The organism is Candidatus Williamhamiltonella endosymbiont of Tuberolachnus salignus, assembly GCF_964019775.1.
Taxonomy (GTDB): domain Bacteria; phylum Pseudomonadota; class Gammaproteobacteria; order Enterobacterales; family Enterobacteriaceae; genus Hamiltonella; species Hamiltonella defendens.
In genome coordinates, this window is the sequence record NZ_OZ026471.1 from 1 (window position 1) to 115343 (window position 115343).

General features: G+C 43.9%; 112 protein-coding genes and 7 pseudogenes (1 of these 119 running past the window's edge). 69 read left to right on the plus strand and 50 right to left on the minus strand.

The window, feature by feature from the left end; genetic code table 11:
* The 19 genes and pseudogenes from AACL23_RS00005 to mobH form a co-directional block, all read right to left on the minus strand.
* A pseudogene (locus AACL23_RS00005) lies at positions 1-349 on the minus strand (conjugal transfer protein TraN); the annotation flags it as partial.
* 115 nt (positions 350-464) lie between these two features.
* Positions 465-1472: a TraU family protein gene (locus tag AACL23_RS00010; RefSeq protein ID WP_100097178.1), complete on the minus strand. Its 1008-nt coding sequence runs from the start codon at positions 1470-1472 to the stop codon at positions 465-467.
* A gap of 2 nt (positions 1473-1474) precedes the next feature.
* Positions 1475-1675 (minus strand): annotated as a pseudogene (locus AACL23_RS00015) (EAL domain-containing protein); the annotation flags it as partial.
* A gap of 9 nt (positions 1676-1684) precedes the next feature.
* Positions 1685-2950 carry a TrbC family F-type conjugative pilus assembly protein gene (locus tag AACL23_RS00020; RefSeq protein ID WP_100097179.1) on the minus strand — a complete coding sequence of 422 codons (1266 nt, stop codon included), beginning with the start codon at positions 2948-2950 and terminating at the stop codon, positions 1685-1687.
* Positions 2913-3443, minus strand: coding sequence for a S26 family signal peptidase (locus tag AACL23_RS00025; RefSeq protein ID WP_100103810.1), 531 nt, complete (start codon positions 3441-3443; stop codon positions 2913-2915). The genes AACL23_RS00020 and AACL23_RS00025 overlap by 38 nt, the downstream gene beginning before the upstream one ends.
* Positions 3440-3757 (minus strand): hypothetical protein, encoded by a 318-nt coding sequence (locus AACL23_RS00030; RefSeq protein ID WP_100097181.1) that lies wholly within the window; start codon positions 3755-3757, stop codon positions 3440-3442. Before AACL23_RS00030 ends, AACL23_RS00025 begins: the two co-directional genes overlap by 4 nt.
* Before the next feature lie 13 nt (positions 3758-3770).
* On the minus strand, positions 3771-6215 hold the full coding sequence (gene traC / locus AACL23_RS00035; RefSeq protein WP_100097182.1) for a type IV secretion system protein TraC: 2445 nt from the start codon (positions 6213-6215) through the stop codon (positions 3771-3773).
* The gene (locus AACL23_RS00040) at positions 6212-6919 is read right to left on the minus strand and encodes a DsbC family protein (protein WP_100097183.1); all 708 of its coding nucleotides are present in this window, start codon (positions 6917-6919) and stop codon (positions 6212-6214) included. Before AACL23_RS00040 ends, traC begins: the two co-directional genes overlap by 4 nt.
* A gap of 483 nt (positions 6920-7402) precedes the next feature.
* Positions 7403-7786, minus strand: coding sequence for a TraA family conjugative transfer protein (gene traA / locus AACL23_RS00045; protein WP_100097184.1), 384 nt, complete (start codon positions 7784-7786; stop codon positions 7403-7405).
* 12 nt (positions 7787-7798) lie between these two features.
* Positions 7799-8365: a type IV conjugative transfer system lipoprotein TraV gene (gene traV, locus AACL23_RS00050; protein ID WP_100103813.1), complete on the minus strand. Its 567-nt coding sequence runs from the start codon at positions 8363-8365 to the stop codon at positions 7799-7801.
* On the minus strand, positions 8362-9675 hold the full coding sequence (locus AACL23_RS00055; protein WP_339051495.1) for a TraB/VirB10 family protein: 1314 nt from the start codon (positions 9673-9675) through the stop codon (positions 8362-8364). The genes traV and AACL23_RS00055 overlap by 4 nt, the downstream gene beginning before the upstream one ends.
* On the minus strand, positions 9675-10490 hold the full coding sequence (locus AACL23_RS00060) for a TraK domain-containing protein (protein WP_339049292.1): 816 nt from the start codon (positions 10488-10490) through the stop codon (positions 9675-9677). The genes AACL23_RS00055 and AACL23_RS00060 overlap by 1 nt, the downstream gene beginning before the upstream one ends.
* Before the next feature lie 85 nt (positions 10491-10575).
* Positions 10576-11202, minus strand: coding sequence for a TraE/TraK family type IV conjugative transfer system protein (locus tag AACL23_RS00065; protein ID WP_100097188.1), 627 nt, complete (start codon positions 11200-11202; stop codon positions 10576-10578).
* Positions 11199-11474, minus strand: coding sequence for a type IV conjugative transfer system protein TraL (traL, locus tag AACL23_RS00070; RefSeq protein ID WP_339049295.1), 276 nt, complete (start codon positions 11472-11474; stop codon positions 11199-11201). The genes AACL23_RS00065 and traL overlap by 4 nt, the downstream gene beginning before the upstream one ends.
* A 44-nt stretch (positions 11475-11518) precedes the next feature.
* Positions 11519-11770: a hypothetical protein gene (locus AACL23_RS00075; protein ID WP_100097190.1), complete on the minus strand. Its 252-nt coding sequence runs from the start codon at positions 11768-11770 to the stop codon at positions 11519-11521.
* A gap of 166 nt (positions 11771-11936) precedes the next feature.
* On the minus strand, positions 11937-12566 hold the full coding sequence (locus AACL23_RS00080) for a DUF4400 domain-containing protein (RefSeq protein ID WP_100097191.1): 630 nt from the start codon (positions 12564-12566) through the stop codon (positions 11937-11939).
* Positions 12523-13068: a hypothetical protein gene (locus AACL23_RS00085; RefSeq protein WP_234817548.1), complete on the minus strand. Its 546-nt coding sequence runs from the start codon at positions 13066-13068 to the stop codon at positions 12523-12525. Before AACL23_RS00085 ends, AACL23_RS00080 begins: the two co-directional genes overlap by 44 nt.
* Before the next feature lie 49 nt (positions 13069-13117).
* Entirely contained in the window at positions 13118-14983 is a 1866-nt protein-coding gene (gene traD / locus AACL23_RS00090) for a conjugative transfer system coupling protein TraD (RefSeq protein ID WP_100097193.1), read from the minus strand.
* Entirely contained in the window at positions 14980-17481 is a 2502-nt protein-coding gene (mobH, locus tag AACL23_RS00095; protein WP_339049302.1) for a MobH family relaxase, read from the minus strand. Before mobH ends, traD begins: the two co-directional genes overlap by 4 nt.
* A gap of 168 nt (positions 17482-17649) precedes the next feature.
* On the opposite strand from mobH, the gene AACL23_RS00100 reads away from it, so the two are divergent.
* Complete coding sequence (locus tag AACL23_RS00100; protein ID WP_100097195.1) at positions 17650-18264, plus strand: hypothetical protein; 615 nt, start codon at positions 17650-17652, stop codon at positions 18262-18264.
* A gap of 376 nt (positions 18265-18640) precedes the next feature.
* Here the strand turns inward: AACL23_RS00100 and AACL23_RS00105 are convergent, their stop codons facing one another.
* On the minus strand, positions 18641-19060 hold the full coding sequence (locus tag AACL23_RS00105) for an H-NS histone family protein (RefSeq protein WP_100097196.1): 420 nt from the start codon (positions 19058-19060) through the stop codon (positions 18641-18643).
* Positions 19061-19778: 718 nt separating this feature from the next.
* Here AACL23_RS00105 and mobI point away from each other — a divergent pair.
* The 7 genes and pseudogenes from mobI to AACL23_RS00150 all read left to right on the plus strand — a co-directional run.
* Positions 19779-20405, plus strand: coding sequence for a conjugative transfer protein MobI(A/C) (mobI, locus tag AACL23_RS00115; RefSeq protein WP_422389615.1), 627 nt, complete (start codon positions 19779-19781; stop codon positions 20403-20405).
* Positions 20406-20453: 48 nt separating this feature from the next.
* Positions 20454-20660 (plus strand): hypothetical protein, encoded by a 207-nt coding sequence (locus AACL23_RS10150; protein WP_193432665.1) that lies wholly within the window; start codon positions 20454-20456, stop codon positions 20658-20660.
* Between the two features lie 61 nt (positions 20661-20721).
* Positions 20722-20910: pseudogene (locus AACL23_RS00130) on the plus strand (zinc ribbon domain-containing protein); the annotation flags it as partial.
* A gap of 61 nt (positions 20911-20971) precedes the next feature.
* Entirely contained in the window at positions 20972-21838 is an 867-nt protein-coding gene (locus tag AACL23_RS00135; RefSeq protein WP_100097198.1) for a DsbA family protein, read from the plus strand.
* Between the two features lie 126 nt (positions 21839-21964).
* Positions 21965-22984 (plus strand): conjugal transfer protein TraF, encoded by a 1020-nt coding sequence (gene traF, locus AACL23_RS00140; RefSeq protein WP_100097199.1) that lies wholly within the window; start codon positions 21965-21967, stop codon positions 22982-22984.
* A 1-nt stretch (position 22985) separates the two neighbouring features.
* Positions 22986-24419 (plus strand): conjugal transfer protein TraH, encoded by a 1434-nt coding sequence (locus AACL23_RS00145; protein ID WP_100097200.1) that lies wholly within the window; start codon positions 22986-22988, stop codon positions 24417-24419.
* A 12-nt stretch (positions 24420-24431) separates the two neighbouring features.
* A pseudogene (locus AACL23_RS00150) lies at positions 24432-26094 on the plus strand (conjugal transfer protein TraG N-terminal domain-containing protein); the annotation flags it as partial.
* 66 nt (positions 26095-26160) lie between these two features.
* Here the strand turns inward: AACL23_RS00150 and AACL23_RS00155 are convergent.
* Together AACL23_RS00155 and AACL23_RS00160 are read right to left on the minus strand one after the other, a co-directional pair.
* Entirely contained in the window at positions 26161-27135 is a 975-nt protein-coding gene (locus tag AACL23_RS00155) for an Rpn family recombination-promoting nuclease/putative transposase (RefSeq protein WP_339049307.1), read from the minus strand.
* Positions 27132-27383, minus strand: a complete 252-nt coding sequence (locus tag AACL23_RS00160) for a hypothetical protein (protein ID WP_100096488.1) — start codon at positions 27381-27383, stop codon at positions 27132-27134. The genes AACL23_RS00155 and AACL23_RS00160 overlap by 4 nt, the downstream gene beginning before the upstream one ends.
* A gap of 887 nt (positions 27384-28270) precedes the next feature.
* Here AACL23_RS00160 and AACL23_RS00165 point away from each other — a divergent pair.
* Positions 28271-31042, plus strand: coding sequence for an autotransporter outer membrane beta-barrel domain-containing protein (locus tag AACL23_RS00165; protein ID WP_339049313.1), 2772 nt, complete (start codon positions 28271-28273; stop codon positions 31040-31042).
* A gap of 100 nt (positions 31043-31142) precedes the next feature.
* Here the strand turns inward: AACL23_RS00165 and AACL23_RS00170 are convergent.
* Positions 31143-31451 (minus strand): annotated as a pseudogene (locus AACL23_RS00170) (fructose-bisphosphatase class I); the annotation flags it as partial.
* A 481-nt stretch (positions 31452-31932) separates the two neighbouring features.
* On the opposite strand from AACL23_RS00170, the gene AACL23_RS00175 reads away from it, so the two are divergent.
* The 7 genes from AACL23_RS00175 to AACL23_RS00205 all read left to right on the plus strand — a co-directional run bounded on the left by AACL23_RS00175 (position 31933) and on the right by AACL23_RS00205 (position 39135).
* Entirely contained in the window at positions 31933-33459 is a 1527-nt protein-coding gene (locus AACL23_RS00175) for a hypothetical protein (protein WP_100096493.1), read from the plus strand.
* A gap of 1668 nt (positions 33460-35127) precedes the next feature.
* Positions 35128-35355 carry a type II toxin-antitoxin system Phd/YefM family antitoxin gene (locus AACL23_RS00180; protein ID WP_015873792.1) on the plus strand — a complete coding sequence of 76 codons (228 nt, stop codon included), beginning with the start codon at positions 35128-35130 and terminating at the stop codon, positions 35353-35355.
* 1 nt (position 35356) lies between these two features.
* Positions 35357-35686, plus strand: a complete 330-nt coding sequence (locus AACL23_RS00185) for a type II toxin-antitoxin system RelE/ParE family toxin (RefSeq protein WP_100096831.1) — start codon at positions 35357-35359, stop codon at positions 35684-35686.
* A 558-nt stretch (positions 35687-36244) separates the two neighbouring features.
* Entirely contained in the window at positions 36245-36670 is a 426-nt protein-coding gene (locus AACL23_RS00190; RefSeq protein WP_234809354.1) for a hypothetical protein, read from the plus strand.
* The gene (locus AACL23_RS00195) at positions 36585-37070 is read left to right on the plus strand and encodes a hypothetical protein (RefSeq protein WP_044612339.1); all 486 of its coding nucleotides are present in this window, start codon (positions 36585-36587) and stop codon (positions 37068-37070) included. Before AACL23_RS00190 ends, AACL23_RS00195 begins: the two co-directional genes overlap by 86 nt.
* Before the next feature lie 680 nt (positions 37071-37750).
* Positions 37751-38704 (plus strand): replication initiator protein A, encoded by a 954-nt coding sequence (gene trfA / locus AACL23_RS00200; protein WP_339049346.1) that lies wholly within the window; start codon positions 37751-37753, stop codon positions 38702-38704.
* A complete protein-coding gene (locus AACL23_RS00205) occupies positions 38701-39135 on the plus strand; it encodes a hypothetical protein (protein ID WP_339049348.1) in 435 nt (144 codons plus the stop codon). Before trfA ends, AACL23_RS00205 begins: the two co-directional genes overlap by 4 nt.
* Before the next feature lie 4 nt (positions 39136-39139).
* On the opposite strand, the pseudogene AACL23_RS00210 reads toward AACL23_RS00205, so the two are convergent.
* Positions 39140-39451: pseudogene (locus AACL23_RS00210) on the minus strand (cupin domain-containing protein); the annotation flags it as partial.
* Here AACL23_RS00210 and AACL23_RS00215 point away from each other — a divergent pair.
* Positions 39429-40568 carry a hypothetical protein gene (locus tag AACL23_RS00215; protein WP_339049350.1) on the plus strand — a complete coding sequence of 380 codons (1140 nt, stop codon included), beginning with the start codon at positions 39429-39431 and terminating at the stop codon, positions 40566-40568. The pseudogene AACL23_RS00210 and the gene AACL23_RS00215 overlap by 23 nt on opposite strands.
* Before the next feature lie 576 nt (positions 40569-41144).
* On the opposite strand, the gene cfa is transcribed toward AACL23_RS00215, so the two are convergent.
* Positions 41145-42296 carry a cyclopropane fatty acyl phospholipid synthase gene (cfa, locus tag AACL23_RS00220; protein ID WP_339049352.1) on the minus strand — a complete coding sequence of 384 codons (1152 nt, stop codon included), beginning with the start codon at positions 42294-42296 and terminating at the stop codon, positions 41145-41147.
* A gap of 413 nt (positions 42297-42709) precedes the next feature.
* Here cfa and AACL23_RS00225 point away from each other — a divergent pair, with 413 nt between their 5' ends.
* Both AACL23_RS00225 and rhuM read left to right on the plus strand, forming a co-directional pair.
* Positions 42710-43816, plus strand: a complete 1107-nt coding sequence (locus tag AACL23_RS00225; RefSeq protein ID WP_339051499.1) for a glycerol dehydrogenase — start codon at positions 42710-42712, stop codon at positions 43814-43816.
* A gap of 620 nt (positions 43817-44436) precedes the next feature.
* Positions 44437-45432 (plus strand): virulence protein RhuM/Fic/DOC family protein, encoded by a 996-nt coding sequence (gene rhuM / locus AACL23_RS00230; protein WP_100097113.1) that lies wholly within the window; start codon positions 44437-44439, stop codon positions 45430-45432.
* Between the two features lie 246 nt (positions 45433-45678).
* On the opposite strand, the gene AACL23_RS00235 is transcribed toward rhuM, so the two are convergent.
* Entirely contained in the window at positions 45679-45882 is a 204-nt protein-coding gene (locus AACL23_RS00235; protein WP_193432589.1) for a hypothetical protein, read from the minus strand.
* 198 nt (positions 45883-46080) lie between these two features.
* Positions 46081-51456 (minus strand): C80 family cysteine peptidase, encoded by a 5376-nt coding sequence (locus AACL23_RS00240; RefSeq protein WP_339049358.1) that lies wholly within the window; start codon positions 51454-51456, stop codon positions 46081-46083.
* A 239-nt stretch (positions 51457-51695) separates the two neighbouring features.
* On the opposite strand from AACL23_RS00240, the gene AACL23_RS00245 reads away from it, so the two are divergent.
* From AACL23_RS00245 to AACL23_RS00295, 11 genes are all read left to right on the plus strand, one after another.
* On the plus strand, positions 51696-57632 hold the full coding sequence (locus AACL23_RS00245) for a hypothetical protein (RefSeq protein ID WP_339049360.1): 5937 nt from the start codon (positions 51696-51698) through the stop codon (positions 57630-57632).
* A 202-nt stretch (positions 57633-57834) separates the two neighbouring features.
* The gene (locus AACL23_RS00250) at positions 57835-58128 is read left to right on the plus strand and encodes a hypothetical protein (RefSeq protein WP_100096502.1); all 294 of its coding nucleotides are present in this window, start codon (positions 57835-57837) and stop codon (positions 58126-58128) included.
* A gap of 26 nt (positions 58129-58154) precedes the next feature.
* On the plus strand, positions 58155-58418 hold the full coding sequence (locus tag AACL23_RS00255) for an IS630 transposase-related protein (RefSeq protein WP_202972847.1): 264 nt from the start codon (positions 58155-58157) through the stop codon (positions 58416-58418).
* A 98-nt stretch (positions 58419-58516) separates the two neighbouring features.
* Complete coding sequence (locus AACL23_RS00260) at positions 58517-58873, plus strand: hypothetical protein (RefSeq protein WP_339049366.1); 357 nt, start codon at positions 58517-58519, stop codon at positions 58871-58873.
* A gap of 414 nt (positions 58874-59287) precedes the next feature.
* Positions 59288-60391 carry a VirB4 family type IV secretion system protein gene (locus AACL23_RS00265; RefSeq protein WP_234813196.1) on the plus strand — a complete coding sequence of 368 codons (1104 nt, stop codon included), beginning with the start codon at positions 59288-59290 and terminating at the stop codon, positions 60389-60391.
* Entirely contained in the window at positions 60388-60591 is a 204-nt protein-coding gene (locus AACL23_RS00270) for a hypothetical protein (protein WP_234817357.1), read from the plus strand. Before AACL23_RS00265 ends, AACL23_RS00270 begins: the two co-directional genes overlap by 4 nt.
* A gap of 17 nt (positions 60592-60608) precedes the next feature.
* Positions 60609-61046, plus strand: coding sequence for a type IV secretion system protein (locus AACL23_RS00275; protein WP_234817358.1), 438 nt, complete (start codon positions 60609-60611; stop codon positions 61044-61046).
* Between the two features lie 73 nt (positions 61047-61119).
* Positions 61120-61350, plus strand: coding sequence for a type II toxin-antitoxin system VapB family antitoxin (gene vapB, locus AACL23_RS00280; protein ID WP_100097114.1), 231 nt, complete (start codon positions 61120-61122; stop codon positions 61348-61350).
* Entirely contained in the window at positions 61347-61778 is a 432-nt protein-coding gene (locus AACL23_RS00285; RefSeq protein ID WP_100096503.1) for a type II toxin-antitoxin system VapC family toxin, read from the plus strand. Before vapB ends, AACL23_RS00285 begins: the two co-directional genes overlap by 4 nt.
* Positions 61775-62131, plus strand: coding sequence for a hypothetical protein (locus tag AACL23_RS00290; protein WP_339049374.1), 357 nt, complete (start codon positions 61775-61777; stop codon positions 62129-62131). The genes AACL23_RS00285 and AACL23_RS00290 overlap by 4 nt, the downstream gene beginning before the upstream one ends.
* A 23-nt stretch (positions 62132-62154) precedes the next feature.
* Positions 62155-63105, plus strand: a complete 951-nt coding sequence (locus AACL23_RS00295; protein WP_339049375.1) for a type IV secretion system protein — start codon at positions 62155-62157, stop codon at positions 63103-63105.
* Positions 63106-63108: 3 nt separating this feature from the next.
* Here AACL23_RS00295 and AACL23_RS00300 read toward each other — a convergent pair whose 3' ends face one another.
* From AACL23_RS00300 to AACL23_RS00320, 5 genes are all read right to left on the minus strand, one after another.
* Entirely contained in the window at positions 63109-63525 is a 417-nt protein-coding gene (locus AACL23_RS00300) for a type II toxin-antitoxin system VapC family toxin (protein ID WP_339049377.1), read from the minus strand.
* Positions 63525-63776, minus strand: a complete 252-nt coding sequence (locus AACL23_RS00305; RefSeq protein ID WP_006707613.1) for a type II toxin-antitoxin system Phd/YefM family antitoxin — start codon at positions 63774-63776, stop codon at positions 63525-63527. Before AACL23_RS00305 ends, AACL23_RS00300 begins: the two co-directional genes overlap by 1 nt.
* Positions 63777-63939: 163 nt before the next feature.
* The gene (locus AACL23_RS00310; RefSeq protein WP_339049387.1) at positions 63940-64539 is read right to left on the minus strand and encodes a hypothetical protein; all 600 of its coding nucleotides are present in this window, start codon (positions 64537-64539) and stop codon (positions 63940-63942) included.
* A gap of 17 nt (positions 64540-64556) precedes the next feature.
* The gene (gene stbB, locus AACL23_RS00315) at positions 64557-65264 is read right to left on the minus strand and encodes a StbB family protein (RefSeq protein WP_339049389.1); all 708 of its coding nucleotides are present in this window, start codon (positions 65262-65264) and stop codon (positions 64557-64559) included.
* Position 65265: 1 nt separating this feature from the next.
* On the minus strand, positions 65266-65676 hold the full coding sequence (locus AACL23_RS00320) for a hypothetical protein (RefSeq protein WP_339049391.1): 411 nt from the start codon (positions 65674-65676) through the stop codon (positions 65266-65268).
* 320 nt (positions 65677-65996) lie between these two features.
* On the opposite strand from AACL23_RS00320, the gene AACL23_RS00325 reads away from it, so the two are divergent.
* The 14 genes from AACL23_RS00325 (at position 65997) to AACL23_RS00390 (ending at position 77005) form a co-directional block, all read left to right on the plus strand.
* On the plus strand, positions 65997-66347 hold the full coding sequence (locus AACL23_RS00325; RefSeq protein ID WP_171967481.1) for a plasmid mobilization protein: 351 nt from the start codon (positions 65997-65999) through the stop codon (positions 66345-66347).
* On the plus strand, positions 66337-68796 hold the full coding sequence (locus tag AACL23_RS00330) for an LPD7 domain-containing protein (RefSeq protein ID WP_339049397.1): 2460 nt from the start codon (positions 66337-66339) through the stop codon (positions 68794-68796). Before AACL23_RS00325 ends, AACL23_RS00330 begins: the two co-directional genes overlap by 11 nt.
* 75 nt (positions 68797-68871) lie before the next feature.
* Positions 68872-69036 (plus strand): hypothetical protein, encoded by a 165-nt coding sequence (locus AACL23_RS00335; protein WP_171967479.1) that lies wholly within the window; start codon positions 68872-68874, stop codon positions 69034-69036.
* Positions 69017-69817 carry a virB8 family protein gene (locus AACL23_RS00340; protein WP_171967478.1) on the plus strand — a complete coding sequence of 267 codons (801 nt, stop codon included), beginning with the start codon at positions 69017-69019 and terminating at the stop codon, positions 69815-69817. The genes AACL23_RS00335 and AACL23_RS00340 overlap by 20 nt, the downstream gene beginning before the upstream one ends.
* Positions 69818-69820: 3 nt before the next feature.
* Positions 69821-70621 (plus strand): TrbG/VirB9 family P-type conjugative transfer protein, encoded by an 801-nt coding sequence (locus AACL23_RS00345; protein WP_339049400.1) that lies wholly within the window; start codon positions 69821-69823, stop codon positions 70619-70621.
* Complete coding sequence (locus AACL23_RS00350; RefSeq protein ID WP_339049402.1) at positions 70608-71921, plus strand: TrbI/VirB10 family protein; 1314 nt, start codon at positions 70608-70610, stop codon at positions 71919-71921. Before AACL23_RS00345 ends, AACL23_RS00350 begins: the two co-directional genes overlap by 14 nt.
* Positions 71911-72936: a P-type DNA transfer ATPase VirB11 gene (virB11, locus tag AACL23_RS00355; protein ID WP_339049404.1), complete on the plus strand. Its 1026-nt coding sequence runs from the start codon at positions 71911-71913 to the stop codon at positions 72934-72936. The genes AACL23_RS00350 and virB11 overlap by 11 nt, the downstream gene beginning before the upstream one ends.
* A gap of 16 nt (positions 72937-72952) precedes the next feature.
* On the plus strand, positions 72953-73297 hold the full coding sequence (locus AACL23_RS00360; RefSeq protein ID WP_339049406.1) for a hypothetical protein: 345 nt from the start codon (positions 72953-72955) through the stop codon (positions 73295-73297).
* Positions 73294-74832, plus strand: a complete 1539-nt coding sequence (locus AACL23_RS00365; protein ID WP_339049408.1) for a type IV secretory system conjugative DNA transfer family protein — start codon at positions 73294-73296, stop codon at positions 74830-74832. Before AACL23_RS00360 ends, AACL23_RS00365 begins: the two co-directional genes overlap by 4 nt.
* A gap of 27 nt (positions 74833-74859) precedes the next feature.
* On the plus strand, positions 74860-75171 hold the full coding sequence (locus AACL23_RS00370; RefSeq protein WP_339049410.1) for a TrbM/KikA/MpfK family conjugal transfer protein: 312 nt from the start codon (positions 74860-74862) through the stop codon (positions 75169-75171).
* Positions 75172-75202: 31 nt separating this feature from the next.
* Entirely contained in the window at positions 75203-75856 is a 654-nt protein-coding gene (locus AACL23_RS00375; protein ID WP_100096511.1) for a toxin co-regulated pilus biosynthesis Q family protein, read from the plus strand.
* Complete coding sequence (pilM, locus tag AACL23_RS00380) at positions 75853-76302, plus strand: type IV pilus biogenesis protein PilM (RefSeq protein WP_339049412.1); 450 nt, start codon at positions 75853-75855, stop codon at positions 76300-76302. Before AACL23_RS00375 ends, pilM begins: the two co-directional genes overlap by 4 nt.
* Before the next feature lie 217 nt (positions 76303-76519).
* Complete coding sequence (locus tag AACL23_RS00385; protein WP_339049414.1) at positions 76520-76714, plus strand: hypothetical protein; 195 nt, start codon at positions 76520-76522, stop codon at positions 76712-76714.
* 9 nt (positions 76715-76723) lie between these two features.
* Positions 76724-77005 (plus strand): hypothetical protein, encoded by a 282-nt coding sequence (locus AACL23_RS00390; protein WP_100096513.1) that lies wholly within the window; start codon positions 76724-76726, stop codon positions 77003-77005.
* On the opposite strand, the gene AACL23_RS00395 is transcribed toward AACL23_RS00390, so the two are convergent.
* The 3 genes from AACL23_RS00395 to AACL23_RS00405 are packed head-to-tail and all read right to left on the minus strand — an operon-like array spanning position 76978 to position 77845.
* Positions 76978-77346, minus strand: a complete 369-nt coding sequence (locus AACL23_RS00395; protein WP_339049417.1) for a DDE-type integrase/transposase/recombinase — start codon at positions 77344-77346, stop codon at positions 76978-76980. The two genes, AACL23_RS00390 and AACL23_RS00395, sit on opposite strands and share 28 nt — an antisense overlap.
* Before the next feature lie 35 nt (positions 77347-77381).
* Complete coding sequence (locus tag AACL23_RS00400; protein WP_339049419.1) at positions 77382-77564, minus strand: hypothetical protein; 183 nt, start codon at positions 77562-77564, stop codon at positions 77382-77384.
* 23 nt (positions 77565-77587) lie between these two features.
* Positions 77588-77845 (minus strand): transposase, encoded by a 258-nt coding sequence (locus AACL23_RS00405; protein ID WP_339049421.1) that lies wholly within the window; start codon positions 77843-77845, stop codon positions 77588-77590.
* A 408-nt stretch (positions 77846-78253) separates the two neighbouring features.
* On the opposite strand from AACL23_RS00405, the gene AACL23_RS00410 reads away from it, so the two are divergent.
* The 3 genes from AACL23_RS00410 (at position 78254) to AACL23_RS00420 (ending at position 79109) form a co-directional block, all read left to right on the plus strand.
* Entirely contained in the window at positions 78254-78511 is a 258-nt protein-coding gene (locus AACL23_RS00410; protein WP_015873685.1) for a type II toxin-antitoxin system RelB/DinJ family antitoxin, read from the plus strand.
* Between the two features lie 2 nt (positions 78512-78513).
* Positions 78514-78780, plus strand: a complete 267-nt coding sequence (locus AACL23_RS00415; RefSeq protein WP_015873684.1) for a type II toxin-antitoxin system YafQ family toxin — start codon at positions 78514-78516, stop codon at positions 78778-78780.
* A 179-nt stretch (positions 78781-78959) separates the two neighbouring features.
* Entirely contained in the window at positions 78960-79109 is a 150-nt protein-coding gene (locus tag AACL23_RS00420) for a hypothetical protein (RefSeq protein ID WP_339049429.1), read from the plus strand.
* Between the two features lie 88 nt (positions 79110-79197).
* Here the strand turns inward: AACL23_RS00420 and AACL23_RS00425 are convergent, their stop codons facing one another.
* The 3 genes from AACL23_RS00425 to AACL23_RS00435 form a co-directional block, all read right to left on the minus strand.
* Positions 79198-79659 (minus strand): lytic transglycosylase domain-containing protein, encoded by a 462-nt coding sequence (locus AACL23_RS00425; RefSeq protein WP_339051502.1) that lies wholly within the window; start codon positions 79657-79659, stop codon positions 79198-79200.
* Between the two features lie 93 nt (positions 79660-79752).
* Entirely contained in the window at positions 79753-80331 is a 579-nt protein-coding gene (locus AACL23_RS00430; protein ID WP_339049431.1) for a type 4 pilus major pilin, read from the minus strand.
* 50 nt (positions 80332-80381) lie between these two features.
* Positions 80382-81482 carry a type II secretion system F family protein gene (locus AACL23_RS00435; protein WP_339049433.1) on the minus strand — a complete coding sequence of 367 codons (1101 nt, stop codon included), beginning with the start codon at positions 81480-81482 and terminating at the stop codon, positions 80382-80384.
* Positions 81483-81590: 108 nt separating this feature from the next.
* Here AACL23_RS00435 and AACL23_RS00440 point away from each other — a divergent pair, with 108 nt between their 5' ends.
* Positions 81591-82085 carry an Hsp20 family protein gene (locus AACL23_RS00440; protein ID WP_100096528.1) on the plus strand — a complete coding sequence of 165 codons (495 nt, stop codon included), beginning with the start codon at positions 81591-81593 and terminating at the stop codon, positions 82083-82085.
* A 37-nt stretch (positions 82086-82122) separates the two neighbouring features.
* Here the strand turns inward: AACL23_RS00440 and AACL23_RS00445 are convergent, their stop codons facing one another.
* The 3 genes from AACL23_RS00445 to AACL23_RS00455 form a co-directional block, all read right to left on the minus strand.
* Complete coding sequence (locus tag AACL23_RS00445; RefSeq protein ID WP_100096529.1) at positions 82123-83319, minus strand: retropepsin-like aspartic protease; 1197 nt, start codon at positions 83317-83319, stop codon at positions 82123-82125.
* Positions 83320-83381: 62 nt separating this feature from the next.
* A complete protein-coding gene (locus tag AACL23_RS00450) occupies positions 83382-83642 on the minus strand; it encodes a hypothetical protein (RefSeq protein ID WP_339049438.1) in 261 nt (86 codons plus the stop codon).
* A 41-nt stretch (positions 83643-83683) separates the two neighbouring features.
* On the minus strand, positions 83684-84568 hold the full coding sequence (locus AACL23_RS00455; RefSeq protein WP_339051504.1) for a GspE/PulE family protein: 885 nt from the start codon (positions 84566-84568) through the stop codon (positions 83684-83686).
* Positions 84569-84646: 78 nt separating this feature from the next.
* Here AACL23_RS00455 and AACL23_RS00460 point away from each other — a divergent pair, with 78 nt between their 5' ends.
* The 15 genes and pseudogenes from AACL23_RS00460 to pqiC all read left to right on the plus strand — a co-directional run bounded on the left by AACL23_RS00460 (position 84647) and on the right by pqiC (position 95437).
* Positions 84647-84811, plus strand: coding sequence for a helix-turn-helix domain-containing protein (locus AACL23_RS00460; RefSeq protein ID WP_202944087.1), 165 nt, complete (start codon positions 84647-84649; stop codon positions 84809-84811).
* A complete protein-coding gene (locus tag AACL23_RS00465) occupies positions 84808-85005 on the plus strand; it encodes an IS630 transposase-related protein (protein ID WP_268904247.1) in 198 nt (65 codons plus the stop codon). Before AACL23_RS00460 ends, AACL23_RS00465 begins: the two co-directional genes overlap by 4 nt.
* A gap of 2 nt (positions 85006-85007) precedes the next feature.
* Positions 85008-85364 carry a hypothetical protein gene (locus tag AACL23_RS00470; RefSeq protein WP_339049366.1) on the plus strand — a complete coding sequence of 119 codons (357 nt, stop codon included), beginning with the start codon at positions 85008-85010 and terminating at the stop codon, positions 85362-85364.
* Positions 85365-85526: 162 nt separating this feature from the next.
* On the plus strand, positions 85527-85892 hold the full coding sequence (locus AACL23_RS00475; protein ID WP_012737981.1) for a transposase: 366 nt from the start codon (positions 85527-85529) through the stop codon (positions 85890-85892).
* Between the two features lie 17 nt (positions 85893-85909).
* Positions 85910-86314 carry a transposase gene (locus tag AACL23_RS00480; protein WP_158530960.1) on the plus strand — a complete coding sequence of 135 codons (405 nt, stop codon included), beginning with the start codon at positions 85910-85912 and terminating at the stop codon, positions 86312-86314.
* A gap of 230 nt (positions 86315-86544) precedes the next feature.
* The gene (locus AACL23_RS00485; RefSeq protein ID WP_339049449.1) at positions 86545-86844 is read left to right on the plus strand and encodes a transposase; all 300 of its coding nucleotides are present in this window, start codon (positions 86545-86547) and stop codon (positions 86842-86844) included.
* Positions 86845-87005: 161 nt separating this feature from the next.
* Positions 87006-87338, plus strand: a pseudogene (locus tag AACL23_RS00490) (IS3 family transposase); the annotation flags it as partial.
* A 626-nt stretch (positions 87339-87964) separates the two neighbouring features.
* Positions 87965-88429 (plus strand): phage tail protein, encoded by a 465-nt coding sequence (locus AACL23_RS00495; RefSeq protein ID WP_100097118.1) that lies wholly within the window; start codon positions 87965-87967, stop codon positions 88427-88429.
* 26 nt (positions 88430-88455) lie between these two features.
* Positions 88456-88563, plus strand: coding sequence for a tail fiber assembly protein (locus AACL23_RS10155; protein WP_171967449.1), 108 nt, complete (start codon positions 88456-88458; stop codon positions 88561-88563).
* Between the two features lie 289 nt (positions 88564-88852).
* A complete protein-coding gene (locus AACL23_RS00500) occupies positions 88853-90721 on the plus strand; it encodes an autotransporter outer membrane beta-barrel domain-containing protein (protein WP_339049452.1) in 1869 nt (622 codons plus the stop codon).
* The gene (locus tag AACL23_RS00505; protein ID WP_339049454.1) at positions 90712-90903 is read left to right on the plus strand and encodes an autotransporter outer membrane beta-barrel domain-containing protein; all 192 of its coding nucleotides are present in this window, start codon (positions 90712-90714) and stop codon (positions 90901-90903) included. Before AACL23_RS00500 ends, AACL23_RS00505 begins: the two co-directional genes overlap by 10 nt.
* The gene (locus tag AACL23_RS00510) at positions 90869-91555 is read left to right on the plus strand and encodes an autotransporter outer membrane beta-barrel domain-containing protein (RefSeq protein ID WP_339049456.1); all 687 of its coding nucleotides are present in this window, start codon (positions 90869-90871) and stop codon (positions 91553-91555) included. Before AACL23_RS00505 ends, AACL23_RS00510 begins: the two co-directional genes overlap by 35 nt.
* A gap of 365 nt (positions 91556-91920) precedes the next feature.
* Positions 91921-93195 carry a membrane integrity-associated transporter subunit PqiA gene (gene pqiA, locus AACL23_RS00515; protein WP_044612331.1) on the plus strand — a complete coding sequence of 425 codons (1275 nt, stop codon included), beginning with the start codon at positions 91921-91923 and terminating at the stop codon, positions 93193-93195.
* Positions 93192-94850: an intermembrane transport protein PqiB gene (pqiB, locus tag AACL23_RS00520; RefSeq protein WP_100096691.1), complete on the plus strand. Its 1659-nt coding sequence runs from the start codon at positions 93192-93194 to the stop codon at positions 94848-94850. Before pqiA ends, pqiB begins: the two co-directional genes overlap by 4 nt.
* The gene (pqiC, locus tag AACL23_RS00525; protein WP_015873732.1) at positions 94850-95437 is read left to right on the plus strand and encodes a membrane integrity-associated transporter subunit PqiC; all 588 of its coding nucleotides are present in this window, start codon (positions 94850-94852) and stop codon (positions 95435-95437) included. Before pqiB ends, pqiC begins: the two co-directional genes overlap by 1 nt.
* 71 nt (positions 95438-95508) lie before the next feature.
* Here the strand turns inward: pqiC and cspE are convergent, their stop codons facing one another.
* Complete coding sequence (gene cspE, locus AACL23_RS00530; RefSeq protein WP_015873731.1) at positions 95509-95727, minus strand: transcription antiterminator/RNA stability regulator CspE; 219 nt, start codon at positions 95725-95727, stop codon at positions 95509-95511.
* A 304-nt stretch (positions 95728-96031) separates the two neighbouring features.
* Entirely contained in the window at positions 96032-98728 is a 2697-nt protein-coding gene (gene mgtA, locus AACL23_RS00535; RefSeq protein ID WP_407078900.1) for a magnesium-translocating P-type ATPase, read from the minus strand.
* A gap of 593 nt (positions 98729-99321) precedes the next feature.
* Here mgtA and AACL23_RS00540 point away from each other — a divergent pair.
* From AACL23_RS00540 to AACL23_RS00555, 4 genes are all read left to right on the plus strand, one after another.
* Positions 99322-101295, plus strand: coding sequence for a hypothetical protein (locus AACL23_RS00540; protein WP_339049463.1), 1974 nt, complete (start codon positions 99322-99324; stop codon positions 101293-101295).
* A 225-nt stretch (positions 101296-101520) separates the two neighbouring features.
* Positions 101521-103137 (plus strand): hypothetical protein, encoded by a 1617-nt coding sequence (locus tag AACL23_RS00545; RefSeq protein WP_100096688.1) that lies wholly within the window; start codon positions 101521-101523, stop codon positions 103135-103137.
* A gap of 115 nt (positions 103138-103252) precedes the next feature.
* Positions 103253-104599: an exodeoxyribonuclease VII large subunit gene (gene xseA / locus AACL23_RS00550; RefSeq protein WP_339049466.1), complete on the plus strand. Its 1347-nt coding sequence runs from the start codon at positions 103253-103255 to the stop codon at positions 104597-104599.
* Between the two features lie 467 nt (positions 104600-105066).
* Positions 105067-106104, plus strand: coding sequence for a hypothetical protein (locus AACL23_RS00555; protein WP_339049468.1), 1038 nt, complete (start codon positions 105067-105069; stop codon positions 106102-106104).
* A 173-nt stretch (positions 106105-106277) separates the two neighbouring features.
* Here AACL23_RS00555 and AACL23_RS00560 read toward each other — a convergent pair whose 3' ends face one another.
* The 5 genes from AACL23_RS00560 to AACL23_RS00580 form a co-directional block, all read right to left on the minus strand.
* Positions 106278-106949 (minus strand): DUF421 domain-containing protein, encoded by a 672-nt coding sequence (locus AACL23_RS00560; protein WP_100096685.1) that lies wholly within the window; start codon positions 106947-106949, stop codon positions 106278-106280.
* 193 nt (positions 106950-107142) lie between these two features.
* A complete protein-coding gene (gene serS, locus AACL23_RS00565; protein ID WP_100096684.1) occupies positions 107143-108435 on the minus strand; it encodes a serine--tRNA ligase in 1293 nt (430 codons plus the stop codon).
* 154 nt (positions 108436-108589) lie between these two features.
* Complete coding sequence (locus AACL23_RS00570) at positions 108590-109333, minus strand: type 2 GTP cyclohydrolase I (protein WP_100096683.1); 744 nt, start codon at positions 109331-109333, stop codon at positions 108590-108592.
* Positions 109323-110777 (minus strand): deoxyribodipyrimidine photo-lyase, encoded by a 1455-nt coding sequence (phrB, locus tag AACL23_RS00575; protein ID WP_339049470.1) that lies wholly within the window; start codon positions 110775-110777, stop codon positions 109323-109325. The genes AACL23_RS00570 and phrB overlap by 11 nt, the downstream gene beginning before the upstream one ends.
* A gap of 24 nt (positions 110778-110801) precedes the next feature.
* Entirely contained in the window at positions 110802-111452 is a 651-nt protein-coding gene (locus AACL23_RS00580; RefSeq protein WP_339049471.1) for an epoxyqueuosine reductase QueH, read from the minus strand.
* A 42-nt stretch (positions 111453-111494) separates the two neighbouring features.
* Here AACL23_RS00580 and yaaA point away from each other — a divergent pair, with 42 nt between their 5' ends.
* Positions 111495-112319, plus strand: a complete 825-nt coding sequence (gene yaaA, locus AACL23_RS00585) for a peroxide stress protein YaaA (RefSeq protein ID WP_339051509.1) — start codon at positions 111495-111497, stop codon at positions 112317-112319.
* Here the strand turns inward: yaaA and nadC are convergent.
* Both nadC and AACL23_RS00595 read right to left on the minus strand, forming a co-directional pair.
* Complete coding sequence (nadC, locus tag AACL23_RS00590) at positions 112208-113203, minus strand: carboxylating nicotinate-nucleotide diphosphorylase (protein ID WP_339049472.1); 996 nt, start codon at positions 113201-113203, stop codon at positions 112208-112210. The two genes, yaaA and nadC, sit on opposite strands and share 112 nt — an antisense overlap.
* Positions 113204-113287: 84 nt before the next feature.
* Positions 113288-114652, minus strand: coding sequence for an amino acid permease (locus AACL23_RS00595; RefSeq protein ID WP_339049473.1), 1365 nt, complete (start codon positions 114650-114652; stop codon positions 113288-113290).
* Between the two features lie 335 nt (positions 114653-114987).
* On the opposite strand from AACL23_RS00595, the gene AACL23_RS00600 reads away from it, so the two are divergent.
* On the plus strand, positions 114988-115343 hold the 5' portion of the coding sequence (locus tag AACL23_RS00600; protein WP_339049474.1) for an SPOR domain-containing protein. 337 nt of this gene lie beyond the right edge of the window; the window shows 356 of its 693 coding nt (coding positions 1-356); its start codon is at positions 114988-114990; its stop codon lies beyond the right edge, outside the window.

The window sequence follows — 115343 nt, forward strand, 5'->3', positions numbered from 1 at the left end:
GCAGGCTTCCCACATCGGGTTTGTTGGCGTCAGGGAAATAATAGCTGTCCGGTTTATTGTTGGTGCCACTCGTTCCGGGAAATAGATCATTGACATTAATCTGGCTCCCCCCATTCATCTGGAACTGCCCATCTTTCAACGTCGGCATGGAGATAGTGCCATTATGCACGGTCCCCGAGCTTGATTTGAATGAGTTTGAGAGGTTTTGTCCGAATCCTTGGGCTTCTTTACCCACCGCTGTGATGTCCGGGTCTTGACTACCGTTAGCATAGGAATGTATCGGTAGCGCAGACAGGGTGACTGTCAACAGCGAGGCCACGGCTCTCATAAAATAATGATGACTTCGCATTCTGTTCTCCACTTCAACCTTCCCATGCTATCTGAGAAGACAAAGGCCACCTGTACGTGTAGTGGCCCTTTTTGGGCATAATCAGAAACGCCCGTTCAAATTCGTTACGTGCTGATCAATTGTTGCAGCAGTCATTCCATCGCCAGATGGTGTAGATAGGGTCCTGCCCAATTGTCGGTATAGTTCGCGCCAACCCCCAAGTTAAGGTGGATTCACCAATGACATGAGATGAGTTGGTCTCTGGAACCGGGTGCAATAGCGTAAATTTGTACTGCGTTTTGGGAAGTGTTGGACTGATAACGCCTCTACACATAGCCTCAGACCCCATTGTCTTCCAAGCCAGACCACGACGATGCAATGCGGCCAAAACCCTTGTACCAAGAAGGCTGCTATCACGGATAACCCCTTTCCCACCGTTCTGGTTGCCACTAAATGGATACAAGGTGCCCCATGAGCCTGCACACCAGAAAAGCTGTTTTAAAGGTTTTCCGGCAGTTGATGAGACCGCATCTGCAGTACACGCAGCCGCCGCAATTGGGTTTGCCACTGCCGCAGCTTCTGGATTAGTGAAAAAGGCCAGCTCATCATTATTCCAGGTCGGGTCTAACTCAGACATGTACATGATGTCGAGGTCCATATACCCATCGGCGTTGCACGTCTGCTTGATAAACAAATCAAGCATCACCAACAAAGGGAACGCATAGTAGTGATAGTGCATGAAAGACCCATCACCCCCATCCATATCCCCCATACCGTGATGTCCTTGGTGAGTCCGGTCAAACGGAAACCTGACCCCATTCAAGACAGATGAGCAACCAGGCACTCTCTGAAATTCAACGAGCCGGGCTGGCTCCCACATTGAAGTGGTCACGCCTGGCCGAGGAATACCGAGATTATCCTCGCACATGCACAGTGGGTTGCTGGCGGCTTCGCTCGGAAATGATCCTCCACCGCCACTTATAGGAACCCCTGCTACTTTGATGGGAAAAATACAGCGCCAGCAGATGTCTGTGATCAGCTTGCCGCCGATAACTTCTGCATTCTGGCATCCAGGGTCAGCCGATACCGAGCTAACCCAAAAGACCGCGCTTACGGTCATTCTTCGCAGGATTTTTTGTATCATGGTCAGGCCTTTACGTTATTCAAATGTTTCTCCATAACAGCAGACTTTTCGTGAAAAAAACCTTGCTGACATGACAATTCAAGTCATTTGGCGCTCGCCGGATAGTCTTCGAGGGAACGGAGCCTTCTCGCGTCAAACTTGCAATAACGCCAGACATAACCGCTCAAACGCTCCAGAGAGGAGTTCTTGTCTCCGTAATCATCCCTTGTAAATCATTTATCGACCTCCTCAGCAAGCTCGCGGACAACAAACTTCTTGCCTCTGGCGGTAATTACGCTCGGGGTATGCTCCAACTCGAATCGAGTCATCAGATCCGGCGTCAGCAAATAAACCGGTGAATCAAAGTTGTCAGTGAGATGTTTATAGGCATCCCAGCCTTTTTCCTTATCGAACGCGATAGCGATGTAGGTGATCCGCTGTACTCCTGGCTCCTGCTTGATTTCAGGCAGTTTCTTGGCCAGCAGCTCCATCTGCTTTTTATCTAAAGGGTCGAAAACCACCACGGCTTGGGTGAATGGTCGCGTTCCCGGCTTGCAGACTTCTTTCGGGTCGCACAAAGGGTTGATCACATCACCGGCATGAGCGAACACAGTGCCATCAGGAGTGCTGATGTCACTGGTGATCATGACGCTGGGATCAATTTCTCGGGTCCTGGCTTTAGACGCCCTAGGCAGCTCGTTGAAGTTCTGTTTGGTCCAGAATCTCTCTAGAGCCTGTTTTTTCTTTTCTTCCCAGTCGATATTGACGAGGCGTTTCTTGGCAACATCAATGAGATCAGGCTCGCTAATTTTCTCCACTGGCCCTTTGACGCCAAGATCACCTTTTTCACCGTTATTGACCTCCCGAGCAAGCCAAACCGGATCGGACAAACCGGATACCTGGGCTATCACATTGGGTTGCTCACCAGGCAGCGGCTCATCTTCAAGCAGAACAATCGTGGGAACGGCTGTTATTTTGTACGTTTTGAACAACTCAGGATGAATAATGATGTTTGGCACAGGGTCTTTTTTTGCTGCCAGTGCCTGAATAGCTTTAACGACCTGACCAAGGTTCATCCCATCAGGGATCCCCCGGAACACGATCACCGCATCAGGCTGCCCTGAGACAGCAGTAAGAACATCATCCAATCCCTGCTTCCCCAGCGACAGAGAAGCAAAAACCAGTATTCGATGGTCGTTGTAAATGCCTTTCTCTGATTGTTTACGCTGCATTTCACGTAGAGTTGGGTTGGTAGACTGGAGCTGCTTAAAAAACGCCTTGGCTTCGGCCTGTGCCTCATCCATGTACTGGTTTTGTAATAACGACGGCATCTCCAAGTCGTGAGCTTTCTGAGCAAGTTGCTTTCCTTGTTCAATAAGCACCTTGTCTTGCTCTGTGAGCCGAGACTCTTGAGTTAAGGCACTTCCTGCCAAAGAAAGCATCAGTGCCGACAGAACGGTCTTAAAACAAGGGATATGCGCGCCCAATGATCTGATCATCTTTCACCGTTCCCCAATAGCGTGAGTCGAAGCTGAATGAGCTTTTGCCCATAAACCAGTAATGGCCATCTTTCAGCGTGGCCTTGCCATAGAAATGGCTCTCAGGCAGATTTAGGTTTCCTGCGAGCTGAAGCCCTTCTCCGACGACATCACCGTTGACGGTGATTTTCCATTTATCGTTGATCTCCACTTTATCCCCCGGCATCCCAGTCAGGATTTTGACCATGCGAGTCCCGTCCTTGTAAAAAGGCGGCATGTTCTTAGCGTGGAAGGCGTAAACCGCCCCTCTCTCCAGCGACGGGTCTTTCAAGTCGATGAGGAAGAAGGTATAACCCGGTAGGCACTTACCCTGCTGAGGGTCAATACCAATGCGGTATCGGCTGGCAAAGGCCACACCAGCAGCCCAAAGAACCAGTAACGTGACAACGGCCTTAACCGAGAAACGCTTCCAGGATTCTTTTTTGACGAAATACTTCTTGAGCGAGAATCTCATTTCAACACCTCCTCTGGGAGGTACAGATCACTTGGCGCACCGACAACGGCGCTGGCATCAAGCACCAAATACCCCGCGTCTTTTAGCTTCAAAATCGCGTTATTGGTATTAACCATCAGCTTCTCCAACGCCTCCTGAGGAGACCCTGTCGGATACGCCGACGCCACTTTGGCAAAATCGACCACGACCACAGGCGGGGTTTGATTTAAGCGCTCATGGATGCTTGCCATTTGTTCGTCCATCACGTAGTAGCTACCGCCAAAGCCGCCAGAGGCACCGAGAATGGCAGCGATTACGATTGATTTAATGTCCATTACAGTCTCCCGGTTATGCAGACTGCTGACGGCTTCGCATCACAGCTTTGATCGCCTCAGGAATGCTCATGCCTTGTTTCACAAACTGGTCGATGGCGTTGACGTCCACCGGATCGGTCGAATACAGCAGCTTCTGGAAGTCGCCCACTATCAAGCGTCCTACCCCCATACCGCTCTTCGATTTGATAAAGATTTCTGAGTACACGCCCTGAAGGGTGTGTACCGTCTTGAGTGTGTGAAACCCGCCTTCGGAAAGGCTCAAACGACCGCTGCGTTTAACCGATTCCACGGTTTCTTCGGTTTGGCCGAGCAGGTACATGCTGGCCGAGTTCTCTGCGATGGCACGGCCCACAGCGTTTTCATAAAGGTCGTTAATCGACTGGGTTGCAATAACAACGGAACCGCCGTATTTACGGAATTTCCGGTAGGCGTGTTCCATAAACGTAGAGACTTCACCTTCTTTGAGCAGATCCCATGCTTCATCCACGATGACGACCTTCTTGCGGTTTCGTTCGCCAAGAAAAACTTCTTGCTGGATCTGGTAGATGAGCTGGAGCAGCACAACCTGACGAAGGTGTTTACGACCTTGCAGCTCATCGAGCTCCAATACAGTGAACTGGTTCTGGAAGCTGACGTTATTCTTGCGAGAGAAGTATTTCCCGTAACTACCCTGAGACGTAAAGGCATACAGCTGCTGACCAATGTCTCTTAGTCGTACATCTTCACCTTCGAGACAGTGCTCAGCGATGTCGTCAACCTTCATCTCTTTGCCTTTCTCTTCCCACAGGCGAGAAAGGACCTGCTTCAACGCGGAGGTCTGCCACTCATCCAGCAGGCCTTTAGCTGAGGCCATCGCACACACGAGGCTGACAATCGCGTCCTCTTCGTCCTCATAGTTCTGTATCAGCTCGAACGGGTTAAGACAGACGTGCGTCCCTTCTTCAAAGTGAACAAAGTCTCCATTGAGCATTTCCGACAGTTTCTGGTAAGACTTGCCGGCATCAATAACCCAAACCTGCGCCCCTTCCGACAGATAGGAGAAAATCAGTTCGTTGGTAAGGAACGATTTACCCGAGCCGGATTCGGCAGTGATAACCAGATTTTTGTTCGTGTTACTGTCGTGAAGAGACAAACTCATGAGCTGGCCGTTGCGCGAAATCAGCGCAGCATGGTATGTCCCTGTTCCCTTCCACTCCCCAAACACCGGCAGCACTACAGCAGCCTGTTCGGTTGTCATGGTCTTGTGGCGGAATAGATCTCGTACCGCGTCACGGTCGGTGCAGAATGGCAGGCAGTTGAGGAACATCGGCAGAGCAACGAACTTATCCTCCATCAGCTCGAACCGAGATTCACGCCAGATATTTCGGGCGGCCATCGCCTCAGCTTCAACACGCTCTTTGGTTGGAGCAAACAAAACCACCGAGTAGGTGATCTTGACGGGCTTGGCCCCCTCTTTCATGGACTCATAGAGAATGTCGAAACTTTCCTTTTTGTCCGCCAGCACCGGCACGAACTTGAGCATCGGCCCATACGCTTGGTTTACAGTGAATTGACGTTTGCGCTCCAGAGTGTTTTTCGTACTTTCTGCCTCGGGGAAAAACACATTGGTCACGACCATGTAGTTTTCTTTGATGCTGGAGTTACCGCCGCTCAGATCCCCTGCATAGGTCAACGCATCACCGAAGTAGAAAACATCGGGCAACTTCTTCGCGGACATCACCTTCGCATGGTAATCGCCCAGTCTGATGCCGTTCTTACTGACTTCTACATCGGTGCTGTAATCGAAGATTTGCTCGCAGATGGGCTTATTCATTTCCCAATCCACAGCATCATGTCTCCACGACGCATCCGGCCCCCAGTTCAGGATTGTGCTCATGATCCGGATGTAGTTCACCGCCTTCATGGTGCGAGGGCGCAGGCCAACAGTTTGAAGCGACGATTGGACCTTCGTACGAAGCTGAGCAAGGTGTTGGAGCTCGCTTTCGCTCGGGTTGTTGTTACTGATTGGAACTTTGCACGTAACAAACAGCTTGAGGTCTTGAATCAGGCCGTTGTCGTAGATGCCTTTGTCTGTTTTAGCGAATATGCGATCAGTGGTGTGGTGCTGCAGGAAGTTAATTCTTTCCTTAATGACAGATGTCAGCAGCTCGTGACGGAATCCGTCACGCAAATTTATCATTCGGTACATTTCCTGGTTGATGTCCGGTGATCGGAATAAAACAAACTGGAGCGTGGTTTTCGATGGAAACTCCTGGTTCAGGAAGCCGTTCATCCGCTCTTGAACTTTTTCATCGGCACCACATAGAGGCTCACACATGAAACCAAAGCCAACGCTGTGGTCATCCATAAGGAAGACATGATCGTCTTCGTCATAGGCCAAAACAGGAATAATCCCGGCCGCTCGAAAATGCTCCGGGATCACCGTTTCTTCGAGTTTCTTTTTGATGGTTACGATCATTCAGCACTCTCCAACCATGATTTCAGGCTCTTTGGACGTCCCTTACTAACGCGGCCATCTGGAGCAACAACGAACGGAACGCCTTCAATACCAATGAAGTGGGCTGTCAGCAGCGTTTGGTCATACTGGCCGGGGTCGCAGGTTTCTTTTGAAGGAAGTGTGCCCAAGGTATTATTCATCAGCGCATCAAGCGCATGAGTCTTCTCTTTCGCGCAGTACAAGTTCTTGGCAAGACGGTTAGACTCTGCTCCCAAGGCTGGGATGACGACGATTTTGAAGGTGTACTCACTGACCAACGATTGAGCATCGTTAATGACCTCGTGGCATACAGCACAACGAGGATCAACAAATAACACGACCTCTTTATCACCATGTCCCATCGAGACAGTGTTTAGCGTGGCCACATCCATACCCATGCTCTTGAATTGGATACGCTCTGCCACATCGCGCATCTGGGCTATTGTGTTGAGGGGCTTCTTACTCCACAGGTCGTAAATTTGTCCTGAAATGACAAAGCGCCCATTTTCGGAGAGGAACATGATTTGTCCGTCACTTTGGACGGCACGAACGCCCTTTATGGGCAACTTAACGATGTCCTCTATCTTTGCCGCTCTGGGATCGATGATTTCCAATTTCGATGACGCATGAGCAGTGCCGGTAATAATCCCTAACACCACCAGCGTCCCAAGTAATTTTGTCCGCATGTCTATCCCCTAAGATTGGATTACTCGATGCTGGGCAGTGTATCTGGGGGATGGAGACAGACTCGCCTCTGTAATAGCCCAATTTGGACAACTCCAGCGCGATACAAAAAAAGCCCGGCTTGCGACCGGGCTTTGTGAGCATGGAGCATTAGTTCATCGTGACAGTTTCGGATTTTCCACCAGAATCATCAACCCCGGCCAAAGAAATTGTCGGCATCGTTTGATTGGGGCCCTTGCTGATAGTGACTCGATCTGAGCTGATGCTCTGCAACTCACCGGCAATGGTCCATTCATAGGACTTCATGCGACCATCGGTATCTTCGCAGTTCGCATAGACGATCCAAGAACCAATAGTCTCTCTTGAGCTCAGGCCACATGCTGGCAGTTTATTCTCGGCTACGTTGATGTTCTTATGACTGGACTTTTTACCAAAGGATAAGGGCAGCCTATCTTATCACCTGTTCATGAACGGCAAGGTGTCTTTTAGATCCCCAAACTATTGCTGAGCTGCACAACAGCCGGGATAACCTTCTCTGCATTTTCCAGAGTGGCAGACATGATGGATTCCACTACGGTCGGGGAATTATACAGACCCATACCGCCACCGATACCCATAGCGAAAGCCATGAGACTCTGGCGAGCGATACCCCCCACAACGCCGACCAGGATCATCGCACCCGCAACGATGCGACCCAAAGTACCTTGGGTCCAATCTTTGAGAGTTACCCATACGTCGTCAAACGCTGTACCACCAGTACCCGCGTGGGCCTCATCCGGCACCAGCAGGAAGGCTACCACCATCAACCCGAGGCAGAAGAAGACGGCGGTGTTTTTACTTGAGGCATTCGCCAACTGATTTGCGTTCATCAAGAACATCTCCTATTTAGTTGTTTCAGACTTCGGTTCGTGTCTTACCGTTTGCAGCGGTCTCAAAACCGGCTCACTTTGCGGTCTGCCATCCCCCATTACCCACCTGCGCGGTTCGATTTCGGTGTAGACATACCCTGTCACGATAAGATCACCATTGGTGTCCTCCCAGGGAGCGACCCAAATCCGCATAACCTGCGCCGGTGTGCGAATTGGAACTGGGCGATCCGGAAGACGAGGGGCGACATAGTTGTCAATCACCGGGTCTCCGGAGTTAAATGAGTTCACTGAAACGTCGGAGGAACCTCCGCCATCCGCTTCCGATTTGGCCTCGACTTCCTGCTTCACGGGACGAGTCACATTTCCGTCATGAGTTGCGGCGTAAACGTCTCGCGCTGACATACACTGAACACCATTCGGGATTCCTGGACAGCTATACTCATCGCTACCGATATTGAGCGAAGAACAGCCTGACAAAACAAGAAGCGCTGCACACACTCCCAACATTTTTGCAGAGCTTAACCTGTGTTTCTTTTGAGCCTCGCCTCTGTAACTGCCCTTTCTGGTCAAAATGTTCATTTATTGGTGCCCCCGGTGGAACGAATTTGTAACTTGGTGCCTTTTGTCACGATGATGTCTACTTGTCGGCCAGCATCGACCTCGATGACCGGAAAGATGCCCTCGGCCATGTCGATATAGAATTGAGCGATACGATCCAGCGCTTTACTCGCTCCTTGCACAGCCGACCCCTGCAACATTTGGTTAGAAAACACTGACTGATATTGCGTATTGGACCCAGGGTTGGTGTTGACAACAGGAACTGGATTTACATCAAATGCTTTTGCTGCTCCGCCAAGGAATCCAGCCATCAGGCTCTTAGCAATGATCTGGCCTTGCTTCGATACGACACGTCCACGAACACCTGCTTTGCCATCCTCGCCAACTGCGTAAGAGTCAAGTCTCGCTTCGATAACCCCTCCGTCTTCCCTCACACAAGAGAATGTCTCACCGCGAAGGTAAGCTCGTTCCGAACTTAGATCGCCATAGCCTGAAACGATTAGGAAACACTCCCTGACATCCGCCCGAAATCGGTTGGGCAAGATGGCCTCCTTCTGAATCCGAAGCGTTGATGGGAACGGATCTCGACGGGCACCTTGAGAGGTGGGTGCGTCCATACCGTTGATAAGCACACCGGTCAGGATGGAGCCAGATGGCAGATAGAGAGACTCATCTTCTTTGTTGTCTTTCACTTCAACTTCTGGAGGCTTCTGTGAGTAACTCACAATCTGGATGCCAGGCCTGGTGGCTTCACGACCATCACCTTTGCCAGTTGCAGGAACCCCACCCTTCGAGTCAGGGAGTGGCGCATCACGGAAAAATGATGAGGGATCTTTGTAATCGAGCTTTTTCTCCACAAACTGACCATCACCATTTGAGGTGCCGGTGACATCATCTCGTGCATCCCGAGACGATGAAGCCGTTTTGCCACCAGACGCACCAGTTTCAACCTTCTTCGCGAGCTCCATGTTTTTCTGAGTCAGACGTTCAAGGTCTTGACGTAAGCGAGAAATCTCTCTGCCAACATCACTAGACTTCCCTGCAGTGTCCTTTGTTTCCTCCAACTCCTTCTTGACTCTCTCCAGCTCCTTTTTCAAATCAGAGTTCTCACGAGACACCCTCTTCACATCGGCAGACAGCGAATCTATCCCGATCTCTCGGGTATTTTTATCTGTGAGGACATGTTTGATCGTGTCTTGTCTACCGCGTTTTTCTTCCTTCTTAGGCTCACCAGAGAACATCGTCACGACAGCAAAAAGAACAAAAACACCACCCGCAATCACCACCCAGCGTTTCTTTTTGGGGTCTAGCTCAGTCCAGAATCTTTTGATCATTGACCCCCTCCCAATAGCGAAGGACGCTTAGACGTAGGAGCAATTCCCCGCTTTTGTTTCTTCGCTACATAGAGTTCTGTTTTCTGACCGGGCTCAAGCACGTTGCGAGGCCACGTAGTAACAGCAGCGACGTCCCAGCTTCCACACAGAGCCTCTTTGAACTCGATAGGCTGGTCAGAAACGTTCTGGGCGACACCAATGAAAACGTTCAAGTGATGGCCCATCATGTATTGCCCCTTGCTAAAATTCACCTTAACCCCAGGATGAGAACAGCTCGGCACAGCAGCCCTGGGAGGAATACGGTTCAATGTGTAACCTTGAGGGAGTTCTCCAAGGGCTATTTTGCGGAACACAGAGCGAATGGTTTCGATATAAGGCTGACTCTGTTCCCATGTCTCCGCCTTCGTATTAGCAAAAGCGCCTGTGATCCCTACACCACCATCGAGTTTGAGAAATACTTCTCTGGGCGGAATGCGGCTTGGAACCATCGTCAGGCTTAGCGCTTGAGCTTCTGAGCCTTTTTCTGTAATGAACATCGTCACTGGGTATTGTTTATTCGTAGCGACATAGACCACGTTTTCTTTGATACAAACCTCACCGCATTGACCGTTATCGGTTGCCCCAGTCAGCGATGTGGACACAATCTCCGGATTACTGAACGGCGTTACAACACGATTTGGATGACCAATGGCAATAGGGATGATTTGGTTCACGCCAGGCTTCATAGTCAACACAGGGTTTTCATTCACACTACCCACGACTTCATGAGAGCTTTGTCCTGACGTCACAGGGGCAGGAACGACCTTTTTCATAACGCTTTCCGGGACGACTGGAATGTCATCCGAGGCGTAGGCCAATGATGTTCCAAGTGCCAAGGACAGCGCCAGGAGACAAATTTTAGCGTTGTTCTTCATGCTTTCTCCGGCTCTCTTCTTTGCGATGGAGTTGCTCCAAAACTGTTTTGGTGCGGGGCTTTCCTACATAGGTGTCGATATATTCCAGCACGGGCGCGTAGTTAGAAATCTTGATGGCAAACTCGTAGGAACGTTCGATACGCTCCTCGTTAGAAGAAGCCCCTTTGACATAGGAATATCCATAGACAAAAACCTTGTCGCTCTTGGGCTCATACTCAACAAATCTCGGCTCAAACCGCATGGTCACTCGGTCGTTCTTGATCTGTTGAGCTTGAATTTCGATGGCATCTATCGCGTCTTGATAGATGCTCGGGGAGAGAAGCAGGGTGATCCGTTCCTTAACAAAATCCACAGTTCCCGGAGTCACGTTCCCAAGTAGCTGAGCAAAGGCAAAACCCCAAGCCTCTTTGTACGACTGAGAGGCGTTGTTTTTTGTTACCCAGGCTTCTTCCGTCAGAGTGAACGGTTGCATAGTGACGATGGTTTCCTTTCTGAACACCTGCAGCACCAGCAGGAATACGATAGCGATAAGCCCCCCCTGAAAGACTCGCCCCCACTGGTTTTCTGTTTGGGTCCCTTCCCAGGTCTTGAGATACTTCTTCAGGTTCAAGGCAAATACCTCCGGACAAACGGGTTCTTGAGAGATCTGGCCTTGGTCACAATGAACCCGGCCCAGTAGATCATGTGGAGCAGGTATCCATCCGGATGATTGTCCCTGAATCGGCGATAAAGGTTGGTGACAAGTAACCCACCCAAAAAGCAGATCAGGGCCTTGCCGATGATTACCCCAATAGTCAGCCCCAAAAGCATTGGAGCCAACTCATCTGCGCTCCACAACAGCAGATGCGGGGGTTCATCGACCCGCCGCGGTATAGGCTTCATAGCAACCCTCTTTTTTTCCTATTGGCCTGTATTCTCATTCAGGGTCACTGATTTTCTGCCACGGCTTCGCGCCCTTTTCGGGCACTTCCAGCGACAAATAAAAAAAAGCAGCCTGAGCTGCCCTTTTTGCTTTGACTGGATCGGTTATTGGTTTTTAGGCCCCCCCCTGAATCTTTTTTCGAGTTGACATCCGCAACAAGACCGATAGCGAACATCACCTGACAGAGAAGAAACTGCCAGGAGATGAATGAGCCAGAGGAGCTTTCACTTTCTCTGACGTGAGTTTGTGCCGACATATACCCTCCAAATAATTTGCCGTCATCCGGGGAGTTATCGTCTCTTACATTGAACAATATAGGCACAGTGCTGATACGGCCCTATTTGAGCACCTTGAGGAGATTTATTCGTGATGTGTATTATAAAGAGAGACGAAAAACTTTCACATGTGAAAGTTGAAAGCGGCTATACCCGCTTCTGGAGATTGCTAAAAGTCAGGCCAACCAGTACGCAACACGTCATCATTGTCAGTGGAATGACAACCGGATCGAGTGCTATAGGGATGAAGAATGCGATGAACAAACCCGCCATCAGGTACATCGTTCCGCGAACGCTATAGCGGTGCAGAACCGGACTTGCATAGTCGAAGTTGGTTCGTTTGATTCGCCAGGTCATCATCCCGTCATACACAGCAGGCACGAACAGGATAAGCATATAGGGAGCCCACGCAGCCAGCAAAGCCAGTCTGGTGTAAAACTGGTAGATGACGTTTACCAGGGCTTCCATGCGACCTTTGACCCAAGCGAACCATCCCTGACCCATGTCCTGCATACCTTTAGATTTTTGGCGCTCCTCTTCTGTTGGGATAAGCGTTTGGGTCATCCCTTCGTAGAATCCAGAATCAATGATGCTAGACCGGAACCAGCTGGATGCTTTGTCCTGTATCCAGTCTTTGGCTTCGATTCCCAGACTCTGCTCCACCAGAGCGGATTCTCTTTTGATTGCCCTGTCAGTCCAATCTCCAGGGATCAGTAGCAGTATCACCAGAAACTCAATAGCCAGCAGCCATGCGACCAGCAACCACGGCTTGTTCATAGTCGGTTCTCCTTAAAACGGTTTTCACGCTCTCACAGGTGATGAGCTCATACAGCAAGCCCCTCAATGATTTTTCATTATCATGTGGCTGTGGGTTAATAGATAATTCTCCTGGATGGGTAGAAAGCCACAGGGAGAACGGTTCTCCTGAATCAACGGACCATGAATCACCGCCGAAAGCGACAATTTTAACTTCCAGAGCTCTGCATGTTTCGGTGATGATGGTCTCCAAAAATGCCCCTATTCTGGCCGGATCTTCGTACTTTTCTCTCTGCTCATGAAACACCAGTTGACTGTAGCGATGGAGTGCCTCTTCGATGATCGGGTAAATCACCGGCTCTTTATTCGCCTTGATACCGTCTGTGATGTAACAGCTCAGCTTCTCAATGATGATCTCAGATGCAGGCCAGTCGAATTGAAGGATGCTCAGGATATGGGCGTTCTTGCGTCCACGACTTTTCAACGCATTCATAACCCTGTCGAAGGGGTTCACATCGACCATGATGGCTACCCCGTAATGACTATATTTCTTGTAACACATCACTCTGCTCTTACTGGATCAATATGGGCAGACGGCCTTTTACAATTGTTCCGCCTGAAATCTTGGCTATGTATTCCAGGTTCGGAAGCATCCCCAGCAACTGGGCTGGGAACAGATCTGCTTCTTCCTCCATCAAACGTTCGCCTTGGTTGCCTTCGTGCATAATGGGTTCCTTGCCATCGGAATTCTGGCCCTGAGTCCGCATGACGTACTTGAGGCGTGTCTTGGGCAGGTTATCCGCGATGTATTCCTGAGTTTCCCCATCGACAATACGAAGAGCAAAGGTGTTGTTGATGTTCCCTAGAACCTGGAGTGCCTTGTCTTTGCTGCCGAGTCGAGCAGCGAAGTCGGCAAAGGTCTGGGTTGCAATAAATAGACGAAGTTTCGCGCCCCGACCCTTGTTGAGAAGCTGGATGAACGGGTCGTTGATCACCTCAGCAGCTTCGTCCACAAAGATATTTACAGGCCGGTTGTTGACGCCGTAGTTGTATCTGTCACCTGCAACCGCAGTGAGGTCTGAAAGGAAGATAGAGCCCATCGCACTGCCCACCATGTTATCGGTCAGAGAGTCGAGACCCAGATAGGCCACTTGGGCGTTATTGATGATTTTTGCGGAATCAGTGATTTGGCGCTCATCACTCAGATCAGAAGAGTCTGGAGACAGCAGCGGCCCGAGTTCTCCGGACGTCAGCATATTCATGATTGGCAGCAAGTTTGCAACCATCTTGGAGAAGTGGGTTTGGTCGTGCTGAAACATAGACAACAGACCTTCAAGGTCAGAGTTGGCGTGTTCAGGCTGAATAACCTCGTAGTAAAACTTCATCAATGCGAAAGCGATTTTCTCACGAGAACCGTTTTTGACTTTCTCCAGATAGGCTGCCGCTTCTGTCTCCCAGTCAGACATAACTCGTTCGGAATAGGTTTGAACGGCTCTGATGACCAAGCCTGCCGCGCCTCCTTCAAGGAAACGACGGAGCTTTGTCAGGTTAGGTCTATCATGAGTGATAACCAGCCCCTGAGTTATGTTGTTAAGCGCCTGCCAACCAAACGACTTAAAGGGGTCGGCCCCTGCTTCGGACGGGATCAACGCAGCCAGACGACTTGCGATTTCAGTCACGCGGGTGAAGTTTCGCAGAGGGTCTATACGCACCGACTCTGCCGGGAATGCCGGATGGAATGAGACGAATCTTTCTGGTTGCCCCATAGCTTCACAGGCACGTCGGGCATTGTCTCGCATCTCCTTATCCCCTTTCGGGTCTATGATAATCACCGCTTCCCCGCGTAGGATGGCCTGGGAAATCAAGATGTCGAACAGACGGGTCTTGCCCGAGCCAGTGGTCCCTACGATCAGGGTGTGCCCCTCTGTATGCTTGAGCGGCTGCATCAGCTGCTCTTCTTTTGGCTCAACCCCGTGAATCCAGGGCTGGCCGATTGGCAGCGCTTTTCTCTTACCCCGTATTTTTCGGACAACCTTTTTAAGCGTCGATTCTCTTCCGACGATAGAGGTCCAGTCTCGTTTCAGGATCTCAAACACGCGCTGAGCATGGCGGTTCTCCCAAAGGAAACCACTCCCAAGCCACATGTCTTCCGGCCTGTCCTTGATGTACTTCTGGAGTTCTGCAATGGAAATGAACTCAAGGTCTCGGCCTCTCAAATGCTTCTGGAGCAGGTGAAGTTTGATAGCTTTTGGCAAACGTGCCATTGCCATCACACCGCAGATCCCTGTCATCCAATAGAAAGGCTCCGGAGGCATGGTGCTGACTTGTTCCACTGCCAAGGCCGCGCCGGAAGCCGCAAGCCAGCCTGCCACAGCATTCTTCTCATAGTTGGGCCGCCACGGCATCTCGTAGGCGAGCGGGTCATAACTCATTGTCATGTTTCATCTACCTCTAAATATAATTTTCCCTGACGTTTCTTGAGCAAAGGTCGTCGCTGAGCCCTGCTAAGCAGACCGCAAAGGATGTGTTTACTGATGCCTGTGTTTTCTCCAGCAATCATCTCAAAGGCTTTGTCACTGGTGACCAAGCAGCCGTCCTCTTCCAAAACAGGCGTTACCAGCCATCGGCCAGAACGCTTCTGGATCATGTCCTTGAGCATCTGGATCGCTTTTTGAGGAATGACACCTGACGGAAGGAAGTCCTCCTCCTTGATGTCTTTCGGATTTGTTTTCGCCTTAGGCGGCTCAAATTCCCTCACCTCCTGATCTTCCCTTTCTCGCCACTCGACATGCCCCAGCTCTTTTTCCCGCTCGAATTTGGGTTCTACGGCTGTTGGTTGAGCTTCTCGTTTGGGGAGTCGAGCCAGATTCTGCTTTTCTTCAACCGGCTTACGTTTCTTATCCTCAACCACGGTGTCAACATCGACTTTCTTTTCTTTCGGAGGCTGCTGGGAGGATTTGCCTGTCGCATTTTGTGCTGGAGCGGTTTCCCCAGAGCCAACATCAGTCTTCTGCTGCTGTTGCTGGGGCTTTTTTTGACTCTGTTTTTTCTGAGCAGACTGACTCTTGCTTGCATCTGCCCCAGGAGGGGAAACAAGCTCGAAGGCATCTTGGTATCCGCCCATTGAAGTCTCAGCATCCTTAATGGCCGCAACGACGGCACTTGAAAGTTGTTCCGCCAGAACAATTGCTTTGACGCCGCTGAAATCACGAACTTTGCGACCAGGCATAATTGGGTCAGGAACAATCGCGTTTGCATGGGATAGCTTCGAGAGAACCTCGGACGGAGCACCCAATGACCGAGCACCTTCTGGATACAGGATTACCGCCTGCCCCTTCATCAGGCATAGAACTTCACCCAGAGTCGTTTTCCCTTCCAAAACCGGAATGATTGCCTGCTCAAGAAGTATGGAGGCCTCTCCATAGCCAGCCAATATCTCATTCAGCACTGTTTTTGCATCCTTTCCTTTCTGCTCAAGTTTGTCCGTCTGAGGCAAATCGGACTCAGGCCGTTTTTGTTCTGGCGCGTCAGTGAACAGTGGATTGTCGTTTTCAGCATTACCAAAACCGATCCCAGCAAGAGCCTTCCCGGCCTCTTGTTCCGCTGCTAACATGTCATTGTTTAGAGCCGCTTCGCCTTCCTCCTGCTCGTCATCGTCCTCCTCTGGATCAACGAACTCAATCTCAGCGTCCTCAACGTCTCCAACGACTTCCGCTGTAACTGCCGCAGGCGGCTCAGTGGTAAACACCAGGTCATTCGATTCAAGGCGGAGCATTAGTATCTTCACGGAGCCAGCCGTTTCCTGGAGCATCTCTGGTAGCACTTTCCAGTAACGGTAATACGCTCGTTCACCTTTCTCCTGCACAGTGTTAGGTATAGCGAACCCGCGCTCGATGAGAATATCTGCCAACGTGTCAGGGTCTCTCGGAATGCCAGGGATCTTGTCGTGGCTGATCAAGTCGTAGAGATCGCCAAGATGTTTCCATGCAATGAAAATACCTTGGTTGAGATGCCAAACCTTTGCTCCAGGCTGATTGACTTTCCATTTTCCTGTTTTCACGAGGCGACGGATAGCGTCGAACACATATCGTTCGACAGGCACACCATAAGAGAACTCGTCAACATCAAGACGGCTCTGGCGAAGATCTCTGGAGACGCTCTCTTGGTCAGCACGGAGCATCAGTCTGGTAACAGGCTGGTTGACGCGGGTTCCAGAGATCGCTTCAAGCATAGCTTCCATAATGGAAGGGCCAGACGTAGAGAGAAACTCACGACTCTCAGCCGGAATGATGCGGTCTATCGTAAGCAGAGAGAATTGCTCGTGTCTTTTGTGTCGCTTATCGCGCCACCGAATGAAATAACGGTCTATTTTGTGACGGTTCGCCCAGTCATGAAGTGACTCCGAATATGGATTCCATGTGATCGATCCATCTTTGTCCGTAATGGACACATCTGATAGCGGTTTGCCGACATCATGCAGAAGCCCGGAAAAACAACTGGCAAGCCGCCAACGTGGCTCATTATCACGGCGTTCCCGAGGCGTTCCCTCAATGGAGAATATGACAGACTCCGATGCCTGAGCTGCCCAAAAAGCAACTTCAAGTCCATGCCGGAACAAGCCACCAGCTCCACGGTGATGGTGAGATTCGGAAGCTGGCAAAAGGTGAACAAACGCGGCATACCGGTAAATAACCGGCAAAACAAGCCGGTTGAACTCGTCCACAGTGAAACCGAGAGAGTTCCGCACTTTCTCAATCAGTTCAGCTTGGGTTGCCAGTATCTTGTCTAGTGGGGCCACTGGCAGGCCCTTGGCAAAAGGCGGGTATCGAGGGATTTCTTCATCTTCCACGTCTTTAAGCGGCATAACTCTGTCGCTTGGCGCGGTCTCGATCACTCCACTTCGCCCACCAAATAACTTTTTCAGGGCTCTCATCATGTAAGTTGACCATATTCCTATCGTATTTTTCGTCACTACATGCTCTCAAAACACCTTTAATTCGCACATACGCCTATCTGTCCAATTTGGGCAGTTTGAGAAACCCGCTTTCCTTCTTCCCCCTTTTAGAATGGGTTTATCAAAATTTTTTTGAAGAGGAACGACACAATGAGACAACTGATAGCAATTTTGGGAGTGGCAATTCTGGCTGGGTGCGCCTCGAACACCCATGAACAAAAGCAGCAATCCCAAGTTGTCCCTGCCGAGAGTGATAAACCAGCCCGAGTTAACCGGGAACTTTCTCTGGCGTGGGACAACATGAGTCTCGGTGGTGCTGCCTTGCGCCAGCCAGGTTATATACATGTCCTGGGTGACGGTAATGTCGGTGCGACGATGAACAAGGCCAAAGACAGATCGGGTGCAGAAAAAAAAACTGTTGGAATTAAGGAACAAGGTGACGTGAACGAAGCCATCAAAACCTTCAAATCCATAAGAAAAGGTAAAGGCTACTCATTGTATGAGTTGTCGCGTTGGGAGCGCTACTGCGATAGCGGTAAAGGGATGGACGAGCACGACTGGCGCTTTGTTGAAGATGAGGGTGAGACAAGCATTCCCAAGGATGTTGTAACTGGCTGCATACCGCCAACCCATACCTATCAAGACTATCTGAATGCCTGGACACACTTTTGCTCCAGTCAGGCTGTAACCGACGCAGACCGCCGCATTGTGCGCGAGTCAGTTCGGCCCTATTCAGTGGTGAACCCATGCAAAGCTCTGAAATAAGAAGCCACACAGAGCCTGGCCTAAAGGCTGATATCTACGAGGCTCTATCGTCATTTTAACGAATTGATTCAACACGTTGTTGAGATCAGATTCGGTTTTGATGTCTTTTGCTCATTCGCTAGATATTTGCCGTATCTGTGCTTGCTAGGGAGTCTCGGGTAATCTCTTTGTTTTTGACATTGCTCATATCCTCTTTTATTTAATAAATAATCGGAATATGGGCACTTACACAAATTTTGGTTTGATGATTTTCTCTGCCTGATTTATTTTTAACTTTCCTCTCTGCATCATAATGAATAGTGAAATGTCAGATTAAATTCAGACTTTTACATTCAACCAGAAAAAGAGCGCCGCAAAGTTGAGACGCTCTTTTTTTTTACTTCTTATGTGGAATCCGATACCGCTCCAGCTCGACAGGCCCCAGTCCCTTAAAAGCATCAGGACGTCGCCCCTGACCACTCCAGGGAACCCCGTCTTTTGAGTATTTGGCATTATCAGGTTCTGATTTGCATGTAAACATCTCATTAAGCAGGTTGATGTCAACACCGCACGATTCCATGTCGCTCATTATTCGTTTGGCCTGATCTCGCTTCTCTTTTTCTGCTTCTTCTCGCTTTTTGTACTCTTCCTCCAACTCATTAAGAACACCTTCCATTCTGTCGATAATCTCCCTCACCTCATCTAGCGGAAGCCCTCGCAAGAGGGTTCGTATGCGGCTCTTTCGCTTTAACTCTGCGATTATTAACTCCCTGCGCTCAGCCGCTGTTAGCGCAGAGAACTCCTCGTTGTCTTTCATGTCATACAGATTCCATTAGTTTTCCTTTAAATTTATCACGTTGAGATCTCAGTTTTTTGTCAGCCTGCACTGGCTCGGGTTGAATCTGTGAAGGTTGATTATCTGAACTCCGTTGTTCAAAAGACCCCATGTTGCCAGAAAATCAAAGAGAATAAAGACCCAATAGAACCAGAGCGCGTAGTCGATCACTACGCGCCTTGTGCTGCATATGGGAGAGTTCACGATAGAGTTCTGGAACACTCTGCTCCTGAATACTGGTCCGAGCTCCACAACTATACAAGCTGACTCGCCTTTATGTCCCATAGCCATTTTCAGGTTGGATTGGACTAGCCAATATACAAACCAAGAACAAACTGCTTCATGAAATCCTCCAGAGATTGCTTTTTGATTGTTTTCCTCGTGTTGAAGAGAGGATAAAGCCAATAGCACAACCTGACAGCCTCTGTAACTGCCCAAAAATGGCGTTTAGAAGGTAGACCTATGGGAACGCTGCACGGATAGATTCAAAACAACAGGTAAGCAGCTCTCTTTAACAGTCTTTTGTCACTTTCTACAAGCAGATGGTTAATTTAGTTTTTGGAATATGAGTAGATAGATACTATCTATTTGGAATCTAATAGCTATTATTCGCTTATATATCACGGTCTATTGAATTAGTTTTCCAACATTCCAAATAGATAGAGGGGTATTTTAAAAATTCCAAATATGGGTTAGCCTGGTGGTAAAAGTAGATTCCAGTATTGGAATGAGCATCTTTAAATTCCAGATAGATAGTTATTTGGATAGGAATTGGGAGGGTTTTCAGGTGAGTCTACCAAATGTGCGATGGCTAGATCTGCTAGATCCTAAGCTAGAAGAAGAACGATCCGAGATAACAGAGGATCTGTTGGAAGCAGAAAGTCGCAAGTTTGTTGCAGAGGTACGAAGTAAAATAGATCACGCCTTAGCGGTTCTTGCTGTTGAAGCGCAGCAGGAAGCAGACATGTACTGGAACGCGCACAAATCTGCGCGTGAAGAAGCATCCGAGGTCGAGCAAGGTCGTGTAGGAACTCGTGTTCGTATTCTCGGGGTATCCCTCGTAGCAGAATGGTATCGCAACAGATTTGTAGAGCAAGTTCCGGGGCAAAAGAAAAGGGTTCTATCGACACATATCAAGAAGGGTCGCGGCCACGCCTACAGCATGACGCACTTCAAAAAAGAGCCAGCATGGGCAAAAGAACTGATTCAGCAAGTAGAAAGAAGGTATGCCACGTTAAGACAACGAGCCACCGCTTTAGCCAAAATTCGTCGGGCGCTCAATGAGTACGAGCGACTGTTAAACAAAACACATAATGACGAGATGTGACAACATGACAACATCTGTAGCGGCCACCGAACTGGCGAAACGGGGCAAATGCGAGGCGATGATCAAGAAGTCTGCCAATTATCCGCGCCCTACCCCGGAAAAGCACTCAAAATCAGCTACATCAAGACAAACCTTCTCAGCGAAAAAGAAGTGATCAAACTCTGGAAACGCTACCAATCCATACGTTCTGGTCAGGTAAAGCCTTTCTTTCCTGCCGTGGAAACTTTCACATGTGAAAGTTCAGTGGTGAAATGAGGTTGCCCGAATTGGGCAGCTAGACGGGGTTGCATTTTTGAAAAGTCCTGTACGCTGGTGAGCAAAAGAAAACCGACAGTCACAAAGCAAATTCACCTGTTTGGCGTGCGGATATACCGAAAACGCGGATATCAACGGTGCACGTAATATTTTAGCGGCAGGGCATGCCGTTTTAGCCTGTGGAGGAAGGGTGCAGTCAGACCCTCCGTTGAAGCAGGAACCCACTGAAGTGATTCAAGCCATCGCTTGAACGCAGTAGGAATCCTCTTCCTTCAGGGCGGGGAGGATGTCAATGATAGGAGCAGTTTGACATGACAGAACAAAGCACTAAATCACTACGTCTCCCGGTTATTGTTGCCGTTCTTTTAGGCGTAGTAGGAACCAGCCTCGGTATTTACCAGTTCGTGAAAGGGAAGAATCTGGCGCAAGAAATCGCCAACGTGAAGTCCGCAGTTAATGAAATCAAGGACAAGGACAAAAAAGTCGTCACCTTCAAAAATAAGACAGAGTTCGAGGCGGCTGTGGCAGAAAGTATCAACAAGTTTGTCTCGCAGAAACAGCAAGCAGAAATCGATCAGAAATTCGCTCAGTTCGAGGCTGTACCTGAGAAGGTCGAGGATGGCAAGCACCTCTATGGGGAGATCGGGGCTCGCTTCACGCTGGTGGAGTTCTCAGACTTAGAGTGTCGATTCTGTAAGGAATTCCACGACACGCCGAAGCAGATTGTGGATGCCAGCAAAGGTAACGTTAACTGGCAATGGAAGCATATGCCCCTCGATTTCCATAACCCAGCGGCTCACAAAGAAGCCTTGGCCTCTGAATGTATTGCTGAACAAAAAGGCAACCGTGGCTTCTGGGTCTTTGTGAACGATATTTTCCACCACTCTCAGGGTAATGGTCGGGGTGTTGATGATTTGGCTTCTTTGGTTACGGGGGTTGGCGCTCATCTGGATGAGTTCCGGAAGTGTCTCGCTTCTGGCAAGTATGAAGAAAAGGTGGAAGCTGACATCCAGAAAGCCAAGAGCTATGGCGTCAACGGTACTCCAGCCACCTTTGTAGTGGACAACCAAACAGGCAAGAGCCAGCTCCTCGGGGGAGCTCAAACGGCACAAGCCATCATGGCGGTGATGCGAAAAATGATTATTGAGTCGCAACAAGACGACTCAGCGAACCAATAAAACTTTCACATGTGAAAGTTCACAAATAAAACGCTCTAAGCGCCCTAATTGGGCGCTTCCACCTGCCTAATTTCACGCCGACCACCTCTACCATATCGATCATGGGAAAATACGTGGCGTGAGACTATGAAAAAATCACCTTTGAATTTACTGCTCCTAGCGGCGCTCACGCTGGGGGCTTCACACCAAGTCTGGGCTCAAGACAGCACTAGAACTGGTTTCTATGAGCGAAAAGAAGAGGGCTGGTTCTGGTATAAAGAAGAACCAAAAGAACCAGAGAAAAAGACCGAAGAACTCAAGACTAAGCCTGTGGCGCAAGCGAAGCCAACACCGCCTAAGCCTCCTGCCATTTCACAACCTGTCGGTCCAGAAATGTTCTCGGCAAAATGGTTTAGGGAAAACCTCCCCAAGTACAAAGACCTTGCCTGGAACAACCCGACCGTTGAAAACGTCAGGACGTTCCTCTACTTGCAGCGATTTGCAATAGACCGCTCAGAGCAATTTTCTGATGCAACAGAGCTTTCTGTCGTAGGGGATCCCTTCTTGGATGAAATCACGCGACGTCCTGCGGCCACATTTGCTTCGCAACAGGTTGACCGTGACGCTGGCAACGCCAAAAACAGGCTACTCAAAAGCGTTGCCGACCGCGTAGGTATTTTCTTTTTCTACAAATCAGATGACGACTACAGCGACTTACAAGCTCCGCTCATCAAAATGCTTGAACAAAGAGAAGGCTTCTCGATTATCCCGGTTTCTATGGATGGTAAACCTCTCCCCAGTGGACTTTTTCCTCATTATAAGACCGATGAAGGCCATGCCAAACAACTTGGCATAGTGACTTTCCCTGCTGTTTACCTCGCATCTCCGGATGGTCAGTTCGCGCCGATAGGACAAGGATCAATGTCACTTCCTGAGCTGAACCACCGGATTTTGGTCGCCTCAAAACACAATGGCTGGGTCACTGACGAAGAGTTCAACCGCACCCGTCCGGTACTCAACCTAGAAAACAACATAGCAGAACGCTTGGCCTCACCAGAGCTGGGGTCTGACCTCAAACAGCTTTCAAAAGCGAGCGGAGATAAAGACAACTTTGTGCCACCGGAACAACTCATGAAGTACATCCGTGACAAATTACAGGAGAACTAAAATGGTCACGCACAAAACAGTAAAAAGGAACCTGATTGCTCTAAATGTGGCAACCAGTCTCTTCATGGCTACGACAGGAGCTATGGCATCTAACGGCCTCCAATCTCAGATGGACAAGCTGTTCAATGAAATGAGTAATACAACACCGCCAGGCGTTTATGAAAGCCAGCGGCGCGGTGTGTTAGCGGGTGGCCGATTCACTGCCAAAAACCGGATCTTCGACGAGAACTTGGTTAGCTCTGCCCCTCCATCATGGAAAGCAGGTTGTGGAGGTGTAGATCTGTTCGGTGGTTCGCTTTCTTTTATTAACGCCGACCAAATAGTGCAGCTTCTTCGGGCTGTCGCAGCCAATGCAAAAGGCTATGCCTTCCAACTTGCACTGGATAACGTTTTCCCCGACGGAGCGAAGTGGATAGAGAACTTCCAGAAGAAAGTACAAGCTCTAAATCAACATCTGGGCAACTCGTGTCAGCTCGCTCAAGGGCTCGTCAACGACCTTACAAGTAGTATGGACTTTAAGCACAAGACTGATGCTTCTATCACCGCCACGACTTCCGGCCTGTACGAAGACTTCTTCGGGTCTAAGCAGGAAACCAGCGGCAAGAGCCCTCTAGAAGAGCTGAAAGCCAACAAGCCTGATGAATACAACAAGATGATTGGCAACATTGTCTGGAAGCAGCTAAAGAGCAACAACGCGAACACATGGTTCCAGTACGGGGATAACACCCTGCTCGAATCAATTATGTCTTTAACCGGCACGGTCATCATAGGTGATCTGGTCAACGACCCTAATTCAACTGGATCTGGCGCAAAAACTACACCTCTGACGACTTTGCCCGGCAATAAGATCACCCTTTCGGACCTGATTTCAGGAGGTTCTGTTAAGATCTACTCCTGCGATAGCGATACGACCCACTGTTTGAGTGCTGGGACCACCAACAAAACAGTCGTACTCAAAGGAATCAAAAATCAGATTACGGACATGCTGCTGGGAACCAGCTCCACACCGGGAGTTATCTATAAATACGCAACGAACTCAGGAACCTTGACTGACCCAGAAAAAGCCTTTGTATCTAACCTCCCTGGTGGGATGGGTACCATCGTCCGAAACTTGTCTGTTCTTTCGCAAGACGGCGCTAACCTGTTCGCCACCGAGTCATCAGGAGCGATTGCCCTGACAATGATGTATAGCTTCTCGGAAGAGTTCTTCCGTGCCGCTCGCATTGCGATGGCGAACAGCAAGTCACCCTACAAAAAAGAAGCACTGGAACTGCTCGCGCAATCACAACAGCAAATCCGCGGCGAATACACGATTCTGTCTTCTCAGTATGGCGACTTGGCAAGCCAGATTGAGAAATACAACAACTTACTGGACAATATCCGCAAACAAAAATACATGCTGGCAACTTTGTCCCATCCTCCTGGCACAAACTAAGGGGCTATTGGAATGGGAGAATTTTCAATCCACTCTATCGGTGATTCTGCTTTTCTGGAGCAAATCCTGATTGCTGTATCCATGATCACCGGCACTGGAGACTTCGAGAAAATGGTCAGTATTGGCCTACTACTCGGTGTATTGATGATCTGCATTCAATCCGTCTTTCAAGGTGCGAAGCAAATCAACTTTCAACAAGTTCTGCTCGGTTGGATTCTGTATGCTTGCTTCTTCGGACCTAACACAACTGTGACCATCGAAGACGCCTACACTGGGCAAGTTCGAGTCGTTGCCAATGTGCCTATTGGTGTTGGCTTCGCTGGTGGTGTCATATCCAATGTGGGATACACTATTACCCACTTGTTTGAAACCGGGTATGGAGTGATCGTCCCCAATGTCACGGAAAGCCATTTCTCCGAAACGTTAAAGCTATTGAACGACGTAAGAAGGCGAGCCTATGACACAGGAGTGTTCACAGCTCTTAATTCAGCAAATGGCGGGGGCTACGTTGACGTGAGACGCTCCTGGAATAACTACATCCGTGAATGCACGTTAACAAAAGTCGATCTCAATCTGATGTCCCTTGACGAGCTTATGAACCGTTCCACTGACTCAGCTTTGCGGTTCAACTCACAGCTTTACGGAACCCGGTTATACCTATCTACTGCCAACCCAGATGGCGATGATTTCACCTGTACTGACGGTTGGGTGGCCATGAGTTCTGCAACCGCAAACCTAAGTAGTCCAGTTGTTGTCGATGCTCTAAACAATCTGCTTGGTATTGATACATCAACCGGCGATAACGCCATAACGAAGCTAACCGATTCGCTTCAAGCGATGGGAGCCACCACTACATCCTCAATCGACTACCTGAAAGCCGCCATTCTGGAACCTCTTTATTATGAAGCCGCCGCGGGACGTTATCAGGATCTCCAGGACTACGGCTCTGCATTGATGATCAACCAGGCTATCCAGCAACGGAACACTCAATGGGCCGCAGAACAGTCTATGTTTATGACTGTCGTTCGCCCAATGCTGACTTTCTTTGAGGGCTTCATTTACGCTATCACTCCGATCATTGCCTTTATCATCGTAATGGGTAGCTTCGGTCTCCAGTTAGCCGGTAAATATGTGCAAACCATACTCTGGATTCAGCTCTGGATGCCGGTTCTCTCGATCATCAACCTTTTTGTTCATACCGCCGCGTCTAACGAGATGTCTAGCCTCAGTGCGGGTGGTCTCAACTCTATGTACGCACTATCTTCGACAGGAGATGTACTACAACACTGGATTGCAACAGGCGGGATGCTGGCTGCGGCCACCCCGGTGATTTCACTGTTTATCGTCACAGGGAGTACCTACGCCTTCACCAGCTTGGCATCCAGAATTAGTGGAGCTGACCATGTTGACGAGAAGATGCAAACACCAGACCTGCTGAAGCAAGGCCCGGTCATGCAGAGCCAGCCAGCGTATAATCACAACCAGTTCAGTGGTGCGATTGCGAATGGTTCAGAAAGCATGATCAGTTCCTTTTCGCTTGGCTCAACTTTGGCGTCTGGAGTGAGTTCTGCCCAGGCGCTGCAAAATCAGAAATCTGAGGCATTCCAGAGTACCCTAGGGCGCGGTTTTTCTGATGGAGTGAGTCAAGATCAGGCCTATTCAAGACTCTCTAATGTAGGGCGCAATATCTCGTCTCAAAACACAGCTCAGAGCCAACTGATCAACCAGCAAGCAAAGAACTTCATGGACAAGTTCCAGGTGATTGTCTCCCCATGCCACTTTCGAGCAACTGTCGCGCTATCTTCATATAAGCCTGTTTTTCCCCTTCTTGTCTGCCTTTTTGAATACCTTCTTGAATACCTTCTTGAATGCCTTCCAGTTTTCCTTCCAGTTTTCCTTTTTTCATGCCTTCTTGCATGCCTTCTTGCATGCCTTTTTGCATGCCTTTTTGAATCCCTTCTTCTCTTAATGCTTGAGCCATCGTCATCAGGGCCTCCTCATGTTTCTCTGATTTCTTCGCTATCTCAGTGATAAACTGCATCGGGTTTGTCGCGTTCCCCTCTTGAATCAGATAGTTCATCATCGTCATGACTTGATTATCTGTATATTCATTATACGATAAAATATCGACAATTTCATTGAGTAACTCGCTCATATCCCGTCGCCGAATGTGTTTTTGAACCAGTTCTAATAACGCCATCCGGCGATGCTTCATAATCTCGCCATCGTCCAGTGTCGTCACATCCGCCAGTCTGAAGGGCTGGGTATAAATCCGCTCCGCTAACGCTCTGTCCTCAAAACAATCCAACCAATGGGTACTGTAGGAATAGGGACTTTTCTTACCCATATAAAATAAAACTGGAAACACCAACGGCAGCGTTTTATTCCCCGCGTCCAGATGCTTTTGCATCGCCGACATGCTATACCGCATTAATCGCCACGCACTCAGCTTATCCCGAGTCGATTGCGCCTCAATCAAAATATAAAGATAGGCTTTCCCCTTTTGGGTTCTCAATGAATAGAGAATATCGTTTTGATAGGCCTTCATTTTTTCATCGATAAAAGACCCTGACTCGACTTGCATTGTCGTGAAATCACACAGCGCTTTAATCTCATCAGGCAGCCATATCTCAAAAAAATCTTTCGCCGTCTCTTTTTCACTTAAAAACTGTTTGAATAACGCGTCATGCGGCGTGGGGGTGAATTTTTTGCTCATCTTGATACTGAATCAATTGAAGGGTTTTTCATCAGATTATCACAAAATCCATCACAGCCGTTAAAAGTCCCTTTTCCTCTTCTCTCCCTGTTCTCGCCTACTCTCGCCTGTTTGGCTTTCATCGCCAGGGACGATTCCAGAACGTCTAAGGTCAAATAGCCGGATTCCAGGTCCCTCATATCCTCATGGCTGAGCTGGGCGGAGGCAAATTCCAGCGTCACCCCCACCGATTCCGCGGCCATTTGCATTAGGTACAAATCTGTAGATTAAGGTCATTCAGCCCGCTTTGATTGAACTTCAACATCTTAGAATTGCGGCCACATCCTTTATGTATGTGACACAGTATCCCAAGAGGAGAATGCCCCATTCACAAAAGATATCTGCCTCTACATCGCACCCTCTAGAAAGGACCCACAGACAAGTCTCAGTCGAGAGATATTTCAACAGACGCCCATGTGACGACAATGAGAGTAAAAAATTACCCCTTAAAAAGAGGAGGAAGTTAAACAATGTCGTGGACGAAGAGACCCCTTCGCTGAGCAGAGAACCGGTGAGCTCACAAGCAGACACAGAGAAGAGCCGCGCATTAACCCATAAAGAAGTTGAACAGGAGGGTGAGTCCTCATGAGAATGATAAAAATAAAATAATGAAATGTAATTAAAAAATATGTAACATCATTAGGATCTATAAAACATAGGTCTTTAGTTTAGTATTAATTTATTTAGCATGGTTTTGATATTTCAGAGAGGGCAAAGAATAGATTGGTGCCGACGTATTCAGACCCTCCCACTAAAAAAGAGGGTATTGGATCAAAGCCACTAACTCTCACTTCAGAGCACTTGGATCTAACACTTTTTACGGCTTCGATATAGAAAAACTCAAATAATAACAAGTTTGTGGGGACTGGTTTAGAAAACAGTCACCCCAGTAATTTTTTTCGCCGTAAAATCAGGCGAAGGAAAGAACCCCCCCATCGCAAAAAGAAGATGGAAAGAGGAGATCCCTTTGTAATGGTTATCAACATTGTTGATTCGTGTTCAGAAAAAACGCAACCAGGCAGGTGCGTGGAGTGTTGTAGCACTCCACGCCAGTCGCTTCATTTACTTTTATTACTGTCTAAAGGAAACAAAACCAATGAAAACGACCAAAACTATCTTAACAAAAATAGTTCACATTCTCATAGTGATATTCACTGGAAAAACACCGGCTTTTTTTACCGAAACAGTGGCTGAAGGAACCACGGTATCTGGCGAAATTGTGGCACCGCAGGAATGGGACGGGTTGAATCGCAATCATCAGATAGTGTTCGGCACGGTAACGGATACGATACTGAGGGGTGACAGCCAAAATTATTCTCCACCAAACTGGGCTCAGCAAGATGTATTCAGTGGAGGATATACAAACAATATCACTGTAGAAAATACGGGGAATCAGAGCATCTTTGGGGGAACCGCAGAGAATACCGTAATAAAAGATAAGGGTATAGCGACATTAAAAAATCAAGGCATATTCAAGGACGGTAAAGTCTATAAAGGCGGTTTTTTTAGTGCTCAATCCGGCACTGTAGATAACATCAACGTTTATGAGAACGGGCGATTTGATATCTCTGGTAATGATGATGGCGTAATAGTCGAGGGAGGGGAAATCACTCATGGTGCCACAGGGGTATTTATGGGGAAAGCACGAATAAATAACCTGAAAATTAGCGGTGATGTGGCTGCGGCCTCGCTTAAAGGTGATGTCACCGTCGGCGAGCGCGGGCAACTCAATGTTATCAATAACGGTGAGTTGGACACACGTGAAGCCAATCTGAATCTCTCCGGCCGTGTTAATTTGGACAATGACCCGGATCCCGGAAAGGTATCAAAATTCGGAAAGGTATCCATGAATCAGGGACATTTTTATTTTGACTATTCCATCAGTGGCGGATTCTCTAAAAATTATTCCATTCTTTTTTTGGAGACGCTGAGTGGAACAGGAACCTTCTGGATGAATACCGACATAGCCGAACACAGAGGCGATTTTCTGCTCGTCAGAGGAGAAGCCAATGGCTATTTTGGCGTCAGGGTGACTGACAGCGGTAAAAGCCCTAAAGCAGAAGATAGCCTTAAAATCATCCAGACGGGAGGCGGTGATGCTGATTTCGACCTTACTAATCCAGGCCAGGTGGTAGACGTAGGAACGTACCAGTATCATCTGGTGCCCGATAACCACAAACGAGGCTGGTCATTGGTGTCTCATCAACCTCAACCTTCCGAAAAACCACAGCCGGAGTCAGAGTCGCCACCAAAAGCCTCTGTAATTCCCTCAGCGACGGAAACCGTAGCGGCCTCAAGGCCGATATCGGGTGACACTCTGTTGCCGAAGGAGACTGAGCATTCCGTTCAACCGGGTATCGGGTCTAAGGCAACAGAGCTCAAACCAGCAGTGCCTGTGATGTCGTCTGTTCCTGAAGAAAAAGAGACTGTCTTAACCCCGGTCTCTGGCGAGACGGTAGCACCCGCGGTCACTGATGAAACCCAGACAAGGAAGTTGGCAGCGAAAGCACCAGAGCCCAAACCAGAAGTGCCTGTGGCGCCGTCTGTTCCTGAAGAAAAAGAGACTGTCTTAACCCCGGTCTCTGGCGAGACGGTAGCACCCGCGGTCACTGATGAAACCCAGACAAGGAAGTTGGCAGCGAAAGCACCAGAGCCCAAACCAGAAGTGCCTGTGGCGCCGTCTGTTCCTGAAGAAAAAGAGACTGTCTTAACCCCGGTCTCTGGCGAGACGGTAGCGCCCGCGGTCATTGATGAAACCCAGACAAGGAAGTTGGTGCCGAAAGCGCCTGAGCCCAAACCAGAAGCTCCGGTGCCGCCGTCTGCTCCTAAAGAAAAAGGGGCTGTTTTAACCCCGGTATCTGGAGAAACGGAGACAAAAAAAGTCCCCCCTAATCGGTTACTTTCTCCGCCAAAAAATGTATCTCGCACAAATCGGGCGCCTGATATTCCCTCAATCACCCCTTCAACAGCCGCGGTTTTATCGATGTCTACAGTGGGCCCGTTGATTTATCACAGTGAGATGGCGCAGATTCAGGAAAGAATGTCAGAAACACGTCAGGCAAAAACCGAGGATACTGTATGGGTCAAAGTCATGAATCAACGCCAGAACATCAGTCAAAAAGCAGGAGACGGTTACTGGTTAAGATTAAATGGGCTATCAGTAGGCGCAGACTGTACAATCCGACTTGGGAGGGCTTACACCACTCGGGGGGTCTTCTTCACTCATAGTGACGACAAGCTCAATTTCAGGGGTAAAGCGATTGGCGGTGGAAACGTGAGTTCCTGGTCGGCGGGCACGTATGCGGCTTATTATCATGACTCAGGTTTCTGGCTCGATGGCATTCTGAAAGCAAACCGGTTCTCGCAGGAGATTCGTGGAAAAATGACCGGTGGAGGGGATGCATTCGGGGATTTCAGCACCTTGGCGTTGGGAGCAAGTATTCGAGGAGGGAAAGATATGGTCGCAGGAGAGATGACATTCACCCCATACCTCAGTTTGAGTGGATTAAGAACAACCCGTTCGAGCCTCTCACTTTCAAACGGAATGAAGGGAGATATTTTCGCCCAGCGTTCAGTGCTTGGCAAAGTCGGTTTAAGGGCCCTCTATCAAACGAGAATCAAAGAGGTTTCAGTGACCCCTTGGGTAGATGTGGGCGCTGAGCGAGAGTTCATTAAAAACAACCGGGTTCGGATTAATCAGCGTGATTCTTTTGACAACGACTTAAGTGGCATCACAGGAGTGTATTCTTTGGGTTTATCCGCAAATATAAGCCAGACATGGAATATCAGTGCGACGGCGGGATATAAACAAGGGAAGCATATCGAATCCCCCTGGAGTACCTCACTAGGGATGAGCTGGAAATTTTAACCATCAACTAAACTCCTCGCCGCTCAAGCAGTGAGTAGTTTAGTTTCAGAAGAAATCTCATATCCGATTGGGAATCGTTGTAAAAAATCTTTTTCTGAGACTGACCTATGGGAGTGATACGGCGATAAATTGAAAAAATACTGCCCACAGAAACATTGACATCAATATTGGACGAGCCATCTAAAGGATCCATCAGTACAACATATCTGGCTTTTTCAGCTCGTTCACCTTCAAAAATAACGATATTCTCTTCTTCAGACGCAAACCCTGCGACTTGACCACGGGCTTTCAATTCGGCTTTTAAAATATTGTTAGCATATAAATCAAGCTTCATTTGTACTTCGCCCTGAATATTATTCGCCCCGTGACTACAAAGAATATCGAGTAGGCCCGCCTTACTAATATCTCTTGGCAAAAATACTGACAAACCACTTCTATCATGACTGTCATTGATCATTTCTAGTAAGATGACAGTCATTTATCAAATTAACTCTTGTAAGGCATAGCCAAATCAAGTTCACAGCCCTGCCTGATATCCCCAAAACACTTTGATTTTTAAACACTCAATTTTTCATGCGTAGCCCTTGACTTCCTTAACTTTTCTTATTAAGAATTTCATTTCATTTAAAAAACTTAAAAGTTTTTGCTTATTTATAGTAGTTTTTACATGGATTTAGAATTTAAAATGATTTTTAATGAAAAAAGAGAAATGACTCCAGCCATCTTCTTTTTTTTCGATTATGTCGAACTCTTTTGGGTTGTTGTCATAATACGGAGTGATAGAACTAACACAACTTTTGAATAACGTGATTTCGGGTTTGAAGGATGTGATAGATACCTAATCCTTTTAAGTCAAGGAGGATGTAAATAATTATGGTAATAGTCAGATTTTGGGTAAAACAGCTTTAAATAAAAAAGAAGGGAGTAATATTATGTCTAATCTTTACCTTTCACCTCATAGAGCGATTAGAAACAAATACATTCAGAACGCGATTAAAAGCTCTTCAAAAGAAGAGGCGACTCGTATTGAGATATGGGAAAAAATTAAAGATTGGTTTTGCGGAACTAACACAATTGAAGCGCTGGGTAAACTGTATGATTTAACACACCACAATGATAAATCTGATACTGAATCGGCATTCAAAAAAGTGTCTGCTTTTTACCAACTCAAAAAAATGGCTTGCCCTGGTCATCAAGATAAATTTTGGGCTGATATTGCCGATAACGAAGACGGAACTTATACTTTTTCTTTTTCAATTGAAGATGTGATAGATGAATTTAAAGTAGTCTATGGAAACACTGAAGATGATATTTCTGCTATCAAAAAAAGAGAACTCACCAATGATAGTGAGATTTTAGAAAAAAATACTGTTATAGGTAAAGTAAAATATGATAGCGAGAAAAATAAATTAGAAGGTATTTCTTCAGCAAATCAACGGAGAGTCGGTCTGCATTTATTGGATGAGTCAGTCAAACAAAAAATGGCGATTTATCAGGGTTTGGCACAAAAATGGATTTTATTTCAAATGAAGTGTTTCGATTATTATGCCCAACAACGTTCTTCGTTAGATTCAATTAATGGGCTTAATATGACAAGCGTAATAGGAACGGCAGATGAGTGGATCTATCAGTTTTCTCAATCAATTAACGAAATAAGAACCCGCACGCAAAAAATCCATGCAAAACAGTTTCATGATACGATTAATAATTTAAAAATTAATGCTGCTCCTAAATTACTCGAAGAAATAGATAATTATATATTAGAAAATAATAAAAAATATCCATTAGCTTGTGAACATGTTAATAAATACATTTCTGATAAGGACATGATGATTGACAGGCATAGTCTAATGATGAGTGATTTAAAAGTTATCAGAGAACTGGCTTTAAATTTCAAAATAACGGGCCTGATGAGTGATACTCCAGATGCCGGTTTATTCCTCGAACACCTTCGTCTTATTAAAGACGAAGTTGATATTGTATGGTCATCAATCCATAAAAATGATCCGAAACAGCAGCTTGATCAAGGAGCCTACCGAGATTGTGCTCGTGGCGTATTAAGCCAGCTTTGGAGTTTTCTATCAGCTGGTGATAAAGAAAAAATGCTTGAAAATATGGAGGGGCAATTTGGGCAACGTTTACGAGGTGTCGTTGAGCTGGCAGCAGAAGAAGTAGGTCAAAACGAAGAAGACCGAATATTGATTTCTACAATCTATAAGTACAGCTTTCTCATGGAGGACGTGGTTCTTGCATTAAGAAATGATTTAGGAAAAGAAGAGTTCGTGGTTGGCAATCCGGACAACATCAAGCAATTGAGTGAACTGATAAACTCAGAAATTCAGGCATTATTACAGGTCGGAATAGACTTAAGCCATTATCCGTCGGGGGGTGTAGATAAAACGGTTTTGTCATATTAAGAAAAATTCAGCTTAACCAATCACATTATGCGGTGTTATCTTAGAGATAAAACCACAATATAATGTGGTTATAGCAATTTAAAAATCCTTAATGCGATAGAACCAAAATTATCCCCTGCAGAAAAATTTTATTTTCTGACTGCTTAAAAAATAAGCCACATCCCTTTCGGTTTATATTTTCCCATTAATGCGACACAACCGAAAAATGACATCTCTACCGATTGTGAATGAAAATGAATATTCGCATTAGTTCCTGCTGTCATTGATTTTTATCCGAGTCTTAAATTCGTTTTGGTATTCTTCGTTGGTTAATTGGTGAAGATTATCAAATCGCAACGCCACTTTACAATCCGTCGGGTATTTGAATGTTTGAAAATCTGGCCATGATATTTGCTCATACAATTTTAAAATTGTTTCGCGTTTTGAGGGTTACGAAAGAAGCGATCAAATAATTTATCGATAAGGCTCATAAATTCAGTTTTTTCCAACGAATTCGATTTTAATATTCGGTTTAGTTGTTTATCACTTATATGAGTAAAAATCCGGTTTTGACTAAAAACTGTATTAACAACAGTAGACATACTGTCTTTCTCCGATTATTTATTTTTTACTATATATTAATATTAATTATTGCAGCAATACGTTGAAAAAACAGATTCTGTCGAGGAAAAAGACGGCATCAAATGGTTGCATCAGGGCATGACAAGAAGTGAGTTTTCCTTAAGTTTTTAGCCCGGAACATCGGATAAATATCCAGAAAGCGCATCTGGACAAAGGGCTACTAAGTCTGCAATTTACCTACGATATTCCAGAACAGGAAAAACCCCAGAAAATTGCTATCGGCGGACACAATGAATCAAAACATGTTCTTGAGCACCGAAGTGATTAACCCAAAAGAAATGCATTATTTGGCATGATCCTATAGATTTGATCGGCCCAGTGTGTGCCCGTTGGACTTTGGCGTATTTCAGGGGGAATCTGAGAGTGAAGCCCCACGTGATTTGGTTTTACCAAAGTAATTGGAGCCGCGAAATTTGAGGAAGATCAATTCTTCCTCGACAGGGAATGGACCGGCCGAAATGCCGAGCCAATGAATGTCAGTGTTAACGCAATATACCTGCCCCGTTCTTCTCTCGATTCTGCTTTGATGATGACGGAAAGCAAATTAAGCCGATTATGGCCAGAGCTACTGGTAGCGGGGTTAATCTGAATAAACTGCTTGATCGGTGCGGCTGGCAAATAGAAGCCTGTTCAAACGACGCTGAACCTTTTCTTTTCCAGCTAATTAATGGCTTCCGAAAGATAAGCAATGATGCCTGGTATGTAATACTGGCGTATTACATGAGTAATTCTTGTGTATTCTATTTCACATTCAGCAGGTGTTCATATTCCCGGCGTTCCATCGAGAACGTTACGCCTATCTTTGGAACCACATCTTGGGGCTCTAGCTTTTAGCTCAGGCCTGAACCTCCGAAATTGCTGTCACCTCAGTTTCTGGTGGGCAACCAGCGCATCCAACAAGATCACCCGCGCTCGGGTCAGATTTCAACCGCCTGTCATAATGTGGCCGCCAGTTGAACATTCAGGTAATTCCGTCCAGATACACTTTGCATTGAAACCATATTTAGATTAAATTTAAACTTAATTATAAAAAAGGGGGGATTTGTCATGAGAGTCGAAACAATCAGTTATGTGAAAAAAAACGCCGCCACGCTTGATCTGGCAGAACCGATTCTTGTCACACAGAACGGCGTTCCTGCGTATGTGATTGAGTCATACGATGTGCAAAAGGAGCGGGAAAACGCCATCGCATTACTGAAGCTGCTTACCCTCTCTGAGAAAGATAAAACTGACGGCAAGGTCTACTCAAGAGGCCAGCTGCTCGAGGGGTTATGATATGGGCGTTGTATTTCAATACACTAATACCGTCAAAATCTGTATCGATGATATTTCGAGTTATTTATTACGGCGTATAGAGGCGAAACGAAAAGAGGTTATCACCGCCATTATTGAGCAATTCGAAAAACGAGTGAGTGATTTCCCCCTGGGCTGTCAGATGTGCCCGGAATTGCTTAAAATAGGCTGTGCTCAATATCGTGAATGTAATACGGCAAATGGTTATCGTGTGCTGTATTCAGTCGAAGATGAAACTATTACAGCTCATGCTGTTTTGTCCCAAAAGCAGGACATTCAGCAACTGCTATTTAAGCGTATGATAAGTTTTTAATTAGACGCATAATCAATCTATGACGGGCCGTCATAGGTTAAAAAATGCTCTTGGCATACAAAAAATTCTGTTTCCCGAACTGGGGGGGTTAGCTGATAGTTTTTTAGCCCTTGATAAATAGGCAGTAATTTCAAATAATGAAATACTAGTGTATTACATGTGTCATTCTTGGTTATTCTATTTTACTGTCAGCAAATGCGCATATTCGCGGTGATCCATCGAGAAAGTCACGCTCATCTCTGCGTTGCCAAGTCCAGTGCAAACACCTTCAGATACACCTCCGTGCTTTCATAGCGTTTATGTTGCATATAGTCCTGTACGACTTTCGGGGGAACATTGTTAAAGAACAGCTGCATCGCAAATTGAATAGAATACCTTCATCACTTGCCCTTTTCACTGCCTGTTGTAACCACAGCCCTGCAGTTTTTTTTCTGACATCGAATAATGGCTTACGGCATCCGGGCCGGAATGTCGCGAGGTAACGCTTCAGCGTCCGAAAACGTACACACGGCCGGGGACCATCCAGCTGTACGTCCCGGGGTTAACGTCAGGGCTTCAGTGATCAATTCCCTTGAAGTGATGGATTATGAGCGCCGATTGAAGGCCAGTCATGTTCAATTTAGCCTGGAGGCCTGTGCTTTATCTGACATTGTTGAATTCAATAAACCGGCGGAGTCGGACGTAAAGAATGAAGACGAACACACTGAAAAAACCATTCAGAATAAAATCATTAAAATACTCAGTGAAGCGGTCGCAAGCAGGGCCTCAGATGTGCATTTTCGTCTGGAAAAGGTCTTCTGCAAAATCTGTTTTCGTATCGATGGAAGAGATTCATCAGCCAAGCAAAAGCAGAAGGCTATGAGGTCGTGGTGGTGTCAAAAACGAACCTCTCTCCGAGATGGGCAAAAAATCTTCGGCCGATATCCGAGAGCAGCTTCTCGAGGAGCTGAAAGAAGACATCGACAATCAGCCGCTGTTAAGTGAAGCGCAATTCCAGGCGGCTCTGCATGGCGAAGGGGACTACTCGGAAACCAGCCTCAGGAAGACCCAGATATTTAAGGACCTGAACCTGACCGAGTATGACGGCGAAGATGCGACGGCGCTTTTGAACCAGCTGACCTTGGGGGAAGTCACTGGGGGAACGGTGAGTGCCATCAAAAAATTATCGATTTCCGCGCTGTCTGTGCAGGCCGACAAGCAGTTAGACATTCGCAACCGCAAGTTTGTCACCAACCGTGTAGATTTAAAACATTACAGCAAACGCAAACAACATCAGTCTCAGATTCTGTCGGCGACCGGTCTAGATGATAAACTCAACTATCAAGGTCGAATCTGGACAAGCCAGGAAGCCCAGACAATCCGAAAATGGCTTCTGCGCCCGTGAGGAAGTGTTTAAGTACAGCGGCATCACCGTGTGGTGTGACATTCAAGGCCCTAAAAAGCCCTCTTCGCTGGTTTAATGACTTCCTGAGAAAGAAAAAACCCCCCTGAGGGTTTTAGTTTTGTGCTCCTTAAAATGGTTTTTAGGCGTTTTTAGAGGCATTTGGTTCAAACAGGTTTAACGTCTGAGAATTTCAAAAAAAATTTTTTTAACTTTAAACAAGAGCGCTCGCCGCAGTCTTTGGCTGAGGCGTACCGAAGGAGCTTTGCTCCGAGGAACGAACAGCCAAAGCGAGGAAGCGGAAGATCCTCTTTTGTCGAGGGAAGCACGGTCACTCTTTAGCCAATATTAGGCAATCAGGTTTTTTAGTATTTGAATTTGTGCCTGTTAAAATGATGGGGTAAGAACTGAAGTTATCCATAAGATTTAATGGGGAAAACGTGGTTAAAAGATCAGTTATGTATAAGTTAAATAAGTTAAATAAGTTAAATAAGTTAAATAAGTTAAATAAGTTAAAGGGATTTTTTTGGCTATAGGCATATGAAATATAATAAGTTTTTCGACATGTTGGTTTTTAAATCACAGTATTTAGGTTTTTAAATCACAGAAACGAGCCAATCAAGTGCTGCTAACACCTGACCGGCTCTGACCAACAACCCTAGACACTAGATAGGATTAAGGCTATGGCAGATCATACAATTAATCAGAGAGTAAGCAAATTGAGAACGTTACGTCCCCGTAAAGATGAGTTAGAATTTTTTATTGCTGATGAGGTCGAGCTTTCGAGTTTCAGGGATAAGATGGCAAGCATGGAACCCCCTTTTTTTGCCTTGAAAGGCGGAGATACCAAGGTTAGAAAATACAAAAATGGGAATGTAACCGTTATTGTTAAGGCTACGGCTGATGGATTAGCCACTGTTTTTGATAAAGATGTCTGGATTTATAGTATATCAAAACTACAGGAAGCGATTAATAATCATCAAGAAATAAGTAGAACAATTTGTTTTACGCCTTATGATTTTTTTGTAACCACGAATAGAACAATTAGTGGTAGAACTTATCAAGAATTAGAAAGGGCTTTAGATAGGTTAAAGGGAACAACAATTAAGACCAATGTTTTTTATTCAGAAGAAAAGCAGGAAAGTATTGGCTTTGGTCTTATTGATAGTTGGCGAATTCTTGATGAAAAGAAAGGTAAGCTCGATATTGGTATGGTTGAGGTGACGTTACCTGATTGGCTGTATCAGGCATTGCATAAAAAGAAAATGCTGAAAATCAGTCCCGACTATTTCCGTATCAGAAAAGCAATAGACAGGCGACTTTATGAAATAGCGCGTAAGCATTGTGGTCATCAGGGGGAGTTTACGATAGCCCTCGAAAAACTGCATTTAAAAACGGGCAGCACCGCCTTGTTGAAAATGTTCCGGCATAACATTAAACAACTGGCTAAAACGAATGACTTGCCTGATTATGGCATTCGTTACGATGCCAAAGCGGATATGGTGATTTTTAATAACCGTAATCTCACACCGGAGCAGGAAGAAAAAGAACAACAACGGGAAAATGGTAAGCGAGAAATCTACAAATTGAAAAATTTACTGGATGAAAAACTGGCCGCCAAGCGAGGTAAAAAATGAGCAATATTTATCCGTTCCCTCAAGGTGAACAACGTCAGGCGGTGAAAAAATCAATAAAAACAACAAATCGTAAGAAAAAGTTAAGCAAGGCAGGTCAAATTTTGATGACCGGCATTCTCTGGTTGTGGTTTGCTTTGCGTATCACACTTGCCAATATGTTGCATATCGCCACAGTCTCATTCTTTGCCTTTTTACATGCGTTCAAGGGATTTATTTTTGTGATGGGCGGATTGGGTTGCATCATAATGTATTATCATCTTGATAAGCATTTTACCGCATCGGATAACTATACCATTCCTTTTTTTGGGGGGCTTTGGGTGATGGCTTGTGCAGGTGAGGTGATAACGTCAATGCTTCACTCAACGATGCCTTTTCATCGACTCTTTTCGGTTTTGGTCAGAGAAGAAGAGAAGAGCGACGCTCACTATTAAGATGTCCCTGTTGCAATAGAGCCTGAACTTGTGAAGGGGAGTACACCTCTGCCTCCGGTGCTTTCGGTAACTCATAGGAAGTTTGAGACATCTCCTGAACAAACCAGGTCTTCAAATGGCCTCTCTTCTGAAGTAAGAATTGACTCATCATGTCTTGGAGGGCCGTGAGGTCTTGTGGCAGAATTTCGGTGGGATCTTCCCGCAGAAGTAAATCGGGTGAGGGAGAATACTCAATGCCTCGATGGTTTTCATCTGAAAGCGACTCAGTCCAGTTCCTTATCATGCGAAGACTGTTGTCTGTCCAGAAATTCAGGCATCTCGTTTATTCTTCTTCAATGAAAGATTTACTGTCTCGAAAGGGCATTTTTTCAAAAAATATTACGGATAAACTGAGGCAATCTGATGTGATGTCTGCCAGTATCTTGTCAAATCAGACCCTCAGAGGCCATACGGTGGGCGTGATATTGGAGGTCCCCGAACAAAATATTTTGGCCGCCGCTCCGGATGAAAACATTATTGAACCTAAATTAGACGGGGTGATAAAAATATCCGATGATGAACACCCAGCAGTCAAAACACATGAGTTACAAAAAATTAATCAGATGATTAACGGCGAGCAATTACCACCAACAAACAGCACTCCCCTTTCTTCATTAGCGCATCATGGTCTTTTAAATCAATTATTTTCCTACCCACAACGAGTCTCTGTGCCTGATGATATTATCCATAAAACCATCACGCGGAATACCGTGCTGGTAACGGGACGACCAGATATCAATATTTATCCTCATTATCCTGTCACAGGAGAGATTAAAATCACCGGGCTGTTTTTGACAGGTTTTGATACTTCTGGAAATACAGGAGAGGCACAAGGTTTTTCCTCGTCAGAGCAACTGACATCAAAAAATTTCCAGTTATTACGTGAAGCCGCTCGAGACATTACCCAAGAATTAAACATTGAATTAAAAGTTATCAAAATACGCCCGGGCACTGATGGTTCAAAGGGGTATCAGAGAAATATCACCCCACAAATCAATCAAGACAAATCGATCATGCCTTTAGATATGGCTCCTGATCAAAAAAATTTGGGGGCCTCTTTAATAGAGAACTTAAAACGAGTTTCGAGCTTAATCAACGACCTTTCCTCAAGGAAAGGGAGAGTATTTAAACCCTCTGATCTCAAACTGTTAACAGAGTTTTTTCATCTCTCATCAGGAGAACTCGACTGGCGAAAATTATATCAGACATTGTCTGATCCGCTGCTGTATTCTCAATTTATGAATCAAATACAAAGCCTGATGCAATTGAGTGACACTCACGATCAATTCATGAGCGTCACAGGCCAGTCTTGCCCTGTCTTCTTTAGGCGCTTCGATCGGTATTGCCAGCGGTCTGGCATTATTAACCTTAACAGGAAAAGAGCAAGTCTTTAGTATTCCTGGCGACAAAATTTTGCAGACTTTTCAGGCAAAAATGATACCGGTTATCTCATCTTAAGGCTTTAAGCTTCTAAGGCGTTGGTGCATAGAGGTGTGAAGTTGTTACTTCCTCTTCCCCAAAGGGTTATGACACTATCAACCTTACGGACGGAATGAGAGTGTGAAGCGGCCAACTAAAGTTATGCAAGAGGTCTAATGGATAAAATCAAAAGTGCCCAATGGCTTTAAGTTGGAAAAAATTATTTCATCATATATTCAACGGTACGGCCCCTTCCCTTTGAGAGTAAGCAGCTAGGTTCTGCCGCATTAACTGCCTGTTGATTTTGGATAGTGAGGCAAAAGAATGGATCTGTCTCGACGGCGAAAAAGAAAAAATTGGGGACGTTCAAACCACGATACTCGGCAGGTTATCTGTCGTTGACAAAGCGTTGATCGTGACTGTTAACTCGATAAAGCGAGCAGAAGCGGTACAAAAATATCTTAAGGATTTGCTAGACAACTTATATTGGAAGGATACCCCCCCCCGGAAAAACCTCTCAATGACGCTTACACTAAAACTGGGGGGCGAGCTTAACGCGCGATGCACAGCGTACCCTCAACACCATGAGGGCTGAATAGCACCTGCCATAGCTGAATGCGCCGGGACCGAAACGCTCCGGCGCAGGAATGCAAATAATAAACAAACATGCGGTAAAAACGGTCGGAATAGTTGTTCTGTAGCGACGGCCAAGAGCGGACAAAACGTTCATGCCAAGCCATCAACGTTAGGTCATAGTCCGCCCCGAAATTATGCCAGTCTTCCATGACGAAATAGCGTTCGCTGGCCTTGGCAATATGCTGAACGGAGGGAAGGCGGCCATTAGGAAATATATATTTATCTATCCAGGGATCAAAATTCATGTCGGTTTTTTGGGTGCCAATAGTCTGCAACAAAAACAGACCGTCAGGTTTCAGATTACGCGCTATCACGTCGAAATAGGTATGGTAATTTTTCTGCCCTGCGTGTTCAAACATCCCTACCGAGACAATGCGGTCGAATTGTAAATTCAGATCGCGATAATCCTGTAGCAATATATTAATATCCTGGCCCTCGCAGTGCTTTTGGGCGAACTTTTGCTGTTCAGCAGAGATAGTGATGCCGTGCACTTTGGCACCGTGATACTTTGCAGCGTAATGCGCCAGTCCACCCCAGCGGCAGCCCACATCCAGCAACGATATGCCTGGTCGTAATTGCAATTTCTGGCAAATCATTTCGAGTTTATTTTTCTGGGCTTGTTCAAGATTTGTGGCGTGATGCCAATAACCGCAGGAGTACTGCATGAACGGATCAAGCATTAACGAAAACAAGTGATTGCCGATGTCGTAGTGCTCCTTGCCGACAATCCACGCACGTTTGTGAGATTGAAAATTGGTCACGCGCGCGACTATGACGCGCAGAATGTCCTTAAAGTTTTGAGGGATCTTGTTTTTCAGCCCGGCGCGCAGTACACGCTGAAAAAAAATATCTAGCTGTTCGCATTTCCACCAACCATCCATATAACTTTCACCTAAACCCAGAGAACCATACTGCAACACGCGTTTAAATAAATCAGGATTATTGACGTGGATATCGAAAGGACGCAATCCATTGATCTCAATATCGGCATAAGCAAGTAATTTATCGACAATGTGATACCATGAGTTATCTTGAAAACTCAGGTTTTTAACACACGAGACACTCATATCTTTTCCATTCCTTTTTTTCTGAAAATAACTCGTCAGGAAGAGCCAAGTGTCACTGCACGCGAGCTTTTATATAATAATTGTAGCTATTTAATTTGATGTAACCACTATATAGCTCTAAGAATCCTGATTTTAAATAAGGGATTTGGGGAGAAACGGAACAGTAACCGCCGTTAAGAAGTCATTTTGTCAGGGTCTATTGACCGCCATGCTCAAAGTGTCAGTCTGACTTTGAGTCAGCGTTGGTAAAAACAACGTCCCTTTTTGTTTCAGTGTTCAAAGAGGAACTGAGCGAATGGTTATCCCAGAGCTCACTCTCCATTTTATCATTATTTTTTACAATCAAACCGCCCAATTTGTTGTTGATTAAAACGATGTGTAGATATCTATGTATAAAGACCGAGGTTAATATGATGAGAAATTTTATTTTTTCTTCACCAGGAAAATATGTCCAAGGCAGTGGGGTACTGGATGAATTGGGGGGTTATCTGTCGGCTCTGGGCAGCAAGGCGTTTCTTATTGCAAGTAACTCGGTGTGGACAATCGTTGAAGCCCGAGTCAAGTCGTCTCTGAAAAAGGCCGGCATCCCTTACCGCTATGAATGTTTTAAGGGTGAGTCATCTCAAAAAGAAATCGCCCGCTTGGCCAGCCTGGCATTCAACGAGCCAACCTCTGTCGTCGTGGGACTAGGGGGTGGTAAAACCCTGGATACTGCCAAAGCGGTGGCAGACGAGCTGAAACTCAGTGTCGCCATTGTGCCGACAGTGGCGTCCAGCGATGCGCCTTGCAGTGCGCTCTCGGTGATTTACACAGACGAAGGCGTATTCGACAGCTACCGTGTTTATGGCAAACATCCGGAACTTGTGCTGCTGGACACTGCCGTGTGTGTTCAGGCCCCAGTGCGCTTTTTTGCGTCTGGCATCGCCGATGGTTTAGCGACCTACGTCGAAGCCCTGGCGGTAAAACGCACGAATGCTTTGTCGATGCTGGGCGGAAAGCCCACCATCGCCAGTATGGCCATCGCTGCCGCCTGTGAAGAGACGTTGCTCACCTATGGCTACAGCGCCTATCAGGCGGTGAAAAAGCATATCGTGACACCGGCGGTGGAATCGGTGGTAGAAGCGAACACCTTGCTCTCCGGTCTCGGTTTTGAAAACGCGGGTCTGGCGGGGGCCCATGCCATCCACAATGGCTTTGGGGCAATACAGGGAGAAATTCACCACCTGACCCACGGGGAAAAAGTGGCCTACGGCACCCTGACTCAGATGGTTCTGGAGCCGCGGCCAGATGAAGAAATCCGACGTTATATCCGTTTTTACCGCTCCATCAAAATGCCCACCACGCTAAAAGAAATCCACCTGGAAAACGAATCGTTTGAAAATCTGGTGACAGTGGGGAGACTGGCCTGCAGTGAAAAAGAAACTTTACGTCATCTCAATCCCTTTCTGAGTGCAGAGGACGTGGCGCAGGCACTCATCGCGGTCGATGCATTGAGCAGAACTGTGAGAGATGAATTTTGACCTTGTTTTCAGGTTATCTCTGGCTCATTCATCAGCGATGAAATAATTCGCAGGTTCCATGACTGTCTCTTTTTTTTAATTTCATGAAGTGTCTGTTCTATAGTGTCAACACGTCAGCTCACTGCAGTCAGCTTTTCGGACAATGTTGCCGCAGTAGTACTTTCCCAGTTCATGGTAAATCATGACAAATGATTAACATCATTTCCCTTTTCATGAGAAATCAAAGGCTAATTTAGACTTTTCTGTCGATAAAGATTTTGTATCCAATAAACCTCTGAGGCAACCGGTTACAGCTGCTCTCAGGTATGTCGGACACAAAATCTTTATCAAAAAACCAGTCTAGATTAGCTTGTGTCTGTTAGATTAAGTTTGAACTACTACAACGATTGAAGGTTTCTGGTCACTGCTACGCTCTTGGCTCAGGCCCCATCGTGGCATTTCACAGGAAAACTTCCACTTTTTAAAGCAGTATGTCGCTCTTAAATCACTCGTAGGGTTGAAGGGCGATTCTGAAGCTGCGTTGAGCGCTATCGAAATTTGATACAAGGCCAGAGAATGATGTGATGGCCTTCTTCGAAAGAGATGAAATTAATTCGACTTATATTTTAAAAAGGGGAGCTATGGAAAAATTGTTCATTTATAAATCAAATGATAAATTTGACGTATCAGTAAGGCTTGAAGGTGATACCCTCTGGCTGACTCAAAGGCAACTTTCAGAGATTTTAGACACATCTACCGATAATGTTGGTTTGCATTTAAAAAACATTTATTCGAGCGGTGAATTGCTTGAAATCGCAACTACCGAGGATTTCTCGGTAGTTCAAAAAGAGGGATCAAGGTCTATTTTCAGAAAAATAAAACATTACAACCTTGACGCCATCATTTCTGTCGGTTATAGGGTCAATTCAAAGAAAGGGACGCAATTTCGTCAATGGGCTACAGGCATTTTACGAGATCATTTGATTCAGGGATGGACTCTAGATCGAGCGAGGTTTCAGCGTAACGCAGCTGAATTGGAGGCCGCACTAGAACTAGTCAGAAAAACCGCGCAATCGTCTGAACTGATTTCTGAGATAGGGCAGGGATTTATTGAAATTATTGGCCGTTATACCCAGACCTTTGTTTTGTTGCAAGATTATGATCAAGGTTTTTTGACCGATCCGAGAGGAACCGCTGGGGGCATACTCCCATCCCTTGAAGAGTTAAAGCAATCCATCGCAATTTTGAAAGCCAATCTCATATCACGTGGCGAGGCCAGCGAGCTTTTTGGACTTGAACAGGGCAACGCGCTCTCAGCGCTGCTCGGCAACCTCCATCAATCTGTATTCGGAGAACCTGCCTATCCGACCATTGAATGTAAGGCAGCCCATTTATTTTATTTCATCATTAAAAATCATCCTCTGGCCGATGGCAACAAGCGCACAGGAGCTTTTTTGTTCATCAATTTCTTGAATCGTAATAATGCACTGATACGAAACAGACAGCCTGTCATAAACGACACTGGGCTCGCTGCATTGGCGTTATTGGTCGCTGAATCTATTTCTAAACAAAAAAAAACGATGATCCGCCTAATTAAAAATATGTTAATCGGAACGATGAGGGCATCAGAGTCCTAAAACAAGAGGAGGATAAAAAATTTTTTTTAAATTAAAAGATTTTTAGGTCAAGGGTTTTGACTTTTATGGAACATGACCAGTTCTTGATACATCCATGTAAAATTATAGTGCGCCATATAGGGGACCTTAGCAAGTTCATTTTCTAGACTCTTGAGCCATTGTATCAACTTAACTCGGTGCTCACTCTTTTGAGTGCATTCCCTCGACGTTAAGTGATTAAGAGCAGGGATCGATTCGTCCAATATCTTACGGGTAATATTGATCTAATGACTCGGTTATCATGTCAGGAGCCTCAAGCAACTCAACAGAGGGTAAACTTTCTTTATAATAATGTTCCATCATGACTTGAACGTTTTCGGGAGACAAAGTGGCTCTCCAATGTAAGTTGTCTAGCAAATCCTTAAAATATTTTTGTACCGCTTCTGCTCGCTCTATCGAGTGAACAGTCACGAGCAATGCCTTGTCAACGAGAGATAACCTGCCGAGTATCATGGGGGGGGATTTTATCCATTAGACCTCTTGCATAACTTTAGTTGGCCGCTGTACACCCTCATTCCGTCCGTAAGGTTGATAGTGTCATAACCCTTTGGGGAAGAGGAAGTAACAACTTCACACCTCTATGCACCAACGCCTTAGAAGCTTCAAGCCTTAAGATGACATAACCGGTATCATTTTTGCCTGCAAAGTCTGCAAAATTTTGTCGCCAGGAATATTAAAGACTTGCTCTACCTCTGAAAATCCAGCATTGGTTTGTCTTAACTGGCTTAAGATATGATGGCCGTCGCTCACGGTAATATCCGGGATCAATTGATCTACAATCAGATCTGGTTCATCGCTGGAGTTGAGTCTCACTGTGTGTATTCGCCCTTCTTTATCCATGATGGAAAGATGTCTATAGCTTTTCTCTTCCATAAAATTCATCAGACGAATAGTGACATGTTCTGTGGGCGAATCGAGATGACTCAAAATCACATGCTTTTTTTCCTGTCTTATCTCAATATCATCCAGTAAAAAAGGCAGTAGTAAAATGTCTTGCTCGGGGTCGCCCGTTTCAGGTTGATCATAATTATTGATGCTCACTTCTGTTCCCATGGGTCTGTCTTCGATGATGTACACATCTCTTTCGCCTTTGCCTTCCAGGATATCCTGACCTTTTTGACTGTGTAAGGTGTTTCTATGTTCATCTCCCTGTAAATGATCATCAAACCCCGTTTCTTGGGGGAGCAATCTCAAAAAATCAGGCAATAGTTTTTTTTCGCCTCTGACATCGAGAACCCCAGGGTGTTTCTGATGTGGCATTTTTTGAATGATGACAGGGGCTTTTTCGCTGTCAGTTTTAGGGAAATGAAATGTTTGATCAAATTTCGGGGCATATTGTGCCATTAAAGTGAGCGGCTCAGGTTCTTCTTCATCAGGATTGACCGCGATTTCAGCAGGGAGGCCCGTAAAAATCACGCCATCCTGGGTATAAAAAATATATTGTTGGGTTAACTTTCTTGTTTTTGGCTCAACTGAGCAATAGAGATAAAATAATGTTAGGGTGGTGATGCTCTGATTGTCATTGCGTAATTCAATGACCACATGCTGTTTGATCCTTTTAATACTGATGATCTGCGTCACGGCATAATCTAAAAAAACATGACTGAATTCTTCTGGATCCTCTTCTTCTTCAATGATTAATATCGCTGGCTCGCTACGGGTATTTTGTAAAACACGGTAAGAATCTGTGCCCTTTCCTCCATCCAGCTTGCCGGACTGTGCCACTAAAATGTCATTACCATCAAACCCCATCAGTTTATCTTTCCCTCCCTTTCCATTAAGGATGTTGGCTTGAGCGTTGCCCAAAATCACATCGTCTGTGTCGGCACAGGTCTCTACATGATCAATATTTTTTAATTTGGCGATTTTTTGAGGTTCATGAGTGAAATGAAAAGAGGCTTCCTTTAGATTGACATAGTATCCGCCTTGTGATGGCTTTTTGTTTGCTACTAAAAAATTAACCCCGTTCATACCATCGAATACGCAGGGTTGAGCGGGAGCCGAAGTGCCATTAAATATAAACATATCGGATTGATTTCCTCCCTTAAAGTTTTTGACCCCGGCACCGATGTCAAAAATATTTCTTTTTTCTGGATGACCGACCACTTCATCGTCTCCGTCTCCCAAAAAAAAATAAATCCTGGCAGGGTTTTTAAAATCAGCGGTATTGGATTTTACAACAGAAGCAGAGGGCGATGAGAAACTGGAAGGTTCGACCGGTCTTTTTAAAGATAAAATGCTCTCTGAATGTGCATCAGTGTCAAGGGATATCTGATCATCAGTCGGTGAAAGTCTTTCGATATCGTAAAATTTGTACTCACTGTTTTCTAAACGCAGATCAACATAAAGAGGTTGGTTCTGCCATTTTTGGGTTTGATAGTTTGATAAAATGCCCAGCGCTTGTGAGGGCAGTATTTTATCTTTGATGTTGTTGATGAATAAATATTCACACTGTGGTATTAATCGATTGCCCAGCATAGTCCATCTTTTGCCCGTTAATTTTTTATATCGATACTCTCCCAAAATGATTTTTCCTGAGCTGTAATACACTGCCTCTATTTGTTCATCTGAATCCAATAATGCTTGAAAAGTGTTTTGACACTGCCGATGAAGATTTTTTTTAGCTTCTATTTCTGCCTTGCCTTTGGTGACCTGATTGGTGATCTCAATGTCCACTTCTGCGCCCCAAAATTTCAACCAGCCTGTCCGTAATTTTTGTAACCCCGTTAAGGTAGTGTAGCGCTCGATTTCTTGCACCTGACGAACTGAGAAATAAATGCCTCCCACTACAGCCGTCAAAATCCCTAAGGCGATACCCATCGCGCCGGCGATTAATGCCATTTTTCCTGTTAAGGTTAATAATGCCAGACCGCTGGCAATACCGATCGAAGCGCCTAAAGAAGACAGGGCGAGAGTGACCTGTAAATCTTGTCGAACATCAGGGTCCGTCTCCGTTGTCAGTTCAGTGGCGGCTTTTTGGGCTTGATAAATATCGAAACCGGTGCCCAGCATATTCAAGAAGGCGCCTCCATATCGAGCCAGTTTGAGTCCCGCCGCATATTGTAAACGCTGTATTCTAGAAGCAAATACCCGAACGGCCTGAGAAGAGAATTTTTGAATCAGATGAGAGCCCTGTTTCCTGAAACCTGATTCTATAAATGTACTCTTTACATCGTACAGAAGACCTGCGATGGCCAGTTGAGCTTCAAAGTCCAATGCCTGTTTTTGGGAGGGATTTAATTGCTCGGCAGAGCGACGGCGCCAGTAATGAGACAAGCATGTGACAGATCGTATCCAGGAGAGCCCTTGATGTGCCTGGCCTATCATACTGACTGTATGATAAGTTCTGGACATCGTTTGGCTGACTCTGTTTTTCTGAAGTTTAATGGGCTCATGGGTCGATGAAGACGATAACAGGTTGTTAGTATTGCTGATAAATTGTGTCAGTTTTTTAAAAGGAATTGAGGCTGACAGTTTATCTGCATTCAATTGATACACATCAAATACCACTGCCCTGTTGTCTTGTTGAGGGACATTTTTTAAACGGGTGAAATAGTCATGTAACAGTAATCTAATGGGAGTACTGGTTTTTTCAACATCAGGGATCGTTATTTGTATTTCGCCAAAATTGGCATCATAGAGATACCAGTTCGTTTGTTGATTTTTTCCTTGACGTTTCGCTATCGTTAAAATATGTCCCCCCATACGCAGCTGGTAATATCCTGCTGTTTGACTGGCCAGAATGTTAAAAAACTGAGAGAGGTTCCTGGGGCCTTTTTCCATAAAAACAGACGTGTCTTCCAGCTGATGAATCAGATGCCCAAAAATTTTGGCACCTTCATCATCGAGGGGAGCAAATATTTTTTGTTCGTTTATCTCAGCATGAGTTTGAAATGCGTTGAGTAATTTTAAACGTAAATTCTTATTGTCCAGAGTGAGCATGCTTAAGTAAGCCAAACTGACTTTTTTTGCTTTTTGTTGCGCCAGGTCACTGCCATCAATCATATAAATCGCTTGCATGGAAGGATGAATCTGAAAGTGCCATTCAGGCGTATGACTGTGCTTTTTTATCCGTTCGTTCCAATTCAACAGATTGTCGACGACAAAGTTATCCCAGTCAGCGGTTCTTCTTAAGGCAGACTGGCCTGTGACGCTCATGAATTGATCGTGAGTGTCACTCAATTGCATCAGGCTTTGTATTTGATTCATAAATTGAGAATACAGCAGCGGATCAGACAATGTCTGATATAATTTTCGCCAGTCGAGTTCTCCTGATGAGAGATGAAAAAACTCTGTTAACAGTTTGAGATCAGAGGGTTTAAATACTCTCCCTTTCCTTGAGGAAAGGTCGTTGATTAAGCTCGAAACTCGTTTTAAGTTCTCTATTAAAGAGGCCCCCAAATTTTTTTGATCAGGAGCCATATCTAAAGGCATGATCGATTTGTCTTGATTGATTTGTGGGGTGATATTTCTCTGATGCCCCTTTGGACCATCAGTGCCCGGGCGTATTTTGATGACTTTTAATTCAATGTTTAATTCTTGGGTAATGTCTCGAGCGGCTTCACGTAATAACTGGAAATTTTTTGATGTCAGTTGCTCTGACGAGGAAAAACCTTGTGCCTCTCCTGTATTTCCAGAAGTATCAAAACCTGTCAAAAACAGCCCGGTGATTTTAATCTCTCCTGTGACAGGATAATGAGGATAAATATTGATATCTGGTCGTCCCGTTACCAGCACGGTATTCCGCGTGATGGTTTTATGGATAATATCATCAGGCACAGAGACTCGTTGTGGGTAGGAAAATAATTGATTTAAAAGACCATTACGCGCTAATGAAGAAAGGGGAGTGCTGTTTGTTGGTGGTAATTGCTCGCCGTTAATCATCTGATTAATTTTTTGTAACCCATGTGTTTTGACTGCTGGGCGTTCATCATCGGATATTTTTATAATTCCGTCTAATTTAGGTTCAATAATGTTTTCATCCGGAGCGGCGGCCAAAATATTTTGTTCGGGGACCTCCAATATCACGCCCACCGTATGGCCTCTGAGGGTCTGATTTGACAAGATACTGGCAGACATCACATCAGATTGCCTGAGTTTATCTCTGATGTTTTTTGAAAAAATGCCCTTTCGAGACAGTAAATCTTTCATTGAAGAAGAATAAACGAGATACCTGAATTCCTTACTGTTTCTTTTAGGATCTGTAAAATACCGGGGTGCCCAGGTCTCCAATACAGGAGATAACAACCGAAAGGCACTGCTGTGCTTTTTATGTATCAGCTCACCATTTTTGTTCCAGCCTAAGAGCAGGGTATTCCCAGCTGTCTGAGCAGGATTGGTTAATTGCGTTTTAGCGGTGAGCTTTTTACCAGACCCATGAGCGACAGCCACCAGTTCTGTTCTGGCCGATATGTCGGCCAGAATACCCACGCTTTTCATCTCATGAGCAAATTGGGTGGCAAAATTCGGGGAGGTGGGCCTGGCCAGTTCACATCCTACTAAACTGATCCGGTTTGGAGTACTGTCGATATCATATGTTGTACTAAAATGCTGGTTAAACTTTTTTAAAAGTTGAGCTAAATAAACCGGGTCCATACCAGAGAGAGTGCCAATAACAGCGGGTGTCTCAGATGTATGAACCCCACTGCCATGTCCTACTATTTGCCAACGCAATTTGCCTTCAAGCGTGTTTGGAAAACCCGATACCACCCGATAAGTATTTTTTTGATCGAGTTGAACCAAGACTGAGCCCGGATGTTTTGCCGCCAGGCGCGCGGCAGCCCGTCGAATCATCGGATCATTTTCTAGCTGGATAATCAGTTGTCCCGCATATCGGGTAGAACCGCCATCAGACCTTGTGATGACAGATTGAACCTCCCATTGATCAACCGGTACAAAACCAGTAGGTGTACGTTTTTTTCGACGAACAGGCACGTCAGATTGATGATAAGTCATCAAAGAATCTGGAGATTTTTTTTGGGTCATGGTGATTTTTCATCCTTAAAAAATACAAAAGTTTTGATGGGGGGAGTCTATAAAATAAATGACTGATCATTAACTCTCTTCATTGTTTTCGGTTAACCAAAGAATACCAGTCGGCTAAAGAGAGTCAGAACCTGATTTTTTTATCACAACAAGCTAAAATTAGCCATAATTGATAATATTCCTTAAAGTGACATTCATTGATTTTTATTAACATTCATCCATCACAAGGAAGTGTCCTTATGCCTCAGAAGTATTCAACGACTTTCGTTTCACCACCTCATTTTTTTACATTCAATCAATACGATTATTTTGGCATCAAAACCAGAGACAGAATTGATTTAATCAAACAATTATCTCCCTATTATGAAAATAAGGGGTTATGTCTGGCATTATCGATTCGTTATTTGATTGAAGAACGACATCATCCTATGGTGGGCGGTAAAAATTATCTGTTTTGGTTAAAAAATCTGGTGAACAGTGAAAATGATGTCTCTCTCACAATAAAAGATGTTGAAGATATTGATGCGGTTCAGAAAAAAATCCTCAATCACTATCGTCGTCAACATTTATCCACGGAACTTGAAAAGCTGGTCGCCCTCAACAGCAGCCAGGAGATGGAAATCGCCGCCAGAGAATTAAAAAAGGAGTTAAAAAGTCCTGCAGATTCTCACTCACCTCAAGAAAAAAATTTGAGAAATTATACCCAGGATCTCTTTATTCAAGCCCGCAAAGAGTACGCAGACAATGTGGAATCCAGTGGCTTAAAATTTGATATTCAGCAAACTAACATGATCACGCATTTAAGTTCAGGTATCCCCATTTCCTATGTCGAGTTTCTTCATCAACTGAAAAATTTGAATGAAAATAAATATTATTTAATTTGTATTGGCCAGCATGCCATGGCCGTCAGTTTTATTAAAAAGGATCATAAAAATTACTGGACATTCTTTGATCCCAATATCGGGGCTTTCTCTTTTGAACATTATGAACAATGGCATTATTTTATGAGTCATACTCTTTTTTATAGTGTGATCCCAGGGACTGAAAAAAGACGATATGATTTTTCTGATGTCAATCACATCAAAAATGTGACCCTGACTTACACCCCTTTTGTGACTAAAAATAATGAGCCTTATGAGGCGGCCTGGAAAAACGTATTTGATGAAGAAGAGCATTATTTAATACTTTCTTTGTTCAATTGTCACAAAAAATTTCGTTTTAGTGATGACATTGACGCTCAAATTATAGGCTATACGGAAAATGGGAAAAGGAAAAAAATCACTCAAATTGAACTCAAAATTTTTTATCAAAATACAGAAAAAGTGCTGACACACCCTTTTTATTCATTCAATGAAATACGACAGCTGATTCATCAAAGAACAGACAGCCGAGGTCAATTGATACTCAATGACGACATTCATGGTCCCTTAACTGATCTGGCGCTGCTCAATGATTTACAAATCGCCAAAACCCTCTCTGGCAGAGTCAGACAGGCCATCAAAATCATCAATCGCATTTCTCAGGGGAGGTTGGCTTATGATTTCATTGAGCAAGATGAAGGGATATATCAATTATTAAAAGGATTTTTTAAAAATGACCAGCAGGGTTTGGATAAATACGCTTTGATGTCGGTGATTTTTAATATGAAAGAAAATCAGCAATGGATGTCTCAAGCGAAAAAATTATTAATGATGGAGAGCCTTCACAGTAAATTCACGAATGTCACCGATCAGCAAGCGCTTGAAATCTTTAATCAAGAAAGTATTCTGAAAAAGAAAAATCAATTAGATTTGATTTCTTTATTATTAAAAAAAAATTATCCAGATTTTTCTCTGCATGCCATTGCTCAAACAATTTATATTTTTGATGGCTACAAAAACTCAAATCAAGATGCGAACACTTTGTGTCTTGTATGGATGAAAAACCAAATGAGGGCTCAGGGAGAGGCCGACTTTTTTGCAAATGCCCTGCGCATTCATACTTTACTGAATCATCAAAAATCAGATATTAAACTCAATCCGGAAGATGAAAATCGCTTCAACGCATTTAATGAAAAATTTTCTTCTTTAAGAGAAAAAGTAGAAAAACATGATCCTCATTTTTTTCAAATCAATAATACATTTACGATAGAATTACCTGAAAAACAGGGATTCTATTTCATACTGTCTGGTAAACACATATTAGGATTAAAAATTCAAGAGGAGAAGATCACGCTTTATGATCCGAATTTCGGAGAAATGATACGAAATAAAACAAGTTGCGCTCATGAATTGACTCAATTTCTTAAAGAGTATTTAAATTTTAAAGTCGATGATCATACAACCAGGGGAGAACTCTATGGTTTTAAGCAATCCGAAGGCAATTATCATTTCATCATCAAAGAAGCCCATATCGAGCATTTAACCCCAACCACCCAAACAGAGCTAGACCACTTCAATCAGTTTATTCTCGGTTATACCTCTGAAAAAAATTTGATTGAAAAATTGCCTGAAATGACCATTGAGGAGCTGTCTTTTGCGCCTGCTTTGATGAATAAAATGGGCGGGATGATATCCAATAGAACACTGTCATCATATGATTTTCATCATCCTGCATTTTCTTTATCTGACCTTCAGTTTAATACTGAAAAACTCAAATCTTATTTCTCTCAAACAGAGATTTCTGACCCTCATTTTAAAATAGCCATAGAAATTTTAAGAAAGCAATCACAGTTATCCTCTCAAGGTGATTTTTTAAGGGTGGGGGATATCAACGAAAAAATGGATACCTCTGCTTTAAAAGAATTATTCGCAAAAGAGTCATTTCAGTCTTCTTCCGACTCCTTAAAAAAGCAGGCCATATTAAAAGCGTTATTGTCTCCTGATCATATAAAAACAATGAATCGTCTCCATCATTCAATACAGTTCTATGTTTACTGGCTTGCATTTCGTGAATTTATCAAAACCAGTGAACTTCTACAGAATACGCATTTAACCCAAGAAGAAAGAACCCATTTCAATAAGCAATTTAACCTGATCAAAGCGGATTTAAGTGCGAATATGTTCACGGATTTGGTTGGGATAGGGTTACATGCATGGGGACGGCATTTAAATAAAATGAGTCAACATTTCATGTCTTATTCCTCTATCAAAAAGATGAAATTTGAAATAGGGAGTTTATTAACAGGCTACGGCGCGAATATTTTACAAATTTTTAATGCAGGGTTTGATATTTATCATCTGGGGCAATTATTTAAGGCTTTATCTAATAATCCTGATCGTGATACGAAACAGGATTTGATTGTGCAAGCGGCACTTTCTGGAGCCAGTGCGGCGCTTTCTATTTCTATGGGTATTATTTATATCATCGCCGCCACGACGGCTTCTGCCACCGCGGCGACCCTGGCCTTATTCACCGGTCCTGTCGGCTTGGGGGCAGGTATCGTTTTGCTGGCCGCCAGTCAACTTTATACCGGGTTTCGTCAGTTAGAAAATCTTCAAAAACAGATCCAGTTGACCACCACAGAAAAGTGGCAAAATATGGGCCGCGCGCTCTTGGGGTTCAATATCAGTGCCCCCGTTAAGGAAAGATATGACAAAACCATCACCCGAGATCGGGTTCGTGCATACTATGACGAAAAATTATGCAAACAGGCAGAGGCCCTGTTTGAGCAACCTGCCTGGTCAGATATAGAAGAGTATTACTATAGCTCAGGTGACTTTACACTCACAAAACGCTTTTTTAAAAAAATTATTCGCGTCAAAAATCGTTTGTATGTCCCTATTCACAATCTGTCTTCATATGAAAACATCATGACATTAGAAGAAGATGTTTATCCTGATGAGGTAGAAAGTCAATTAGCGCATTATTCTGTTTCTCAGAGTATCCCCAAAAATCAACTCGACAGTGCTGACAGTGAACATTATTATTTTGAACCCTCGACTTTACATGCAGTCAACGACACCGTTGATGCCAATCTTAGTCCAGATACCTCCGATCAGACCTTGCCAGGTGTAGCACTTTTTAAGATTGGAGGAGGATCCAGGAAGGAACCTGCGACCACCTTATTTCATTTAGGCGACGGGAACGACAGGGCAAAAGGAAAAATCGGGAGAAAAAATATTTTTAAAGGGGGAGAAGGGACAAAGCATTACACGGGAGGCAAGCAAGCAGACGTCTTTTATTTATTCACAGCCGCCCTACCTGGAAAACCGGGCTATTTTGACGGAAATGGCGGAGAAGATCTGATCATCGCGGAGCATGGCTTAAAAGACAGCGGTTATCTAGGATATGCGATTAATTTACAAAAAAACGAAGTGCGTTATATCCGTATGAATCACAAAGAAAATCTATGGCCGTTTTCAGAGAATTTAAAAGAGATTGACCAGATCATACGCCTCAAAAACAAAGAGGACTTATGGCCCTTAGTAGCCAACCTAAAAGAGATTGAGCATATTCATGGACATATGACAACCCGAGATTATTTAGTGGGGAATGAAAAAAACAATATTCTGAACGGATTGGGGGGCAGAGATGAAATCTGGGGTCATGAGGGAAACGACACCTTAATCCTGGAACAGGGCATCGCCAGCGGGGGCCCGGGGATTGATCACACTATTATCCTGAAAAATACCCAACCTCATCCGGTGAATGTCAGCCTTCATGACGACGGAGAGGAGGCCCTCTCTTTGATCACTTTTCAGTACAGATATGATGAAATCAAGGACGTTACGCTTCATCTCAATGATCGTGGACAATATGATATCCAGATACTTTTAAAAGCAGAGGAGCGCCAGGCAACCACTGTCGTCATAAAAAATGCGTATCAATGCGAGGGGGCAGGGAAAAACCAGTGGTTGTCAAGCAGTGCCTATATTTTCAATACATCGGATGGCATCTCCTTATTTTCCCAATTTCCAGAGTTGATTCAAAAAAATGCTCAAGGAGAGGTTCCCTTTATTCCCCGGTTCCAGGCCCAATACACGACCCTGCTCGATGCCCCCCATCAAGACTATTTTAAAATGCAAGAGCCAGACAACATCAGGCTGAGCCTCAACAAAAGCCCTGACGGGGATTTTGTGAGTGTGGGTAAAGACACCCTTCGACTGAACCTCAATACCCAGTTGGTCCTCAACGATACGCCTTTTGATGACATTTTAAATGGCGACAGGCAGGATAATGTGCTGATCAGCAGCAGAGGCAACGACAAATTACGGGGAGGAAAGGGGAAAGATATTTATCAGATTCAAATGAAAGACAGCACTCAGACAGAGCGCACCGTCTCTATCGACAATAAGGATGATCAGGCTGAGCCTGAGGTCGATCTGCTGATGTTACCGTTCAAGATAGAGGACCTTCAGATCGAAACCAGCGGTCAGCATGTGATATTAAGCCCATCGAATGAGCCTCAAACAAACCTCAGGATAAAGCTGCTCGACTTTATTCGCCATCATTCTTATCGACACCTCATGCTGATGGATGTTGAGCAGCAGTTATTTGACATCTCTCTGAATCAGGAGAATCGCCCTTATTTTTCTCATCCACAGAGCCAGGTGAATGCGACAGAAAACGCGGATTTTTTGCGGATTTATGGAGGAGATGTTCTGGCCGATAACACCCTGGATGCCAAGGGAGGCAATGACAATATTTTCGACAACAGTGATCGTTTACATACCCTCAGAGGAGGGGAAGGTGACGACACCATTATTGCCCCGAAAGGCAATAAAAAGCTCTTTGGTGATGCTGGTCATGACCAGTTATTTTCAGGACAAGGGGATGATGAACTCAATGGCGGGCAAGGAAACGACCGTCTTTCAGGAGGGAAAGGAGATGACACTTATTGGATTGAACGTGATCATGGGCTGACCAATATCGAAGACAGTGGGGGAAACGATAAAATAGTGTTGACGGGAATGGCCCTGAACGATCTCAGAGTGGTCAAAAAGGATGAAGATATGTATTTATTTTCAGCGCAGGAAGAGGCCCAAACCCCTTTTTCTATCAAAATCAAAAAAGGAGCCAATTCTTCTGAACATCAAATAGAACATTTATTTGTAAACGGACAACTCGCTTTAATAGAGGAAATCGCTTCGTGGGATGCGAATGAAAAACAGGCATTAATCGATCAGCATAATCACGCTTTCCTGTTTCAAGGTGGGCCTTTCAGTGGATTAGGAGAGCTGTTTAATCGTCATTAATATTACACATTCACCGATAGAGGGGCAGAATATTCGATTAAAAGGCAAACCCATGTATGCAAAAAACATCGAACATCCGTGCCGAAAAGCCTACGGTTTAGAGCAAAATGGATCTGTATGAATATTTCAACTTTTACAGAAAAACGTCAATTGACGCCTTTATAAGGCGAAAATTCAAAAATGATGAAAAAGGAAGATGCACATGAAAAAATCAATACTACTATTCATTACTTTATTCGTAGCTGGAGTCGACTCAGCATTTGCTTATATTGATCCGGGGTCTGGCAGTGCGATTATGAGTGGGATCATTGGTTTTTTTGTGGCCATAGGCGTTCTGGTGAAAACTTTTTGGTTTAAAATAAAGGGGTTTTTGGGGCTATCGAAAAGTAAAAAAAACGACTCTATCAAGCATAGTGACCTTCAAGATAAAGGTGATAAAGATGAGCAAAGAAAACAGAGAGTATATCCTAACGAAATAATTTCGGTTACGAAATAAATTTAATGATTTCAAAAGGGAGAGAGATGAGTCATTCAGTTGATTTTCGCCGTCACGTGCTGAATGTAAGAGAAAAAGAAAAGTGGAGCATAAGAGAAACGGCAAAACGCTTTCACATCGGTGCCACTTCGATTACCCGCTGGCTGAAGCGAATTGAAAAGAACCCCTCTTCCCCCCGGCAGCGTAAAATAGATAAAGCGGCTTTACTCAAGGATGTTGAGCGTTACCCGGATGCTTACCAGCATGAAAGGGGTAAACGTTTCGGGGGGTGTACCAAAGCCATTTGGTAGGCCCTGAAACATTTGGGCGTCACCTATAAAAAAAACCCTCAATCATCCCAAGGCCAACGAAGATATGAGGCAAGCCTTCCAAAACAAGATAGCTGACTATGAAAAACCGCGAAAATCAGTCGTTTACCTGGATGAAAGCGGCTTTGCCCATGATATGCCGCGTTGATATGGCTATGCCCCACGGGGTCAACGCTGTTTCGGTCAACATAATTGGCAGGCAAAGGGGCGAACCAATGTACATCGGTGCGTTACTGGGAAAAGCGCTGATGGCGGTGGGATTGTTCATCTGTTCTGTGAATAGTGATGTGTTTCACGCTGGGGTCATTCAGATACTTCTGCCGAGTTTGCCCCCCGACTCTGTGGTGGTCATGGATAATGCGACCTTCCACAAACGTTTGGACACTCAAAAAGTGATCGATGACGCGGGGCATATCATTGAATATCTATCCTATTGAGCATAAATGGGCAGAAGCAAAAAGCAAAAGAAGAGCGGTCAATTGCAGTATCGATGCTTTATTTTCTCATTACATGACGTAACCGAAATTATTTCGTTCAGCTATGGCACTGTTAACAAAGTAAATTAAAGACCTTAAGACAAGCGATAGCGAAGAAAGAAAAGGGTATTATGTGTAGTGGCATAGTTAATTTGGCCACCTGATAAAAACCAGGTGATAGACTTAAGTTATCAATACAGGTGTAAAAATGGATAAGAAACACAAACTCCCCTACAGCCCTGAATTTAAGCTAGAAGGGGCTCAATGAGTGACAAAACAAGGATATAGGGGGATAGAAGGAGCAAAAGCCACGATAGCCCCTTAGGGCATAACAATACCGGAGAAAAGCTGGCCGGTCATATTGCGATAACCGCCATGACCAACGCCGGAAAAACCACGCTTGAAGCCTGTATGCTCATTCACTTTAGCCGCTGGGATCCGATGATTTTTTCTATTGATTACAATCATTCACTGGAAAACGTGCTTCGGGCCTTGGGAACCCATTATTTTACCGTCTCACCGGGCGTCTATACGGGCATTCAGCCTTTTCAGTTCGAGGATTCTCCGTCTTTACGTCAGTTTCTGTTCGATACAGTGAAGCTGTGCGCGGGTAAAGCCGAGCCCGATGAGGAACGAGAAATTCAGGATGGTATAGAAGCAGTGATGCGGCACAGCGTGATAGAAAACCGCTCATTGTCGCTGATGTTGCAAGGGATACCGAAAAAGGGGGGGAACTGCCTACACACCCGCCTGGCGAAGTGGTGTCGTAATGTAGACGGCCATCAGGGGCAGTATGCGTGGGTGCTGGATGCGCCGGTTAATTTGTTTGATCCCAAAATATTCCGTCGTTTGGCGTTCGACTGTACGAAAATCCTGAACAAGGCCTATTCTGGGAAGCATCCTGAGGCCATGGAAGTGATGCTCAATACCTTCTTCTACCTGAAACGGGCAATGCACGCGACGGAGCCAGGAAGCTTGTTGATCAACGTGATTGCAGAATATTGGGTTCCTCTCTCGTTTGAAAGTACCGCCGAGGCGATTAAGGAAATTTTAAAAGCGGGGCGGACTCGGGGTGAAATTTTGATGATGGATACCCAATCTCCAGAGGATGCGCTATCGACGCAATATGCCCCTGCGGTGATTCAGCAGGTGATCACGCAAATCTGGATGGCCAATAGCAAAGCAAAACGAGAGAGCTATCGGGAGTTCGGCATTGAAGGGAAAGAATTTGACAAAGTGGTTGAGCTCATTCCCTCCAGTCGTGAATTTATGGTCAAGCAGGGGCATCAGGCAGTGATGGTGAAATTTGTCCTGGATGAAAAATTGAAATACTGGTTGCCGCTGCTGTCATCAACGGATGAGAATCTGGCGGTGGCAGAGCGTATTCGCCGTGACCTGAATACGGAAGATCCGTCAGTCTGGGTTTGCGCCTTTCTTGCCGAAATGCAACAGCGTCATCAGCAGGAGAAAACGTCATGACCGACTTGAAAAATCTGAGAAAAAAGACGGCAGTGACTGTTCTGTTGGCGGGGATTTATCTATTTATGCCGGGGAGCCAGGCAGAGATACCGACCATCAGCCCTGCGGAATTGGCCCAGCAAGTGACCCATGCCAAGCAACAGTCGAGGGAAGCCGTAGCACAACTCAAAAAAGCCAGTATGATCATTATCAAAAATTGATTCAAGGGAACTCAAAATTGGGAGACTTTCTTAACGACCCTGTGGTCAACAACCTGATCCCGATGGGCGATTGGGAAGATATTTACAACGATATCGAGAGCCTACCCAATTTACGTCAGAGGTACGGTTTGACTTCCGTTGATCCTGAGGTGCAAAAGGCGTTTGATCAACTCTTAATGAAGGCGGGCACGCTGGAAAAAGAAAAAAAAGCGAGTGATCAGCGGGTGTTGAATGCGCAAAAATTGAGGGCGAAACTGAATGTGGTGCAAACGCCGCAGGAGAAACAGGATTTGTCGTTGCGCTATCAGCAAGAAATGTTAGAACTTCAGATTCAACAGACTCGGTTACAGAACATGAGGGCATTGGCAGAAGAAAAAGAAAAACTGGCCGACCGAAAGCGAGCTCAGGACTTCACCGATTACATGCTCCGAAAGCGGCCCGATCTGCCAAAATAGGATGAGTGGGAGTTGCAGTTCGGCAAGATTAGGCATATGCTAAACCTATGTTTATGAACTGAGGGATGATATGATGAGAAAGGTGGCCATTTTTAAAAATGGGAAGAACCGCGCCGTCAGGTTGCCTGTGGATATGGATTTTGCCGGTGTGAATGAACTGATGATTCAACGGGAAGGGGATACCCTGGTGCTGAAACCCGTTCGCCCCACTTGGATGACCTTACCAGACAACAGCGAGAAGGCAGATGCCGATTTTCTGGTAGAGCGAGAAACTGTGATTGAAGAAGGGCGGTTCTCCCTGTGAAAAAAATGTATATGCTAGATACCTGTATCTGTTCATTCATCATGAGGGAACAACCGTTGCATCTTCTACAACGCTTACAGGCCTGTGTAGACAGTAAAAATCAGATCGTCGTTTCCGCTATCACTTATGCAGAAATGCAATCCGGTGTGATTGGTAAAAAAGCATCACCAAAACATGCCGTTTTGGTTAACCAGTTTATTCAACGGTTGAATGCGGTTCTCCCTTGGGACAAGGCAGCAGTAGACACTACAGTAGAATTGAAAAAACAGTTAAGTGCCGCCGGAACGCCGATAGGCGCGAATGATAGCGCTATTGCCGGTCATGCCCTATCTTGTGGGGCAATCCTGATTACCCATAATCTTGGAGAATTTATCCGCGTTCCAGGACTGATAATTCAGGACTGGACAGAACAAAAAGAGGACTCATGATGCAATATCAAAAAGCAGGACTGTTAGGAATGCTGTTGCTCTCGGTGGCACTGGTACTGTCTGGTTGCAAGGACAAGGGGGAAGCCTTTGTTGGGCATTGGGTTGAGGTAGGCGATATAGAAAAACCCACCTCACTTGATATTAAATTTGATGATGGTGTTTTTCATGTTAATTATTCATGGCATACGCCGTTTATCTTTAAGAAAGGAGATGAAACTTTAAGGGTTAAGAAGCTGGAAGCCAAGGCAGAGTCGGATAATGTACTGAGTCTCATTAACGGTTTTGGGCAAACGATGAGGCTAAATGAGGGGGTTATTAGCTTTGATAATGCGGAGTTTAAAAAAAAAGACTAATCCTGTCTGAATAAGAGGATGGTATGGACGTATATATTGCAAAAACGCTATATCAGGCCATCGACGAGGGGTTAAAAAGCACCATTGCCATAGGGACAGCCAATGTCATGACCCTGACCGGTGTGATATTCGGCACCTGCTGGCTTATCCATTTAACTCTAAAAAGTATTTACTGGCTTTTCCAGGGATTAGATGTGGCATTTCAGGATTTGCTTTTAACTCTCGGTAAGGCCTCGTTTATTATTTATTTTGCTTTTAATGTGGGCTGGTATATCGATATGGTGGTACCCGTGGTTAATGGGCTGCCTAACTGGATGGCGCAGACGCTTTCTTCTTCAGGATTAGCGCAGTCTAATCAGGTAGATACCGTAATATCCACTTTTTTTAACGCATTAAACAATACGATAGGGGCTTTAAAGTTCAGTATTTGGAAAGAAGCCGCCGCTATGTGTCTTGGGTTTCTGGCTCTTCTGTTTTTTCTGTTGGGCGGGATCCCCTTTATCATGGTTGTGGTGGGGACCCTGATTACCTTAAAAGCGGCCACCTCAATCATTCTGGTGGTGGGGCCCATTTTTATTGCTTTTTCTTTATTTGACCAGACGCGGCAATGGTTCTGGGGCTGGGTGTCAGTTATCAGTGGATTTATGCTGACGCAAATATTATTTGGCGTGGTCTTGGCAATTGAATTTAATTTCATTAATAGCGTCATCGTAAAAAATGGAGAAATAAAAACTGATTTATTAAGTAGCTTCGCCATTTTACTTTATTTTGGCGCATTTAATCTGTTAGCGACTGAAATTCCTAATTATGCCGCCTCTATCATGGGAGGTACTCCTTCTGGGGGTGTGAGTGGCGTGGGTGGGATATTGGGACGAGGTACGGGATTAAGAGCGGCGGGGAACATGAGTCAAGCGGCGGGTAAAGGCATCATGAAAGGCGTCAATAAATTAAGGAATAGAAATAGAATTACTTAACTATTATTCCCAAGGATTGATGAGGTTAACCCCCGTTGCTGAAAAATCCTTGATATTTCGGGTAACAATGGTAAAACCATGAACCAATGCTGTAGCGGCAATGAGAGTGTCACTTTCTGGTTTTGGATCAGGTACATGAAGACGGGCGCACTCACGTACAACAGCGACATCCAAAGGTAAAACACGGCCGGAAAAGAAGGGAAACACGCTACCATCAAGCCACCGACGTAAAACTTTGCCCTGAATATTATCCTTGCGCTCGATTCTCAGAACTCCGCGTTCAAGCTCCAGTAAGGTTATCACGGACAAATAAAGTTGCTGTGAATTAACGGAGGAAAGCCAGTTAGTAACACATTTATTGGCTTTGCCATCCCCCACTTTTCGGAGTTCAGAAATCACATTGGTGTCGAGAATAAACATCAAAAAATATCTTTGTCGTGTGTCAGAATAGTTAACCGAGAGGTTTCAAATGGTATCTCTGATAGATAGGGCATCGATAACGCTTCAACGATATTTTTGTGACTGTGCTGTGTCATTTTTCTGTATTCATCGATAGAAAGCAGGACGTGGGTAGGTTTACCTCTGTCTGTAATGAAAACAGCCCCCTGACAAGCGGCGCGTTTGGCTTTCCCTACTTCATGATTGAACTCTTTACTGGTTAGTGTCGTCATAAACCGTTCTCGAAATAAAGTGATGTCCCTATTTTAATATAATGAGGGTGAGCTTTCCAGGTTGCAACTTGACCTTTTGGTGATGAAAAAATAGCCTGTGGGCTTCTTCGAATTTTTTTATTCAATTTTTTGTCGTACTGCATGTCAATCTTTTTGAGGTATATCAATTCTTAGACCTGGCTTTTGTGATTTCGTCTCTGATTTGTTGTTGATACTTTTCAGGGAGTGTATTCAGGGCACTCCCAGCGATGCTTAAATTACGCTCCGCGTATTGAGCGGCCTCTCTGGCTTCATGAACTTCCCCCCAGAGATAGATAGTCGAGAAAAGCATTGTTACAATCATTGCGGTCATCATGATGGCCAAAACATAATTCATGATGGCCGGATTATGTTTTTTAATGCCGGCAGTGGCAGAGTCAATTCTGTCTTCAAGCGTCTGAATTTCGGCTTTAGCCCCTGATAATGATTTTTCTACTGCGGTATCGATGCTACTTTTAACCAGCTTGCCGATGTTCTCTTGTACCTGATGTAACTGAGCCTGAGATGAGGCGGCTAAGACAGCTTGTGTTTCTTCTTTGAGTTTTTCGGCCGTTTTTTCTGCCTCTTCTACGGCAGAAGCTATCATTTTTAATGATTCAGAAAGAGATACTTTAAGGAGGTTGGGGAGTTCTTTAATTTCGTCATGGATACCCCCTACATCGCCCAAAAGCTCAATAATAAGGGCATCACGAGCGGTTCTTGGAGAGATGTTTTCTTTATTCATAAAACTCTTAACCTTATTTATTTGAATAGCTCTAAATACACATCATCAAGATTTCGTTTGACGCTTTTTGATAAGGCTTTTAACCCAAACATATCAGCCCAATAGTGACGATCTTTTTCTGACGCTTTTGTTTTTGATTTTAATAAGGATTTATAATCAGTTTCATCTTTCATTAAAGCATCCACAGTCAGTCCTTTTACAGATAAGGCATCGAATAGCTCATTTTCCCAAATGGCACACTTAGTATTAGCAATGAATGATTTTTCTTTTTTACAAAAACCGATGATAAAAGGAAATTCTTCAAGCACATTGCTATCAACCCGGTTGAAAATCACTCTAATTTTATTAGGTGGTATGCCTATTGCTGATAAAGAATCTAACATGGATATGGACTCTTTTTGTTCTTTTGTTCCGGCCGTGACTGGTACAATAAAAAAGTCAATTTCTTCATGTGAATGATCGAACTTAATCATGTTGTTCATAAATTCTTCAATATTCGAAGCTCCAATATCAATAATGGCATTATCTTCTAACATGATTTTTTTAAAGAGATCTCTAAATTTATTTCCTTTCATTTTTTCAACATCGACACCTAATCCTTCTGCTGTCTCATTAATGGATTCAATAGCAAAGATCGGTGCATTATTCATACGAGGTGATAACAAATGAGCCGCAATAGTGGTTTTGCCTACAGTGCCAGTATAATTTAAGACTGCCACTTTCATATTAATCTCCGTTTTTTAATTCATCTAAGTCAATAGTGCGTGATCTGATTTTTCGTAGCTCATCAGGATTTGAAACATGTCTTTTTTGATTTTGATGAATTTTATTTTTGTTGATTTCAGTAGATACAAATTCATTATTTTCTATAGGATTAACCCCCTTAGGTTTTATAAATTCTTTTTTATTTAAATATTTTTTCTTTGTTCTGCCATACATATTTGCTGCGGTTTTTTCATCAAAACTCATTCCTGTTTCGATATTTATTATGGATACGATAGTTTCCCATGACGCTAATTTTTTCGCTTGCGTCAGTTGCTCAAAGCAGACATTGAAAGCCGCTTGTTTGCTTTTTATATTAGGGTCATTAAGCAGAGAGATGAGGTTATTTATCTGGTCTTTTATTGAATCATTCATTTTGTTTTTTTTTCTATAGTGTGTGTATTAATTATGTTTGAAAAGTGTATGACTGTCAAGTTAAAAAACTTCACATATGCATATAAAGTGTATGAAAAATGTATTAAATTTAATATTTAAAGGTGATTTGTGTATGATTTATGTATGAACATCAAATCACCCCCTATTTTTAATTTATTGAGAGAGGCACGTTGACGATGTTTACAAATTTCTGAGGGATTTTAAAAAAGGCGTGTGCCAAAAGGGAAACGGATTTGAAATTTTCTGTCGCTCAGATTGACTTGTTGGTGTGAGTTTTGATTTATTTTTTGGAGTCAAAAGTGTCAGAGAAAAAGAAAAAAGACAAGGTGGTTTCTTTTCGATTATCCGAAAAAGATTTTTCTCAATTTGAAAAAAAATTAGCGTCTTCTTGCATGAATCAATCTGAATTTTTTCGAGAAGTTTTTTTAAATTCCAATATTCAGCTCACTGTAAAATCCGCCCCTTCTAAAAATTTAGAACGGCTGACTTTTATATTGAATAAATCGAGTCACCATTTAAATCAAATAGCCCATCAATTAAATCAAGCGCACTTAATGGGGAAAATCCCTTTGTCTTTTTATTCTTCTTTGAATAATGCGCTGATTTCTATAAGAGATCTTTTAATCACGGAAATCAAAGATGTTGATTAGAGTGAGGGGATACAATAAGGGAATTAAAGCCTATCTTGAAAAAGGCATTAAAAATGGCCGGGATTATGGCCGGGAAGAATTAGATGAACGGGTTATTCTAGATGGCGACCTGGACTTAACCGAAATCATCTATCAACAAATACCGGACAAAGGACAAGACAGATATCTGACATTCACGCTGTCATTTCGTGAAAATGAGGTTTCAAAAGAATTATTAAATAATATCACTCAAGAATTTCGTGAATTTTTTATGTACGCTTATGAGGATGAAGAATATCACTTTTATGCAGAAGCGCATTTACCCAAAATAAAAGCAATGAAAGATAAAAAAACAGGGAAAATGATTGAACGTAAACCGCATATCCATATTGTGATTCCCAAAAAAAATGTATTGTCGGGCAAAATAGGTGATCCCCTCGGTTCTCATTTTTCTCAATCCGTCAAATATCTGGAAGCCTTCCAGGAATATATTAACCAAAAATATCAACTGGCCTCTCCGAGAGATTCTATTCGAGTTGACCCCACTCAGGCGTCTGATGTGCTCTCTCGCTATAAAGGGGATGATTTCAGGAGCCAGCATCAGTCTTTTAAAAGGCAGCTTATCTGTGATGTCATTGAGAAAAACATCAGGGATCGCGAGGCCTTTTATGGGCATGTTTCCTCTTTTGGTGAAACAAAACTCCGTCATAAAGGAAAGGAGAATGAATATATCTCAGTCAAACTGCCTGGTGAGGCGAAATGGACTCACTTGAAAGAAACGATATTTCAGGATGATTTTGTGGTTCGTCGAGAAGTCAAAAAGCCGCCTCTGGATAAAACGATTATCCGTCACCGATTGTGTGGGTGGCCTCAGCGGGCGAAAGAGATCAAATATGTGAGCAAAGCAACGCCTCAATTTAGGCAGGTTTATCAATTGGCCAGCCCTGAAGAAAAAATTCAGCTCCTGGCCCAACGTCAGACCGCTTTTTACGAAAAATACAGAGAGATTTATGACTTATACCCTGCCGAACGGAAAAGTGATCAGCAGCGAAGTTCTGCTCAAACTGAAAGAGAAAGAGCTGCCTGCGCTCCCCATGGCTTGCAAAGTGTGTCCTGCGGCGATGTGGCAACTGACAGGGACAGTGAATACGCCGAAAATACGGTGTTTTTGCCGGGTCATGCATACGTTCACTTGGGACAGTCAACATCAGGAAGAAGTGCTCGATTGCGATCTGATTTATCAGCAGGAGGAAGAAGAAGAGGAGCCTCAGGGCAACCCGACTTCGACCGGTTTACCGCCGTTTCTGGCGTCCCAACTGTTGAAGACATCGCCCGAAGACAGGGTTTCAGGATCGGAGATGGCCTGGGAGGAAGTCCCGCCGGAACATTGACCCTGCCGCCTTATGCGCGGGATCTGTATCGGGTAGCGACGCTGGAGGAGATAAAGCAGAGAGGAAAGCGACTTTTTGGTGCCTCTGAACGGCCCTTAAAGTCTAATACATTGAGTTCTCTTCGTCGCCTGATGCCCAAGCCAGATAAAAACGCTTCTTTTTTGGCGGCTTATTTTCTGAGACAGCATGAACAGAACTCAATATTACCCGAGCACCGACAAGCAATACGCGCTGTAGACAGGCAGTTTTTTACTGCCCGTCGCCCCATTTTGAGTGATAACAGATTGACCCGTGATGAAAAGACGCAGTCTGTCTCTGTATTGACTTTTGAACGTTTGAAAGCCCATGAGGCTATCAAACAGCTTGAGATTGCTTTTAAACAGGAGAGACCCGACATGGGGAGTGCCGATATTCGCCAGAAGATTAAAGCCACTCGAATTCCTAACCCCTCTCTCAGCGGTGATACGGTGGAAGGTGCCGAGATTCCTCCTGCCAGAGCGCGTTTCGCGCGTCTGATTCAACACTTGAGCGGACACTTCACTGAAAAGCGACTTCGTGATCGTCAGCGGAGGATGTCAGCCAGTGATCTTTACACGAAGCGGGCGAAACTCAGCAAAAATGTGCATTACCTGGATAAAAAGACGGACCGTACGCTGTTTGTTGATATCGGCAATGCCATTGCGGTGCGCAAAGGGGGCATGACCGATTCCGCGGTCGCCGTTGCCTTGTCCCTGGCAAAAGAGAAATTTGGGAGTACGCTCACCATCAAAGGAAGCGATGACTTCAAAAAACAGGTGATTGAGGTGGCGGTCAGGGATCACCTCGACGTGCATTTTACCGATAAAGTGATGAACCGGCAGTTTGAAGAGCGCAAGGAAGAACGGGCGATAGAGCGGGAGGGGCAGCGTGTTGAAGAGCCGACAAAGAGTCGTGACCCCGATCCTGAAAAAGCCTCCGTTGACGATGAGGATCCGTCATTAGAGAGGACTCATGATAACAATCTGGGGTGGCAAAAAAAGGAAAGGCATGTTGAACCGAGCCACCCCGATGAAGAGACGGAGGGCCCCACCCTTTTTTAATCTTTGAGCCAGTTTGAGAGAGCGCACTGGCCTGTTTTACATCATTAAAATCACATTTAATTTTAGGTTTTTATTATGAATAGCAAACTCTTATTAAGTGGGTTGATTTGTGCTGCGCTGATTTCAGGCTGCAGTTCATCTTCGCCCTCCTCTCAGCCGTCAGGTCAATGGCAGAATGTTCATCAAGGGGATGCACTGGTGACCGATTCAGGGAGTGCGCATGCTGAGTCGAAAAGATAAAAAACAGGTAATCGCTCAGGAAAAGAACCTCGTTTATGGCGATGAAGCGCTTTTGGGTCAAGAAAAGGAGATAAGTCAGGCTGTCCATGCGTATACGAACGCCGCAAAATGGTTCGAAAAAAACGTGGCGCAGGAATATCGCCGTCAAGCCCGTCACAGTCAGTATCTGTGTATTTTTTTTGGGGTGCTGGCGTTGATGTCCCTCGGCGCAGTGTTGGGACTGACTCCCCTGAAAACGGTAGAGCCGTATCTTGTCCGAGTGGATAATCATTCGGGTTATACCGATATTGTGGCGCCTCTGACGGCGGGGAAAAAAACCGATCAGGTGCAGGATGAATATTGGCTGTCGACCTATGTTCGTACCTATGAATCCTATAACTGGAGTTCACAAACCTCAAACTATGCGCTGATTAAGCTCTTTTCTTATAGTGACCCGTTCACGGAATACAAAAATTTTCAGCTGTCCAGTAAAGGCTATACCGAAATATTGGGTAAAAATCGGCAAATTCGGACAAAAATTAACCACATTGTGCCCATGAGGGCGGCCATCGGCAAGGAACTTCAAGCGGATAAAGAGATAAAAACCTATCAGGTGCGTTTCACCAAAACCATTCTTGATCGTTACGGAAATCCCGATCCGCAAAGCCAGGTCACCCATTGGCTGGCGACGGTCTCGTTTGATTATCACAATCCTTCGGTGACGCAGGAAGAGAGATGGCTCAATCCCCTGGAATTTGGCGTGCACGCCTACTCAAAAACGCAGGAAGTCAAAGGAGGGTAGTCCATGAAAAAATGGATGGCCGCTACGTTTATTTTCGCTGCCTTCGCGTATGAGGTGCCGGCAGAAACTCTGGGCCGGGGATCTTCCCTGGATAAACGTATTCGGACTGCGCTCTACAGCCCAGATAACGTCTACCGGTTAAATACCATGAAAAACCGGACGTCTACGATTCAATTCCCATCAGGAGAAACGGTCAATCTAGAGAGCGGGCTGATTGCCACAGGTCATCCCGGAGCCTGGGTGATTGGGGCGAATCAAGAGGGCAATATGGTGGTTGTCAAGCCGGAGATGAACGCCATTGAGCCTGACACCAATGTCATCATTAACACGAATAAACGCACCTACCTCATTGAGTTGAGATTAATCGATAATCCGGCGGTCATGACTTACCTGCTCCGTTTTAAGTATCCTGAACCCCCAAAACCGGCAAAAACGCGCTTTAAGGGGAGTCAACTGAACAAAAATCCCTGTGATGGCAGAATAAACCGGCATTATCAAAAGCGGGGAGACATGCCTTTATCGCCTGATGAAATGTGGGATAACGGCACATTTACCTGTTTGCGTTTCCCGACGAATGCCCCGAGTCCTGTTATCTATCAGGTGCTCCCTGATGGCACGGAAACATTAGCGAACGTGCGTTCAGTGAACGATATCATGGTGGTTCATGGGGTCAGTCAACGGTTCAGGTTACGCCTGAACCGTCTGGTTCTTGAACTGCGTACTGAGCAAAACAATACCGGCGGGTACAACTATCACGGGACGACCACCGGTCAAATCAGGGAGGTCAAAGATGTCGGTCAATGAGGATGTATCAACGTCGCCAGAAGGGCAGACTTCGCCAAATCCGCCTCCCCGTTCTGAGGTCAATGCCCCTGGTGGGATCTCTCCCAGAGGGGATTTTGACGCGAGAGTCAAACGCAAAAAAAGGGGGATGACGCTAAAAACCCTTTTGATAGCAGGAGGGGTTGTTTTGACACTGTGCATTGCTGTGATGGTTATCCTCATGATTGCGGCCAGCCACATGAGTCAAAACAATAAAATCGATGAATCGAGGGTGAAAGCGGATGACGCGTTGCAAAGGGTCACTGGCAAAGATGACGACATGGATAAGTTTATGAGAAAAAAAGAAACCAAAGAAACCAATGTCGTTATGCCGCCGCAGGAAGAACAAAAAAAAGGCACCAGTTCATCAGTCACGCAAACCCCTTCGGGTGAGACCTTTCAGACAAAGCCCGCGCCTACGATTCAACCCGTACTCGATGGCGGTATTTTCCCTACCGTGCGACGGTTTCAGTCGAGTGGATTAAGTGCGGCGGATCCTATAGAGGGGTATCCTCACAGGAAAGAAGAGAAAAGTGAAGATGCCGATATTGAGCAAATCAACGCGTTTGTTCATGCACCGCCCGCGGAGTTTCATAGTGGTCGAGATCAAGTGGGAATGAGTATAGGAGAGGGCCGCAGAGGGCGTTTATCGACCCTTTCAGGTACAGGGTTTGAATCGAGCAAAGCCTATGTGATGCCATCACGTCAATTTTTGGTGACCCATAACACCTATACCCGCTGTGCGCTCTATACCAGGATCATCACAGATCAACCCGGTTTAATCGAATGTCGTCTGACTGAACCGCTGTATTCGTCTGATGGTTCTGTGGTGATTGCGCAAGCCGGAGACAAATTGACCGGAGAACAAAAAGTGGAAGTTCGGGCGGGGCAAACGCGCGTATTTACGTCCTGGACTGAACTGGAAACGGCCAGCGGTGTCAGGGCAAAGCTAGACAGCCTGGGAGCAGGTCCGATGGGGGCGAGCGGAACGGAAGCCTGGATAGACCATCATTACAGGCAGAGATTTGGCGGGGCCGTCATGTTGTCATTTATTCAGGATGCGTTGCACTCAGCGGCGAATGCGACCCAAAAAAGTAACCAGGGTTACACCGTCAATAACAGCGAGCAGAACGTAGAAAGCATGGCCAACCAGGCTCTGGAGAACAGCATCAACATTCCTCCTACCGCTTATATTTTGCCGGGTACCGTGATGACCGTCATTGTAGCGCGTGATATTGATTTTTCTTCTGTATTTACGCTGAGGGAACAGAATGGCCGATGAGTTTAACTCGTTGCTCGCGCGGGATTTTTTGGCGCAAAGTGGGGTCACGCAGCGGTTAAGTCGTGACGGTGTGACGGAAGTGGCCATTAATCGGCCCTTTGAAATCTGGACGGAATCAGCCCTGGGTTGGGTACAAGAATCTGTCCCCGAACTCGATTATGACTTGTGCTGGAAGTTGGCCAACAGCCTTTCGACCTATAACCATCGGTTTTTATCGATTCAGTCACCGATAAAAACAGTGGAATTACCCGGAGGCGAGCGGGCGCAAATTGTGATCCCTCCTGCCTGTGAAGCCGGCACCATCTCAATGACCTTTCGTAAACCGTCACTGGAGAGATTCAGGCTGGAAGATTACCTCAGCAGTGGACGTTTTGATAAAGCGAAGAATATCAGTTGCCGACAAAAAACCCTTGAGCCTTTTGAAGTCAAATTAAAGCAACTTCATGCTGAGCAGGATTATGGGGCTTTTTTCAAAAAAGCCGTCCAGCACAAACTCAATATCATTATTTTTGGGGGGACGGGTTCGGGTAAAACCACCTTTGCCAAAGCAGTGGTTGACCTTTTCCCCCCCGACCGGCGAATGCTGACCATTGAAGAACTGAACGAATTAAAACTCCCGTATCACCCAAACCATGTTCATCTTTTGTATGGAGACACGGTGTCATCCAAAGAACTGGTTTCCTGCTGCATGAGGATGAAAGGGGATCATATTTTCCTGGCGGAATTAACGGGGGATGAAGCCTGGGACTTCATGGAGCTCCTGAACACAGGGCATCCAGGTACCATCACCACGGCACATGCTAACGACAGCTTATCGGGATATGCGCGGGTCTGTGGACTGATCAAGCAATCTCCCATAGGGCAGGGACTCGATTATGCGTATATCGAGCGGCGGGTCAGGACTTCGTTTGATGTGGTGATGTACATGGAAGGCACTCACATTCTGGAAGTGACCTATGAACCGGAGGTCAAGCAGGCTTTGCTTAACGGTGGTTCGTTTTGCTCCTCTTTTTAAAAAAAAGGTAACTTCAATGTGGTGGAAAATAGCGATGGCGAGCATTTTTATGATGATGGTTTTTTTTGTGATCGGTTTATTTGTCGGCGGGGGAGTGTATCTGTTGCTGATTGGGGGCAGTTTCGGTCAGGTCACGTTAACAACGTTGATAGAGGCAGGGGCGTTTTCACTGACCGATCGCCAAAAAATATTTTTACCTTGGTCATGGTGTGTGACAGTGGCATTGACTTTTCTCCCACTGGGGTTGACTTTGTTTGCTTTATTGCTGGGAAAGACCCCAAAAAAATCCTTGCATGGCGACGCCAGATTCGCCAATAAAAAAGAATTGAATGCCTTCAAATATAGAGGAAATTACCAGTGAGGAGAAAAGAAAAATCGCTCTATAGCCCGACAAAGCCGCAAAAACGAATAGAGAGATTTCCCCCTATCCTCATAGGAAAACATCCGACTGAGGATGATTTTCTGGCGTCCTATGGTCAAACGTTTGTGATGCTGGCGGCCCCTCCGGGTACAGGGAAAGGGGTGGGGATGGTGATTCCCAATGCGCTGACCTACCCTGATTCTATGGTGATTAACGATCCAAAATTTGAAAACTGGCATTTAACCGCGGGCTTTCGGGCTTCTTGTGGTCAGGAAGTCTTTCGTTTTTCGCCGGAAATGCTGGAAACGCACCGTTGGAATCCGTTATCCCGTTTAAACCGGGATCCCCTGTTTCGTCTTGGTGACATTAAATCGATGGCCAGTGTCCTGTTTGTCCCTGACAACCCGAAAAATGCCAGTTTTTTTAGCGCCTCTGCGGATATCTTCACCGCGTTAGTGTTGTATCTGATGGAAACGCCGTCATTGCCGTTGACGCTGCCTCAGATTTATGAAATGTCGGCGCAGGGCATGGTGTTGGGTGAGTGGGCAAAAAAGGAAATGGAAGCCCGTTCTCAGGGTGATCAGCCGCTGTCGTCAGAATGTCTGCGTGAGATGAACCGCATGGTTTCGTCTTCTCAAAGCAAAACAGGTTGGCCGATCACACAGGATATTCTGAACAAAAGATTATCCTTGTATGGCGAAAAAACGGTGGCTTGGGCAGTATCGGGTGACGACATCAAGTTCGAAGATCTCCGAAGGAAAAAAATGACGGTTTACTTCTGTGTCAACGAGGAAGCTTTACTGAAATTTGGGGCGTTGATGAACCTGTTTTACAGTCAGGCGATTGCGGCCAACAGCGCTATTTTGCCGGAGCACGGGGGGCATCATCCCGATGGCACCCTGATTTACCAATACCAGGTACTTTTTCTGATGGATGAATTTGCTGTGATGGGGGTCATCGAAAAAATGAAGACAGCCCTTGCGCTGACCCGGGGTGCAGGGCTTCGCTATCTCATTATTTTCCAGGGTAAAGCGCAACTGAGGTCGGATGCGCTTTACGGGTTTCAGGGTGCGAACGGCATCATGGATGCCGTGCATATTGAAGTGGTGTATGCCCCAGGGAATATTGAGGCGGCGACCGAATACAGTCAACGATTGGGCAATACCACGGTCAAGGTGTCGAATTTTTCGGAGAATTACGGGGAAAAGAGATCCCGCTCGAGAAGCTCAAGCGTTCAGGCACGGCCACTGATGCTCCCACAGGAAGTGAACGAGCTTCCTTACGATAAGGCATTAATTTTTGTTCAGGCGACGCATAAAACCCCAGCGTTAAAGATGTTGTCCCGAAAAATATTTTGGTATGAGGAGCCTGTTTTCCAGGAACGGGTCAATTTGCCTCTCCCTTCGGTTCCTGCTGGGGAGGTTAATGAAATAGATTCGCTGATTGTCCCCATGAATATCCATAAACCCCCGGTGAACGTCGCGCTGGCACCGCCCCACGATTCAGAAATGGATCAGGAGCAGCAACGGCGGTAGTCCAACGATTTAAAAGGAAAAATTCCCATGAAAAAAACCGTGACTGCGGCGGCCTGCTTGTGTCTGTCAGTCATCCCCGCTGTGTTTGCTGATGAGCGGATAGAGGCACATGATCCCTGCACTGTTTTTTTGTGCATGGCGGGCAAGGTTGAGGGGGCGAATCCCTCTGAATGTTCAGGGGCTGTCAGGACATTTTTCAGCCTCAATGCCTTTAAAAAATTTCGTTTTAATCCCTTAAAAACGTTAGATCTGCGCAAACAATTTCTGGGGCACTGTGCCAGTGCTGATCCTGCTTATGTGAGCAAAATTCTCAGCCAATTTGGACGACTCCGAGGTTGAGTGCCGCCAAAATCAAAAAGAGAAAGTTATTATGCGAATTGAAGCTGTTATTTGCATCTCACTACTGGCGTGTCTGTTATCCGCCTGCAGCAATCCACCGACCTTATCTGAGCCGAAAGGCGCTTTTATTTCTTTTAATCCTGAAAGGCCGTCTTATTTATCGGCGAAAAATACATCGAAAATCAGTCATCAGGTAAATAAACAACCTGAGCGGATGTGGCCAGCCAAACATCCCGCGAAAGATCATCCGTCACTGACGAGTCACCCGCTGAGGGTGACTCAACCCCCGCAGGGGAATACATCTTCTGTTCCTGCTCAACCCACGTTTTTACCCCCAAAAACAACGACGGGGCTCACAGATACACCGCTGACGTCGATGACACTCACGGCTCATCCAAAACCCGCACAAACATGGCAGATAGATAAAGGGGGCACTTTAAAGGAGGGCGTTATGGCATGGGCCATCAAAGCCCCCTGTCTCGGGCCGGGGGTAAAAAACTGGACGGTATACTGGCAAACGCCCGTCCATTATCAGATTGAGGCTCCCTTACATTTCAGGGGAGATTTTAAATCCGCATTGAGAAGTGTGCTGGAGTTATACCAGTCGGCCAGGAAGCCACTTTATGCTCAAATCCATAGTGCTCAATGCCTGATACGCATCACCGATAAACCCCCGAGGGAATGATGGGCTATTTCATCCTTTCTTTTCTATTAGTGACGTTATCGTTGGCGGGATTTTATCAGCAGCAGTCTGCCGACCATCTCAACCGTACCGAAATAGCGACGACCACGACGCAACAGGCGATAGAAACGGTTCACTATATTAACGCCATTAATGATTATCTCTATCTTCATCCCGATGTGATTAAAAATTCTAATGAGATGGTGCTCACAGCGGCGCAAATCGGTATCTCGCCGCATTCGTCGATCCAGCACGTCATTGCCAGCGAACGTGTTTTTGTCTGGCAACCGTTTTCACCGGGATTAATGGCAGCGCTCAAAACTCAAACCCGCGATTCTGCGCTATTGGGTAGCGTCAAAAACCATCGTCTTTTTGATAGTAGTGGTCGGGATATGCAGGTGGTCGTCCCTGAACGTATCCCCGATGGGGCGATGGTTTATCTTAATTAGGAGGAAATGTGGGACTTTTAAATGGAAGAAGGCACCTTTTTGATATCACTGCATCTCAGAAAATTGTACATGATGATGTCACTGACACTGTAGTAAACGATATGATATATCAAATCACCACAGTGATAAAAGAGATAAAAAAATAATGCTAACCTGTTATCGGGCTGGTTGTACGATAACAGAGCTGACTTTTTACTATGATGAGGATATCTTTTTTATGCTGACCATATGGGAAGGATGGTTAGAAATCTCCCCTTTTTCTTCTGACGATATTCGCCTGGCACATAAAGAAATCTGTTTACCCGATATTACAGACATTCTTATTCTGGCGGTTAAATTCGCCCGTCATGCCAGATTATCGCCTTCTTTGTCTACGGATGTGGACTCATCTTCCCTGCTCACGTTTAATTAGGAGAAAAAGATGGGATGTTTTTCGGATGACCTGTTTGATATCTTCATTGAAGAAATTGAACAGAGTCAGGAATGGGATGAATTTTTGCGCAGTGTTAAACAGCACCTGCCAAAAATCACCAGGATTTTTGTTAATTGTTACCGCGACGGCACGGCCGTCACTGAAATGGTCATTCATTACAATACAGAAGAAATATTACTTCTAACGATTCTTTCTGATGATTTAAATTTCCCCCCAGTTTCTGACGAGGATATGAGAGTGAATTATAAGTCCCGCCTGGCTTCTTGTTGAGTTGGATACCCTGCTTTGGGTACCCATTCTGTTTTGAGGCTTCTGAACAGGCGTTCCATAGGAGAGTTGTCCCAACAATGACCTTTACGGCTGAGACTTTGGGTCATACGATAGCGCCAGAGTGGCTGCCTGAACGTCAGGCTCGTGTCATGGCAACCTTGAGCTGAATGAAACCTGACGCCGTTGGGGCGTCCTCTTGATTCATAAGCCATCCACAATGCCTTGCAGGTGAATTCACTGTCTGGGGAAGAAGAGAGGGCCCATCCTGTCGGTTGACGTGCAAACAGGTCTATCAGTACGGCTAGACAGGTCCAACGATTCCCTGCCCAGAGATAGGTCACATCTGATGAGGGGCAGCCACAGAAAACTGACGCGCTCACACGTCAGGAATAGCCTGATGTTCCTGTCTCGCCTTTTTATATTGATGAGTCGCTGGCTGATGGCTGACCCGTTCCAACTGACGCATGACTCTCGTTGCCCGATAGCGACTTGGCGGAATACCCCGTTCTGATACCATGGCAGACATCGTTCTTGCTCCTGACGTACCTGAGCTTGTCACTGCATGGCTCTTCTTAAGTTTCTCTACTCACGGGAAGTGTTCAGGAACTCTGACATTAAGAGAGATGAAGCCTTTTTGAGGATATCTTTCTCCCGTTCAACCTTGCGGAGTTTGGCTTCCAGCTCTTGAATCCGTTGTTGGTCTGCTGTCATTGTTTTACCCTGGGAAATAGTTTGTCCTCTTTTTTCGCTCATTGACCGCCTCACCCCATCACGGAGGGCGATGATACTCACGCCCATGGCTTTTGCTCCTTCTATCCCCCTATATCCTTGTTTTGTCACTCATTGAGCCCCTTCTAGCTTAAATTCAGGGCTGTAGGGGAGTTTGTGTTTCTTATCCATTTTTACACCTGTATTGATAACTTAAGTCTACCACCTGGTTTTTATCAGGTGGCCAAATTAACTATGCCACTACAGTGTGGGATGCAAGGGGTTATTCACGATATCCCCAAAAATCATCGCTAACATTTGCCGGGATAAATCGCCACTGCGCTTGGCGGCGTCAGATCAGTTTTAAGTTTTGAAAATTGACCTCTTCGGCAAAAAGTGACCTAGAAAACAGCATCAGCGCCAAGACATAAGACGGAAGGGGTTTTTCATCTTTATTTTTCCCAATAAGCCCGGTGTGGGGATAAATTTGACATGTAGCTACAAAAAAGCTACATTAATTCAAATTAATCGGAGGTTTTTATGACGGATACTGTTGTACGTGCCAGAGTGTCTTCTGCATCTAAAGTTGCCGCAATGGCTAATGCCAAAGTCTTGGGTATGGATCTCTCGACTGTGATCCGGATGCTTGTTAACCGTTTGGCGGTGAGTGCCGAATTACCCAAAGATTTACTTCAACCCAATCAGGAAACTTTACAAGCTATTCGTGATTTGGAAAGGGGTGTCAAGGTTCACAGGGTGGATACGATTGAGGAACTCAAACGTGATCTCGGTTGGTGATCATGCTAAAAATTGTTTATCAAAGCCGTTTTAAAAAAGACGCCAAACGGTATGAAAATAATAAAAAAGCTCAAAAAATCATTTTAGAAACGATAAACTTATTACAAACTGGAAAACCACTCCCAAAAAGATACAAAGAGCATTCCTTGATAGGGAACTATATTGGCTATATTGAATGTCATGGTATGTCAGATGTATTACTCATTTATCAACGTACCGACACTGAACTAAAATTATATCGGGTCGGCAGTCACTCTGATTTATTTTAGCCTTTGTCGGCTCTGACGAAAGGGTTCGTAGTGCCCATAGCACACCAAAGAGACTTAACGCGGTGACCAGGGCGGGGAATCCGCTCTCCGGGGACAGCAGAAAACGAAAGACGGCTCCGGTCACACCAAAGGCCAGCGTAAAACAGCGCGGCAAACACCGGCTGGCCGCATCCAGATAGATGAACAGGGATAAAAAAGCGAGGAAAACCAGAGAAAACAGCCCCTGTAGTGCGGAGGGCGACAACAGGGCCGATAGAAAGGAGAATCCAGTCAACATCACGCGAGTGACCATCACCATCCTACCGATGGTTGACAGCGGTCGCTCGTGATGAACCTCAAGAAAATGCCGGGCGACCATGACCGCGACGCTTTGCATGAGGACGGCGCAGAGTCCCAGCCCCACCAGACTCACCGCGCTCACGGTGTTCTCCTGTCACCGCTGACCACCGGCCAGTAGCGGGCATAAACCTGTTGGGCATAGTGCAGGCGTTTCTTTTCATGACGGGGGTGGAAGCCCGCGTTATACGACCCCAGACAGGCCCAGTTGACGCCACATGCACGAAGATGTTTCGCCAGTATCCACGCGCCAATCTTGACGTTCAGGCAGGGCTGATGGAGCAAATCCTCAGGGTGGCGAATGACCCCCATTTTCTGGAGTCTGGGGATATGCGTCGAATTCACCTGCATCAGCCCGTCATCTACGCTCAACACCCGACCCCTTTTATCCCGATTAGTGTTTACGGCTTTCGCCGACAGGCGACTTTCCTGCTGTGCGATGGCTTTCAGCAGTGTCGGGTCAATCTGGTATATCGCCCCCGCTTCATTAAAACAAAATGCCTGTGCCGCCGCGCTCATGCTCATGACAAGCCAAAAAGTCATCATTGTCACGATATCCGCTCCTTAAATGCAGAAAAAGAGAAGCCCGCCTTTCCTGCATCGAAAGGCGTTAAACATGAATAAAGAAGGGAGGGATTAATGACTGGATTTAAAAATGAGGGTATTCACGCCGACAGAGCCGTTATCCGGTTGGCATTGCGCCCCGGCTTTTTCTGCGGTGACTCCCCCCACGTTATGACTGCCAGAGATGGAGACCTCCTGTATCATGGCGCTGCCACTGAGTTTCGTTGTCATCACGCTACAGGCTTCCTGCGGGACATTTTTATAGGTCACGGAAAAGCCCTTGTTATGAACAGAGCCTTGTACCTTCTCCGGGGCAATAATGACTTCACCGCCCCAGCCGTTGGTGATTTTTGCCTCGCCTTTGGATTTATCACCGTTAATGGTCATGTTGCCGGGCACACCGCCAAACTGCACCAGGGTGCCCGTCATTTTTGCGCCATTGCTGAACGGGTATTCCCCCTGGGTTTTTAACAGGCCACGAGATTGTGTCACTAATGCCTGTACGTTCGCGATTTCATCGTTGAGCGTGCTTTTGTTAAACAGACTCGACACGGTGCCCACTGCCAGGACAATCGCGACAGAAATAATCGCCAGCACGCCCATCATTTCCAGACTTAAAAATCCCCGATGCAGTGTTGACCCGTTTTTCATACTTTCCTCCTGGGTGGGGTGATGACATCTCACTGAATGGTTTTTCATTTTTACCTCATTTGATTGACCAGGGTACTTAAATCGCTGATGGCCAATAACAGCAGCAACATATAACCGAACACCAGTAAGAAGCAGAGTCCGGTTAAATAACGTGATGTTTTCCTGACCTGTTGAATGGTGATGGCCAACCATCGGTCGGCATACTGCTCAAGGCTGTTTTCTGCGCCCACGCCTTCGGTTAACAGCATCATCTGATTGACACAATCCCGTGAGGGAAAGTGGTATCCGGTACTTTTTAAAGCCAGCCCCAGATGTTCGCCCTGTCGCATATAATGGAGCGTTTCATTGATACGCCTTTCCAGCCAGGGACTGGCGGTTTCACCCAGCATATGGACCGCCTGCATCACCGGGATATTGACCCGTAGCAACGCGGCGATATTCAGCAAAAAGTAAACGCCCTGTACGGCGCGATACACGGACCACGGCGGCAGACGGTCGGCGATTTTTCGCGTTGTCCAATGCCCCATTGAGCAGACGATGAGCCCGCTCAGCGCCAGTAATCCGAACAGCAGCAACCATTCAAAGTGAACCATGAACTCAGACATACCGGTGAGCAGGCTGAGCGCCCCGTTCCATTTCTCACGCGGCACCAGTCTGGCCAGCTTGGGGATAAACTTCTCACACACCATATGCATCATCAGCAACACGATACCGATCAGAAAACAGGGGTAGCCCAGTGCACCGAACAGGGCGGAGACCATGGTTTTTTTGCTTTCGACCATCTGTCTGGCACGGCGCAGGGCATCGGAGAGCTGGCCGGAGAGCATACCGGAACCCATCAGGGTGGCTTCCTGAACCGGCACCCATTCCAGCAGTCCCTTCTCAAAAGCGCCTTGCCCCTCATCCAGTGCAGACAGGCAATCGGTCAACAGCACCGAGCAGGGATGATGCTTTCGGCCAAAATCGGTGACCACGTGACGCATATCCATAAACGCTTGCTGCAACGATTTGTTGTTATCCAGCAGGAAGGCCAGCATGTCGTAGAAGGCAATGCGGTCTCTGGCGGAAAAGGTTTTCTGGTAAATCCATCTCAGTGTGGCGTCAATGCGAGGTTTGACGGCAACAACGGTTGACGTTAATAAGGGCAACATGGTTTTTTTCTCAGGTTGAGGGAAGCGCTTGAAAACGTCTCCACTGTCCCTATATGAAGGGTGTGAGGGGAATGTTTTATTCACTGTGTATTATTAAAGGAGGAGTCTATGGCCAATCGTTCTTTTTCTCTTATCCCTAAATTAAGTCACCACTTGCTCTCTGACCGTTTTACCCAGATGGATAATCTGTTTAGTCGTCTGACCGGCGAAAAACCGCTGGAAGACTCACCCGCCTATAATCTGCTGCAAAAAGACAAAGCGCATTATGAGCTGACAGTGAGCGTACCGGGTTATGTTCGGGATGAACTCGATATTTCCGTGCTCAATAACCAGTTAACCATTACCGGCAAGCCGCACGTTGAAAAAACAGATTCTGTCGAGGAAAAAGACGGCATGAAATGGGTGCATCAAGGCATGACAAGAAGTGAGTTTTCCTTAAGTTTTAGCCTGGAGCATCGAATCAATATCCAGAAAGCGTATCTGGATAAAGGGCTACTCACTCTGGAATTTACCTACGATATTCCAGAACAGGAAAAACCCCAGAAAATTTCCATTGGCGTTAAAAATGAATCCGGTCGTGTGCTTGAACACAACGCCGCTTAACAATGACGCCCATGATTGGGGCGTCATTTATCAATGATTAAATCACAATTTTTTGCTTAACGCCTAGACGTTCAATAATCAAGGTTAACTTGTTTTTTGGGGTTAATGATAAAATTTCACCGACTTTTTTAATTTCTCGTGGTGAATAATTTATGCCGTTAATGCTTTTAATGACATCACCATCTTTAAGATGATATTGATCAAGTTCTTTTTTGTCATTATAGAAAATCTCGAGGTGCTCATTATAATACCTGACACCAATGTGTCTGATGGGGTATTGATGTTCTTTATACAATGAGTTTGTGTTATAGCAGAAAAGCATTTTGCTCGGCATAAAAGCATATTGATTAAATCGTGACAGGAAATTCATCCCTAAAAAATATTGATTGTTGTTGTTTTCTGATATGATCATTTCCCCAACCGGATGATTATTAAAGGTTAAACCCGTAATTATATACTGACTGATTTTAATCAGCCCTGTTGCTTCAGCTGCTGTAACGCTATATTCGATAGGTGTTATTTTCCCTTTTTGTTTTTTTGCGTGCTCAATAAAATCGTTTCCAAAATCACTGCCATTGTGCCCTGTATCAATTTGCATCTTAATAAAATCATTATTTCCATAATCTAGATAAAAGTATGGGGATTTTCCATAGGCATCTTCGTATGCTACACAGTGTGAGTAAGTTGATATTGGAGGTGATTTTCTCGATATGGTTAAACGTCCTTTTTTATTATCAACAAGCCAGTTAAATTTTCTAAAGGTATCAATCCCAATAATACCATCTATATTTGTACCGGATGCTTGAGTAAGAAGACTTAAATCCTTTGCAATCCAGATTTCATTATCACTGACTTCTTCATTACCAATAAACATCTTCACTGGCTTAAGCAATTTAAGATTCTCAACGTCGATTTTATCGTGAACCGTTTTAACGTTAGAAAGAATTTCCTTATGGAATGGATGCAGCGTTGAGTATGAAACTTCCTGTGTTATTTCTTTAGCTGTTCCTTCGTTGATAACGGTAGTACTAGCCCCAGTATCAACTAAAAAACGATATGATTTATTATTGATGGTGACAGGAATAACCAACAAACTACTATAAAACTTTTCATTTAAAATATCATTGGCAGCTTCATTTGATTTCTCTGGTTTTTTAACCAGACATCCAGATAAAGATGAAGTTAAAAGGGCCATAGAGAAGACCGCAAATGTTGTTTTTTTATATATATTCATTACTCATGCACTCATACAATGATAAAGTCATCATAATACACATAAACAACAATGTGTGTAAGTTATTGAGGCAACAACGTATAACTGTCTTCATCGATGGGACAAATACAATGGGCGGCCAGTGGGTCCACTTCTCCTGCATGGATGTAGTGCAATACGTACTGATTACGGGTCATGCCACCTAGTTTACGATGCCAGTAGGTTTTCGCGGCCGCCTTGCTTTTTGTCAGGTACAGTTCAAAAAAGGGGGCATCCGGGGCAATCACTTCTGCCACCACCATCCGCCCAACAATCCCGTGATAACAGTGTGCGCAGCCTTCCACATGGCGCATCAACACCTTTTCAGGCTGACAGTGGTGTTCAATCAGATTGCGATCGTCTGCCTCAGCTGCCCGGCGACCTGCTGATAAGGGACTTTGCAGTGCGGGCATAAGCGCTGAACCAGACGTTGACTTATCAGCCCCATCAACAACTGCGGATCGGCCAGTAGCCGGGCGGATACCCCTTCTATTTCCAGTCGCTCAAGGATATTCAGGCCATCATTGGCGTGCAGGGTCGTCATCACCAGATGACCGGTCATGGCCGCTTTCAGGGCGGTAAGAGCGGATTCCAGATCGCGGATTTCGCCGTTTAAAATGGCATCCGGATCACAGCGCAAGGCATACGACATCGATAACAGCCATGCCCGTTTGATTTCTTCGGGATTTTTCCTGTCCGCAATGATCGGGGTCTGGATTGCGCCATCAATACGGCCTTCGGGTGGGTCTTCAATGGTTAACAGTCGCCGTCTCGGTAACTTATTGATATAGCCCCATAGCGCCAGCCAGGCGGCGGAGGCGGTGCGGAGCGTGGTGGATTTCCCGGAGCCAGTGGGCCCGGATAAAATGATCATGCCTTCGGGACGGCGCAACAGGCGTTTCAGCACCCTAATTTGGTCGGGCAAAAAGCCCAATGATTCAAAATCCGGGACGGCATCGCCCTCCTCCTGAATCAGACGCATCACCACATACAGACCCCCGACGGCAGGCATATGCGCATAGCGTGCGCCAAATATCCCCAGTGGCTTTAAAAACCGTTCAGCAATGCGGCCATCCTGATGAAGATGGGGGTAAAACTGCTTCCCGGTGACGTCAACACATCGACAGAATAATGGTGGACGCCAGCGCCATCCCTTCGTCCCTGTCGATGCAGTCCAGACAGTGCAGTTCACCGTGAACCCGCGCCTCAACATGGCAAAACTCCCCTCCATCACGCCCAACGGTAAAATGCACCTCAGACGCTGATATAGCTTAACGAAATAAATTTAATGATTTCGAAAGGGAGAGAGATGAGTCATTCAGTTGATTTTCGCCGTCACGTGCTCAATGTAAGAGAAAAAGAAAAGTGGAGCATAAGAGAAACGGCAAAACGCTTTCACATCGGTGCCACTTCGATTACCCGCTGGCTGAAGCGAATTGAAAAGAACCCCTCTTCCCCCGGCAGCGTAAAATAGATAAAGCGGCTTTACTCAAGGATGTTGAGCGTTACCCGGATGCTTATCAGCATGAAAGGGCTAAACGTTTCGGGGTGTGTACCAAAGCCATTTGGTCCGCCCTGAAACATTTGGGCGTCACCTATAAAAAAAACCCTCAATCATCCCAAGGCCAACGAAGATATGAGGCAAGCCTTCCAAAACAAGATAGCTGACTATGAAAAACCGCGAAAATCAGTCGTTTACCTGGATGAAAGCGGCTTTGCCCATGATATGCCGCGTTGATATGGCTATGCCCCACGGGGTCAACGCTGTTTCGGTCAACATAATTGGCAGGCAAAGGGGCGAACCAATGTACATCGGTGCGTTACTGGGAAAAGCGCTGATGGCGGTGGGATTGTTCATCTGTTCTGTGAATAGTGATGTGTTTCACGCTGGGGTCATTCAGATACTTCTGCCGAGTTTGCCCCCCGACTCTGTGGTGGTCATGGATAATGCGACCTTCCACAAACGTTTGGACACTCAAAAAGTGATCGATGACGCGGGGCATATCATTGAATATCTATCCTATTGAGCATAAATGGGCAGAAGCAAAAAGCAAAAGAAGAGCGGTCAATTGCAGTATCGATGCTTTATTTTCTCATTACATGACGTCACCGAAATTATTTCGTTCAGCCATGGCACTGTTAACAAAGTTAATGTTAAGATATTCTCTGTTTTTTAGGGGGATAAAGAAATGAAAAACAGGCACTATCCGCTCAAAGAGTGTGATTTTATAAAAATCATCGAACCTCATATTATAAAATATGATAAACGTCCAGGCAGACCTGCAAGCATCAGTCATTATCAGTTTTTTTCAGCTGTTTTGTACGTATTGAGAACGGGTATCCCTTGGCGTGATGTACCTGATTTATACGGTCATTGGCATACGATTTATATGCGCTTTAAAAGATGGAGTGAAAATGGCTTGTTCTGGAACTTGCTTTATCGTTTACAACAAAAAAAGAAAATCAAAATGGACTGTACATGGGTAGACAGTACGACGGTCGCCATCCACCGACACGGCTCAGGAAGCCTTAAAAAAAGGGACCTCAATCGATAGGGCGCGGCCGAAAAGGCGTGAGCACTCAAATTCACGTGGGTCTTTCAGGCCGCTTTCTCCGGAGTGCCTGTCTATCTGAAGGACAGCGCTCCGATATGAAAGCCTTTACTGAGCTGTGGATAAAGGGAAATGGGAGGAAGGTGAGCTACATCATCGCTGATAAGGGAGTTGACTTTTTTGATGTCAGAAAATTAATCCGGGATAGTGGAAAGAGCCCTGTGATACCCCGACGAAAAGGGGCTGTTTGCACCGGCATTCAACCTAATGATAAAGAAAAATACAAAACACGCTCTGCGATTGAACGTTTCTTCTTCAGCATAAAAGAACAAAAAAGACTCGCTTTACGCTTTGATAAACTCGATATCACCTTCTTTTCTTTCTTCGCTATCGCTTGTCTTAAGGTCTTTAATTTACTTTGTTAACACTGCCATAGCTGAACGAAATAATTTCGGTCAGCTATAAGTTCAGATCATGCTATAACCTAATAGCAGATATCCATAAAGATGTGTAGATACCTATGCCTTGGGGTAGGCGATGAAGGGCAACACGATAGGCTTTCCAGGTAAGGGATGAGACAGAACTGTTCTGGCTTAATGAATTCAGCCAGTAAATTAATCCCGAAAGCGTTACTGAACAAAGGAAGTACAAGAAAATGTCTCAGCCAACATTTAAACCAGAATTGAAACGCGAAGTAGCCCATCTGGTTATCGAACAAAATTACCCGTTTCGTCAAGGCAGTGAAGCCATGGGTGTGAGTATCAGCGCCCTCCGTGATGGGGTGAAGCGGTCAATGAGCGAAAAAAGTGGACAAACTATTTCCCAGGGTAAAACAATGACAGCAGACCAACAACGGATTCAAGAGCTGGAAGCCAGACTCCGCAAGGTTGAACGGGAGAAAGATATCCTCAAAAATGCTTCAGCTCTCTTAATGTCAGACTTTTACAATCGATAAGCCTCATTAATGACTGAAGTGAGGATTACCCTAAAACAGAATGATGTGATGTCTTTGGCCTCAATCGAAGTACTGACTATTATCAATGTCATCGGCAGAAAAAAGGCACCCCTGAACGTGAACGCCTGAAAATACGGCTGATGGAATGACACAGAAATAGCCGGGGCGCGGCAGGGTCCCGCACGTTATCGGCCGCGCTGAAGCAGGAAGGAGCGCCCGCAGGGCGCTACAAAACAGCCCAATTGATGCGTGAGGCAGGCATTGAAAGCAAGCCACGCCAGCCTCGTTATCAACGCAGTGGTAAAAAAGCCGTTTATGCTCCTGAACACTTGAATCGTGAGTTTACCGTCAAGGCTCCCAATCAGGTGGGGTGTGGCGATGTTACTGACATTTGGTCCGGTACTTGCTGGCTTTATCTCGCGGTTGTACTCGACTTATATGCAAGAAAAATCCTGGGGGGGGGGCTTTTTCCACTTCTCCCGACAGTCAACTGACTCAACAGGCACTCATGTTAGCTTGCGAATCACGGGGAAGACCGAAAAATGTCCTCTTTCATTCAGACCAGGGGAGTCATTATAGTCGCTTATCGTATCGACCACATCTGTGGCAGTATCAGATAAAACAGCCGGGGAAATTGTTGGGATCATCCCCCCATGGCGCGTTTTTTTGGCTGTTTAAAGTCAGAATGGCGCCCAAAGTAGGGCTACAACACTGTTCAACAAGCACAAACTCATGTACTGCCTTGCCTCACTCATGATGACAATCGAGTCAGGCCGCACAGTGTGAATGATCACCAAACACCATTGATGAAAGCATTTAAACTTTCATGGGTGTAAAACTTCTTGAGTTTTCTCCGAAATTATTTGACCAGAACACTTCCAGGAAGAACTCTGCACCGTCATTGAAAAAACAGGGACAAGATTAAACAAATCGAAAGCTGTCTAAAAAGAAAAACGGCAAGGACATACCGGACAAAGCGCAATTTATAGAAAACCTCGGATTGACAGAAACGGTCGAACTGGCCAAGGAGGCCATCCCGTATCATCGTAAAATTAATGGCAAAACCCTGACTCAGGATGTGCAGCTCACCGCCACCGATGTGAATGCGGTGACGCCACAAATATTACGTCTGGAAGTCCCGGTTGGGGTGCCTCTGCCCTGGCCGACGGACAGGCCACCGACCGGGTGGCTTCTGTGCAATGGCGCCCGATTTGACAAAACACAGTATCCCCTTCTGGCCTCAGCCTATCCTTCAGGACAGTTACCGGACTTAAGGGGAGAATTTATTCGGGGTGCAGATGCAGGAAGACAGGTCGATACGGGCAGAACGGTATTGAGCACACAGGGGGATGCCATCAGAAACATCACGGGCCAGTTCGGGTATGTGAGGCAAGGGCAATGGGCTCCCTGGGTGACCGCCACTGGGGCTTTTTATCAGACCTCGACATTTAGCGCGGCCATCAAAAGAGGCGACCCTGATAACTGGGGCTCCGTCTCTGCGTTTGATGCCTCCCGGGTTGTCCCCACCGCCCACGAAAACCGGCCTCGTAATGTGGCGTTCAACTACATTGTTCGAGGCGCTTGAGGATGGGGGTTTTGGCGCCTCCCTGATTGAGAAAAAAATACACCCTTAACGCCTGGAAAACCTATCGCGTCGCCCTTCATCGCATTGACCCCAAGGCGGGGCAAATAGCCTGGCCAGAAGTGCCGAGGGGGTAGGATGAAGGGACTTGTACCCAGATTTGGGTGCAGGCTCGTTTTATTTTCCTGACCGCTTAAGAATCAGCCCCCCTTTCGCTTCCTCTTTTACCCTCAATACAATCCACCCTTTGTTTTTGCTTATTCAAAGCGCCTCAAAAAAACCCCTCATCTGTTCCCTCCTTTTGCTCATTAGAAATTTGACTTTTTTGTAAAAGCTTATTTAATTATTGAATTGGTCAATATATTAATCAGTCTGTATGACGCGACATCCATCACGAGCCCATCCCTTCCAATAGAGTGAAAAACGATGCGATACAAAAAAATCACACTGCACACCCTCAGGCTGTCTGTGCTGACGATGTTGATACACAGTGGGGGCAGTGTTTCAGAAACACAGATTTTTAATGGAGGAACAAGTCAGTTGACTGAACAGGCTTACCTTGAGGGGATAGAGGCAAGGAATCAAGCTCAAGTGAATAATCGACCAGGACAACCTCTATCCCTATCCAGCGGTGGAAATGAAAAAGCCGCCGTCAAAGCCACTGGAGAGGGCACCTCTGTGATGCTGGAAGGCACTGAAGAGCAAAAAATTAAAGTTGAAACACAAGATACAGGAAGTTCTTATGGTCTTTGGGCGATAGACAAGTCTACCCTGACAGCCAAGCACATGGAGATAACCTTGAAGGATGCCAACGACACCGCGGTCGCTGTTCAGACAGGGGCAAAAGTGGATATTGGGAACAGCACCCTCAGCGGCACCCAAAATAAATTTTATGGTCTTTGGGCCTCAGGACAAGACACAGAGGTCACGGGTCATCAACTGAAGATAAATTCACAGGGAGATGATAGCAAAGCGGTCACTTCTTACAGTGCAAAAATAACTCTCAAAGACAGCACCATCAGCAGTCACGGGAAAAAAGTTTTTGGTATTCTCACATGGGATTCTGCCAAGGTGACAGGCCATCATCTGGACATCAAGGTAGAGGGGGAAAATGTCAGAGCTATAGACGCTAACAGCAATTCCACAGTGGATATCCAAAACAGCACCCTGAGCAGTATCGGGCAAAACGCTTTTGGTATTGTCGCATTGGAGCGTGCCAAAGTGACAGGCCATCATCTGGACATCAAGGCAGAGGGGCAAGGTGCCAACGCTATAAATATTTCAGGAGATTCCACAGTGGATATCCAAGACAGCACCCTGAGCAGTCACGGTGAAAACGCTTTTGGTATTGTCGCAGTGAAGAATGCCAGGGTGACAGGCCATCATCTGGACATCCAGGTAGCGGGTCAAGGTGCTAATGCTATAAACGCTAACGAAAATTCAACGATTCATCTTCATGACAGCCATATTCAAACCCTGGCCACACCCTCCGCGGTGCTGTATTCGGAAACAGGCGCCACAGACACGACAGTGGCCATCACGGGAGGGTCTCTCCATGCCGCCGGTGACCTGATTGTGTCTAAAGGCGGAAAAACGAACATTGTTTTCAGCAAGGTCGTTATCTCCCCGCCGGGCAGTGGACATGCCATTCATTTTACCGGGACAGAAGGAGAAGTCGATTTAACGCTGAACCAGACAGCCCTGTCCGGGAACATCGTGGCGGAGGGTGGGAATAAAGCCAAACTGACCCTGGATTCTGGCAGTACCTGGTCGTTTACCAACAATGCTACTGTAACAAACTTGAAAAATGCAGGAGAGATTGTCTTTAAATCCCCTCATGACACCGCTTCGTTTTCTACCCTCACCACAGACGATTACGAGGGCAATTCCGGGAAAATCCTGTTTCACGCCCGCCTGGAAGGCGACGATTCGCCGGCGAATCAATTGATTATCAATCAATCCTCCAAAGGCACCACCCGTGTGACAGTGCGTAATGTGGGTGGGAAAGGGGGCGCCACCAAAGACGGCATTCGACTGATTGAAGCCAAAGAGGGCACTGACGGCACCTTTGTTCAGGATGGCCCCATCGTGGCCGGCTCTTATCAATACTCTCTACAAAAAGGCAATCAAGAAAACCCAAACGATTGGTATCTGGTGTCCTCATGGTTTGCCCGACCTGAGAGCCTCAGCTATGCCCAGAATCTTCACGCGGCCAATACGATGTTTCACATGACCCTGCATGAGCGCCTAGGTGAAACCCAGTATACCGAGGCCCTGTCCCTGGGATGTGGATAAGGGCGTCAGGAGGTCATCATACCTCTTCCCTGTCTGACAACGACGGGCAATCTCACCGCTATGTGATGATGCTCGGCGGAGACATCGCCCAGTGGTCTTCTGATGGCCTCAACCGTTACCATCTGGGGGTGATGGGCGGATATGGGCATGAGTACAGCAACAGCGCATCATCGTACGAATGAGATTTCCTCGCAAGGGAAGGTGCGGGGCTATAGTGCAGGGGGGTATGCCACCTGGTATCAAAACCGCAAAGCGCCTTCGGGTTTTTACGTCGATACCTGGGCGCTGTATCACTGGCTCAAGAATGAGGTGACGCCTGAAGAGCGGCGTACGGAGTCTTACAAAAGCCGGGGGGTGACCGCGTCTGTGGAGGGGGGATATCTGTTGAAGGTAGGGGAATATGTTTCCCGCTCGGGAATACTGCACAGTTTTTGGGTTCAGCCCAAAGCGCAGCTCACCTGGATGGACGTCAAGCCGGAGAACCACACTGACCAGAACGGCACCCGGGTGACGGGTCAAGGGAATTACCTGCAGAGTCGACTGGGTTTACGGGCGCATCTGCTGGGGCACAGTCCGCAGGATGAAGGAAAACAACGGGAGTTTGAACCTTTTATTGAAGCGAACTGGATTTATCAACCCAAGCCGACGGCCATCAGGATGGACGACAGAAAGTATGAGATTCAAGGGGCGCGTCACCTTGGGGAATTCAAAATGGGCGTGGACGCAAAACTCAGTTCGCGTTTACATCTATGGGGCCATGTGGCTCAGCAAATCGGGAAAAAAAAGTACGCAGACACCCGGGGTACCATCGGGGTCAAATATCATTTTCAATGACCGCCGTGCCCAACTGCTTATATGATGACGGCGTCCGGCTGGAAGGAAGTTTAAGAAAGGAAAGTGACTGGAAAATGAAAGAGTGAAAAAAGCACTGAATGTCCTGATTTTGAGCCAAATCACAGGTCATAATAAAATTTAAGTGATTGTTAAATCACACTTTAAATATCGGCTTTTATCCCATTTTATGGTCTTTTATTGCCTGTTTTTTAACCTAAAAATTTCTTATTCGTTTGTTTTTTAAATAATTTTTATTTAAAATATTGCCTATTCTTGATTATGCTATGATTACGATCATCATAATGGATTATAAAATTCACTTATATGACTGATAGAAAGGAGTAATCCACTTTAGGAGACTCGTTTTGTCTAATACCATTCAGCAGCATCATCAAGAAGTTCAAAGAAACGCTCTTATGTTGTGTCCTTATTGCGACACATTATTGCAGATCCCTCCTTTAACTTACGGCAAAAAAGCGGTCTGCCCTCGTTGCAAAAAAACGCTGACTTCTTATTGGGAAGAACCTCGAAAACAGCCCTTACTTTACGCACTGTGTTCATTATGGATGCTTTTTTTAGCTCAGCTTTTTTCATTGTTGATTATGAATGTGGCGGGTATTGAAAAAAACATTGATTTAATTCAAATCCCAACAGTAATGCTAGAAGATCAATATGCCAGTATGGCGATATTGTTTATCGTGTTGGTACAATTTCTCCCTGCTTTTTGTATGACGGGTATTATTTTGCTCTTTATGCCCATTCCCATTCCTGTTGGATTGAAAATTTTTCTGGCGAAAAGCATCTTGAAATTAAAAACCTGGTGCATGGCAGAAATATTTCTCGCGGGCGTTTTGGTTAGTTTTGTGAAACTCATGACCTATAGTGATATTCATATTGGGTGCAGTTTTACGGCTTACTGTTTTTTTGCTTTCTCGCAAGTCAGAGCATTTCAATGCATCGATCGTCGAATACTATGGCAATATATCGGCGTTACCCCACCACTCAAAAAATCATTCATTCTAGGCCAAACCGGTTTAAGTCAAGGCCTGTATTCCTGCCCAACCTGCACGGCCATTGTCATCTTGCATGAAAAAAAATGTTCGCGTTGCCATACTTATGCTCATGCTCGGCGCCCTTACAGTCTACAATGGACTATGGCACTGCTTTTTAGCTCGTTTCTGTTGTATATTCCCGCAAATTTTATGCCTATGATGATCACCGAAACATTCGGAGATAAAATACCTGCCACTCTTTTATCTGGCATTATTTTGCTCTGGAGTGAAGGCTCTTATCCTATTGCAATCATCGTTTTTATTGCCAGTATTCTGGTCCCATTGTTAAAAATGCTCGGGACAACCTGGCTCTGCTGGGGCATTAGAAAAGGGAACATAGACGCCATTCGCATGCATTTTATTTACGGCGTCATCGAATTTATAGGTCGTTGGTCCATGATCGATATTTTTGTTATTTTGCTTTTATCGACATTAGTACGCATCAATCAATTCGCCAGTATCTATCCTGATATTGGGGCTTTATTGTTTGCTTTGATGGTCATATTAAGCATGCTGGCGGCATCCAGCTTTGATCCAAGACTGATTTGGGATAGCGCAAGCAAATCAAGTAAAGGAAAAGTAAAGTGAATGATTTAAATCCAAACTCCTTTTTAAAAGACGCCGAAATAGAAAAAATCAGACGCTGGTCTCCTGTTTGGATCATCCCTATTGTCACAATACTCATAGGCGCCTGGATATTATTTTATCACTTCAGTCATCTGGGCCAGGAAGTGAGCTTAGTCACTTACAACGCAGAAGGGATTCAAGCCGGTAAAACTAAAATAAAAAGCCGAAACGTGGATGTAGGCATGGTGGAAAAAGTGGTTCTTAGCCGTGATTTAAACCATGTCATCATTAAAGCGCGCCTCTATAAGGGTATGGAAAATTTGCTTCGTAAAGACTCCGTATTTTGGGTCATTAAACCTGAAATCGGCCGGGCTGGGGTGTCTGGATTGAGTACATTACTCTCTGGGGCTTATGTTGAGCTCCGACCTGGCATCAAAGGCGCGCCTCCCAAGAAATTTGAATTATTGACCGCGCCGCCTCTGGCTTCCCCTGATGCAAAAGGCATTAGAATTTTGTTATACAACGATCAAGATCGCCAGATTAACCCTGGAGATCCTGTTCTTTTTCGTGGTTACCGGGTGGGTTCTGTAGAAACCAGTCATTTTGATGTGGCTTCCCGTTTGATGAACTACCAATTATTTATTAACTCCCCTTATGACAGTCTGGTGACCACAAACGTCCGTTTTTGGCAAGATAGCGGGATTGCGCTTGACCTCTCATCACAGGGGATGCGTGTTGAAATTTCTTCTTTACTCACTTTGTTTGGCGGAGGCGTGAGTTTTGACGTACCAAAAGGTCTCGAATTAGGTGAACCTGTAAACAATAAAACCCAATTTCAATTATTTGATAGTAAAGCCAGCATCCAAAATTCACTTTACGCAGAACACAAGGATTTTTTACTGTTTTTCTCTGATTCCATTCGAGGATTGCAATCAGGTGCACCGGTCGAATTTCGCGGTGTTCGAGTGGGAACCGTTTCTGAAGCCCCATTTTTTTTCAAAGAAGCGCCACAACCCCAACCATTTGATCATGACTTTCATATTCCGGTCCTCATTAAAATTGAGCCAGCACGTTTTAAAAGTGGTTTAGGCAAAGACATTAATTTAAAAATGTTAAAAGAAGCAGAACAAAATGGGCTTCGCGCTGCCCTGAAATCAGGCAATTTAATCACGGGCGCCTTATTTGTGGATCTGGATTTTTATCCAAATGCCAAACCTTGGAAAGAGTTTCAAAGTTTAGAAGGTTATCCTTTATTGCCCACTATCAGTGGTGGTACAACCCAAATACAACAAAAAGTGAATGATATCCTGGATAAAATAAATCAGCTCGCCATGGAGCCTGCGCTCAATCAATTCACCCAAACATTGGTTGAAAGTCAAAAAACCATGCAAAAAATGCAAAAAACATTGACGCTATTGAATGAAATAATGGGCAGCAAAGGCATGAAAAACTTGCCTGACACTTTTCAAAAGACGCTTCATCAGCTCAGTGAAAGCATCAAAGGATTTGAACCAGGTTCTCAGGGCTACCATAAAATGATGGGAAATTTGCAGGGATTAAACGACATTTTACGTGAATTACAACCTCTATTACGTACTCTGAATACGAAAAGTAATGCCCTGATATTTCAGGCGCCCCCTTCTCAAGATCCTCAACCCATGAAGGCAAAAAAATAATGAAAAAAATAAAACTGACGCTTTTTATTTTTATTTTTTTACTCAATGCCTGTAGTGATAAAACAGACTTACAAAAAATAATTTACTATCAACTACCTCTGCCTTTGTTGAAAGAGCCGCTTTCGACCGAATATACTCAAACGGGGAAAACGCTCTGGATCAAGCCTGTACAGCTTTCTGATTATTTAGCCAGCTCTGGCTTGGCCTATCAAACTAATGGTGTCCGCTACGTCACTGCCCAACATCATCTATGGGCGAGCCCATTGGATCAGCAATTGCAGCAAGCGTTACTCATAAATTTAAGCCATTCTCTGCCCGACTGGTTTTTGTCGAGCCAATCGATCAATACCGATCAATGGACACTGAGTGTCAGAGTAGACGCCTTTCAGGGGCGTTACGATGGCAGTGTGATCATTTCTGGCGTCTGGTTAATACAACATCATGATCAAATGACGAAACAGCCGTTTTATTTTGAACTGAAACAAATAGACAATGGATACGATGCCTTGGTGTTTACATTGGCGAAAGGCTGGAAAGAAGCGGCAAAAACCATGGCAGCAGTAATAAAAAATCAATCTGAGAAATGAAAAAAACTGAACTTAAAGAGAAAGGATAAAAAAAAGGATGAGGTTAATCCTCATCCTAAGGTGTAATAAAACTAGCTGATCACTGAAACATTTGCAGCAGATGGACCTTTAGCGCCATTTTCAATACTAAATTCGACCATTTGACCTTCACCTAAAGTCTTAAACCCTGAACTGTCAATAGCTGAAAAATGCACAAACACATCTTTGCTGCCGTCAGCAGGAGTAATAAAGCCGAAGCCTTTAGACTCGTTAAACCACTTTACTGAACCTTTTTGTTTTTGAGAAGACATCTTATATTTCCTGTATATAAAAAATATTGCCACCAATGGGCGTGCTAAAGCCAGTTATCGGTCGTTACTTATGGAGGCACTATGAAGGAAATTGTCAGTGAAGAGCTATCGAGGATAACGCTTAAAATGAACTACTTTACTCAAGATGTCGTGCATAAATAGGTCTGTACCACAGGCCGGCGCAAATTCAATCATAAAAAGTTCTATAAAGCAACTTTTTTATTTCACCCCTTGAAGGCAATGGCGCCATTATCTCATTTTATTTTTTTAAATAATGGCACCCAGAGTCATCAAAAATCGATGCTCAAAGCCATTCACCAAAACGTCGAATATAATAACGCTTCATCAACTGAGCCAGCACGCAATAGCTGATTAATGTTGCTGCTAACCAAGGAAAATATTGCCATGGTAAAGGTTGTAAACCTACCAATGTTCCCAACGGGGAAAAAGGAATATAAATCCCTATGGCCATCACCAATCCTGTCGTCAATAATACCGGCAACGCAGCGGTACTTTGAATAAAAGGAATTTTTTGGGTCCTCAACATATGCACCACCAACGTTTGCGAAAGAAGGCCTTCAATAAACCAACCTGATTGAAACAAAGCTTGATGTTCAACCGTATTCGCGGCAAAAATAAACCACATTAAAGCGTAAGTTGTGATATCAAATATGGATGAGGTAGGTCCGATCCAGATCATAAAACGCTTAATATTTTTGGCATCCCATTGACGAGGTTTACGCACAAATTCTTTATCCATTTTGTCCCAAGGCAAAGAAAGTTGAGAAATGTCATACATCAGATTTTGTAATAAAAGATGAATGGCTAACATCGGCAAAAAAGGAATAAATGCACTTGCGATTAAAACGGAAAACACATTCCCAAAATTGGAACTGGCCGTCATATTCAAATATTTGATGATATTCCCAAATGTCTCCCGCCCTTTAATGACGCCCTCTTCCAACACCATTAAATTTTTTTCTAACAAAATAATATCGGCGGATTCTTTTGCAATATCAGTGCCACTATCAACAGAAATTCCCACGTCGGCATCACGTAACGCAGGCGCGTCATTGATCCCATCCCCCAGAAAACCCACAGTATGCCCGTTCGATTGAAGCATTTTCAGCACTCGTGATTTTTGCAATGGCGTTAATTTGCAGAAAACAGTGCGTGCCTCCACCTGCTTCGATAATTCTTCATCTTCCATTTGCTCAATTTCAACGCCACTTAAAGGCTCTCCGGGATCTAACCCCACGTCACGACAAATTTTACTGGTAATAATGGGGTTATCTCCGGTCAACACTTTGACCGACACTCCGTGTTCACAGAGTGTGGCAATAGCGGCCTGTGCACTTTCTTTGGGAGGATCAAGAAAGGTTAACAACCCCTCCACAATCAAATCTCTTTCATCGGCTTCGCTCAAAGGTAAATTCACCCCTTCCGCTCCTAATGCACGAGTCGCCAACATCAACACGCGAAAACCATCCTGGTTATATTCATTGGCTAACGCTAACAATGCGTTTCGTCTCGCTTCATCTAATGGATAAACTGTATCCCCATCGCGTATGTGTGTCACGATGAACAACATTTCCTCAACGGCACCTTTACAGATCAATTTTTGTTTTTGATCCTCATCCTGCACCACAATAGATAAACGTCGACGAATAAAATCAAAAGGTAACTCATCTATTTTGAGATGACCCCGAACCAAATCAATTTCAGGTTTTGCCCGGCTAAATTTAATAATCGCTTGATCCATTAAATTCTTCATACCGCTTTGATGAAAACTGTTCAGCCAAGCCAGCTGTAATACCCTACTGTCTTTATTTCCCCTTACATTTAAATGATGTTCTAAAATAATCCGATCTTGCGTCAAAGTGCCTGTTTTATCAGTACAAAGCACATCCATCGCCCCAAAATTTTGAATGGCATTCAAACGTTTGACGACCACCTTGCGTCTGGCCATCGCAATTGCCCCTTTAGCCAGATTGGCGCTCACAATCATAGGCAACATTTCAGGGGTGAGACCAACGGCCACAGCCAAAGCAAACAAAGTGGCTTCCATCCAGTCGCCCTTTGTGAAACCGTTGATCAATAACACCACGGGTACCATCACCAACATAAATTTAATTAAAAGCCAGCTGACACTGTTGACCCCTTTATCAAAGGCGGTTTGAGCTCTTGTCCCCACAATCGATTTTGCCAAGGATCCAAAATAGGTTTTATCTCCTGTGGCCACTACGACGGCGGTGGCCGTCCCACTCGCCACATTGGTGCCCATTAAACAGATATTAGATAATTCCAAGAGCTGGTTTTCATTATCCGTATTCACGGCATTCGATTTTTGAGTGATACAGCTGAGCGCATCGTATTTTTCAATGGGGATGGCTTCACCGGTCAAAATCGCCTGACTGATAAAAAGATCTCTGGAGTGAATTAAACGAACATCCGCCGGCACCATATCTCCTGCTGACAAATAAATCATATCTCCGGGAACCAGCTCTTGAATCGACACTTCCTGTTTCACGCCTTGCCCATTGAGATCCGATCGCCGCAGTACGGTGGCCGTGGTACGCACCATCGACTTCAACGTTTCGGCGGCTTTATTGGTGCGATACTCCTGCCAAAAACGCAACAGGCCGCTCAACATCACCATGATAAAGATAATTGAAACGCCGGTTAAATCGGCAGATTCAGATCTTTGTAAGGGCAACCAATAATCTGTAAAAAAACTGATCGCGCCCAAAACGATTAACACAAAAATAAAAGGATTATTAAAGGCATAAACCAACTGAATCAACGCATGAGGTGCTTTTTCATGCGCGACATTATTGATGCCTGATTTCTCAAGTCGCTCCTGCGCGTCTTCCTCTGTTAATCCCTGCAAATGCGTATTCAGTTTAGATAAGGTGGAATCCAAGCTGTTTTTAGCCTCTTCCTGGATCAAAAAAGATTTTTTGGGTTTATGACGCCCAAAGGTTTTATCAAGAATTGTGATCATCATTTATCTCGCTTTTTACACTTTGCGTGTATCTGTTTGTGCTCAAAAACCTGTTTGCAATATCCGACAGGTTTTAAAAGCATAAAACATATTTTGGATTTTGGGTGTGTAGAACTCGATGAGCTCCAGAAGTAAAGGAGTGCTGCCTACGCTTTTTTGGGGCAGGCAGAAAATCAAGGGGGATGAGTCAGCCTGCTTTATTTGTGTTTATCAATCATCAATGTATTTTTTTTGTAACAACTTCGCGTATCCATCAGGCTCTCCGTTAAAAATTTTTGCGAGTATAATTTTTGAAGGTATTGATGTAAAGCTGAAATGACCCAAAGTAAATCAGTGTTGAGTTTTTAATAAAAAATGAAATTTTTTATATTAATTAAATAATAAAAATTAAATTAAAAATATAAATAATTTATTTTTAATAATAAATAATAAATAATAATTTTGATTATTTATAATAATAATTATAATAAATTAAAATTCAATTTTTTTAATAAATTTATTAAAAATAAAATTTATTTATCACAACATAAAAATTAATCTCTGAAAATTTTTGAGAAAAATTATTATTTAACACAACGGGAAAATAATTTATGTCTATAACTCAAGATAAAACAAGAGTCATAAAAAAAGTTTTTAAAAAAAATGGAATGGAAAATTCAGCAAGCAATTCGGATGATAAATATCATCGTTTATTGATCACAAACGATCATGCTTTTTATGAGTTGATTCGTAAAAAAATGTTTGATGGAGATATTACAATAAAGCAATATGATTATTTATATAAAGATATTTCTGAAAAAATGGGACAAGTAGCATTAGGAAAAGAAAGCTTTGATATTAAATATATAATAAATTACTCAAAATCAATAAATAAACTGGATAATACACAATCTCTTTTTACAGAAGATGAGTTAAAAAATTTAATATCAAAAGATAATCAATCAAATACTGATAGTAATTTTGATATAAGAAAAACCGACAAATATATAAAAACCAATAATATAAAAAATGTAAAAATCTCTTCATATAAAAGTGAAAATGTTCAAAAAAATAAAAATGATACATTAAATAAAAAAATTATTTTTGATTCAGATGGTTTCTATAAATTTTTAATTAAAAAACGAGAACTTAATTTGCTTGTTAGTACTTATATTCATCATATAAATTACATTTATTCGAGTAAACGTCTTGATTCAAAAGATTTAATTGAAAAATTTAATTATTCTGATAAAAAAATAACTGATTTTTTTAAAAAAAATATCCCACAAAATAAAAATATTTTAAAAGAAATGGCTCACATTTCAAAAAAAATAACAGAAGAACTCGAAAACATGAATAGATCGGATCAAAAAAAAGAAAAAATTATTAATTTTTTAAATAAATCTCTTTCAAAAACCATAAATCAAGAACAGTATAATATGTTATATAAAGAAATATCTAAAAATCTCGTTCATACAAGCATGAGTATTAAAGATATTATAAATATATATAGTAAGCACCTTATTTCTGAGCCAACAAATACAGAATTTAAAAAATTACTAAAAAAACAAGATGAAAAAATACAACCCTATATTTATGAAACAAAAACAGGTTTGAAATTTCAAAAAAAAATATCGATTCATTTTAATTCCAGGCTGGTTTTTAATATTGATATTTTTTCAGGAAAAGAAATATATTCTGATGATTTGCCGAATGAAAACGAAATTCGTAAATCTTTAACAGATGTTTTAATTCTTTTTGATAAAACCTTTGGTTTAAAAACAGATAATATACCTTTTAAAGGCGATGCTAATCAGGCTAATTTCAGATTGTTTCTTTTCGAAGATGCTCAAAAATACAAAGAATTTTTTAATAGACATGAAAAGAACGGCTTTACCAATCACGTTGGTTTTGCACAAGGAGCTGAGCTGAGCTATATTTCTAATATGTATGTCAATACAGAGAAAACTTTAAACGATAGTTTATCAACTATAAAGCACGAATTTGTCCACGCTTTGACTTTTTATGCTACTGGTAAAATGGGTATTAAAAATGTTTTTTTAGAGGGCATAGCCATGTATATTGTCGGATTATCAGAAAGAAAGACATCGACTGATTTTGTCTCTTCTTTTATCCACTCTGTAAAAGGAAAAGTGCCGAAAGATTTAAGTCTAAAAAATATTATGAATCCTGAATATTTTAAGGAAAACCAGCTTAATTCTTACACAATAGGCCCCGCCCTTATTGCTTATTTCGAGGAAAAAAACTTATATTTTATTGAAAATTTATTTGATGCTATCAAATACGATAAAAAAAATTCCACATCCGGACACTACTTTAATCAAATGATGAAAAATATTTATAAGGAAGAAGAAAATAATAATAATGGATTTCAAAAATGGGTTGACTTAAAATTAGAAGCGAATTCAAAGCGGCAAAAAAGATACTTAGATAATCAACCAAACTTATTAAAACAAGTGTGGGCTGGTTTCTATTCTGAAGAGCGAATATCTACTAAAAATCATAGTTCATATTATCCACAAAAACAGTACCCAAGTGAGCTTTATTCAAACAGACAGCCCTAGGTTAAATCAATTTATCCCGCATTATTTTTATAAAAAATTATCTCTGTTTTTTAAAATAAATCAATCAAAATTAAATATATTTTGACTGATTTATTTTAAATAAAACGAAAATGATTCTGATTTTTGGTAAAAACCCTTTTTTGATACTATGATAGTTTATGCTTTTATAAAAGTATAATCAGAAGCTGATTATTTATTAACAAAAATTCTTTGGAGAAATAAATAATGCAAAAAACAGTAGAAAATATTTCATGGATTAAAGAGAAAAATGAAGATTTAGAGCTCACATATCATAAAACAGGCAGCCATATAAAAACTTCATCTAAAAATGACATGATAGATTTAAAATTTTTTAGCGAGTTTTTATATAAACAAAATTGCATTAATCAAGTAAAAAATTATTTTCTTCGTATAGTAGATTACGATATAGATCGTATCTCTACCAGTGATGATGAAAAAAATAACATTACTGAACTATTAAAATCATTAAATGAAAGATGTGAAACTTTTCAAAAACAGGATAAAACGCGAGCGGTATATTTTTCAAATATTCAAGATTTTCTTAAAGAAAATGAAACTTTATTGAAAAATATGGCAACTCCAGAAGCACTTAAAAAATTTATCGAAGATAATTTAGAAAACGGACTCACTCGTGAAAAATGTCATCGTTTATATGAAACAGCAATTGACATGTTTTTGCATAAAACCATGAGCATGCAAAATATTAAAGAGATATATATACAATCCCAGGTTTATTTACCAAAAGGTGGAGAATTCAAACTCTCATCAAAAAATAACGAAAAAACAGATTTAACTTTTCAAAAAAAAATATCGATTCATTTTAATCCCAGGTTAGTTTTTAATATTGATGTTTTTTCAGAAACGGCATTTTCAAATGGTAGCGAACATTTTACTGAAGATAAAATTTATGCAAGCTTAAAACGTGCTTTAGATATTTTTGATCAAAAATTTTGCTTAAAAAATTTTATTCCTGTTACAAGCGATGAACATCAAGTGAATTTTAAATTATTTGTTTTTCAGGAAGACGATAATTATGCTCAATTTTCGATAAAAAATGATGTTGATCCGAATCAATTTTATGCGTTTACAGATCCATCATTAAAAGAAAGTTACATCAGTAACATGTATGTGAATCTGGACAAATGTTATTCTAAAAAAATAAACACGCTGAGTCTGATAAAATCGGCATTTGTTCGTGCCTTGACGTTTTACGCGACAGGTAAAACAGATCTTGGGCCTATTATTATGGAAGGGTTGTCAGAATATATTTCTCGGTCAGAAGAGGGAGACATTTCAAGCGATTTTGCCGCTTTTTATATGGAAAAAGATAAATACCTAAATCTCACAGAAATTATTGATGCGGGTTTTTTTGATACAAAAAATTTTAATGAACCTTTGAATGAAAAAAAATCTTTTCTTTATAGCGTGGCGCCCACCATTATTGCTTATCTTAAAGATACAAACCTGAATTTTATAAATCTTTTGCTAAAGTCGGTAAACAATCAAAGAAATTTAGAGGACAGTGGTCAATTTAATGAATTAATTAAAATAGTTCATCATGAAGAATTAAAAAAAGAAAAAGAAGGAGGCGGATTAAAAGCCTGGATAAAATTAAAATTAGAAGAAGACGATTATTATAATGATTCCTTATTTTCAGATTTAACCTGTCAGCAGCGGTTAGAACAACAACTGGCATCACTAATGATTGATGATGTTAATCAATTTGCTTCATCAAATTTTGTCAATGCTTCTCATTTAGCTGATTCAAAAAAAAAGGAGGCAGATTTAGCACCTGCATATGTAATAAGCTCACCGATTTAAATCAGTTTATCTGACGGTATTTTTCTCACCAGTACCGTCGGAGGTTTTAGGTTGTCTATGGATGACAATCAAGATAATATCTTTTCATTAAAAACTCTTCTCAAATTGAAATTCTATGCCACTTTCTCATTTCTCTGATCTTTTGACAGTCAGTCAACTCAATATCCGTGTTCGTGACATATTGGAAAAAAACATAGGTCAAATTTGGTTGATGGCTGAAATTTCTAATTTTTCTCAACCTTCTTCGGGTCACTGGTATTTTACGTTAAAGGATGAACGAACACAGGTGCGCTGCACTATGTTCCGTAATAACAATCGCCATATTTTTTTCAAAGTACAAAATGGACTGCAGGTGCTTGTACGCGCTTGTGTCAGTCTTTATGAGCCCAGAGGAGAATATCAACTGATTGTGGAAAGCATGGAACCGGCCGGTGAAGGGATATTGCGTCAGAAATTTGAACAGTTAAAAAAAAAATTGGCCGCAGAAGGGCTGTTTGCAGAAAAATACAAAAAACCCCTTCCTGATTCGGTGAAGCAGCTTGGGGTCATTACTTCGGTCAATGGTGCTGCTTTGTTCGACATTTTAAAAGTGTTACAACACCGTGACCCTTCTTTGCCTGTAGTGATTTATCCGACCAAGGTGCAGGGGGAATATGCCCCCTCCCAGATTGTCAAAGCGCTCAGCATTGCAAATCGGCGTGCGGAATGCGATCTGGTTATTTTGGCGCGAGGGGGCGGTTCTCTTGAAGATTTATCCTGTTTTAATGATGAGAGAGTGGCTCGCGCCATTTTTGATAGCGATCTCCCGATTGTCAGTGCGATTGGGCATGAAACAGATGTGAGTATTGCCGATTTGGTTGCAGATCTCCGTGCTTCCACGCCTTCTGCTGCAGCTGAGCGGGTCACAAGAGATAGGAGAGACATCATCCAGAAGCTTGGATCACATCAGCAACGCATGGCAATGGCCATGGATTACTATTTTTCAAAGCTGCGCCAACGATTTGTGCATCTGAGCCATTGTATTGAGCAACAGCATCCACAGCTGGAATTAGAGCGACAAAAAATGCAGTTGATACATTTTAAAATCAGCATGGAAAAAATCATTCAAGCAAAGCTGAAGGGGTTAATACATCAAGAAGCTCACCTCAAAAAAAGCGTATTACGTCGAGCTCCCCAGATCCAGATTTATCAGTATCAAAAGCAAATACAAGAAGAGTTTCATCAACTGAAAGCGGCCATGGAAAGAAAAATACATCATTATGTACAACGTTTTGCGGTGGTATCCAGCCGATTGGAAACGGTCAGTCCACTGGCGACTTTAGCAAGAGGTTATAGTGTAACGTGTTTTTCTTCTGGATCTATGCTGAAAAAAATTGAGCAGGTGCAAATAGGGGATGAATTAAACACTCGATTACAAGGAGGTTGGATAAAAAGCCAGGTTTTAGAGATTAAAAAAAATTAAAAACGATTTTTCATCATTCCGATTATTATTATTCTAAATAACGCCCCCTATTTTTCGTCTGTTTTATTTATCAGTATAAATTTAAATTCATTCTTTTTGTAACCAGGATAGATATTATAAAACTATTTTTTAAAAAATTTTTCGAATGTCATTTTTAATGATATTGATGTAAATTTAAAACAATAAAAATAAGCAAAGTTGTAAAAATCCCTTAATAAAAATTGAGAACATTTAATTTATTTTTAATAAAAAAACAAATCCGAATTACAAATAATTTATTTTAATTTTATTTAATAATTTTTAATTTTTAATTTTTAATTTTTAATACAAATTATTATAGTTAATGTGTATTTTAATTAAGTTAGTTGAAATAAATTAATAGGTGATATTTCTAATCCTTATTTATTGATTAACCAAATTCTCTGAATGTTTTATAAAGAAAAATTTTGAAAAAAAGGAAACAAATAATGTCAACAACAAAACTAACAACAAGAACAGATATTAGACCTATTGAAGGTATTAAAGTTATTGAAGTTATTGAAGTTATTGAAGAAAATGTAAAATCTACAGCAGAAATGAAAACTAAAGTAACTCAAAGCAGAAGAAAAAATTTATTGGATATTTTAAATCAATTGAAGGGAATTTCCCTAGAAATCCAAAATAAATTAACAATCGAAGAATTTAATGCAGAAAAAAATAACGTAAAAAATGCTTTAGAAGAAATAAACAATAAATTTACAGAATTAGATACAAAAGAAACCAGTAGAACAGCTAATATTATAAAATTAAGTATCAAAGCATTCGAAGAAACATTAGAAGAAAAATTCAATTCGTCAAATTCCAATATAGACAAAAAATTTAAGGATATCGATAGAAGATTAAGCAGTAGAATAGACACGCTAATTATTCGGATCAACAGAATAGATGAACGTGTTACAAATAATACAAATAATATAAATAATAATGGGAAAGGTATCGAATCTAATACAAAACTTATTAATAATAATATAAATAAGATAAATACTAACAAAGCAACTACCGAGTCTAACAATACATCTATAAACGCTATACAAGATAAACTTATAGAATCGCAAGAAAAGCTCGAACATACTCAGAGTGAGCTCGAAAAAGTTATGGAAGAAAATAGAAATTTGAAAGAAAGTTTTCAACTTCTAGAAAAAAATGTTTCAAAAAATACAAAAACAACAACCTGGGTTTTAAATGCAGTCAATCCTGTATTAAAGGTGTGGAACAGAACATTGGAATATGTTTCTAAGAATCTCAAAGATATGAAATTGACTCCTCTGGAGCAGGAGACTCTGGATTCTACTGCTTCAGTAAATCGCTCTACTACTTCGACGGACACTTACTCACTTGTTAATGCTAGTTCTGGTTTTGCTCAATCTGAAGAAATCTCTTACTCTGCTAGCAATATACAACAAGAAAAATCGTTTTCTTATACAATGGTTGTTAATAATGTGCCTGTCTCTGCTGTATCAAATTAATATTAATTTAATTCACAATCAATCAGTACTATCGTCAATATTGATCAAATATTAATGAATTAAATAGCCTTATCCGGTATTGTTTTTATCAACATTGCCGGAGCGGTGAAAAAAAATAAATTATATTGAAAATATAAAACCTTGTTTCAATTTGGAGCATTAAAAAATGCTCCTTAAAAAGACTCTTTTAAAGATTTTTTTATTTCCCCATTATTCATAATAAAAGTCACTTCGTCTTTCCAAAATTCAGCAATGAATACATCTTTTATATCTGAAATATCGCAAAACTTTAATTTTTCCGATAACCAACTGTCATTTTTTTCAGTTTCCTCTAATTTATCAATTCTAATTTTACCATCCCATATAATAATAATGGACGGCAAATCATTTTTTTTAGAAATGGCGGTTATTTGGCCATCAGGTTCAATTTGAGCATATTTGAGTTCTTTAAATGAAGAAATACCTTTAGAATGCAATTGGGAAGCGACTCTGAGGATATCGATTTTATTTTTCTTTTCACGAATATTTTCTATTAAAAATCGGCCATTTTTTATAATTGGAATGGGCTCTCCTATTGCAAAAGCGCGAAATAAATGAAATTTTTTACTGATAAAATTAAGAAAAGAAACAAGCAAAACACCAAGCAATAAAACAATAATATACTGATACATTGGGATTTTTTCATTATAAATCACCCCGCCTATGATCCCGCCGAATGCAAAATTACCGATAAAATCGATGGGCGTCATCTGTGATAATTGTGTTTTACCCGCTAAATTCATATGAGTCATCACAATACCAAAACCGATAGCAAATTTAATAATGATCAGTAAATAATATTCCATTATTTTTTCTCTTTTATTTTAAAAAATTGATTTCTTTTTAAATTTAGATCATTTATCAAAAAATGCGATTATTTTTCAGCCTTTGATGACTGATAGGGGATCGAACATCTTCCAGGCGTCAATGACATCAGTGTGGAGCCTGTCAATCGTTGGATCTCAACAGACTTGAGCTCGTTGAGAATATCCTTTTTAGTTATTTTTCGATATTTTTTATATACTCTAATCCTTCCATATAAGGTTGCAAAACCTGTGGCACTGCAATGCTGCCATTTTCCTGTTGATAATTTTCCATCACTGCGACCAAAGTACGACCCACTGCCAGGCCGGATCCATTTAAGGTATGAACAAAACAATTTTTTGATGCCGTTTTATAGCGTGTCTGCATTCGACGTGCCTGAAAATCACCCATATTTGAACAGGAAGAAATTTCTCGATACGTCTTCTGACCTTCTAACCACACTTCTAAATCATAGGTTTTCTTCGCCCCAAATCCCATATCTCCTGTACAAAGCAACATTTTTCGATAAGGTAATTCCAGTTTTTTCAGCACCTGCTCGGCATGCTCTGTCAGTTCTTCTAATGCTCTCATTGAATCTTCTGGACGTGTAATTTGCACTAATTCAACTTTATCGAATTGATGCATCCGTATTAAACCGCGAGTATCACGCCCATAAGAACCTGCTTCAGAACGAAAACAAGGTGTATGCGCCATCATTTTTAATGGCAATGAGGATTCTTCTAAAATTTGCTGACGTACCAGATTGGTAAGAGGGACTTCCGCAGTCGGTATCAAGGCGTACTTTTTATCTTCTGGCCCCAGAGGTTCTATATGAAATAAATCTTCGCCAAATTTGGGGAGCTGCCCTGTGCCCAATAAGCTATCGTGATTGACAAAATAAGGCACATAAAATTCCGTATAGCCATTCTGCTTTGTATGTAAATCGAGCATAAATTGAGAAAGTGCTCTGTGCAGGCGGGCTATAGGCCCTTTCATCACGACAAACCGACTACCGGCCAGCTGGGCGGCAGAAGCAAAATCAAGCCCTGTTAATTTTTCACCCAGCGCGACATGATCCAGCGCAGGAAAAGAATATTTTTTTGGTTGGCCCCATCGCATGATTTCTTGATTATCTTCTTCATTTTTACCTTCGGGTACCGAATCATCAGGTAAATTAGGAAGAGAAAGCTGAAACGCCCGGATTTTTTTTTGTAATTCTTCAAGCTCTTTTTGAGCACTGTCTAATGTAATTTTGAGTTGATTGACCTCAATGTAAAGGGAATCAATGTTTTCGCCTTTCTTTTTTCCTTCGGCGATAGAGGCTGAAAGTGAATTTCGTTTTGCCTGAAGTGCTTCTGTTTTGACCTGTAGCATTTTTCGATGTTGTTCTTGCTCAAATAGCATGCTCAAGTTGAGAGAAAAATATCTTCGAGCCAGTTTTTCAGCAACAGTATGAGGCTCTTTACGCAAAATATGGGGATCAAGCATGTGGTTACCTGCCTATTTTTACCTGAACATTTATTACAATTAAGAAATTTTGAATGACGATCATAACGTGGTTTTTGCTCAAAAAATATCAATTCGAATAAAACGTTTTAGTTTGGATCCAAAATGACTGAAGCAGAATATGGAATCCATGAACTTATGCAGGATTGAGCACATCAATAAAAATTACCTCTAATAAATAACGCTTAGCCAACCACGCCCCTAATGCCTGAATACCATAACGCTCTGTCGCATGATGCCCCGCCGCATAAAAATGCACCCCCATCTCCCGCGCAATATGAATGGTTTGCTCAGAGACCTCACCCGTAATAAACGCATCTACGCCAAATTCAGCCGCTTTCTGGAGATATCCCTGCCCCCCACCAGTACACCACGCAATTCGCTTGATATACACAGGCCCAGAATCACCACAATGCAACACCGGGCGCTGAAGTTTTTTTTCCAATATTTCTTTTACATGAATGGCGTCAGCAGGCACTTCAAACTCACCATAAGGCACCAAAGGATCAATCATTCCGATGGTTTTTATCTCGAGCAAATCAGCCAGTTGCGCATTATTGCCTAATGAAGGATGGGCATCTAACGGCAGATGATAAGCATAAAGATTGATATCATGAGTCAATAATGTTTTCAGACGCTGGCGCTTCATATCACAGACCACCACAGGCTCATTTTTCCAAAAATACCCATGATGAACCAGGACAGCATCCGCATTTTGCTCCACCGCTCTATCCAGCAAAGCCTGGCAAGCCGTCACCCCTGTGACGATTCTGTTGACTTCCCTTTTTCCTTCAACTTGCAACCCGTTGGGCGCGTAATCTTGAAAGCTCTCTGTTTTTAACTCTTCGTTGAGATTTTTTTCTAATTCTTTATTGAGCATGATTGTGTTTCATTTCCTCAGACAAATTTTTAGCGGTGGCAAAAGCGGACAATGTCGCTTGTCTCGCCTGTTTATGATCGACGATAGGCGTAGGATAATCTAACTGTTTGTGATTTTTTTCTGCCCAAGACCAAGGTTGATGAATCTCACTCTCTGGCACGGGGCTTAATTCTGGCAACCAATGGCGAATAAATTCGCCTTTGGGATCGAAGCGTTCCCCCTGAGTGGTGGGGTTAAAAATACGAAAATAAGGCGCCGCATCTGTGCCTGTAGAAGCCGCCCATTGCCAGCCCCCGTTATTCGCGGCTAAATCTCCATCAATCAATTGGGACATAAAATAGCGCTCTCCCAAACGCCAATCGATCAGTAAATCTTTCACTAAAAAACTGGCGGTGATCATCCGTAAGCGGTTGTGCATCCAACCTGTCGTATTGAGTTGACGCATCGCGGCATCTACGATGGGATAGCCTGTTTGCCCTTGCTGCCATTTCTCCAAAAGAGAGTCTGAATGATGCCATTGCACAAATGTTGTCCAACCAATAAAAGGGTGCCCTTTTGACAAACGAGGATAAGCGATTAAAAGATGGCGATAAAAGTCGCGCCAAATCAATTCATTGAGCCAATCAAAAGCCCCCTTATGATCCTCTATTCCTTCTGGAAAAGCCTCGCGTAAACAACCCAGGCATTGTCTGGGCGACAAGATCCCAAGTGTTAAATAAGGTGATAAACCGCTCGTTCCTTTAATGGCAGGCATATCGCGTGCATGAGAATACGCGCTTACCTTTGCATTGCAAAAACGCGTTAATTGTTTTTGAGCGGCGGCTTCGCCTATCGGAAATAGTTCGGTATCAAAATCCAGGAGGGGATAATCAAAAGAAAGGTCAGTCAGAGAAATGCTCACCTGGGGCCCATCACGCTTTTTGGGTACAGGAAGACAGCTCAGATTGGTTAAGAATAACTGTTTTAAAAATGCGCGCCGAAAGGGCGTAAATACCTGATACATTTGACCATTGTCTTTTAAAACCTTTTCAGGCGGTAAAAGCACGGCATCATGGAACCCCTGGCAAATCACCTGATGGCTCAGTTTTTTTTCAAGCGCGTGATCACGGCGAGATTCGTTGATCTCATATTGATGATTGTAAAAAAGTTTATCTACTTTCTGATGATCACAAAAATCGATCAGCCATTTCACTGCATCTTGAAAATCATCACATTCATGGTAATGCAAAGGAATATTGAGCTCAGCAAGCCGCGCTTGCACGGCTTTAAGGTGAGCCAGTAAAAAAGCCGCTTGACGCGGCGCCATATTGTGCGTTTTCCATTGGATAGGTGTTGCAATAAACACCGCCAACACCTTTGCTTGAGAATGTTGACAAGCGGCATTTAATGCTCTGTTGTCTGTGACACGCAGGTCATGACGTAACCAGACTAAATGTGTGGGCATTTTTTCCTCGTTGGATGAAATATTTTATTGATCTCCGTAATAAAGCTTGCCTATTTTTATCGGATCCCGCCCGTGATTTTTTCTGTGCAAATTCGTGTCACGAAGCGAATAAACGCAACCACAGTATTCCTGCTGATAAAAACGCTCGCGTTTGCTGATCTCAATCATGCGTGCAGAGCCATTATTTTTACGCCAATTGTAATCCCAATAGACCAAATTGGGGTATTTGCCCGCAGCGCGGATGCCGCATGCGTTAATTTGTTGCATATCTTTCCAGCGTGAAATCCCAAGACAGCTTGATATACTGTCATAGCCATGTTCAAAAGCATAGAGCGCAGTGCGCTCAAAACGCATATCAAAACACATGGTGCAGCGAATACCGCGTTCAGGCGCTTGTTCCATGCCTTTTGCACGGGCAAACCAATTGTCTGTGTCGTAATCTGCATCAATAATGGGTACATTATTTTTTTGAGCAAAACGGATATTTTCTTCTTTACGAAGTTCGTATTCTCTTTTGGGATGAATATTAGGGTTGTAAAAAAAGATAGCATACTCAATATTCGACGCCTGTATCGCCTCCATGACTTCTCCAGAACAGGGCGCGCAACAAGAGTGCAGTAATAGTTTGCTTTTTCCTGGAGGGAGATTTAATTTTTGTCGCATCAAGAGGGTCATGATGGTTTTCCTTGCTTTACTTTTGATGATTTAAGGGCGCTTATGTTGATTCTTCTTTCTCCTGCTAAAACACTCGATTATGAAAGCCCACTGGCCACTCATCAATACACTCAACCTGAGCTGCTTTCTCAATCGAGTCTTTTGATCGATCTTTGTCGCAATTTAACACCAGAACAGATACGACAGTTCATGTCTATCAGTGATAAATTAGCACATTTAAATGCAAAGCGTTTTAAGGAATGGACACCCGATTTCAATTTACAAAATGCACGCCAAGCGATTTTAGCGTTTAAAGGCGATGTCTATGAAGGGTTACAGGCACAGAATTTTACTTTATCAGAATTTGATTTTGCGCAGCGACATGTACGGATTTTATCCGGGCTTTATGGGGTGCTGCGCCCTCTGGATTTGATGCAACCCTATCGATTAGAAATGAGCACGAAGCTTACCAATCCTAAAGGCAACGATCTCTATGCGTTTTGGCAAGATACTTTAACCGATAAAATCCATCAGGCGCTTAAAGATCAAGGCGACAATATTGTCATCAATTTAGCCTCACAGGAGTATTTTAAAGCCTTAAAACCACAAAACTGGCCGGCGCATATCCTCAAACCCATTTTTCTCGATGAAAAAAATGGAAAATATAAAATGATCAGTTTTTACGCAAAAAAAGCCCGAGGCATGATGAGCCGTTTTATTATCGAAAATCAGCTGACTGATAAAGAAAAATTGCGTGATTTTGATTCGGCCGGTTATCAGTTTGATCCCCATTTATCTTCTGAAACGGACTGGGTCTTTAAGCGTTCAGAGGCATCGATATCCTCGTTTCGGGAATCACAAAAACGCATGGACAGATCCAATGCTTGAACATTTTTTGTTAAATCGCCCACAGAAATGTAGTCAATCCCTGTTTCGGCATAGCTCCGTAAGGTTTTTTGAGTGACATTACCAGAAACCTCTAACAAAGGACGATGTTGAATAGCGTTTTGCATCACCGCTTTATCTCGTATTTCAACGGCTTGTTGCATCATTAAAAGGGTAAAATTATCCAGCATAATGATATCGGCCTGGGTGGATAACGCCTGTTTGAATTCATCTAAAGATTCTACTTCAACCTCAATCGGTAACGTAGGATTCAATGCTTTCGCGTTATTGACCGCATTTTTGATGCTGCCTAAGGCAATAATATGATTTTCTTTGATCAAGAAAGCATCATCCAGCCCGAGCCTATGATTATGCCCCCCCCCACACAGCACTGCATATTTTAATGCGGTACGTAAACCTGGTAATGTTTTACGCGTGTCAAGTAATTTTGTCTTCAGACCTGACAACAACCTGACGTAATCATTGACTTTGCTAGCAACACCAGAAAGCGTTTGTACAAAATTTAAGGCCGTCCGTTCTCCAGAAAGTAAAGTAGACACAGGCCCAAAGAGTTGACATAAAATTTGATGGGTTTTTAAAAGATCGCCCTCTTTGACCAGCCAAGTGATGGTGATCTTTGGATCTAATTGAATAAAAACTTCTTCTAACCAGGCTTTCCCACAAAAAATGCCGTTTTCACGAGTGATAATTTCAGCAAATATGTGTTGATTTTTTGGAAAAAGTTGCGATGTGATGTCCATTTGAGGATTCACTTGCCCCCCGAGATCTTCTTTTAAAGCTTGAGTCACCCTATTGGGGATGTCATATTTGAGTCGTTTTAATAACAATTCCCGCCTCATATCGATATTTTTAAGGCTCTCTGGCATAAACATTCCAAATAATGAAAAAATGGATCGATAAAAATTTTTCGGATGCCTTGGGCTTGCCCCAAAACAAATGCAATAAAAAACCTATTTCACAATTTGATGATAATGATTTTTTATCCAAAAGCTTAAACATAAAAAACAAATCCAGACTGGAATTAAAACGACAGAAATTTGAATACCCGGTGTCAGAGACATGATCACCAAAATACCCACCAAAAAGATCAAGCAAACATAATTACTCAATGGGAAGAAAGGAGATTGAAATTTGGAGGTTAAGCCTTCACTTTGTTTTGCTGCTCGAAATTTTAAATGTGAAAAACTGATCATCGCCCAGTTAATCACCAGAGTAGAAACCACCAGCGACATGAGCAACTCGAATGCTTTGCCAGGAATCAGATAATTAATAAGGACACAGAAACCCGTGCTAAAAGCAGAGACGCCAATCGCAATGAAGGGGGCGCCTTTTTTACCCACTTTGAGTAAAAAATGAGGCGCATTTTTCTGTTTAGCCAAACCAAACAACATTCTACTGTTACAGTAAACGCAGCTGTTATAAACGGATAAAGCAGCCGTTAACACGATGAGATTGAGTATACTGGCCACCAGGTTGCTGTTTAATTGATGAAAGATCAACACGAACGGACTGCCGCCTTCGACGACCTTGCTCCAAGGATAAAGTGATAACAGGACAAAAAGCGATCCAATGTAAAATAAAAAAATGCGATAAATCACTTGATTTGTTGCTTTGGGAATACTGTGTGAAGGATCTTTTGCCTCAGCGGCCGTCATACCGACCAGCTCTAAGCCACCGAAAGAAAACATAATCACGGCCATCGCCATTACAAGACCCGCCACCCCATTTGGGAAAAAACCGCCTTGTGCCCACAAATTAGTGATACTGGCATTTGCGCCTCCATGACCGCTGATTAACAAATAGCCTCCAAAAGCAATCATGGCCAAAATGGCCACAATTTTAATCCCAGCAAACCAAAATTCGATTTCACCATAAATTTTAACGTTCGATAGATTAAGGATGTTAATGAGAACAAAAAAAACAGCGGCTGATATCCATGTTGGAATTTCAGGCCACCAGTACTGTATATAAATACCGACTGCCGTTAATTCAGCCATCCCCACTAAAATAAACATGACCCAATAATTCCATCCTGCTGAAAAACCGGCAAAACGGCTCCAGTATTTATTGGCAAAATGACTAAACGAACCTGCAACGGGTTCTTCGACTATCATTTCACCTAACTGACGCATAATCAAAAAAGCCACAAAGCCAGCAATAGCATAGCCTAATAGTACAGATGGTCCCGCCATCTTTATCGTTTGAGCTATTCCAAGAAATAATCCCGTGCCTATTGCTCCACCGAGCGCAATAAGTTGAATATGCCGGTTTTTAAGTTCACGTTTTAGTTCCATGTTGTTTTTATTGACACTCATTATGACATCCTTCATTTTTTATTGTGATTAGTGATCATGAAGTGTGCCCGTCACCCTCATGTACTTTAATATAACGCTGGTGAAGGCGATTAGGACGCCTTGAACAGACGCCCTTTATACGTTTTGAAAATGCTTTAATATTAATGGATATATTTTTTATAAAAAATAGAGATTTGTCATTTTAATCCAGGAAGTGGTATGAAGAGGTTAGCAAAATTAGCCTATTTCAGTAAAATAACCAATAAAATTGATCATCTGGTTTGAACTTTTATTTATTCAAAGCTCCCTGAGCTACAAAAAATATCAAATATGCAGCACAGCGTGGAATAATAACAGTGATACGAAAAGATTATGTCCGCAGAGATGATTCTGAAATAATCTACAAAAGACAAAAAAAGAAATCAAATCGCGGTGGAATATCACAGGCCTTGGTTACATTGGGTGTTGCATTAGCAGTGATATTGATCGGCTGCTTTTATTTTTTTTCACGAGATAAAGCACACAGAGTAAAGCTGTTAAAGACTCAAAATATTCACACTGATTATTTACTTCCTTCTAAGCCGAAAGAGCGTTGGTACTATGTTAAAGAATTGAAAAATCGTCGAACAGATGTATTGATGTCCTCGGAATCTTTTTCTGATAACAATCCAAAAGTGCAAATCCCTTTGACACATGAACAACATGAATTGTT

Bases quoted from the DNA above. Each gene is read 5' to 3' on its own strand.
- AACL23_RS00010 (WP_100097178.1), bottom strand. From the start codon at position 1,472: ATGATACAAAAAATCCTGCGAAGAATGACCGTAAGCGCGGTCTTTTGG.
- AACL23_RS00020 (WP_100097179.1), bottom strand. From the start codon at position 2,950: ATGATCAGATCATTGGGCGCGCATATCCCTTGTTTTAAGACCGTTCTG.
- AACL23_RS00025 (WP_100103810.1), bottom strand. From the start codon at position 3,443: ATGAGATTCTCGCTCAAGAAGTATTTCGTCAAAAAAGAATCCTGGAAG.
- AACL23_RS00030 (WP_100097181.1), bottom strand. From the start codon at position 3,757: ATGGACATTAAATCAATCGTAATCGCTGCCATTCTCGGTGCCTCTGGC.
- traC (WP_100097182.1), bottom strand. From the start codon at position 6,215: ATGATCGTAACCATCAAAAAGAAACTCGAAGAAACGGTGATCCCGGAG.
- AACL23_RS00040 (WP_100097183.1), bottom strand. From the start codon at position 6,919: ATGCGGACAAAATTACTTGGGACGCTGGTGGTGTTAGGGATTATTACC.
- traA (WP_100097184.1), bottom strand. From the start codon at position 7,786: ATGAACGCAAATCAGTTGGCGAATGCCTCAAGTAAAAACACCGCCGTC.
- traV (WP_100103813.1), bottom strand. From the start codon at position 8,365: ATGAACATTTTGACCAGAAAGGGCAGTTACAGAGGCGAGGCTCAAAAG.
- AACL23_RS00060 (WP_339049292.1), bottom strand. From the start codon at position 10,490: ATGAAAAAGGTCGTTCCTGCCCCTGTGACGTCAGGACAAAGCTCTCAT.
- traL (WP_339049295.1), bottom strand. From the start codon at position 11,474: ATGAAGCCTATACCGCGGCGGGTCGATGAACCCCCGCATCTGCTGTTG.
- AACL23_RS00075 (WP_100097190.1), bottom strand. From the start codon at position 11,770: ATGTCGGCACAAACTCACGTCAGAGAAAGTGAAAGCTCCTCTGGCTCA.
- AACL23_RS00080 (WP_100097191.1), bottom strand. From the start codon at position 12,566: ATGAACAAGCCGTGGTTGCTGGTCGCATGGCTGCTGGCTATTGAGTTT.
- AACL23_RS00085 (WP_234817548.1), bottom strand. From the start codon at position 13,068: ATGGTCGATGTGAACCCCTTCGACAGGGTTATGAATGCGTTGAAAAGT.
- traD (WP_100097193.1), bottom strand. From the start codon at position 14,983: ATGACAATGAGTTATGACCCGCTCGCCTACGAGATGCCGTGGCGGCCC.
- mobH (WP_339049302.1), bottom strand. From the start codon at position 17,481: ATGATGAGAGCCCTGAAAAAGTTATTTGGTGGGCGAAGTGGAGTGATC.
- AACL23_RS00100 (WP_100097195.1), top strand. From the start codon at position 17,650: ATGAGACAACTGATAGCAATTTTGGGAGTGGCAATTCTGGCTGGGTGC.
- AACL23_RS00105 (WP_100097196.1), bottom strand. From the start codon at position 19,060: ATGAAAGACAACGAGGAGTTCTCTGCGCTAACAGCGGCTGAGCGCAGG.
- AACL23_RS10150 (WP_193432665.1), top strand. From the start codon at position 20,454: ATGCGAGGCGATGATCAAGAAGTCTGCCAATTATCCGCGCCCTACCCC.
- AACL23_RS00135 (WP_100097198.1), top strand. From the start codon at position 20,972: ATGACAGAACAAAGCACTAAATCACTACGTCTCCCGGTTATTGTTGCC.
- traF (WP_100097199.1), top strand. From the start codon at position 21,965: ATGAAAAAATCACCTTTGAATTTACTGCTCCTAGCGGCGCTCACGCTG.
- AACL23_RS00145 (WP_100097200.1), top strand. From the start codon at position 22,986: ATGGTCACGCACAAAACAGTAAAAAGGAACCTGATTGCTCTAAATGTG.
- AACL23_RS00155 (WP_339049307.1), bottom strand. From the start codon at position 27,135: ATGAGCAAAAAATTCACCCCCACGCCGCATGACGCGTTATTCAAACAG.
- AACL23_RS00160 (WP_100096488.1), bottom strand. From the start codon at position 27,383: ATGCAAATGGCCGCGGAATCGGTGGGGGTGACGCTGGAATTTGCCTCC.
- AACL23_RS00165 (WP_339049313.1), top strand. From the start codon at position 28,271: ATGAAAACGACCAAAACTATCTTAACAAAAATAGTTCACATTCTCATA.
- AACL23_RS00180 (WP_015873792.1), top strand. From the start codon at position 35,128: ATGAGAGTCGAAACAATCAGTTATGTGAAAAAAAACGCCGCCACGCTT.
- AACL23_RS00185 (WP_100096831.1), top strand. From the start codon at position 35,357: ATGGGCGTTGTATTTCAATACACTAATACCGTCAAAATCTGTATCGAT.
- AACL23_RS00195 (WP_044612339.1), top strand. From the start codon at position 36,585: ATGGGCAAAAAATCTTCGGCCGATATCCGAGAGCAGCTTCTCGAGGAG.
- trfA (WP_339049346.1), top strand. From the start codon at position 37,751: ATGGCAGATCATACAATTAATCAGAGAGTAAGCAAATTGAGAACGTTA.
- AACL23_RS00205 (WP_339049348.1), top strand. From the start codon at position 38,701: ATGAGCAATATTTATCCGTTCCCTCAAGGTGAACAACGTCAGGCGGTG.
- cfa (WP_339049352.1), bottom strand. From the start codon at position 42,296: ATGAGTGTCTCGTGTGTTAAAAACCTGAGTTTTCAAGATAACTCATGG.
- AACL23_RS00225 (WP_339051499.1), top strand. From the start codon at position 42,710: ATGAGAAATTTTATTTTTTCTTCACCAGGAAAATATGTCCAAGGCAGT.
- rhuM (WP_100097113.1), top strand. From the start codon at position 44,437: ATGGAAAAATTGTTCATTTATAAATCAAATGATAAATTTGACGTATCA.
- AACL23_RS00240 (WP_339049358.1), bottom strand. From the start codon at position 51,456: ATGACCCAAAAAAAATCTCCAGATTCTTTGATGACTTATCATCAATCT.
- AACL23_RS00245 (WP_339049360.1), top strand. From the start codon at position 51,696: ATGCCTCAGAAGTATTCAACGACTTTCGTTTCACCACCTCATTTTTTT.
- AACL23_RS00250 (WP_100096502.1), top strand. From the start codon at position 57,835: ATGAAAAAATCAATACTACTATTCATTACTTTATTCGTAGCTGGAGTC.
- AACL23_RS00255 (WP_202972847.1), top strand. From the start codon at position 58,155: ATGAGTCATTCAGTTGATTTTCGCCGTCACGTGCTGAATGTAAGAGAA.
- AACL23_RS00260 (WP_339049366.1), top strand. From the start codon at position 58,517: ATGAAAAACCGCGAAAATCAGTCGTTTACCTGGATGAAAGCGGCTTTG.
- AACL23_RS00265 (WP_234813196.1), top strand. From the start codon at position 59,288: ATGACCAACGCCGGAAAAACCACGCTTGAAGCCTGTATGCTCATTCAC.
- AACL23_RS00270 (WP_234817357.1), top strand. From the start codon at position 60,388: ATGACCGACTTGAAAAATCTGAGAAAAAAGACGGCAGTGACTGTTCTG.
- vapB (WP_100097114.1), top strand. From the start codon at position 61,120: ATGAGAAAGGTGGCCATTTTTAAAAATGGGAAGAACCGCGCCGTCAGG.
- AACL23_RS00290 (WP_339049374.1), top strand. From the start codon at position 61,775: ATGATGCAATATCAAAAAGCAGGACTGTTAGGAATGCTGTTGCTCTCG.
- AACL23_RS00295 (WP_339049375.1), top strand. From the start codon at position 62,155: ATGGACGTATATATTGCAAAAACGCTATATCAGGCCATCGACGAGGGG.
- AACL23_RS00300 (WP_339049377.1), bottom strand. From the start codon at position 63,525: ATGTTTATTCTCGACACCAATGTGATTTCTGAACTCCGAAAAGTGGGG.
- AACL23_RS00305 (WP_006707613.1), bottom strand. From the start codon at position 63,776: ATGACGACACTAACCAGTAAAGAGTTCAATCATGAAGTAGGGAAAGCC.
- AACL23_RS00310 (WP_339049387.1), bottom strand. From the start codon at position 64,539: ATGAATAAAGAAAACATCTCTCCAAGAACCGCTCGTGATGCCCTTATT.
- stbB (WP_339049389.1), bottom strand. From the start codon at position 65,264: ATGAAAGTGGCAGTCTTAAATTATACTGGCACTGTAGGCAAAACCACT.
- AACL23_RS00320 (WP_339049391.1), bottom strand. From the start codon at position 65,676: ATGAATGATTCAATAAAAGACCAGATAAATAACCTCATCTCTCTGCTT.
- AACL23_RS00330 (WP_339049397.1), top strand. From the start codon at position 66,337: ATGTTGATTAGAGTGAGGGGATACAATAAGGGAATTAAAGCCTATCTT.
- AACL23_RS00335 (WP_171967479.1), top strand. From the start codon at position 68,872: ATGAATAGCAAACTCTTATTAAGTGGGTTGATTTGTGCTGCGCTGATT.
- AACL23_RS00340 (WP_171967478.1), top strand. From the start codon at position 69,017: ATGCTGAGTCGAAAAGATAAAAAACAGGTAATCGCTCAGGAAAAGAAC.
- AACL23_RS00345 (WP_339049400.1), top strand. From the start codon at position 69,821: ATGAAAAAATGGATGGCCGCTACGTTTATTTTCGCTGCCTTCGCGTAT.
- AACL23_RS00350 (WP_339049402.1), top strand. From the start codon at position 70,608: ATGTCGGTCAATGAGGATGTATCAACGTCGCCAGAAGGGCAGACTTCG.
- virB11 (WP_339049404.1), top strand. From the start codon at position 71,911: ATGGCCGATGAGTTTAACTCGTTGCTCGCGCGGGATTTTTTGGCGCAA.
- AACL23_RS00360 (WP_339049406.1), top strand. From the start codon at position 72,953: ATGTGGTGGAAAATAGCGATGGCGAGCATTTTTATGATGATGGTTTTT.
- AACL23_RS00370 (WP_339049410.1), top strand. From the start codon at position 74,860: ATGAAAAAAACCGTGACTGCGGCGGCCTGCTTGTGTCTGTCAGTCATC.
- AACL23_RS00375 (WP_100096511.1), top strand. From the start codon at position 75,203: ATGCGAATTGAAGCTGTTATTTGCATCTCACTACTGGCGTGTCTGTTA.
- pilM (WP_339049412.1), top strand. From the start codon at position 75,853: ATGATGGGCTATTTCATCCTTTCTTTTCTATTAGTGACGTTATCGTTG.
- AACL23_RS00385 (WP_339049414.1), top strand. From the start codon at position 76,520: ATGCTGACCATATGGGAAGGATGGTTAGAAATCTCCCCTTTTTCTTCT.
- AACL23_RS00390 (WP_100096513.1), top strand. From the start codon at position 76,724: ATGGGATGTTTTTCGGATGACCTGTTTGATATCTTCATTGAAGAAATT.
- AACL23_RS00410 (WP_015873685.1), top strand. From the start codon at position 78,254: ATGACGGATACTGTTGTACGTGCCAGAGTGTCTTCTGCATCTAAAGTT.
- AACL23_RS00415 (WP_015873684.1), top strand. From the start codon at position 78,514: ATGCTAAAAATTGTTTATCAAAGCCGTTTTAAAAAAGACGCCAAACGG.
- AACL23_RS00420 (WP_339049429.1), top strand. From the start codon at position 78,960: ATGAACAGGGATAAAAAAGCGAGGAAAACCAGAGAAAACAGCCCCTGT.
- AACL23_RS00425 (WP_339051502.1), bottom strand. From the start codon at position 79,659: ATGACTTTTTGGCTTGTCATGAGCATGAGCGCGGCGGCACAGGCATTT.
- AACL23_RS00430 (WP_339049431.1), bottom strand. From the start codon at position 80,331: ATGAAAAACGGGTCAACACTGCATCGGGGATTTTTAAGTCTGGAAATG.
- AACL23_RS00435 (WP_339049433.1), bottom strand. From the start codon at position 81,482: ATGTTGCCCTTATTAACGTCAACCGTTGTTGCCGTCAAACCTCGCATT.
- AACL23_RS00440 (WP_100096528.1), top strand. From the start codon at position 81,591: ATGGCCAATCGTTCTTTTTCTCTTATCCCTAAATTAAGTCACCACTTG.
- AACL23_RS00445 (WP_100096529.1), bottom strand. From the start codon at position 83,319: ATGAATATATATAAAAAAACAACATTTGCGGTCTTCTCTATGGCCCTT.
- AACL23_RS00455 (WP_339051504.1), bottom strand. From the start codon at position 84,568: ATGGAGGGGAGTTTTGCCATGTTGAGGCGCGGGTTCACGGTGAACTGC.
- AACL23_RS00460 (WP_202944087.1), top strand. From the start codon at position 84,647: ATGAGTCATTCAGTTGATTTTCGCCGTCACGTGCTCAATGTAAGAGAA.
- AACL23_RS00470 (WP_339049366.1), top strand. From the start codon at position 85,008: ATGAAAAACCGCGAAAATCAGTCGTTTACCTGGATGAAAGCGGCTTTG.
- AACL23_RS00475 (WP_012737981.1), top strand. From the start codon at position 85,527: ATGAAAAACAGGCACTATCCGCTCAAAGAGTGTGATTTTATAAAAATC.
- AACL23_RS00485 (WP_339049449.1), top strand. From the start codon at position 86,545: ATGTCTCAGCCAACATTTAAACCAGAATTGAAACGCGAAGTAGCCCAT.
- AACL23_RS00500 (WP_339049452.1), top strand. From the start codon at position 88,853: ATGCGATACAAAAAAATCACACTGCACACCCTCAGGCTGTCTGTGCTG.
- AACL23_RS00505 (WP_339049454.1), top strand. From the start codon at position 90,712: ATGTGGATAAGGGCGTCAGGAGGTCATCATACCTCTTCCCTGTCTGAC.
- AACL23_RS00510 (WP_339049456.1), top strand. From the start codon at position 90,869: ATGAGTACAGCAACAGCGCATCATCGTACGAATGAGATTTCCTCGCAA.
- pqiC (WP_015873732.1), top strand. From the start codon at position 94,850: ATGAAAAAAATAAAACTGACGCTTTTTATTTTTATTTTTTTACTCAAT.
- cspE (WP_015873731.1), bottom strand. From the start codon at position 95,727: ATGTCTTCTCAAAAACAAAAAGGTTCAGTAAAGTGGTTTAACGAGTCT.
- AACL23_RS00540 (WP_339049463.1), top strand. From the start codon at position 99,322: ATGTCTATAACTCAAGATAAAACAAGAGTCATAAAAAAAGTTTTTAAA.
- AACL23_RS00545 (WP_100096688.1), top strand. From the start codon at position 101,521: ATGCAAAAAACAGTAGAAAATATTTCATGGATTAAAGAGAAAAATGAA.
- xseA (WP_339049466.1), top strand. From the start codon at position 103,253: ATGCCACTTTCTCATTTCTCTGATCTTTTGACAGTCAGTCAACTCAAT.
- AACL23_RS00555 (WP_339049468.1), top strand. From the start codon at position 105,067: ATGTCAACAACAAAACTAACAACAAGAACAGATATTAGACCTATTGAA.
- AACL23_RS00560 (WP_100096685.1), bottom strand. From the start codon at position 106,949: ATGGAATATTATTTACTGATCATTATTAAATTTGCTATCGGTTTTGGT.
- serS (WP_100096684.1), bottom strand. From the start codon at position 108,435: ATGCTTGATCCCCATATTTTGCGTAAAGAGCCTCATACTGTTGCTGAA.
- AACL23_RS00570 (WP_100096683.1), bottom strand. From the start codon at position 109,333: ATGCTCAATAAAGAATTAGAAAAAAATCTCAACGAAGAGTTAAAAACA.
- phrB (WP_339049470.1), bottom strand. From the start codon at position 110,777: ATGCCCACACATTTAGTCTGGTTACGTCATGACCTGCGTGTCACAGAC.
- AACL23_RS00580 (WP_339049471.1), bottom strand. From the start codon at position 111,452: ATGACCCTCTTGATGCGACAAAAATTAAATCTCCCTCCAGGAAAAAGC.
- yaaA (WP_339051509.1), top strand. From the start codon at position 111,495: ATGTTGATTCTTCTTTCTCCTGCTAAAACACTCGATTATGAAAGCCCA.
- nadC (WP_339049472.1), bottom strand. From the start codon at position 113,203: ATGCCAGAGAGCCTTAAAAATATCGATATGAGGCGGGAATTGTTATTA.
- AACL23_RS00595 (WP_339049473.1), bottom strand. From the start codon at position 114,652: ATGAGTGTCAATAAAAACAACATGGAACTAAAACGTGAACTTAAAAAC.